This is a genomic window from Vibrio sp. JCM 18905 (assembly GCF_055393305.1).
Genome location: NZ_AP043879.1, coordinates 864,933 through 980,275, shown reverse-complemented (window position 1 = coordinate 980,275; position 115,343 = coordinate 864,933). Strand labels below are relative to the sequence as shown.

Here is a 115,343-nt window from a genome sequence, read left to right as displayed (position 1 = left end):
TAACGGCGCTAAAATTTCAAAACTCCCCTGCATAAACTCATGGTACATGGAACCCCAGCTTTCATTTGGCTCACTAATGATCACGCAGTTTAATGCCAAGATCTCACAGCTTCTCAGGACGACATCTGCCGTCATCCCTTCGATACTGCCGTCTTCGTTGTAAACAACATATGGAAAGATAGATTCGAGCTTGATCCGTATTGGCTCACTAAAATCGAGAGGTAATAAGCGAATAGATTCTCGCAATGCCGCTCGCCTTAATTCAAATTGATACTGGGAGATCTCTTCACGAAGTTGCTTTTGCACTCCTTCCCCATGAATAAACGTAGCGAACGTATCCAACTCTTCGAGATGATGATCTTTTTTACTGATGATCGATACTGGCTTTATCGAAATCTGATCATTCAACATCTTAGCGTCAAAGCCCTCCAGCAGCATCGGCTTAAGCTGATTGATGGCATCGACTACGCCTTCAACAACGCCTGATCTCAGTAACGTTACCGCTTGCTCATGACCTTGATAAGAGACCTGTTTTAGCTCCGGGTAGTATTGTTTAAGTAATTCGGCATAAACCGTATCTTTAGGGACGCCAACTCGTGAAATGTCACTCAACGTCGAGTCTTTTAATCCAAAAAGGTAGGTATATTCGATATTAGTTGGACGGGAGTAACTAAAGCGTTGAGCACGCTCTTCTGTGTAAGTGATATTCGCAGCAAAGTCCGCTTCCCCATTCGCGACGGAATTTAGAATGGCATCAAAGCTGGAATAGTTCACATATTGAACGGTAAAGCCGAACTCTTTCGATGCAGCATTAAAAAGAACACGGGTGACGACATCATCCGCTTCTGTCGCAACTTTATAATGAGCAATTAAAGGTGATTCAGCTTTTACATTCAAACTCAGTAGGCAACAAGTAAAAAGCAACAGTGTTCGAGCAAAGGTAGTCATGACAAACTTATCTTAAATCAACCACTTATAATGTGGTTATTATTATTGGAAGTTTAGTAAATATGAAATGAAGAACATATACTAATCTTCATTTTGTTCCACAACCAATTCGATAGTCTGCCGCACGTGTCACTTTTTACCTGACGAAATACTCATAATTCTGCCTGTTCATCGCTGCTACGTAAGATATAGTCCGTCATCCAAGCCGTTCCTAACAAACAGATCCAAACAACAAAAACAGGGTTTGGTACATCTGTAGTCGGACTCACCACTAAGGCAGCAAAGCCAACGGTCGGTAACGTCCAGCACAATAGTTTACTCCAACGAATGGAGTGTTTAAGCTTCGCGAGGGTTTCCATTGAAGCCAGCATTCCTGTCACGCTCAATGCCACAAGAACGGCATATGGCAAGCCAGCAATCCATAATGGGAACAACAACAGCATCGGCCACCAGCTGTGCTTATTGGATGGGGTCCAATGTACAGCAGACCACCACATCGCCATGACCGCGACAGTTTGAACCACTGTAACCCAAGCGGATCCATCCAGCTTCCCACCTTGTTGCGTGACCATAATACCGACTTGTAGAGTAAGTACGATTAGGCCTGCGGTGAGCAGGACGCCCAACGAACTTCTACGAGAGAACACTACCATTAAAAGTGGGAAAAGGATCAAAATACCAATCGATAGCGCGATTGGTTGCATTGAGAGCGTAGCGCCAAAAGCCATCATTGCGCCCAGCAACACCAAGCCTGCAAACCCGCCTTGTGGCAAGATCCACAACGCCGGGATCATGAGTGCAAGAACGGGAATATCTCCCTCGCTCAAACTCATCGCTCGAACGCACACCACTGCGAGTAAAGTCGTAATGAAAAATTGAAGTGTCGATAAAATCATAGCGCCTCCTGGCTTCCCCACCTACTTGGTAACTCAACGGCAAAAACTGGGATTAAAAGTCGTTGAGAGGGTCTAGATTCAAGCTTAGCTTGTGTTTGTTTTATGCTTTTTAACGCTCATTAACATACGGCACGACTGAAGAGAAAATGTGATCAACAAAAGTCAATCGCGGGCAATATAAACGTTAAGAACCGTTAGCAATATACAAGTCCGATGGTTTACCATTCCTTAGTAATCCACAATAGACACTTTTGAGTATGGACCAATTTTTAGCGCAAATCTTTGCTGTAATTCACCAAATTCCAAAAGGAAAAGTCTCCACCTACGGGGAAATCGCAAAAATGGCAGGTTACCCGGGCTACGCAAGACATGTTGGTAAGGCGCTTGGTAATTTGCCAGAGGACAGCAAACTCCCGTGGTTTAGAGTGATAAATAGTCAAGGAAAAATATCCTTAAAAGGCAGTAACTTAGAACGACAAACAAAGAAATTAGAAGCCGAAGGAATTGAAGTATCTGAGATTGGAAAAATTTCGCTAAGAAAATACAAATGGCAGCCTTAGGCTGCCATTTTTTGTTCGCTGAGTTTGATATTAACGCGTACCAACTAGACGAATATCCAACTGGTGAGTTTGTGCTTCATCTGTGATTACACCGTTATGCGTATCGCTGATAAAACGCAATTTACCATCCACTTCAATACGCGCACGGACGCTGTAACGATGGTTTGGTTTGATTTCATTGTTATCGTAGTTCAGTTCAAAAGAAAGAGGAACTTGTTTACCTTCCGTTTCGAATGTCTGCTTTGCTAGTACTTTTGCTGGCGCGTCAGCCAAAGACACATCTTCTAACGCGACGGTAACCACTGCGTTTGGCGGCAGAGCAATACGCTCACGGTAAGCCACTGTACCTGTAATCGTCTTCATTGACGCCTCTGCAGATTCCATTTCTGTATTTTGAGAAGTTTGGCAACCCACTAACGCAGCCCCAAAGAGTAAAGAAGTAACAAGCAGTAGTGTTTTTTTCATATCTTCCTCGAAAAGAGTATTAAACCGGAGCAATTATAGGTGTGGAATATAAAACTGTCTGCTTCCTGTCAGTTTATTTGACAATAGTTTGACTGAGTTAGAATTTATCAAACAATTGATTTTGTTTCATAATCGGAACAATACTATTTCTAAGTTACTCAATAGTTCTTAACTATGGCACTTCACAAGAGTGAGACTGTTGAGGTAAGTTGGAGTGAAAGACAACGGTGAGGAGACACAATGAGTAAACCATTACGAGAATTGCTCAGCCTACTACAACTCGAAAAATTAGAAGAAGGCTTGTTTCGTGGCCAAAGTGAAAACCTAGGTTTGCCTCAAGTGTATGGTGGCCAAGTGATTGGGCAAGCGCTTTCTGCTGCGCGCTACACCGTTGAAGAAACACGCGCGGTGCACTCCTTCCATAGCTATTTTTTGTACCCTGGCGATCCAGAAAAGCCCATCATTTATGATGTAGAAAACCTAAGGGATGGCCGTAGCTTCAGCACCAGGCGCGTTAAGGCGATTCAAAATGGACGCCCTATTTTCTACCTAACGGCGTCTTACCATGGCGATCAACCTGGGTTTGATCATCAAAAGGAGATGCCAGACATTCCTGGCCCAGAAAACTTCGCCTCTGAGAGTGAGCTTGCTAGCCATATAGCCGAATTCCTGCCAGAGCGACTACGCAAAACATTTTGTGGTGAAAAGCCAATTGAAACCCGTCCTGTTACGGTCATCAACCCCCTAAAGCCCAAAAAAGCAGAGCCTAAACAGTATCTTTGGATTCGTGCCAATGGTGAAATGCCAGAGAACCTGCTTATACATCAGTACCTGTTGGCCTACGCATCAGATTGGGGATTCCTCGTGACAGCAATGCACCCACATGAAGTGTCATTAATGACGCCAAACTTCCAAGTTGCCACCATTGACCATTCAATCTGGTTCCACCGTCCGTTCAAAATGGATGAATGGTTGTTGTACGCGATAGAAAGCCCAACAGCGAGTAATACTCGTGGGTTAGTGCGTGGCGAAATCTATAACCAGCAAGGTCATTTAGTGGCAACCGCAGTGCAAGAAGGTGTAATGCGCTATACCAAGTAACCGCTAAACCCTAAACGACAAAAGGAGTGCTCAGCACTCCTTTTTTGTGGGTATCAAACGATAATTAATTTGGTTGATACTTCATAGTAATGACCGACCATTCGTAAAGTGATTTCGGGTAACCGTATTCGCTTTTCCCGTAAACGACATTTGGGTCAGCATAGAATCCACCTTTATCCGTTGCTAAAAATTCACGCACCCCACGACGGTAAGTAATGATTGGTGCAGCCAACTCATACTCTATGTCTTCCAAATTAGAATCATCAATCACTAAGAACCGAGTCATACGGATAGTGCTACCGCTGGTGCAATACCCTGGATCATCATAACCAATTGCATTAAAAGGCTTAAGGTCATCAGCAAATAGCTCTGATGTACATCCATCGAATCGAGCAACATGCACCCACGCTGCCTTTTCTTGTCTTCGGTCATCGCTACCAACTGGCTTAAACATAAATAGCACAACCTTACCTTTACCGTGTTTTTGCAACTCGTCATCCGTCGGTTCACGTACCGAACGCGAACCCAAGATACCAAATTCACTCTCTTCTAAATTGGCAAACTGTGGGGCACTAAGCGTGCTCACAATAACGGTTTGTTCGCTATTAAGTTGTGTGTATTTATCTGCAACACCCGACTCTGCCAAATCGACACTAACCGTGACTTTTGTTCTTGGTAACGCTTTGTAATCTCGCGATTCACTCTCAGAGATATCTAGAGCAATAGAATGGTATTGAGAGTAATTGGTTAGCGTCAACTCTGCATTCGCATTGTCTAACGTGGCAAGATCTTTGCTCACAGTATCGCCAAATGAGTAAGTTCGAGTACCGACCGTTCTACCGAAATCTAAGTCAATTGCCTTGAAAGGCGTAAACTCAACGGTTTGAAGTTTCGTGGTAAGACCGGGATGATCCGCTTTATTAATGGTGCCGTTAACCAATACGGTTTTAGTTGTATAGTTACGTGCAGTTAGCGTCACTTCTAATTGGTACTCGCCTGCGTGCAAAACCTTCAAACGCCCCGTTTCAGAAGAGGCTAACTCAACCACAGGATCTTTTTGGTTAATAAGACGATAGCTGGCTTTCGCCTCTCCTCCACTCATCACTGGTGAGATAATAGTACCCGCTGAAAAGTCTACCGTTGGATAAGCAATCGATACAGGGTTTGTGCCCTGTTTGATCGTAACAGAGAAACTGCTTTCACCCGGAGTAAATTTATCGTCCCCTGCATCCGATACAACAACTCTTGTGCTGCCAGCATTGAGGATGCGCATCTCGCCCGTTTTGCTGTCTAGGGAAACCACATCCGTTGCTGCATTTTCTGCAAATCGATACGAAACTTCGCCAACCGTACCAGAGATGGTCGGTTTTTGAACATAAGGCTGGCTGGTTTTCCAAGTCTCTTCCACATCGGATTGCACATCAATCCGACTCGGCGCACTAAGAATATTAACGTACACTTTCTGATCTGGACCCGCAGTATAATTCGCGCTCTCCTGTCTGCGAACTGTTAACGTCGCTTTACCCGCTTTGTAAACATAGGCACGTCCATCCGCAGTAACCTCTATAACATCTGTAGCAGTGTTATCAACGAGTTCTACATGATCGTTACTTGTACTTAAACCAAAGTCACGACGAAGATCAAAGCTATAGTCTTTGCTATACACCATTTCATAATCTTGTGTCACCATGGCTTGTCCCGCAGCTTTCGCTACTTTGATGACTACATTAAACTGAATTGGTTGATATAAATCCCCACCATCATCTTCAAACTTAAGACGATATTCACCAGCCGTCTCTACTTCTAACTTGCCATCGGTCATTCTTAAACCGTCCGGTAAACTACCGACTAGGCTTACGTTGCCTTTTTGTCCTGAAAATGCCAAAGGAATTGAGAGGCTAGGCTGATAAATAAGCGACATTTCAATGTCGTTCATCACTGGATGAGGCGCGCGATTAACTTCAACATTGAAGCGAGCTTTACTTGCAGGATAATTACGCATTTCATGCTCGTAGATTTCAACTTCAGCCGTACCTACACCTTTGATCAGCAGTGCTTCACTGCTCATAGACTTAGCGATAACATCTGTGCCGCTAATAATTCGCAGTGAATAGTCGCCGCGAGCATTCGTCACCTTAGGGAAAATTCGGCCACCTTCCTCATAAGTTTTCACAACATCCGCTACGCTGATTGTTTCGCGTTGACCTTGTTTTACATCCACAACAAATTGCGCCGTTTGCTGCTTATCTAAAAAGGCATCGCTGTAAGTTGCTGTCGCTTCAACGGTTAACTGCCCAACATTATGAACAAGGAGCACACCTGACTCAGGGTTGAGTAACTCGGCAACTTTGTTGTCTGGTTCGCTGCGAATGATTTTGTATGTGATGCTTTGCGTTTGAGCTTTATCTAAACGTGCAGGTTCTAACGTCAGCCCTTCTCTATATTCGTCTTCCAGCAAGGCGAATTGAAGTTGCCCGGATGCTACTCCATGAAGCTTCACCGTCGCGCGAACTTGCTTCGGCAGATAAAGCTCGTTACCTGAGTCAGTAATCAGTACCGACGCCTGACCAATTGAGCCTAATGAATATACCGAACCGTTCTGATCAACCCGAATCAAGTTATGACCACTTTCTACTTCATAACTCAATTCACCTTTTTGGCCACGAACGGTCAGCGCTTTCCCTTCAGATTCGATTGCATTGAAGTTTAGATCACTAACCGAAAGGTCTGTGTTAATACCTCGTTCCACAGTGATAGAAAATCGTGCTTCAGAGGATTCATAAGCAGAACTGCTATCCGTAGCCAGAATTGTTGCCGTTCCTGGACGCAAAATTTGTAGCATTCCAGAGTCATTAATTTTCACAACATTTAGCGGATTAGAGTCAATGACTTGATAAGACACCGAGCCATGTACATTGCTCAATTTTGCCTCTGTAACGGTTCCCACGCCCTCAAACTTCAATACCGTGTCTTCAGCTTTTAACTGTGGACGACTCTGCTTTGTTATCGTAGTTGGTGTCTTTGTATTGTTCGTTTTAGAGTCACCTCCACCACCACAACCAGCGAGTAAAGCCGCAAGAAAAAGCAAATAATATTTTCTGTTCATTTTTAGAAACACTTTGTCACAAATAAGTGCTAGCGATAATAATACGATGTTTTATTAATCACTATATCCATTTTTGAGTACTTTATTACTTAAGTATTTGCTACTGTATTACGCATAAAAATAAATGTTCAGAAGTGGTGACTAAAATACACAAAACAACACAAAGCAAACGTTTAAATTAAACCAATTGATTAATTTAGTAAGAATGAATATTCAACAAAAATAAAACACGAAAAATAAAGAGAAAAAATTGCGTTATTTTTTCATGCATTTTGCTGTATTAGCGCTTGGTGGAGGATAAAAAACAAACAGTTAATGCGGAAATAGAAGAGAGAATAAATATCGTTTATATTTATTCCAACCCAGTAAAAAGTAACTTAGTTAGAATAACCCTGCTACCTGTTAACATTTAAAATGCTAACAGATAGAGTAACCATTAAATAAAATTCGTATAAAGCTATTTAGTTGAGAAGTGGTAACTCAGTCGTATATTTAATGGATTCCATAGCAAATGTTGAAGTCACATTAGACAGTCCCTTTACACTATTAACTAAGCGCTTATAAAACTCGTCAAAACACTTCATATCTTTGACTAGCACTTTCATCATGTAGTCATACTCGCCGGCCATACGATAAAACTCCATCACCTCAGGGAAATCACTCACTGTTGTGACAAAGTGGTGATACCAATCTTCGGAGTGATCGATGGTTTTTAGCTGAACAAAAGCGATAAAAGACAGGTCGAGTTTTTCTGCACTCAGTAACGCCACACGCTTTTCGATGTAGCCTTCTTCTTCCAACCTTTTCAAACGCTTCCAACATGGCGTTGTTGTCAGATTAACCTGCTCTGCTAACTCATTTAATGACAAGGTGCTGTCGGTTTGTAACAACGCAAGCAGCTGCTTATCGACTCGATCCAAACTCATCCTATAAAACCCACAAAGTGTAGAAAATATTTCTATCAAAATAGTCATTACCAGCAACTATAGCAAAGTTTTTCTCTCATATTATAGGTAAATTATTCCCATCTAATGCTTATCTATCGATTTCCAAGGAGAGACGCCATGTGTACTGACCACAACTGGATCAACAATGCAGTGCGTAAAATTGAAGCAGACTTTCAACGTTCTGCTGATACTCATTTATTTAAACTAGAACTGCCTTCTCTTGATGGTATCGATATCTACCTAAAAGATGAGAGCACGCACCCAACAGGCTCTCTGAAACACCGATTGGCACGCTCGTTGTTTCTTTATGCGATTTGTAACGGATGGATTGGTCCTGAAACCACAGTGATTGAAGCGTCCTCAGGCAGCACTGCCGTTTCAGAAGCGTATTTTGCTCGCTTGCTTGGCTTACCGTTCATTGCCGTTATGCCGAAAACCACCGCACGTAAAAAGATTGAACAAATTGAGTTTTACGGTGGTAAAGCGCATCTTGTAGAGCGCTCAGATCAGATTTATGACGAGTCTCGACGTTTGGCTCAAGAGTTAAATGGCCACTACATGGATCAGTTTACTTATGCTGAACGTGCGACTGACTGGCGCGGCAACAACAACATTGCGAACTCTATCTTTAGCCAAATGGAGCTAGAAGATCACCCAATTCCTAATTGGGTAGTAATGAGCCCAGGAACTGGTGGCACGTCTGCAACCATTGGCCGTTTTATTCGTTACCAAAAATACGACACCAAACTTTGTGTCGTAGACCCTGAAAACTCGGTGTTTTACGACGCTTTCCAGTCAGGTAATCACTCATTAAAAGGTGAGACCGGCAGCAAAATTGAAGGCATTGGTCGACCACGTGTCGAGCCAAGCTTTATTGCAGGTGTCATTGATGAAATGCGCAAAATTCCAGACGCTGCCAGTGTGGCAACTGCACATTGGGTTTCTCAACTGATTGGGCGTAAAGTCGGTGCATCAACGGGGACGAACCTCTACGGTGTGCTTCAACTGGCCTGCGAAATGAAACAACGCGGTGAAACAGGCTCTATCGTGACACTTTTATGTGACTCTGGTGAGCGTTACTTAGATACGTATTACGACTTAGCATGGGTAAAAGAGAACATCGGTGATATTCAACCTTACCTCGCGCAACTTGAAGTCATTCAAGCGAAAGGCTGTGTCGAACCTGCATGTTGCGGTCCAATTACCGCTTAATATGTAAATTCGAATGTAAAAAAACAGCCCGCTGATGTGCGGGCTGTTTTTTTTTTGGAAATGAGTATTACTTTTTCTGACGCGCTTCAAACGCCGCCAATTGTTCTGGCGTTGCCGCTGGCTGATGATTTTGTTTCCATTCATCGTAAGTCATGCCGTAAACACGTTCGCGAGCGTCATCAATATCTAAATCCACACCGAGATTTTCCGCTTCAGCTTTGTACCATTTGCTAAAACAGTTGCGACAGAAGCCCGCAAGGATCATGAGGTCGATGTTCTGCACGTCTTTATTCGCGTCTAAATGCGCCAATAAACGACGAAATGTCGCCGCGTCTAACTTATCTTGTTCTTCTTGAGTCAGATTTTTATATTTGAATTCAGCCACTTTCCTTTCCTTCTCTCTTATTTGATTGACGTTAATCACCATACCGAATAGTAAGTTTTCCAGCCAAGGAAGTCTGCTTTAGCGCAACAATTCTCAGTCTAAATGACTACCTTTGCGTAAAAACTGATATGATAAACGCCATCTATCTTATTGATTAAATTAATATTAACACAACTCATTACAACGGTCTTTTACAAAGGTTATCGTCAAGTTATGAAAAACGCCATTCTATTATTGTCTGCCTTGACCATCAGTGTGCCGACTTTTGCTGCTCAAGAACAAACTCATCAATCTTATTTTTATCTGGGTACTGGTAACGTCGGTTTTGATACACCCTATTTTGGCTCAGACAGAGACAATGAGTGGTCCACACCACATATCACTGTTGGTTGGGGCTATCATGTCAATCAATACCTTGCGTTTGAAGGTGTGCTTCGCTATTCCCAAAACGAACTGAAGAACGACAAACTGAAAACAGATTTGGATTTGCACTATTACCAAGCGGGTATGTCAGCTGTATTGACCAGTGATAACCTTGGCGATACGCCACTTTCTTTGTTCGGCCGCGTGACCGCGTTAGGGACTCAGGCAGAAATGTACGTTCCAAACCAACAAAAAGTCACAGATGATTCAGGAGCACTATTCAATATCGGTGCTGGTGTCCATTGGGATATGAGCAAAGACATCTGGTTGCGCGCAGAGTACATCTATAATGTCGCAGATATGGGCTTTGAAGATTTTTACGACAGCTACGAAGGTGTGCAAGTTAGCTTAGGGAAACGCTTCTAACATTAGATAGCACCAAGTTACCAGAATTGAAATACAAACAAGCCGAGGTTTTTACCTCGGCTTGTTTTACAATCTACGGAGTGTCATCAGTTACTGAACGGAGAACTTTTCTGTTGTCTCTTGATTCACATGGCTACTTGGTTGACCGGCATCGAGAGAGTGTAAAATGCCATCTTGACGATCTTTTAGTGCATTCGTTAACGTCGGAAGTGCAGTGGTCGCTAACAACGCCATAACACCCGCAACTAAAACCATTTCTACCATGTAACTACCACGTACTTTTTTCAAGAGAACACCTCAAATAATAATAGGTATATGCTGCTTTCCCGGCATGACACCTAACAAGACCCGACATTCAGTCAATACGATGAGCGAGTCCTGTGCCCCTCGAAGAAGTGGCGAAATAATAAACAAAAATAATCATTAGATCTATAAGTAATCACTCTCAATATAAAAAAACACCGAACAACAGTTGTTCGGTGTTTTCAATCAAAGCTTTACGTACAGCGTCTAAGGGTGAGCAATACGGCCTTTTGTATCGTGGCTAAGTGCTTTGTTCAATTCTGCTTCTACATGACCTGGCGCCTGTGTTTTCGCCGAAATCAATCGGTACATAGCCGGGATGACAAACAAGGTCACCAATGTCGCAAATCCCATCCCGAAAAAGATCACGGTACCCACGGCAATACGGCTCTCATAACCTGCCCCTGTCGATACAATCAACGGGATAGCACCAGCAAGCGTGGTAAATGCTGTCATCAAGATCGGGCGTAGACGTCGCGCAGCTGCATCAATAACCGCTTTTTCGAATTCAACACCACGGTCACGTAACTGGTTGGCAAATTCGACAATCAAAATGCCGTTTTTCGTCACCATGCCGATCAACATGATCATGCCGATCTGGCTGTAAATGTTCATGCCTTGCCCCATCACAACCAAGCCAAGGAAGCCACCAAATACGCCCATCGGCACCGTAAACATCACCACTAACGGGTTCACGAAGCTTTCAAACTGAGCCGCCAACACGAGATACGCCACAAGCAATGCCAACGCAAATACGACAGCAACACTCGCTTGGTTCTCTTTAAAGTCTTTTGACTCGCCAGAATAACTCACCGAGATGTCACCTGGTAAGTTGTCTATCGCTTGTTGATCAAGGTAATTCAGCGCGTCTCCTAATGTGTAGCCTTCTGACAGATTAGCCGTAATAGTGATGGATTTCTGTTTGTTGTAGTGAGATAGACGAATAGAAGCTGCCACTTCTTCAATTTTAGTGACCGCGTCTAACGTCACTAACTGCCCACTATTAGTTCGCAGATAAATCTGGCTTAAATCCGCTGCATTATTAAAGCTGTTTTCATCACCACGAAGATACACATCATATTCTTCGCCACGCTCAACATAAGTCGTTTCACTTTTACCACCAAGCATGATTTCTAGCGTATCAGAAATGTCTTTGACACTGACCCCTAGTTCTGCGGCACGCTGTCTGTCGACCGTAACCAATAGCTCTGGCGTTTTCTCTGAGTAATCGATCTCAGCACCTTCCATCATTGGCGATTCTTCTGCTTTGTTTTTCAACATTTCAGCCCAGACGAGAAGTTCATCGTAATCAGAGCCACCTAATACAAACTGAACAGGCTCACTCGAACCACCTTGGAAACCAGGCATGAATGGGAACACTCGAACATCAGGTATGCCAGCCAGTGCGCCACGCACTTTGTTAAGCGCTTCCTGAGCTGTTACATCTCGCTCGTTCCAGTCTTCTAGAATCATGATAACAAAGCCGGTTTGATCGCCTGCCTGTCCACCAAATGCAGGCGTTTGGATACTAAACGACTTCAGATACCCTTGCCCAAGTAATGGCATCAATCGTTCTTCAACAATGTCCATATTGGCTGACATACGATTGTATGACGTGGCATCAGCCCCGCGCACAAACGCAAACATCACGCCGCGATCTTCTTGAGGGGTCAACTGGGCTGGCACTTGGTTCATCAAGAAGTAACTGCCGCCCAAACACGCCAGAATCACCAGCGGTGCAGCCCAACGCATTTTCAATGCGCCTTTCAATAATGAGCGGTAACCACTCTCCAGTTTACTAAATAGGCGATCGACCACTTGATTAAATCGATTTGGTTTTACATTCGCCTTCAAAATCTGACTACCCAATACAGGAGTTAATGTTAGGGCGATCAAAGACGAGAAAATCACAGACATCGCCAACAAGACAGAAAACTCAGTAAATAGCAGACCTACCATGCCATCCATAAAAGAAATCGGCAGGAATACCATCACCAGCACTAGCGTTGTCGCGATAACGGCAAAGCCTACTTCCCGCGTACCTTTATAGGCCGCAAGCAAAGGCGATTCACCACGTTCGATATGGTGGAAGATGTTTTCAACAACCACAATCGCGTCATCCACTACCAAGCCGATAGACAGGATCAGCGCCATCAAGGTGATTAAGTTGATAGAAAAGCCAAAGTAATAAGCGGCAATGAACGAAGAAATCAGCGATACCGGAACCGTAACAGCTGGGATCAAGGTTGCACGAGCTTGACCAATGAAGATGTACAACACCAAAATGACCAAACCGCCCGTAATAAATAGCGTGCTATACACCTCTTCTATCGAGCGCTCGATAAACACCGTCGCATCGTAGTCGATAGCAAGCCGCGTCCCTTCCGGCAAGAACTTCTGGATGTTATCAACTTCAGCTCGAACTAATTTTGCTACTTCTAGCGGGTTCGCATCAGACTGAGGAACAACCCCCAAACTAACATTGACGACGCCATCGCTTTTAAAGGTCGAGTTTTCGTTCTCTGCACCGATAAAAACATCAGCGACATCTTTCAAATAGATAGGCGTGTTGTCGCTTGCCCTTTTAATCACGAGGTACTGAAAATCTTCCGGCGTGTTATAGCTACGCGCTGTCCGTACCGACATGACTGTCGAATCATTACGAACTTCACCACCCGGACTTTCTAAGTTTTCACTTCGCAGTGCCGATGTAATGTCCGAAGCCGTGACTGAGCGCCCCGCCATCAGCTCTGGCTTAAGCTTCACGTACATCACCTTGTACAAACCACCAGAGAGATCAATGGAGCTCACCCCAGAGATCAAGCTAAAGCGATCCATCAGTACACGTTCTGCATAATCCGTCAATTGAGTGCGGTCCATCTCTGCAGAGCTGAGGTTAATATAGAGGGAGGCCTGACCTGAACCGTTATTCTTGTAGACAATTGGATCGTCCGCTTCATCAGGTAGCGAACGTTGAGCGCGAGCCACCGCGTCGCGAACATCACTAACACCCGTATTGAGATCGTAACCTAGCTCAAAAGTGATCGTGATACGCGAACTGCTGTTTCGCGTCGTCGAACTGATCTCATCTATTCCGCTGATGCCTGAAAGCTGATCTTCTAATACAGAAGTAATTTGACTCTCGATGATCGTCGCGGAAGCGCCCTCGTAACGCGTACTAATGGAAACGACCGGACTTTCAATGTCCGGCATTTCTCGCACCGCTAGTTTCGTAAAGGATACAAAGCCAAATACACACAGCAGCATACTCAATACCAACGCTGCGACTGGGCGTTTTACAGAAACGTCAGAAAGTAACATTAGTTTGCTTCCTTAGCCGCTTCGTCTTGCGTGCTTTGAACACCTTGATTACCAGTTGCGTTAGCTGTTTCTGACTTTCCTGGTGCGACAATTTCCTTAACTTCAACACCATCTCGCATATTAACGATGCCCTGTACAACAATTTTGTCGCCAACTTCAACGCCTGATTCAATAACGACTTCGTTATCGACACGAGCACCGAGAATGACTTCTTGTCGAGTCGCTTTATTGTTGTCATCGATGACGTATACGTAACGCTTGGTGCCAGAGTATTCTAGTGCTTGAACCGGGATAATTGGCGCTTCAATCGCAGGGAAGGCCAATGATGCATTCATTAACATGCCCGGCTTTAAGCGGTTTTCAGGGTTTTCAAACTCAATACGTACACGCAGGTTCAGCGTTTCTGCGCTGATTCGCGTATCAATGCCTGTGACTTGACCAGTAAACGTCTGTTCACCCCATGCACTGGTTTTGGCAATGACTTCCATACCAATAGAAAGCATCGATAAATAGCGCTCCGGTACTTGTAAATCCAGCTCCATGACGGAAAGGTCATCCAAGGTCAACAGCTCTGTACCCGCGCTAACCATTTTACCGCGACTAAAATCGATGAAACCAACAGTGCCAGAGAACGGCGCCGTAATATGAAGATCGGCCAAATTTGCTTGAGCGGCGTCCAGCCTTGCTTGTGCAATTTCAACGCTTGCTTTTTGTGCGTCGATCTCAGTTTGGGTGATAGCATTTCGCTTAACCAAACGTTGAAACTCTTTTAGCTTACGTTGTTCATCTTTAAGGTACGCCTTTGCCTCAATCAAAGCAGCTTGAGCCTTATCATCATCCAACTTGATTAACAGTTGACCTTGTTGGACATTTTGATTCGCTTTAACAGCGATTTGATTCACTTTGCCGGCGACTTCCGATGCAACAACCACAGACTCCGCCGCTTCTAATTTACCGATAAGCGATAAGGATTGATTGATCTCGTGCGTTTCTACTTGTTCAGTTACGACGGTAACTGCTGAGCCTCGCATAGCTGCGAAAGCTGATGGAGAACTCATTAATATAGAAAGCGTTAAAACAGATAACGATAACGTGGCTTTCATGCTCATGATATTGACTTCTAAACGAATAAACTTATGTCATTAAACTGCTTACATTTTATCAGTAGATACGTGGTTTAACGTCAAGTAGTGTAAATTCAAGTAAAAAGAGCGTTTCTCTTCTGTTCAAAGGACACACAAAACGCTGACTTTCTACCATCTTTGCCCAAAAAGACAGCATTCAACGTAAAAACACAAGAAAAACGCTTTACAGCCTGAGCGAGTTTGCTATGATTTGCTCCGCACTTGGGAGATGAGTTGGGAAAACATCTTGCTAAGTATAAAAATCCTCTGGAGGGGTTCCCGAGTGGCCAAAGGGAGCAGACTGTAAATCTGCCGGCACTGCCTTCGATGGTTCGAATCCGTCCCCCTCCACCATATTCTTTCTTGTGTTTTTCCTTTAAACATAAGAACAACTTGGAAGCTAGGTTGGGAAACTATCATTCAAGTATAAAACACCCTGGAGGGGTTCCCGAGTGGCCAAAGGGAGCAGACTGTAAATCTGCCGGCACTGCCTTCGATGGTTCGAATCCGTCCCCCTCCACCATATTCTTTCTTGTGTTTTTCCTTTAAACATAAGAACAACTTGAAAGCTAGGTTGGGAAACTATCATTCAAGTATAAAACACCCTGGAGGGGTTCCCGAGTGGCCAAAGGGAGCAGACTGTAAATCTGCCGGCACTGCCTTCGATGGTTCGAATCCGTCCCCCTCCACCATATTCTTTCTTGTGTTTTTCCTTTAAACATAAGAACAACTTGAAAGCTAGGTTGGGAAACTAATTTTCAAGTATAAAACACCCTGGAGGGGTTCCCGAGTGGCCAAAGGGAGCAGACTGTAAATCTGCCGGCACTGCCTTCGATGGTTCGAATCCGTCCCCCTCCACCATATTCTTTCTTGTGTTTTTCCTTTAAACATAAGAACAACTTGAAAGCTAGGTTGGGAAACTAATTTTCAAGTATAAAACACCCTGGAGGGGTTCCCGAGTGGCCAAAGGGAGCAGACTGTAAATCTGCCGGCACTGCCTTCGATGGTTCGAATCCGTCCCCCTCCACCATATTCTTTCTTGTGTTTTTCCTTTGAACATAAGAACAACTTGGAAGCTAGGTTGGGAAACTAATTTTCAAGTATAAAACACCCTGGAGGGGTTCCCGAGTGGCCAAAGGGAGCAGACTGTAAATCTGCCGGCACTGCCTTCGATGGTTCGAATCCGTCCCCCTCCACCATATTGAAAAAGCCAGCTCATTGAGCTGGCTTTTTTCGTTTCGGATTCTTGATAAAGTAACAAGACCTTCCTTATTTAACCCAACTTCTTCGCGGTTCTCCCTCTGTTGGATCCTACTTTAACAACTGGGCCAAAGCGAATCTCCTATGGCCAAAGTTCGGATCTGGTCGTTGTAATACAAACAATGTACTAGCACTTTGTCCTTGTTTTATCGCAATGACCATAATGTGAATGCTAAAAACATTCAGTAAAGCACTTGAGGAGTAGCTAGCAAAAAAGATATTCGGCAGAGTTAAGCGCGAGCCATGATGAAGACTCCACCTGGCAGGTTTTATAAAAATATCTTTCGTAGATACAAACGACAGATACAAAAAATCCCGCAGGGGGCGCGGGATTTTTATTAGTGACTAAATTGGTTTAAAGGTGACTAGCCTTGAATACCAACAATTAACCATGGTGCATTAGGCACAGTCAGGTCACGCTCTAGGTGCCAGATATCTTCAATTTCTTCTTCAACACCTTCTACTGTGTCACGGTAACGACCGCTAAACTGCAGGCTAAGCTGTGCTTTATTTGCATCGTAATCGGCACGGACGATCTCTGCATCAACGTACATTACATCAGTATGCTGATCACCGTCGAGCTTCGCGCGCTCTGCTTTCAGATCTTCAAACAAGCTTGGAGAAACATATTCTTCAATGGTTTCCAGTTGATTGTGATTCCACGCTCCTTGCAGGATTCGGTAGTGTTCACGAGAGCCGTTAATGAACGCTGCTTGGTCAAAGCCCGGTGGGTAGTTATGTGGTACGTCCGTTTGAGCGCCGAAACCACCAAAGCCACCATTATTTGTGTTTGGCTGTTGCTCAAAGTTTTGCATGTTTGGTTGCTCAAACTTAGATGCGTTACCACCAAATGCAGGTTGCTGGCGATGCTGGTTCATACTGCCCTGCTTCGCACCTAGCATACCGCGCATTAATTTAAAGATGACAAAGGCAATCAAACCAATAATTAAGATATCCATAAACTGGATACCTTCAAAAGCACCGCCAAAGAATGCAGCAAGTAGACCACCAGCAAGAAGTCCGCCTAGCAGACCACCCATTAAGCCTTTTTTACTTGAAGACTTTGCCGTCTGATCTTTGCCGACCGTATTGGTGTTTTGTTGCTGTTGTTTTGGTGCTGGCGCTGTTTTGTAGCTCTTACCGAAAGACTTACTGCCACCAAACTTCTTCGCTTCCGCGATAGGCGTTACAGCAACGGTAAACATCAACAGAGCAACAATAGAAAATAAACGTTTCATCGTTATCCTTAAAGTTAGCTATCTAAGATTGTGCTCTATCAGACGAAACAACGATTGTTTCAAACAGTAGCACGCCAAAGATGATTGTTACGTCATCATACTCTGTATGCCTGTTGATGAAAACAGCTTACAGAATCTGACATGTATCAGAATATTGCCAAAGATACAGACTGCTCTCGGTTAACTTCGAGATACTTGGTTCGTTTAGAAATGCTTGGAATGAACTCGCTACTACTCGGGGATGTTTTACTTGAATTAGAATCAGTGACACAGCTCAGAATCCTGCACCTTGACGTCACTTGAGTATATTGCCTTGTTGACGGTTAATAGGTAGCTGACTATCATATTGAACGATGTTCAATAAAGCAGTTTGAGAGTATGGCGCGCAGAAACGATCACACCAGAGAAGAGTTAGTGAATTTGACTTTAACAACAGTCAAAAACTTTTTAGATGAGAATTCTTACCACGAACTCAGTCTTCGTAAAATCGCTAACATGATTGGTTACGTGCCAAGCACATTAGTCAACATTTTTGGCAACTATAACCTGTTACTTTTACACGTAGTCGCGCAAACTTTAGACGAACTCTCCCAAGAAGCACTGAAGGCGACCAATAGCAGTAAAGACGCTCATCAAGCTCTATTTGAGCTGGCTTATTGCTACCACGATTTCGCTCAAAAGCACCCTTACCGTTGGCAGTTAGTGTTCGAGCACAACATGAATGGTGCAGAACTTCCAGAATGGCATGCCAAACGTATCGACGGGATGACAGGAATGCTGGAGTCACTATTGGCTCAAATCGCACCACATCGTACCGAGTCCGAAGTGATTCAAGCGAGTCGAGTGCTTTGGTCTGGCGTACACGGTATTACTTTACTCAGTGTTGATGATAAATTTTTCTCTAGTGAACCCATTGATGGTAAAGAATTAATCAGTAACCTGCTTTCTAACTACCTCACAAACTGGTAACAAAGGATTATCCATGTCGTCCGACAGACAGCCGTCCTTACTTACACAAAGAAAGTTCCTACCCTATTTCATTACTCAGTTTTTTGGCGCTTTCAACGACAATATTTTTAAAAACGTTTTGCTGCTGTTTGTCGCCTTCGCGGGATCCAGCGCACTACCTATTTCGAGCAACTTGTTCATCAATTTAGCGGCTGGCTTGTTCATTCTACCGTTCTTTCTATTCTCCGCTTCAGCTGGCGTATTAGCCGATAAATATGAAAAATCATGGTTTATTCGCAAGGTAAAGCTGTTTGAAATCGCCATCATGCTTTTGGGCGCCATTGGTTTTATAACCGAAAGTTATGGTGTGCTTTTGCTGCTACTGTTCTTAATGGGCACACAGTCAGCATTCTTTGGACCGGTTAAATATGCCCTTTTGCCCCAAAAATTAAACGCGAAAGAGTTAGTGCCAGGCAACGCCCTTGTTGAAGCTGGTACCTTTATCGCCATCCTTATTGGTACCCTAGGTGCTGGAATTATCGCCTCAGCAGACAACGCAAAATACCTTGCCGCATTTTGTGTCGTACTCTTTGCATTGTTAGGATATTTGTCGAGCCGCTCAATACCCTTTGCAGCCGCCAGCGCACCTAATCTTTCTTTTCGTTGGCAACCGTACAAACAAACTAAACACACGCTATCCATCGCAAAATCAGATCGTGTTGTTTTTCAATGTATTATGGCGATAAGCTGGTTCTGGTTTTTAGGCGCCGCCTATCTAACCCAGTTCCCGAATTTCACCAAGATTTACTTAAATGGCACCGAGAGTGCGGTGTCTTTCTTGCTTGCTCTGTTTTCCATTGGTATCGCGCTAGGGTCGCTACTTTGCAATTGGATCTCGAATCATCGTATCGAAGTCGGTATTGTGCCTATTGGCGCACTTGGCATTACGGTATTTGGGTACTTGATGGCAACCTCCATTCCAAGTGACCTACCTATCTTCCATAACTTTGTAGACTTCGTTAGATATGAGCCTTTTTGGCCATTATTTTTCTATCTATTGATGATTGGCGCCTCTGGCGGACTGTTTATCGTACCGCTTTACGCATTAATGCAACATAGAGCAAAGGAAACCGAGCGCGCGCAAGTCATCGCAGGGCTCAATATCTTTAACTCTCTGTTTATGGTCGGCAGTGCTGTCTTAGGTATTGTGTGCCTAAGTGTAATCAAGATGACAATTCCTCAATTGTTTGCATTGTTAGCCATTTTGAATTTCTTGGTCGCCGCTTACATTTTTTTGCAAATACCGATATTCGTTGTCCGTTTTGTGGTTTGGATGCTAACTCATACTATTTATCGAGTGAAACATAAAAACCTACATAACTTGCCAGAACAAGGCGGTGCGTTGATCGTATGTAATCACGTGAGCTATATGGACGCCTTGCTACTTAGCGCAGTATGCCCAAGGTTGATTCGTTTTGTGATGGAGGAAGATTACGCCAACCTACCCCCACTAAGACGCTTTTTACGCAGAACTGGGGTAATTCCGATTTCAGCGAGTAACAGAAACTCCATCAGGCGTGCATTTAATGATGTAGAAACCGCATTAAGCGAAGGACATATCGTCTGTATTTTCCCAGAGGGGAAATTAACCTCAGACGGTGAAATGAATGAATTCATGCGTGGCATTGATATTATTCTGCGTCGCAGCCCAGTACCTGTCATACCCGTGGCACTCAAAGGCTTATGGGGAAGCTATTTCAGCCGCGCGAAAGGCCGCGCATGTTGTGGCTTACCGACTCGATTTTGGTCAAAGCTAGAAATTGAGGCCGGACAGCCGGTTCCACCAAATGAAGCAACGGCAAAAACGATGTTCGATAGAGTGCATCAACTTAGAGGCGACTGGCGATAAAAATACATTTGAACACATGTTTAGAATAACTGAACATGTGTTCAAATCATTAAGACAAACTGACCACACTCAGTGCGATATACTCGCGCTTTCATTCACAACAGCGAATAAAAACCTTGAATAGAAACTACCTCTTGTTTGGATTGGCGTTACTCTTTTGCTTAACCCCTTTTGTCTCCTCTCCTATTGCCCTAGTTATTGGTTTTCTACTCGCAAGTTTTGGTTTTGTGCCTTCAGAACTGCCCATTGCTTCTTTTACTAAAAAGCTGTTGTCCTACTCGATTATTGGTTTAGGCTTTGGCATCAACTTTGAGCAAGCACTCTCTGTTACATCGGATGGTATCGGTCTGATTATCGCCACGATTACGGGCACACTGATCATAGGCACTATCATTGCCAGAATAATTAAGTTGGAGCGAGTAACCGCATACTTAATCTCGTCAGGTACAGCAATTTGTGGTGGTAGTGCAATTGCCGCGGTGGCACCAGCGATTAAAGCAAAAGACGAACAGATTGGATTAGCACTGGCAACGGTATTTGTCCTAAACTCCATCGCACTATTCGTGTTTCCTGTGGTTGGGCATGCTTTAGGGCTAGATCAACACACATTTGGTACATGGGCCGCGATTGCTATTCATGACACTTCTTCTGTTGTTGGGGCAGCCTCAGCGTACGGTGAAGAAGCACTAACTACAGCAACAACGTTAAAACTCGCACGAGCTTTGTGGATCATCCCTGTTGCACTGATCAGTGCCGTGATCTTTTCGAGAGACCAGAAAGAGAATGGAACGAAAAAGTTAGTTATTCCTTATTTCATTTTTTGGTACTGCGCAGCCATCGCGTTTAGCGACTTCTTCCCTCAATTTGAAATGGTCTATCACGGTATTTTCGTTGGAGCGAAACAAGCTTTGGTGGTGTGCCTGTTCCTGATTGGTTGCAGCATTTCAATTTCGAAGCTGAGGTCTGCTGGAGCTAAGCCACTGTTATTTGGTATAACTCTGTGGGTGTTAATTTCAACCACTTCTCTAAGTTGGTTATTGTTTAGATATTAGTGGTCTTCTCATCGTGTTGAGATGACGACGGCTCAAGTTTGCTGTTTTTGTATGTAACAACCAATGCGATAGCGATCAAAAAGGCCGTCAGCTCTGCAAGAGAACGGGCGAGCCCTTCACTGCTTATTGCAATACCAATTTGTAGTGCTACCGCCGCAATTAATACTAGCTTTACCATCCTGAACCTTATGCCTTTTCTCTCTTCGAAGAAGCATAATTATGATTCAGAGTTATAAGGATACGAAATTCCCTTTCTGACTAATACATAGCAAAATTGACTAATGCTGAATTGATGGCAATAGCCACTCCTTCACTGCCTTCCGAGAAACTTTGATCCCACTTTCTAGTAGCACTTGTGGCATTAGATGGTATTCCACTGGCCATTTAAACTTCTCTAATCTGGGTTGCAAATGCAGGTCATATTCCGCTTTGCTGCGCAAATCATTGGTCTGAATCACAGCAACAGGGCGATGACCAAATTCCGCATCTTCGACTGGAACCACTATGCTCTGCACCACGCCATCAATTTGGTTCAATGCTGCCTCAATCTCTTCACAATGAATGTTCTCACCACCAGAGATAAATTGATTGTCGGCACGGCCGATGATCTTTAACTCGTCACCTTGCCACTCACCAAGATCCTTGCTGTCAAACCAGCCTTTCTCATCCAGAAACGGAGTAACATGACCTTGATGAAAATACCCTGCCGCTAATGTTTTACCACCGACAAAAATGCGTTGGTCAACCAACTTTATCTTACGGTGATTCAATACGTGTCCAGCATTACTGGTACTGTCAATTCTCTTTGCGGTAACGGTAGAGGCTGCTTCCGTCATCCCATAACCTAACCACGCCTCAATCCCTCGTCCTGTTGCTCGCAACGCCAACTCGTGAGCAACGTGGCTGCCGCCCAATAGCACATGCGTCAATGACAAGTGAGCATCATCATCCAATAGCCGTTTGAGCTGCGTTGCAACCAAAGATGCGTGTGACACGCCCTGAATATCTTTGATAAGTTTTCCTGTACCGATTTTCAATGTCGCTCCGACATATAGCCAACGATATACAATCGCCAATCCAGAGACGTGATAAAGCGGAAGCGACAATAGCCAAGAATCTTGCTGAGTGAAAATGAACTCTTGCAACAAGCCTTCTGCTGAAGCAAGGTGTTGTCGATGTGTATGAACCACAGCTTTAGGCTCCCCTGTCGAGCCAGAGGTAAATACCACTGAAGCGAGCCTGTCATGGTGATAGGCATCTTCAATCACCGCATCACGCTCTTGTTGTGAAACTAAGGGCGGTGAAAGCAATGTTGCCTTGAGTTTTTGTATATCATGTTCAGAAAAGGTCGAAGCGCACTCCTGAGCAAACCAGATAAACCGAGTTTGTTCAGGTTTATAAAGGGTCGCAAGTTTACTCTGTAGCGTATCGAGTGGTTGTACCATGGTCAGCGCGGCAAGTGCGCCTAACTGCTTGGAAGCAAGATAAAACAGCAGAGTTTCGACTTGGTTTTTACCTACCAAAGTCAGCACATCTCCCCGCGTTACGCCCAAGTCATTCAAATAGTGAGCGTATTGGTCAATACGTACTGAGAGTTGTTGCCAGTTTAATGTTTCTGTTGGTGTCTTGAGTGCAATAGAAAAAGGGCTCGTTTGAGCCCAATATTTCCACGGTGCCTTCGCAACATTATCTATGCAGAATGCCACACAATCTCCTGATCTTTCAGAGGAAGAACGGGAAGTTCACACTTAGGCCAGCCTTGCTCTAACTGAGCTTTGAATAGGCCAATCGTATCCAAACCTGGAACTTCATCAGGCAGCTGCCATTGGGCAAAGCGCGCTAATTGCGTTAAACCGAGACTGGATTCAATGCTCGAGCTAATAACCGCTTTCATCCCCAGTGACTTCGCCTTCTCTATCAGTGTAATACAAAAATCCACCGAACCAATGAGTGTGGGTTTGATGATGATCGTTTTCACACCAGTTAGATCTTCAAGACGGAAATCCTCTCGACGAACCGCATCTTGCAACGTTTCATCCCAAGCAATCGCAATACCAGTATTGATAGCAAAAGAGAGACTATCGCCAGGAGAGCGGCACGGCTCTTCCAAAAAGGTAATGCGCTGACGCAGAGACGGAGTAATGTATTTAGCAAACTGCTGCGCTTTTTCTGGTGTCCAAGCGCGGTTTGCATCAAGTCGAAGCGTTAATTGAGGGATAGATTCAAGAAAAAGGTTCACAAGCATGCCATCGCGAATTGGCTCATAAAGCCCGACTTTTACTTTCGCGACTTTCTCGCCTTCCATTTCGTTCAGCTTTGGAATGAGCTCGTCTGGGTCACCAGTACACAGCGGCGCTGTTTGATACTTACCTTGTTGGGGTAAGCCACCAGCTAACTCTAACTGTGCCATCGATAAACCAAACGCGACCGATGGATACATGTTGGCGTAATCCACATCCAATCCAGCAACCCAACGCTCCGCTTGTTCCTGTAGCTGAATACCAGCATCTTCAGTGCTCTCTAAACTAAAACCAGGAAGAGGAGCGACTTCTCCAAGCCCTATTTGGTCACCTTCAGAAAGCGCAACAACATAACCAACACGTTCAGTTAGCTTATTGTCTCGCAGGATGACACCACTATCCATGGGCAAGATATAACGATAAATTTTCGCTTCACGCATAATTCGAGTCCTATGTAATGCCGTATATTTGAGCGTTCTGGCGAGCAATCCCACCAGCCTCCCAGAGGGCGAGGCGCTCAGGAAAAATGGAACAGAGGAGCTGAAACACTCCTCTTTTTATACGGATTATGGGTTACGAGGGAATTTGTCGAAGTCTGGGCGACGTTTCTCGTTGAATGCGTTACGACCTTCTTGGCCTTCATCGGTCATGTAGAACATCATCGTTGCGTTACCCGCAAGCTCTTGAAGACCTGCTTGACCATCACAGTCCGCATTCAATGCAGCTTTCAGGCAGCGTAGCGCCATTGGACTATGCTGAAGAACTTCACGACACCAACGAACAGTTTCTTTCTCTAGCTCTTCTAGCGGCACAACCGTGTTGACCAAGCCCATGTCTAACGCTTCTTGCGCGTTATAGAAACGACATAGGAACCAGATTTCGCGAGCTTTCTTCTGGCCTACGATACGAGCCATGTAAGACGCGCCCCAACCACCATCAAATGAACCCACTTTAGGGCCCGTTTGACCAAACTGTGCGTTGTCCGCTGCAATTGTTAGGTCACACATCATGTGCAGTACATGACCGCCGCCAACAGCCCAGCCGGCAACTGATGCGATCACAGGTTTTGGACAAGTTCGAATATCGCGTTGGAAGTCCAATACGTTTAGGTGGTGTGTACCTTGCTCATCTTTATAGCCCCCGTAGTCGCCACGGATCTTCTGGTCGCCGCCAGAACAGAATGCGTCTTCACCTAGACCTGTCAGAATGATCACGCCAACACCAGAGTCATAACGCGCATCTGCCAACGCATCAATCATCTCTTTTACTGTTTGAGGGCGGAATGCATTACGCACTTGTGGGCGTGCAATGGTAATTTTCGCGATACCATCTTCAGATTTATGGTAGTGAATATCCTCGTATTTCTCGCTGCAATCTTTCCATTGAACCGGAGCGTAAAGTTCTTCTTCAGAAATGCCTACTGTTTTAGCCATGGTGATTCCCATTGTTCTCGTTACTCTCACCAAAGTGAGATTGAATTATTTGCTTAATATGCATCGCAAATTGTTGGGGCTGCTCTTGATGAACGTTATGTCCTGCGCCTTCAACTTGTCGATACGCCAACCCGCTACGTTGTGCCAGTTGGCTAAATTTTTGGTCTTTCGCGCCACACAAGTAATACATCGGTATATTCTGCTTTTTCAGTGTGGGCAACAAATACGCCTGCTTGGCTAACGATGTTGCCATCAGCATGCTCGCGACCGCCGAGCCAAGATTATCACTTCGCTTCGCAATTAATGTTTGTCTTTGCTCATGGTTTAGTGAAGAAAACACCGCTTGCTGATACCAATCGTTCAAAACACGTTCAAGTGGTTCTGTTTTGAAACGCTTTGCCCAGCGAGCATCATTCTCCAATCTCACCTGTTTCTCTGACTCAGTTTGAAGCCCGAAGTTTCCCCCTTCAACAATTGCGCCCACAATATTGAGATCTGAGAAGCATTGATTGGCAATACCATGCATCGCAATACGGCCGCCCATCGAGTAACCAATCAAAATAAGTGGTTGTTGCGGAGGAAATAATAAAGATAGTGTGGAATTAAGAAGTTTGCAGCAATCATCGAGATCGTTGCACTTTGTAAACTGGCTACGACCATGACCAGGAAGGTCTATAACAATTCGTTCAAACTGAGTCAGTTCATCCAAACAAGCTTGCCAATCAGCACCATTTCCTAAAAAGCCATGCAAAAACACCAGAGTGGGAAGGTCGCCACTTTGGTGTTTTTCAGTTGAAGAGAGACGCTCAGAGTGAAGCATGCAGGCTCTTATTAAATGCCTTTATCAACTCTGCGGCTTGGCTTGGTGGGGTTTGAACTTCCACCAGCAGTGTGCCTTGGCCGCTCGACAGGTGCTCGGCAACCATTGCTTGATACATTTCTAACGTAGTTGGCTTCTCATACTTTAAACCAAACTGTTTGGCTGCATGTTCAAACTGATAACCGTGGGGCATTTGGTAGTACGCAGTGCGATGCTCCTGAGGCACCGGTAACATATCGAAAATTGCGCCACCATCATTGTTTGTGACCACAAGTACCGTCGGCAGTTTATTGTGAGAAAACAGCGCTAGTGAATTGAGATCATACAGTGCTGATGTGTCACCAATATACATCAGTAACGGATTACCTCTTGCTCGCTGCACACCTGATGCGGTAGCAAACAAACCGTCAATTCCTGACGCGCCTCGGTTAGTGAACACTTCTACATCATCAAGTTTGCCGTACATATCGACAAGTCGAACAAACAAACTGTTACCCCAAAAGACATCAGCGTTTTTAGTGCGCTCGTTGATGTCTGCTGCCAACGCAATTTCGTCAATGGCAGACGCTGAATCAGATAGGAAAGCTTCTTCGATACGTTGATGAACTCGCTTAACTCCATTCGCTAACCTATCAGCCCACCCAGCAAATATTGGCTTCTCAAAGCTAATGCGAGAAACCCAAGTTTGAGGAAGCTCAACCCAGTGCATTTGCGCCAGATGATTTTGGTTATTACGGTCCATACGCGGCGAGATATACCAGTATTGAACGTCTTTACTTTGTTGATTTTGCGAAACTTGTTTATCAATCCACTGGTTCAAACGTTTGGAGATGATTCGGCTACCAAATTGGATAATAAGTTCACAAGATTCAAGCTCGTTTGCGAGCTCGGGAAGTTGAAGCCATACATCGTAATGCGCCCAATCCGAACTGAGACCACTTTGCGGGTCTGCAAGTACCGGCCATCCCATCTTTTGTGCAAATGCCTGCGCCGACTTCGCTTGTTCAAGCGGTAAGCTGCCAATCACAACCAAGCCTTTTTTATCCGCACAAGACGGGATTTTCGCCTGTGACAAGTGGCTAAAACGCTGGGTATAACTACCACTTCCTTTTCGCCATCCGGCTACCGAGTCTAAGTAGGTTTGATAATCCGCTTTTGCACCGTTGGAATACAAAGGTTCTGGAAATGCACAGTTAATATGAACAGCACTGCCTTGCAGCTGCTGAGTAAACATCACTTCGTCAACAGAGGTCAGCAACCAATTAAGCAATGTTGTTAAAGTTGGGCTTGGTAAATTCAAGCTGGCCGAGACATGATGTGAAAAAATACCCAACTGGTTAATCGCTTGGTTTGCGCCACAGCCAACGAGCTCCATCGGACGATCCGCAGTGAGCAGCACCAGCTTTTCACCAGTAAGCCTAGCCTCCGCAACGGCTGGTAATAAGTTCGCCACTGCCGTACCAGAGGTAACGATGATTGCCACTGGCTCTTGAGTAGCTTTCGCTAAGCCAAGAGCCATAAAGCCGAGACCACGCTCATCAAAGTGAGTATGAATAGAAAAATTGGACTGTTCTGCCGCCTCTAAAGTTAAAGGAGTAGAACGAGAGCCAGGAGCGATACAAACATGCTTAACGCCAAATCGCTGAAGCTCAATCAATATGGTTTCTGACCAAATTCGATTGAGCACCGCTTGGTCATGATTCATGATGCGACTCCCAACGGAGGGTGATCAGAAATCAGCGTAAGTAACGTCGACATTTTCTTATCAAGTTCCGCCCACTCATGCTCTGCCACAGAACCTGGCACAATACCTGCGCCCGCAAACAGTTGTACTTGGTCACTGAGCACAAGCGCACTTCTGATCGCGACACAAAACTCTGCTCGTTCATGGCTTATGTACCCCATTGACCCCGCGTACCAGCCGCGTGCAAAGGGCTCATTATCAAGAATAAACTGCATGGATTCTTGTCGAGGTAAGCCAGCAACCGCCGCCGTTGGCTGAAGCGCCGATAACAACTGAACACCGTTTATGCCCATCTTTAGGCTCGCGTGAATATTTCGCTTGAGGTGTTGCACTTTTCGTAGCCTAACCAAACTAGCCTCGGCCTCCACTTCAACCGCTTCGGAATGCGGTGATAGGCGATCAATAATGTCATCAACTACATATTGGTTTTCATTGAGGTTCTTTTCATCTTGGGATAACCAATTCGCCAACTCCATATCGTGAGTGGCGTTGTCCCCTCGACCAATCGTGCCTGCTAACGCTTCGGTATGAAGTTCGTGCCCTACGCGAGAATACAAACGTTCTGGCGTAGAACCCATAAAGCTGTGTTTGCTGTCTAAGCTCAGCATGAAATGGAAACTATGATGGTTATTTAAGTAACTCGCTTTCAGCAATTGTGCAGCACTTAATGTGTTATCAAGCTGCACGGTAGAGCGACGCGCCAATACCACTTTCTTAAAATCATCATTCTTTATACCAGTCAGAACTTTATGAACTAACTCATTCCATTGAGGCTGACTTGGCGTATGAACAATAGAGCGGATGTGAGAAGAAATCGGAGCTAAGGTCGCGACCTCACAAACCAGTTTATGCAGTCCTGCTAGGGTTCGCGCTTTGTCTTCTGAAATATTAACTGCGAGAGACCATTGTTGATCAAAACGAATTAACTCAATTTGAGGCAAAAAGAAGAAAGAAGGCATACAGCGACGATTCTTCTCATGCTGGCCGTCAAAAGAGCGTCCGCCCCAGACTCGTTGCCCTTCACCTAGAATGGTATAAGCAGGGCCTGGCTCAACAAAAGCGTGTAATTGCCCTAGTGCAACGACCTCTTCACGAGTATCGCGGGACTGCCAGTAGAATTTAGGGAAAAGTGGTTGTGCATCAAGCCAATCAATAAATGAGAAATTAGGTTTCTCGCTCAGGGGCTCGACCAGACGTGTTTGATTGCCTTCCGCTTGCTGAACTCGCTCGATAATTCTCTTTACGGCTTGATGGAACTGTGACAAATCAACCTCGTAGTATGTGAGGATAAATGGTAACTGACGGCTACTCTAAGTTTAGACCCAAAGCAAATCAAGGTCGTATGCGATCTTTTGCAAAATCCTGTGATAGCAAACGAGCAAAACTTAACCAGCAAACAGATAATTTACAGATATATATTCTAATAAAAAACAAATTATTGTATTTTAATAAAGAAATTAACGAATTTTTAGGAATTATACAATGCAAAATATCGGGATGTCGTCAAAACTCGATAATGTCTGCTACGACATTAGGGGTCCTGTACTCAAACATGCTAAGCGCATGGAGGAAGAAGGGCATAAAATCCTAAAGCTAAACATTGGTAACCCTGCCCCATTTGGTTTTGACGCCCCTGATGAGATTTTAGTCGACGTGATTCGTAATCTGCCGACTTCTCAAGGCTATTGTGATTCCAAAGGCATTTACTCTGCTCGTAAAGCCGTGGTCCAACACTATCAACGTAAAGGTATCCGCTCGCTAGATGTCGAAGATGTGTATGTGGGTAACGGCGTGTCTGAGCTGATCGTGATGGCCATGCAAGCGCTGTTAAATAATGGCGACGAAATGCTGATCCCAGCACCTGATTATCCGTTGTGGACAGCTTCAGTTGCACTATCAGGCGGTAAGCCGGTTCATTACCTATGTGATGAAGGTGCAGACTGGTACCCAGATCTTGAAGACATCAAAAAGAAAATCACACCAAAGACACGTGGCATTGTTCTGATCAACCCGAACAATCCGACAGGTGCGGTATATAGCCGTGATTTCCTACTTGAAGTGATTGAAATCGCGCGCCAGCACAAACTGATCATTTTCGCAGATGAGATCTACGACAAAGTGTTGTACGACGGTGCAACACATACCTCAGTCGCAACACTCACTGAAGACGTGCTCGTCATGACATTCAATGGCCTTTCAAAAGCCTACCGTGTTTGCGGTTTCCGTGGTGGCTGGATGTTCCTAACGGGGCCTAAACATCTAGCTCAAGGGTACGTGAATGGCTTGGAGTTGCTTTCATCGATGCGTTTATGTGCAAACGTACCAATGCAACATGCGATTCAAACTGCGCTAGGTGGATACCAGAGTATCAATGAACTGATTTTACCTGGCGGACGCTTATTAGAGCAGCGCAATAGAGCGTATGAACTGATCAATCAGATTCCTGGTGTTTCTTGTGTCAAACCTAAGGGTGCTATGTACCTCTTCCCGAAAATCGACACAAAAATGTACAACATCAAGAACGATCAGCAGATGGTTTTAGATTTCTTAAAACAAGAGAAGGTCTTACTGGTGCAAGGTTCCGGTTTCAACTGGCCAAAACCAGACCATTTCCGCATCGTGACACTACCGCACGTTGAAGATCTAGAAATCGCCATTGGACGTTTTGAGCGATTCCTATCAACCTACAGCCAGTAATGAATCACTGGTAGTAATTAGTGCTGATCTCTCATATGCTTAGAGGAACTCCTAGTGAGTTCCTTTTTTTACACCAGAAACGGAGAAAGCCATGAAAGAAAGCCATTTTTTCGCCCACCTGGCTCGAATGAAGCTGATCCAACGCTGGCCTTTAATGCGGTCCGTCTCACCAGAAAACGTTTCAGAGCATAGCTTACAAGTTGCTTTTGTCGCTCATGCCCTTGCCCTAATTAAAAACAAAAAGTTCGGCGGCAACCTCAATCCAGAACGCATCGCGATTCTTGCCATGTACCATGACTCTAGCGAAGTATTAACGGGTGACCTTCCAACCCCAGTGAAGTATTACAACCCTGAAATTGCCAAAGAATATAAGAAGATAGAATCAGCAGCGGAACAAAAATTACTCTCAATGTTACCGGAAGAGTTCCAAGATGAATTTGCCCCCTACCTTCTTTCTCATTCTGCACACGAAGAGGACGCAAAAATCGTCAAGCAAGCCGACTCCATCTGTGCCTATTTAAAATGTCTCGAAGAACTAAGCGCAGGCAATCATGAGTTCGCTCTGGCAAAAAAACGCTTAGACATCACTTTGCAAGAACGTAGAACGCCTGAAATGGATTACTTCCTCAATACCTTTGCCCCAAGTTTCGAATTATCGTTAGATGAAATCAGTTAGCTTACGGAGATAATCGTGTCGTTTGAATTACACCCGCAATGGCAAGAGCGCCATGATGATGAGCATAAAATACGTCGTGACGACCATCGGAGCCCGTACCAACGAGACCGAGCGCGCATTCTTCACTCGGCTGCATTTCGACGCTTACAAGCAAAAACCCAAGTACACGGCAATAGCTTGGAAGACTTTCACCGCAGCCGGTTAACACACTCCTTAGAAGCGTCGCAACTCGGGACCGGTATCGTCGCCCAGTTAAAGAAAAAACAACCAGAGTTCCGTGATCTATTACCATCAGACAGCTTAATTGATTCATTATGTTTGGCGCACGACATCGGGCATCCTCCATACGGTCATGGGGGAGAAGTCGCTCTAAACTACGTAATGCGCGAACATGGCGGCTTCGAGGGGAACGCCCAAACCTTTCGTATCGTCACTAAGTTAGAGCCTTATACCGAGCATTTCGGAATGAATTTATCACGCCGCACACTGCTTGGTTTGATTAAGTACCCTGCCCTTATTAGTCAAACACGCTCCGTCAAGTTGCCTCAACCAGCTGAGCATCAACGTAAACTAAAAGCCAAAGATTGGAGCCCAGCTAAGGGCATTTATGATTGTGATAAAGACTTATTTGATTGGGTAATTGCACCGCTTTCTGACAACGACAAGGCATTGCTTAGCCTAATGCGCTCAAAACCAGAATCGGAGTTTGAGCACAGTAAAACGCGCTTTAAATCACTCGATTGCTCAATCATGGAGCTAGCGGACGATATCGCCTACGGCGTTCATGATTTAGAAGATGCAATCGTGCTTGGTATGGTGACACGTCAGCAATGGCAAGAAGGCGCAGCAAGTCAATTAGCGGACTGTGGCGACCCGTGGTTTGAAGCACATATCGATTCCATCGGACAGATGCTATTTAGTGGTAAGCATCATGAGCGGAAAGATGCCATCGGTGGTATGGTTAACGCCCTGCTGACCAGCATTTCAATTAAGGCGGTGGATGAGCCTTTCAATAATCCATTACTGTCTTGGAATGCGTGTTTAGAGCCACAAATGGCACGAGCACTTGACGTACTCAAACACTTTGTCAGTACTTTTGTTATCCAAGTCCCGCAGGTCCAGATCGTTGAATATAAAGGTCAGCAAATTATTATGGACATTTTTGAAGCGTTAACAGCGGACCCAGAGCGCTTGCTGCCTGTTCATACAAAAGAACTGTGGTGCCAAGCGAAAAGCGAGAGCAATAAGATGAGGGTCATCGCCGATTACATTTCTGCTATGACCGATGGTCACGCGCAAAAGCTGCACCGTCAGCTATTCTCTTCCATCGTTCTTTAGTAACACTCAACCTTTCAAGTAATTCTTTTCAAATACGCCCGGCGGCATCTGGGCGATTTGGAATTCGATCATCTTTTCAAAGGCATGCATAAGCGGTGTAAAGTCTCTCTCGGGTTCAAGCAAACGAAGCGAATGATAACCTGCCTCGACTGTCGATAAGCTATTCTCAGAGGGCGCCTTACGAATGGTGTAATGCCCTTGCAATTGCTTCGGTAATTGCACGGTTGGGAGTGGATGTAAATTGCTAGAAAGCTGCCACATTTTGTACGCTTTTTTCCACGTTCCATCGAGCAAAACCAAACGTATTTTCTTAGATACACTACGGCTCACTTGATTGATTTCAGAGATGCATCGTGACTGCTCCGATGGGTAAAGAACAAAATGTTGATATGATTCATCCGCCAACAAGTGATTTAAGACATCATCACCAGAAAAGTCCTCTCCTATCAGACAAATACAGTTATCTAAACTCAAATTGAGAATCCGTGCCGTACCAAGCGGACGATGTTCTTCACTCGTGTGCTGAAGAATGATAAGTTCTACCTCGCTTGCCAACGGTACAATCCATTGGCAAATACACGCTTTTTGCGACTTTCCACAACGAGAACAATAACGAGACATAGAGTGAACCTTTATACCTTGCTGAGTATTATCAGCGTGATCTGTTTGATACTTCAATTCGAACCAATGGCAAGCCTAACCGAGTGGCACAGCTACAATATACGCCATGGCGAATGGTGGCGAATCGTAACAGGAAATCTCACACATACCAACTTTGCGCACTTAGGGATGAACCTGGCAGGATTGTGGATCATTACTTTTATTTTTCGTCCAAGCACTCGCAACTTCCTTATCGTTTTCTCACTCTTGTGTGCATTTGTTGGCGCAATGAATTTGTTTACCAACATGTCAGTGTACGTGGGATTATCTGGCGTACTACACGGACTGTTTGGATTCTGGGCACTCAGAGAAGTCTTTGAAAGCAGAAGAAGCAGCTTGTTGTTGGTCGGCGGGCTTATTGCCAAAGTAGCATGGGAGCAGATCTATGGTCCATCAAGCAGCACTGCTGCGCTTATCGGCGCAAACGTTGCTATTGATGCTCATTTATTTGGCGCACTCGGTGGGTTAACAATGGCTCTAATGGAAAAAGGCTTTCGCCGTCGTTTATTCGGTTAAAAAATCCCGAACCACGAAAGAGGGGTTGGTTCGGGAAAGCAGTAATAGGGAAACAGATATTGTTCTGAATTCAGACTCAATATCTGAAATACATCAAGCTACAGTAAAATGCGGTCTTCGTTTTTCTTAACTGTCGCTTCACCAATGCCTTTTACGCTCTTCAAATCTGCTGCTGTTTTAAAAGGGCCATGCTCCTCGCGGTAGTCCACGATACTCTGCGCTTTCTTCTCACCTATACCTTTCAACATGGTCGCTATTTCTTCAGCAGAGGCAGTGTTGATATTTACGGTAATTTCAATTCCTTCATATTTGCCAGTGGCTGAATCCGCAGCCATGCTAAAAGGTGCAAAAACAAATAAGCACAATGTCAAAATCCATTTCATATTGAACATACAATCTCCAAAATAGTAGGCTAAAACCAGTCATCGGGAGCAAGTAACTACCAAGTTCGTAGTGAAAAGCAACGTGATTATGCATTTAACAAACTTAGATGACCCGATATTCGCAATGACTGGTATCACTTAAACGCGCACTAATTTAAGTAATGCTTATTGATGATTGAAGTTAATAAAGACAAAAATAAAACGGACCGCTTATGCGGTCCGTTTTAGTTAACATGCAAATTACACTAATTGTGCTTAGTTGCTCACAATAAAGTACTCAATGTCAGTGTTTGCGCGCAGTACAGCTAGCACAGATGATAGGTCTTGCTGAGAAGATGCTCGCTGCATTTGCATCGCAACTTGCTCTTCTAACTCACTATCTAGCTCAGCATTTACAGCATCAAGCTCGATGATAACAATGTTACCTTCAAGATCTTTAGACTGACCATATACTGGCTTACCATCGACTGGTTTTGCCATCGCGAATACCGTTGTTGCCAACGGAGAACGGCGATCTACTGTCTCTTGTTCACCAAATGCAAGGTTGTTTTCAGTAAGCACATCTGTCTTACCTTCTTTCAATGCAGCAACAACCTGTGTACCAAGTTCCATCGCATCTTGCTCACCCTTAACACGAGATAGCTCTGCAATAACCTGATCTTTCACTTCTTCTAGTGGAAGAACCGTCTCATCACGTGCGTCTTCAACACGAACAACAATAATATGTTCAGGTGCAACTTCGATAGCTTCAGAGTTTAAGCCATCTTCTTTTACTTCTGGGCTAAGGATAGCTTGCATTACCGCAGGGTTACGAAGCACTTCAGGTGCGTCAACTTGAGAAATAAAGTCCGTTGTCTTCACTTCTTGGTTAACCGCTTGAGAAGCGTCATACAATGAGTCTGGGTATTCAAACGCTACGCGCTCAAGCTCGCTTTGTAGCTCGTAGAATTGATCAACTGCTTGTTGGTCAACCATTTCTTGTTTGATTTCAGCGGCAACTTCTTCAAATGGCTTCGCCACAGAGTCTTTTAGCTCTTCAAGCTTGATAATATGGTAACCAAAGTCCGACTTTACTAGACCCGACGTATCGCCTGGATTCTTCAACGCGAATGCCGCTTCTTCAAAAGCAGGGTCCATCACATCACGCTCAATCCAACCTAAATCACCGCCGTTTTCAGCACTGCCAAAATCGTCAGATTTCTCTTGAGCAAGCGTCGCAAAATCTGCTCCCGCATTTAGCTCATCTAAGATAGCCTGCGCTTTTGCTTCATCGTCCCCTTCTACAAGAATATGAGCGACACGACGCTGCTCTTCTGAAGAGTATTTGTTTAAGTGCTCATCGTAGTACTTTTTCACCTCGGCATCAGAAACATTAACTTGCTCCTTTAGCGCTTCAGCAGACAGTTCGATATAAGCGACTTTAACCTGCTCTGGGCGAGTAAAGTTGTCAGGGTTTGCTTTGTAGTACTGTTGAATTTCTTCGTCAGTCAATTCAATGTTTTTCGCAAACTCTGCTAAGTCGATTTTAATCGTGCGAATATCACGAGTTTGAGTAAACAGCTTACCTTCTGCCTGTACTTCACCTGGCAGAATAAATTCACTGTTTTGTAGTGCATTCAGCAGTTGTTCACGAACCAATTCACGACGCATGTACTCAGCAAAAGAGTCTGGCGAAAAGCCTGCACGACGCAGAGAAGCTTGATAGATCTCTTGATCGAACTGACCATTAGATTGGAATTGAGGCATGTCTAGAATCATGCTGCGAACTTGGGTGTCGCTGATTCGCAGACCTAAAGCTTCTGCTTGTTGGTCAAGCAACACGTCATTGATCATTCGATCTAAAACGGATTTGCGGAAAGATTCAACATATGCAGGGTCAGCCAGCATTTGAGAGAAGTAGTCACCCAACTGAGCTTGCATACGGTTACGCTCATTTTGGTATGCCATCTCGAACTCACCACGAGGAATCTCAGTGTTACCGACTTTCGCTGCAGAGTTGTTGTTACCACTAACGATGTAGCTACCCACACCTGCAAATACGAAAGACAGGATGATAAGCCCAAGGATAATTTTGACCGCGATGCTATTCACGCCTTCGCGTAGTCGATCCATCATAATTTAACTGCTCTCCACAATTGAAGCCTACTGCTTCTATCTAATAGAAATAATGGCGCAATAATATCAGAAAAAGAAATGCGCATCAGTATGATGCGCATAATTTAAGAAAGTTCGGCTCGAAGTTTGTAAATTTTTGTTCGAAACTTATTGTTTGAGCAAAAGTTAAGCAAATGGCCGGTTACAGAATTAACGCTGTGATTAGTTACAAGCGTCTTTCAGTGCTTTACCAGCTTTAAAAGCTGGTACTTTTGCTTCTGCGATTTGGATTTCTTCACCAGTTTTTGGGTTACGACCAGTACGTGCAGCACGAGTACGAACGCTAAATGTACCAAAGCCAACTAGAGCAACTTGATCACCAGACTGAAGAGTACCGCTTACTGCTTCGATGAATGCATCTAGAGCACGACCCGCTGACGCTTTAGAAATGTCTGCATTTTCTGCGATTTGTTCTACTAACTGAGTTTTATTCACTGTAATTTCCCCTTTGTGTCATCTGTGATTATTTTTGTGATGACTTTCGTTCCATTGTTAAGAAAATATGCTCCATCCCTTATTCGTCAAGGGCTGGCAGCTATCGAAACTAACTTAGCGCCCAAAAAAAACGCTGACAAGCCTTTTTAGACTTATCAGCGTAAACTTTTACTTATTTTTGCTGCACATCACTATTTTTGAGACTCAAACTCAACGCCCGTCGGGTCTCGCTCTAGTGCGACTTTCAGTACTTCATCAATCCACTGTACAGGGATGACTTCCAGATCAGCGATAACATTATCAGGAATCTCTTCCAAATCACGCTCGTTGTCTTTTGGAATTAGCACAGTCTTAATGCCGCCACGGTGTGCCGCAAGTAACTTTTCTTTTAGGCCACCGATAGGTAGGACTTCACCACGCAGTGTGATTTCACCCGTCATCGCTACCTCTGCTTTCACAGGGTTACCTGTCAGAGCTGAAACCAAAGCAGTACACATTGCAGTACCCGCACTTGGGCCATCTTTTGGCGTCGCGCCTTCCGGTACGTGCACGTGAATATCTTTCTTCTCGTAGAAGTCAGTATTGATACCCAGTTTTTCTGCACGAGAGCGAACTACTGTCATTGCGGCTTGGATAGACTCTTGCATCACGTCACCAAGAGAGCCCGTTTGCGTCAGCTTACCTTTACCTGGCATGGATTGAGTTTCAATCGTTAGCAGATCACCCCCCACTTCTGTCCAAGCTAGACCTGTCACTTGACCAATTCGGTTACTTTCATCCGCTTTACCGTAATCGAAACGTTGAACACCCAAGTACTCTTTTAGGTTGTCCATCGTTACCGTGACTGACTTGATGTCTTTATCCAGCAGGATGTTCTTCACGGCTTTACGGCAGATCTTAGAGATCTCACGTTCTAAGTTACGGACACCCGCTTCACGAGTGTAATAACGGATGATGCCAATAATCGCAGAGTCTTCAATGATGATCTCATCCGGTTTTAGACCATTGCGCTTCACTTGCTTATCAACAAGGTGACGTTTTGCAATGTTCAGCTTCTCGTCTTCGGTGTAACCAGATAAACGAATAACTTCCATACGGTCTAACAATGGACCTGGAATGTTCATCGAGTTCGACGTTGCAACAAACATAACGTCAGAAAGGTCGTAATCCACTTCTAAGTAGTGATCGTTGAACGAGTTATTCTGTTCAGGATCAAGTACTTCTAGTAGCGCTGATGCCGGATCGCCGCGCATATCTGAAGACATTTTGTCGATTTCGTCCAATAAGAACAATGGGTTCTTCACGCCAACTTTCGACATCTTCTGGATTAATTTACCTGGCAATGAGCCAATGTAAGTACGACGGTGACCGCGGATTTCTGCTTCATCACGTACACCACCCAGCGCCATACGAACGTACTTACGACCTGTAGCAGAAGCAATTGAACGACCAAGAGACGTTTTACCCACACCTGGAGGACCAACAAGACAAAGGATTGGACCTTTTAACTTATTGATTCGGTTTTGAACCGCCAAGTATTCAAGAATACGCTCTTTTACGCGCTCTAGACCGTAGTGGTCTTCATTAAGAATCTCTTCTGCTTTCGCTAAATTTTTCTTAACTTTTGAGCGTTTAGCCCAAGGCACGCTGACCATCCAATCGATGTAGCTACGAACCACTGTTGCTTCGGCAGACATCGGAGACATCATCTTAAGCTTTTGAAGCTCTTGCTCAGTCTTTTCACGTGCCTCTTGAGGCATTTTTGATTCGTCAATCTTCTTCTGCAGCGTTTCAAACTCGTCTGGTGCGTCTTCCATCTCACCAAGTTCTTTCTGAATCGCTTTCATTTGCTCATTCAGATAGTACTCACGCTGAGATTTTTCCATTTGCTTTTTAACGCGACCACGAATGCGTTTTTCAACTTGCAGCAAATCGATCTCTGATTCCATCTGGCCCATTAGGAATTCCAGACGCTCAGTGACATCAACTATTTCAAGTACTTGCTGCTTATCCACCAGCTTCAACGGCATATGAGCTGCAATAGTATCCGCTAAGCGAGCCGCTTCGTCGATACCGTTGAGTGAGGTTAGAACTTCTGGTGGAATCTTCTTGTTTAGCTTAATGAAGCCTTCAAACTGATTAATCGCACTGCGAACAATCACTTCTTGCTCACGCTCATCCAATTCTGGCGTAACCACAAATTCCGCTTCCGCTAGGAAGAAATCACTCTCTTTAAAGTGATTGATTTTCGCACGTTGCTGGCCTTCAACCAGTACTTTTACTGTGCCATCCGGAAGCTTCAGTAGCTGGAGAATGGTGGCTACCGTACCTACTTCAAATAGGTCGTCAACCGTAGGCTCGTCAGTATCAGCTTGCTTTTGTGCCACAAGAAGAACTTGTTTGTTGGTTTCCATCGCCGTTTCTAAACAGCTAATCGATTTCTCACGACCAACAAACAATGGAATAACCATGTGCGGGTAGACCACTACGTCACGTAGAGGTAGTACCGGGATCTCGATACGCTCGGAACGTTCCAAGTTCATATAATTCTCTCTTCCGCTTTCACGTTTACGTATTACTTATCGATTTATATGGGGGCTAATTGTTTGGATTCAATAAGAGAAATAAAAAAAGGAGGTAATTACTTACCTCCTTTTTCATTACGGCTGAATTTATTCTGCTCCAGCGGCCTGATTGTCTGAGTTGCTATAAATAAGCAATGGCTCTGACTCACCATTAATGACGGACTCATCAATCACGACCTTACTTACGTCTGTCGCAGATGGCAGTTCGTACATGGTTTCCAGTAATACGCCTTCAAGGATCGAGCGTAAACCACGAGCACCTGTTTTACGCTCCATTGCTTTCTTAGCGATAGCGCGCAGCGCATCTTCTCGGAACTCAAGTTCAGCGTTTTCAAGCTCAAACAATGCTGCGTATTGCTTGGTTAATGCGTTCTTCGGTTCACATAGGATCTGAATCAACGCTTCTTCATCAAGCTCAGTCAGTGTTGTTGTCACAGGAAGACGACCAATGAATTCTGGAATGAGTCCGTACTTCACTAGATCCTCAGGCTCAACCTGAGTAAATAGCTCACCCACGGTCTTCGATTCGTTTTTAGAACGAACTTCCGCACCGAAGCCAATACCTGTACCTGTTGCAACACGCTGCTCAATCACCTTATCTAGGCCAGCAAATGCACCACCACAGATGAACAGGATCTTCGACGTGTCCACTTGCAGGAATTCTTGCTGAGGGTGCTTACGACCACCTTGAGGTGGAACCGATGCAACCGTACCTTCGATAAGTTTTAGTAGCGCCTGCTGAACACCTTCACCAGATACGTCACGCGTAATAGATGGGTTTTCAGCTTTGCGTGAAATTTTATCAATTTCATCAATGTAGACGATGCCGCGTTCAGCTTTAGCTACATCGTAATCACATTTTTGCAGAAGCTTTTGGATGATGTTTTCAACGTCTTCACCCACATAACCAGCCTCGGTTAGTGTGGTTGCGTCTGCCATTGTAAATGGCACATCCAAGAATCGAGCTAATGTCTCAGCAAGTAGTGTTTTACCGCTACCTGTTGGGCCAATTAGAAGGATGTTACTTTTACCAAGCTCCACACCTTCACTCGTTGTATCACCATTGCGTAAACGCTTGTAGTGGTTATATACCGCAACTGCGAGCACTTTTTTCGCGTAATCTTGCCCGATCACATAGTCATCAAGGTGTTCACGGATCTGTTTTGGCGTTGGTAACGCTTCAGATTCTTTCTTAGGGAGAACATCCTTGATTTCTTCGCGAATAATATCGTTACATAAGTCGACACACTCGTCGCAAATGTACACTGACGGACCTGCGATTAGCTTGCGAACTTCGTGCTGACTTTTGCCGCAGAAAGAACAGTACAGCAATTTACCGCTGCCACTTTCTTTGCTTTTATCTGTCATTCGCTAACCTCTTAGCCTTTACTCTTCATGAATGAGTGTATATCAATTTTTGCCAAAATGCGCTGGCTAATTACTCGCCGCGGTGGCTTAACACTGCATCCACGATACCGTATTCCACAGCCTGCTCTGATGACATGAAGTTATCACGATCAGTATCGCGCTCAATGACTTCAAGAGGTTGGCCAGTATGTTCTGCTAACAACTTGTTTAGCTTCTGCTTAATGGTCAGAATTTCCTGAGCATGGATTTGGATATCAGAAGCTTGACCCTGGAAACCACCCAATGGTTGGTGGATCATTACACGAGAGTTAGGCAGTACGTAACGCTTACCTGGCGCACCACCCGCAAGCAGGAAGGCACCCATTGAACATGCTTGACCCATACATACAGTGCTGACATTTGGCTTAATAAACTGCATGGTATCGTAGATAGACATACCAGCTGTTACGCTGCCACCTGGCGAGTTGATGTATAGGAAAATATCTTTATCTGGATTTTCAGATTCTAGGAAAAGTAGCTGAGCCACGACAAGGTTTGCCATGTGGTCTTCCACTTGACCCGTTAAAAAAATCACGCGCTCTTTCAGCAGACGTGAGTAGATGTCGTAAGAGCGTTCGCCGCGGGAAGTTTGTTCAACCACCATTGGTACTAGCGCGTCCATAATTGGCGACATTGCATTTTTTTCTTGGTAGCTCATATTCTTATGTCCCTAAAATAAATGGCCCGGATGATGACTATCATACGGACCATTGTTAGCAGAATAGTTAACGTTAAGTCAACCTTCTACGCAAGATATTGCTTATTAAGCAGCAGGTTGTTGTTGGTTAAGTAGCTCGTTGAAGCCTACTTCTTTCTCAGAAACCTGTGCTTTAGCGATGATCGCGTCGATTGCTTGCTCTTCTAGAGCTACATTGCGCATGTTGTTCATCATTTCTTCGTTTTGCTCGTAGTAAGCAATAACTTCTGATGGATCTTCGTATGCAGTAGCCATTTCTTCAATTAGAGCTTTAACTTTCTCGTCGTCCGCTTTTAGCTCTTCAGACTTGATTACTTCACCTAGTAGAAGACCAACTACTACGCGACGTTTAGCTTGCTCTTCGAACAGCTCACGTGGAAGCTGAGCAGCAGCTTCTGGGTTACCACCGAAGCGTTGTGCAGCTTGTTGACGTAGAACTTGGATTTCTTGCTCGATAAGCGCTGATGGTACGTTGATGTCGTTTTGCTCAACTAGACCGTCAATCGCTTGCTCTTTGATGCGGTTCTTAACAGCTTGCTTAAGCTCGCGTTCCATGTTTTTACGAACTTCAGCTTTAAGTGCTTCAACACCGCCTTCAACAACACCGAACTTAGCAACGAACTCGTCGTTTAGTTCTGGTAGTTCACGAGCTTCAACTTTGTTCACTTTGATTGCGAACTTAGCTGCTTTACCTTTTAGGTTTTCAGCGTGGTAATCTTCTGGGAAAGTCACGTCGATGTCGAATTCCATACCTGCAGTTTTACCTGCGATACCGTCTTCGAAACCAGGAATCATGCGACCAGCGCCCATTTCTAGTGGGAAGTTCTCAGCTTTACCGCCTTCGAATTCTTCACCGTCGATAGAGCCAACGAAGTCAATGCTTACGCGTTTGCCATCTTCTGCTGCTTCTTCAACTTCAACCCAAGTTGCTTGTTGCTTACGTAGAGTATCGATCATCTCTTCTACGTCTGCGTCTTTAACTTCAGTTAGCGGTTTTTCAACAGTGATGTTTTCTAGACCTTTAAGCTCAACTTCTGGGTAAACTTCAAAAGTTGCAGTGAAAACTAGGTCTGAACCTTCTTTGTTTTCTACAGGAGCGAAAGTTGGAGCGCCAGCTGGGTTGATTTTCTCTTTAACGATAGCTTCGATGAAGTGGCGTTGCATAACTTCACCAAGAACGTCTTGACGTACTGCTTTGCCGTACATCTTAGCAACCATTTTTAGAGGCACTTTACCCTTACGGAAACCATCGAAACGACGGTTTTTAGCGATGTTGCGTAGTTCAGCTGTTACAGCGTCTTCGATGTTTGCAGCTGGAACAGTAATGTTTAGACGGCGCTCTAGGCCCTCTAGCGTTTCAACAGTAACTTGCATTATATATAAACCTCTAAAGTGGCTCGGTTTTCCGAGCGTATGAGCGAAACTCAGCGGAGCTTACGCTTCATCCTTGTGTAGTGTTCTGTCCGAACACCTAATTTAAATCGAGTATCGATACTGTTTGTCAGTACCGGACTAATCAGTGATATCTTCGATAAAATTACCAAAGGTATCTCCTATTAGCCTCAGGACAGAATTTTTAGACGCGACATTCTAGCGATCTGTCGCAACCCTGTCGAGCCAATAGCCACTATGTGGACATTGTCTGCGCTAAATTCTCGAATGCTGACCCATTTTTTCTTCAAAAATGCGATTCAAACACCGTCTAAGTATCGTCAGCATATCTAGAATGGGGACAATAGCGACTTTTTCAAGAGAATCGACCGGTTTTTTTATCGAAAAGCCTAAAAAGAGATCTTGCTCTTGTTTTACTCCACAGAGTTGAAAACTAAATCCCTAATCCTCCCTACAAACTATTAACATTTTCTTACGTGACCAAAGGAAAGGTTTAAGGAGTGTAAGGATGTCGCAAAAAAACCGGATTCTGCTGACTTTTTTTGCCTTCTATTTCCTTTGCGCAATCATAGGTGGTCATTGGGTTTGGCAGACTAGTTATCAATCATTGCTTGATAAACACCAGTCCCAACTTGAGCAATTTTCTAGTCATATTAAAAACAAACTCGATAAATACGCCCATATCCCTAATCTTCTGGCTAAAGATGACCCTCTCCATCAAGCGTTACTGCATCCAAATAACAGTGCCCAACTGGAACTCACCAATCGGTATTTAGAATCCGTTAATGACGTGATTGAAGCGGCAGATACCTATTTAATCGATCAATGGGGTACGACGGTCGCGGCCAGCAACTGGCGTAAAGAGCGATCTTTTATTGGACGAAATTTTGCGTTCCGCCCTTATTTCAAACAAGCAATCGTTGGGGAACGAAGCCAATACTACGCGCTGGGTTCGACTTCGGGTAAGCGTGGCTACTACTATTCTTATCCGATCATATACGCGGGCGGCGTCCTTGGTGTGGTCGTGGTTAAGATGGACTTGAGTAAGATAGAAGACAACTGGCAGCAGCCAAATAGTGTGTTCGTCGCGAGCGATCCGCACGGGATTGTTTTCATGAGCAGCCGAAGTGATTGGCTACTCAAAAGCTTACAACCACTGACTGAGAATGAAAGAAAACAAGTTTGGGCAAGCCGACAATACCTTGATGAGCCAATTGAAACTCTAGGACTGGTGGGCAATGTGGAGGAAACGCATTCTGAGCTAAAACAAGGTTACCCATATAACAAAGGGACCTTGGTGGTCTCTTCGTTGCCCCTACCAGAGCTCAAGCTGACCATCCGTGTACTATCTCCCAAGCAGTCTATCGTCTGGCTTACGATGGGTTACATTTTTGTACTTACTCTTGCATTCACCGTGTTGTTGTTAATTGGCCAGCTCATCTATCACCGTCAACAACGCCACTTACAACTTGAGAGAATTCAGCAAGAGGCAAATCAAAAACTTGAATATCAAGTCATGGCTCGCACCGCAGAATTGCAAGCAGAAATCGCCCAGAGAATTGAAACCGAACAAACACTTCGCCTAACGCAAGACGAACTCGTTCAAGCTGCGAAACTAGCAGTATTAGGGCAAATGTCAGCCAGTATCAGTCATGAACTGAATAATCCACTTGCGGCCATTCGCAGCTTTGCTGAAAACGGCAAGCTGTTCCTCCAAAAAGAAAAATATGAGCGAGTGGAAGATAATCTAACTCGCATCTCAGCCCTCACTGATCGTATGGCAAACATCAGTCAGCAGCTTCGTTCTTTCGCTAAAAAAACCAGTGGAAACGAGCTGGCTCAATCTCGTTTGTTTCCAGTAATTGCCTCAGTCAAAGAGCTGATGAAACCCGCACTTAAATCTGCACGTGTCACGCTAAAAATGCAGGTACCAGAGCACGATGTTGAAGTTCAGATCAATATCATTCAACTTGAACAAGTGTTGGTTAATCTGCTGACCAATGCGATAGAGGCTCTCAAAGAGCAACAAGACAAACAAGTACAGTTATCCGTAGAGCAAGACGAACATGCCGGTTTGATTTGGATTCATGTAGATGACAATGGTCCAGGGCTTGGAGATTTCTCACTTTCGGACTTATGTGAGCCTTTCCTAACTACCAAACAAAATGGGTTAGGTTTAGGGCTCTCCATCTCGCAACAAATCTTAGCCAGTATGAACGGAAGATTATGTGCCCAAAATCGAGAACAAGGCGGAGCTCGATTTTCGTTGTGTTTACCTATCGCTCCTAACAACACAGAACAATCAAAAGGATGAGATCATGTGTCAGGTGTTTTTTATTGATGATGAAGCCGATCTTAGACTGGCAATAGAACAAACGTTTGAATTGGCAGATATCGATGCCACATTCTTTCCAGACGCTGAATCTGCCTTACTCGCCATTAAGCAGGGAGCCGAGCCAGGTGTGGTGATTACCGATATTTGCTTACCCGGTATTTCAGGGATGGATTTACTGAATACCCTTGTACGAAAAGACACCCATCTTCCCGTGATTATGATTACTGGTCATGGCGATATCTCAATGGCGGTTAATGCGTTACACCAAGGAGCGTATGATTTTATCGAAAAGCCATTCCCACCAGAGCACCTAGTTGAAACCGTCAAGCGCGCCATTGAGAAGCGCCAATTAACGGTTGAAAACGAGAAGTTACGCCTGTCTCTCAAGGCAAGTAAAACGCTCGGACCTCGTGTTATCGGAGAAACGTCTAGCATTCAAATGTTACGCGAAACCATTGCTCACATCGCCGATACTGATGCAGATATCTTATTGTTTGGCGAGACTGGTACAGGTAAAGAGTTAATCGCCCGCTCTTTGCATGAGCAAAGCTCTCGACGGAACCAAAACTTTGTCGCAGTAAATTGTGGTGCAGTACCAGAGAATTTGATTGAGAGCGAACTCTACGGGCATGAAAAAGGCGCATTTACTGGCGCAGAAAGCCGCCGTATCGGTAAGTTTGAATTTGCTCAAGGCGGTACACTTTTCTTGGATGAAATCGAGTCAATGCCAATCCAAGCCCAAATCCGTTTACTGAGAGTACTGCAAGAGCGTGTGATTGAGCGTGTCGGCTCGAATGAACTCTTGCCCTTAGATATTCGAGTGATTGCCGCCACCAAAGTCGATTTGAAACGTGCTGCTGAAGAGGGAACCTTTCGCCAAGATCTTTACTATCGACTGAATGTGGTTACCTTAGATCTCCCGCCACTGCGTGAACGGAAAGAAGACATCCCTGCCCTCTTCCATCATTTCCTATTGGTAGCGGCTTCACGTTACGGTAAAAGCTCTCCTAGCTTGTCATCCCACGACCTCGCCCAACTGATGAACCATGACTGGCCAGGCAATGTTCGCGAACTAAGAAATGCAGCTGAACGTTTCGTGCTATTGGGTAAATTAATTCAGTTAGGAGAATCGACTCCGGTTGCCAAGCCTTCTTCAAGTCTTGCAGAACAAGTAGCAGAGTTCGAGAGAGCAGCCATTGAAGGCGCATTACTGGAAAATAACGGCAGCATTAAACAGACAATGGCGCAACTGAATGTGCCTCGAAAAACTCTGTATGACAAAATGCAACGCTATCAAATAGATAAAGAGCTCTACAAATAAAACGATTCTCAAGGATTGGTATTATATCCAACTTGAATCATAATTTTTAATAACTGATTCATCATGGTTGTTACGGATATGAACGAGAAAGTGAGAATACCGATCATTACAGATACCGTGATGGTAGACGGGCAATATCAAGAAGAGAGACGTTCAGGCGAAGAGCGGCGCAAGAATAAAAAGAAGTGGCGAAGCTACGAGCGGCGAGTCCACCCAGACCCTCGTAGGCCTAGCTACAAACCCATAGACGAAGAGGTGTGAATCATCACACCTCTTTTGTTTTTCTTCAAATATCTGGTGCCATTATTTAGTGATGATTTCTGGCCCCATCAAGGTGGTTGGTAACCAAGTCGACACCCATGGCACGTACGTTACAATAATGAGGAATAGGAACATCACCGCCACCCATGGCAGTGCGGCTTTTACTACGTTCATCATCGACATTTTGGCGACACCTGCAGTAACAAACAAGTTAAGCCCAACAGGTGGTGTTATCATACCTATCTCCATATTCACCACCATCATAATACCTAAGTGAATTGGGTCGATCCCCAGTGCTATCGCAATTGGGAACACCAGTGGTGCAACAATGATCAATAAGCCTGATGGCTCCATAAATTGACCACCAATCAACAGCAATACGTTCACCACAATCAAGAAGGTGATTGGTCCTAAACCAGCTGACATCATTGACTCTGTGATCATTTGCGGGATGCGCTCTTCCGTGAGAACGTGCTTCAAAATTAACGCATTGGCAATAATGAAAAGCAGCATGATGGTGAGTTTACCCGCTTCATACAGCGTGTGTTTGGTGTCTTTATGAACGAAGGTTTGGAAGATTTTAACGAGCGCAGGTTTAGTGTTTTTATTGTCTGCAAATGGCCCCATGTCTTTGTATACAAAGTTGGCAATAAAGAACGAGTACACAGCAGCAACTGCAGCGGCTTCTGTTGGGGTGAAAATACCGCCATAAATACCACCGAGAATGATCACCACCAGCAACAAACCCCAGCTTGCATCCTTAGCTGCATCAAACGTCTCTTTCCAACCGACAAATGGTTGTTTTGGCAGGTTCTTAATACGGGCAGCAATATAGATCGCTATCATCAGCATGACGCCAGCCAACAAACCCGGTATCACACCACCGAGAAACATGCGTCCAACTGACACATCGGTCGCGGCAGCGTAAACTACCATAACGATAGACGGCGGAATCAAAATCCCTAGCGTACCTGCGTTACAAATTACGCCGGCCGCAAACTCTTTTGAGTAACCGTTTTTGATCATACCTGCGATAACGATGCTACCTATGGCAACAACCGTTGCTGGAGATGAACCTGATAGCGCGGCAAACATCATACACGCGACAACCGAAGCCATCGCTAAACCACCACGGAACCAGCCTACAATCGCAATCGCGAAACGAATGATCCGTTTTGCTACACCACCTGTCGACATAAAGCTTGAAGCTAAAATGAAGAATGGAATTGCTAATAGAGTGTAGTGTCCAGCAAATGCATTAAACAACGTTTGAGCAACAGACGCCAAAGACGCATCCGAATGAATCAAAAGGAAAAGAATACTGGAAAGACCCAGAGAAACTGCGATTGGCACTCCGACGAGCATGAAACCAATCACCATCAAAAATAGAAACAAGATATCCATGGCTTATTGCTCCTTGCTCTTAGAATTGTCTGAGGCCTTTGGAGCCATAAGATCACCGGCATCACCCATCTCTTCTTGAAGCGCCTCTAGCTCTTCTTCCGCTTCATGTCCTGCAATCAGTCGGTCGAGCTTTCCGGTAGCAATTTGCCATGTTGCCTGAGCAAATCTCAGCGTTAGCAACGCCATACCAAGCGGCAAAGCGAAATAAGGAATAAAACGTGGCAGCTTTTCGTAACGCTCTCCCTCGTTTAACCAATCCGCCATAAACTGAAGCATTTCCGGCATTGGAATATCATCCGTTTCATACCACGCTCGGTCTGTGGCGAACGGATACCAGTAGTTCCAAGAGCCAATTAAAAGCAAAATAGAGAAGGCTAAACAGCATATTGCAGCAAATAACGCCAAGGCTTTTCGTTTGCCCTCTGGCACTATATTGATGATCACATCAACACCAATATGAAAGTGTTTTTTCACACCGTAAGAAGCGCCGACCAACACCATCCATGCGAACATAAAGACGGTGAGCTCAAGCGCCCAAAGAATATTGTCGTTAAAGACATAACGAAAGATGACATTGGCAAAGGTTAACAAGGTCATGGCACCTAAGAAGAAAGCAATCAAAGTCTCTTCAATGGCATCGGTGATTCGTCCAGCCTTGGCAAAAAAAGTCTGTTCCATAATTACATCACGTCGTCTGTAGGGGAAAAGAGCCCCCTCTAATCGAGAGGGCTAAGCGTGCTAGGCGTTATTATTTTTGGTTAGAAGCCAAAGCGGCTTCAATTAGGTCAGAACCAATGTCTTTTTCAAACTTCTTCCATACTGGCTGAAGTGCAGTGACCCATTCTTGGCGCTGCTCTGGCGTTAACGTGCGAACCACACCACCAGCTTCGATGATGTTGTTTTTGTTCGCAAGGTTCACCTTGGTCGACTCAGCATTACGCTGCGCTGTCACCTCTTGGATGATTGTGTTTAGCTGCTCGCGCTGATCGTCTGGTAAGTTTTTCCAGAAGTCGTTTGACGTCACCACTAGGTAATCCAGAATCCCGTGGTTCGTTTCCGTAATGCCATCTTGAACTTCGAAGAACTTTTTGCCGTAGATGTTTGACCAAGTATTTTCTTGACCATCAATAACCTTAGTTTGCAGGCCACCGTACACTTCTTTGAATGACATTTTTTGCGGGTTTGCGCCTAGCTGTTCAAACTGAGCAACGAGAACGTCAGAAGCTTGAACACGGAACTTAAGCCCTTCAGCATCGGCTGGAGAAATGAGCGGCTTGTTGGCTGACATTTGCTTCATGCCATTATGCCAAAACGCAATACCTTGTAGGCCACGTCGTTTCATTGAGTTTTTCAGCTTTTCACCGGCTTCAGAGTTTTGGAAGCGGTCAACAGCGTCGACATCGTCGAATAAGAAAGGCAGATCGAAAAGGCGGTACTTTTTGGTGAATTTCTCAAACTTAGAAAGAGAAGGTGCAGCGAGTTGAACATCACCATTTAGTAGTGCTTCCAATACCTTATCATCATCGTAAAGCGTTGAGTTCGGAAACACCTGCATACAGACTTTACCGTTCATCTCTTCGTTAACGCGTTTTTCAAGTAACGAAGCCGCAATACCTTTTGGGTGTTTGTCCGCGTTCGTTACATGGCTGAACTTGATGACCGTTTCACCTGGGTCACAATTCGCGGCAGCGTTAAAGCTCGTTACAGCAAGCGCAGAGACAGATAGTAGAGTTAGAGGCTTAAACATTATTATTCTCCTTGTTGAATCACATCCCATCCCGTCCATGAATAACTAGGTATTAGGCGATGGGTACGGATGTTCAACAAAGAGCAATTAATGGACCATGTTAAAATTCATATGTATTTCAATAAATTAACAAAGCCCATTAACATGAACACAGAGTATAACGAGTGAATTCCACCCAAGAAAAAGATTCAAATGGGTGGGAAATGACCCATTTATGAAGAACAGCTTATCTCCATTTTCTTCCCCCATTCTGGTGGCAATTTCGCGTAATCATCAAACTCGGGTTGCTCATCAAATGGGCGCTTTAACAGTTCGGCCAATCGGTGTAATTCGCTAAAGTCCCCTTCTTCCGCTTTATCAATCGCCAACTGAGCCAAGTAGTTACGCAAGATGTATTTGGGATTGGCTTGACGCATCTGTTCGCAACGCTGTTCGGCTGAAATCAGGCCCCCTAGTTCATCAACCTCTAGCTCACATCGAGCTAAGTACAGATCAAGCCAAGCTCGCGCAGCTTCTCGGTCGAGAAACAAGTCGATTACGGATTGAGAAGAATCAGTATCAAGATTTGAAAGCGTTCTAAAGAAGCGAGTGTAATCCGTGTTATTTTGGTGAAGGAGCTCAAACATTGCTTCAAATAAACGCCCATCTTCCGCGATCTGGGTTTTTAAACCCAACTTCTCACGCATTAGGCGGCTGAACTGCTGACTCAACCGGACTTCAAATTGGCTCAACGACGCTTCTAAATCTTCTCGCTCAACGAGTGGCGATAGCGCATGCGCGAGCGCTGAGAGGTTCCAAAGCGCAATTCTTGGCTGTTGGTCAAATGCATAACGGCCTTGGTAGTCGGAATGATTACAAATATATCCCGGCTCATAATCATCAAGAAAACCAAACGGGCCGTAATCAAACGTTTGACCAAGGATCGACATGTTGTCGGTGTTCATTACCCCATGAGCAAACCCATACGCTTGCCAATAAGCAATCATGTCCGCTGTTTTCTGAACAATTTCACCAAACATTGCGGCGTATGGCTTCTCTGCCGACGCACAATCAGCAAAGTGCCACTCGATCACTTTGTCCGCCAGCAACTTCTGCTCTGCCAATTGATTGGTATAGAAAAAATGCTCGAAATGGCCAAAACGCACGTGGGTCTCCGCCATACGAATCAACATTGCGCCGAATTCTGTTTTCTCGCGATAAACCGGCGTGTCACTGACCATCATGCCAAGAGCACGAGTCGTCGGGATCCCAAGCCCTGCCATGGCTTCACTACATAGATACTCACGAATGGTTGAGCGCAACACCGCCCTGCCGTCCCCCATTCGCGAGTAGGGGGTTAGCCCCGCGCCTTTAAGGTGAATATCAAACCAAGTGCCATCTTGATGCTCAATTTCCGCCAACAGCAATCCACGTCCATCGCCCAAGTCTGGGTTGTAAACGCCAAACTGATGTCCTGCGTATTTCATCGCCAAAGGACGAAATTGTTCGAATTGGCTTTGCCCAGAAAAAACCGCCAATAGCTCATCGTTTTGCTCTGCTGGTAAACCAAACTGCTGCGCAAACTCACCATTCCAAGCGACCCAACGAGTATTATCCAAGGGTTGCGGCTCGACCAAAGTATAGAAAGCTGACGGTAATTGACTAAAGCGATGGGTGAAACTGACCCGTTGCCAAATGGACATGTGGGGTTCCTTAATAAAAAGAAGTACTGATGTCAGTATACGTGTGAACGTCACTGTCATTCAGCCATGAAATGGTCATGGGTATTTTGCGTGAATAACGCGAAGGCAGTAGGAAGGTATTAACCCGCTGCATACCACCTCACAAACGAAAGTGGTATGTAAAAGCGATCAAATGATTAAGCGGAAAACTCTTCACCCGTTTTTGGTGGCTCTGATGGTGTATCAAAACGAGCACGTTCAATATCCACGACCGTTTTATAGCTCAACGATAACAAAGCCAACTGGTACGCACCGAAAATACCATAGGCAACACCCACAAGACTCAGCATGAAGAGGTTAGTAAAGTGACTAAAGATAAGCTGACTGAGCAATCCCGCGCCCAATGGAATTAAGCCCATCAAAATGAATACTTGTTTGTTGTATGGTCTGCTTTGGTTCCACGAACGACGCAAGCTGCGCGGCTGATGATCCATTGCGGTCGCAGGCAATACAAATGACCAGCGCGCCATCACCCAATAGCCCGGAATGCTTGCAACCGTTGTGATAAACGCCATGGCGACAAAATCGGGTTCACCACTTTCTGCAATATAGAGAAACGACAACACAAAGATTGGGATACCAATGACGAGCATCATCATCAACCCAAATAATATCCACCAGCCAATGAAACGGAATTCTCTGGCTGACAAGCGAAATACATCCAACGCTGAGTGCATGTAATCGCCAACCAAATAAATTCGGTGTACACGCACAGCCGCCATCGCGGCAACAAGTGGGTATAAAATGATTGTGACGAAATAAAATCCCGCGATGTTTCCTTCTTGAGCGTTCGCTTGATCTTGCCCCGTCATTTCAGGATACATAAACACAAAAATTGAGTGCACGATGATCAATGGAATACAAGCAATGACAATTGCGAGTAGGTTCCGTCTGACCATAACTGCTGCTTCTCGGCATATTGCCGAAACAGAAAAGTCCTCGGTTGACATACAACATCCTTAATTTATAAAAATCTGCCCATAGGGTAACCGCTGAATAGAAAAATCGCTTTAAAAATAATGAGAAACACATCTCATAAGATAATGAGAAGTATTAGGAAGTAAAACAGGCACAAAAAATAAGCCACTCAATGTGAGTGGCTTATACCGTAATTCGATATCGTTTTAGACGCGGCGTCGCCAGCCCAATGCAACGAGTAACATCAGAGCCCAATAAGAAACACTGCCGCTACCTTCAGAGTTCTTGAATGTCGTTGTTTTCAAGGAAGCGACAACCGTCACAGTCACTTCTCCCATTGCGGTAGCACCGTTGCCATCTGAAACCGTGTATTGCAGCTTGATGTTATCAACCGCACTATCCGGAGCTTGAAAACGAATTTTGCCATTTTCTACACTCGCACTTCCCACGCCCGTTAGGTTCTGTACGCTTTCTACAACCAGTTTATCGCCATTCACATCCGAATCATTGCCAGCAGCATCAATCACAATGCTTTCACCAACGGTAACGGTCGCCGTATCTGCTAACGTGACTGGCGCTGCGTTTTGCATGGTTAAATTGACGGTAGCACTGGAGGTTTCATTACTTGGATCAGTAACAGTTAGACGGAATGTCAGAACCTCACCCGCTTTTATACCTTGAGGCACTGTAAAGCTTGCCGTAGCACTGGTCGAATTTCCGATAGAAACTGAAGTACCAGCCAATTGCTCCCATCGGTAGTTCAACACATCGCCATCCGCATCTGTGCTGTTTGCCGCCGACAATGTTACTTTCTGTCCAGCAGTAATCTTTTGGCTATCCACATCGATGAGCGCTTTTGGTGCTTCATTACTACCAAGTACTTCGACCTGCACGCTCACAACCGAAGACGAATACACGCCGTCCGTAGACAGCAAACGATATTGGAAGCTGTCCAAACCAACGAAGTTAGCTTCAGGTTGGTATTGGTTGCCAGAAATGGTGCCGTGCTCAGGCTTCTGCACAATGTCCACATTGAACTGATATCCTATGGCCATGAAATCATTGTCAATCAAGTTCAGATCGATTGGCGTATTCTTATCGGTTTGCAGTGAGTCAGCTTTCGCTTCAACAATGTTGTTCGCCTCCACATTCAAGAGTGCTGCAAACGGAACATAAGAGAACCCGGCTTGCTCTAAACCAAACGTACCTATCTCATTGTAATTACCAGTCCACATTACAGGCAGGGATGATTTTTCAGTTTTTAGTAAGCGGCCAAAGTCAAAGTTCGATTCAAATTCACCGCCTTCTAATTCCACTACTAACAGGTGCTGACCCGCACTTAATTGGCTCGGTTGAGGGAATAAAATTCGGGATGGCTTTTGGAAGCTACCTTGCTGTAAAAGTTCAGCATTGTTCTGATCCAATATTAATCGGTAGCCCACGTTACCTGAGAATGGGAATCGCCATACTCGATAAGTCATGTCACTTTGAGCGCTATTGCTTTGCGCGTAAAGTTGAAGACCATCAAGCTTTGTCTCAGCATTCAAATCCAATGATACCGCCAGAGTGTTACTGCCACTTGCGTACACATAACCTTGGTGAAGAGAGTTCAACCATGCCGATTTATTTGGCTCGTTTATATGCTCAAGAGAAAAACTGCCGCCGTTGGTATTGCTGGCAATGTTGGAAATACGAACCCCAGTATCAAACCCGGCGATCGCTCTCAAACCCGGGGTCGATGTATCTGAAATGACATTGCCACCATTAGGATACAAATCGCCGGCATCACTGCTTCCATCATGTTCTAACTCATTCAGACCATCGGCCTGCATGATTTGAACCTGCATCGCGCCAACATCGTTAAAGCGATTCTGGACATTAACCGACGTCGCTAGTATGCCTTCTGCCGCCAATGCTCGGTCGTAACCGCTAAAGGTACGGTTTTCCAAATAAACGCGTGGGCCAAACTCTTTCAAGTACGGGTCGAGATACACCAGTTTGACATCGTCGTTATTCACGGAAATAGGCATCGGGCTTTCATGAGTGATCGTTGGTACAACGAAACCAGCGGCGTGTTTACTCCAGGCGCTCATGTTCACTGGCGTGTCTCCTGCGTATGAGTCTCCCGGTTTCTGTGCCCATGAACCACCACCCATCACGCCCCAAGAACCGATCGAGGCATCACTGTTCCTTGCGTACAAATCCGGCAAGCCAAGCATTAAATGGCCAAGCTCATGTACGATCACGCCTAACGTCGCTTGATGATCAACTTGGTAGTCAGCAAACACACAATAATCGGCAATTTTTTTGCCATCTAGTGTCACATCGTCGTGAGAGAATTTATGAGGCCAAATAGAAGGACGATCAAGGAATCCGGTTGAACGGTCGCCACCAGCAAAAATAAACATCACTGACAACTCTGACGGTTCTACGGTACCATTTTGATTGCTGTCGTAAGCCGAAAGATTAAAGTACGGATCCAGTTTTTGATACGCTTCGGTGAAGACCGCATTCAACTTGGCAGTGCAAGTCTTGTCTGTTGAACTAGAGTGGCAATTTGGGTGGCTTTGCGCCACGGTCACATTGATCACACCATCATTCGCGGCACCATAACTCTCAATCGCAGGGACAACTTTGAATTTCCCTTGAGAGTTTTTATCAAAATAATCGACAACGCTTTGGCCATCGGTATTAAACACACGTTGTTCGAAGTCATGCACCATCGCTTGATCATCAAAGGAGACTTGCACAACCAACAGTGGTTGCTGCTTCACCGATGAGCTACTCATCGCCTGATAACCTTGCGCCGAACGCAATAGATTTTGGCGCGCCATCGGTTCAATGGTTTTTAGAGAAGATAACTGCGGCTTAACTTGTAGATCCGGGCGAAACTTCGCCGATTCAGGCGCATTACTCGATTGAGTTTTAGCAACACCCGTCGAGCGCAACGTTGGGATGTCTGACTCGCGCTGAATCTGTGCAAAAAACCAAATACCATCTTCATGAACCAAGGCATTACCTTGTTTATCTTCAAACCAGTGGAAATCGGCAGTGCCGCGTAAAATTGCCTCACTAGAGGTACCATCGCTCAACGCAATAGTATGCCAAACTGGTGATGGCGGAGTAGTTGCCATGCTCTTACCTGCAAGAAGCGCAGTTAGCATAGTCAAGGCGAGTGTGTTGAACTTCAAAGTACGGCTCCATCTTTTCGATTCGTTTAATTCCAAGCACAGCCAGTACACAGTAACCCATAAACATAGAATGAGGTTAAGTGGCTAACGACTAAGGCTGGTATCAATTCGCTCAGATAACACAATATTATTTAGCATCACGTTACAAAAGCGTCGGATGCCCAAATACTTTTGTAAGTGTGGCTTCCGAGGGTATAAATTGAGTGAATGAATAGTATCGAAACAAAAGGAAGAAGAAATAAACTTCTGCGACTTTGTAGATAAAATTGGGCAACGTCCCACATATTTTATAAATGTACGAGCACTGCTATTAATCAGTGCTCGTTATGGTCGGTGGAGTGCAGATAAACACTACTTTACCCTGTAAGAACGGCGTCTTCTGGGTATTTGATTAAGGTAGGTTCAGGGCGGGCCAACATGTAGGCAAGCGTGAGTGGCCCGATACGGCCAATGATCATTACCACGATCATAATGTACTTGCCTGGCTCAGAAAGCTCTGCCGTTAAACCAGCGGTAAGCCCTACCGTCGCAAATGCGGAAATGGTTTCAAACATGACCTTATCAAAGCTTGCCTTCTCTGTGAGCATCAATAAAAACATCGCGCTTGTCAGAATGGCGCCGCTCACAACGATAATGGCGAGTGACTTAGTCACGGTTTGCCAGTTTACGGTTCGTTTAAACATAACCACATGTTTCTTTTGGCGCAAAAAGGTCCACGTAGCCATGAACGCAACGGCAAATGTGGAAACCTTAATACCGCCCCCTGTTGAGGTTGACCCAGCACCAATCAACATCAAAACAATCATGATCAATAACGCTGGCTGGGTAAACTGCGCCAAGTCGACACTGTTGAATCCGGCCGTTCGAGCACTAGCGGATTGGAAGAATGCCGCCAACCATTGACCCGCCACAGGTAACGATTCCATTGTGTTTGGATTACTCCGCTCGAGTAACCAAAACATCACCGTCCCAACAAAGAGCAATATCGGTGTCGCGATAAGCATGATTTTGGTATGAAGATGCAAAAACTGGAAACCTTTACGCCAGTTCAGCCAGATGTCTCCGACAACAGTAAAACCAAGCCCACCAAAAATGAATAACCCGGCCAGGGTAAAGATAACCAGCGGGTCATTCACAAAGCTCATCATGCTGTCCGAAAACAGAGCAAACCCTGCGTTGTTAAACGCAGAAATTGCATGAAATAACGCGTAAAACATGCCGGTTTGCCAGCCCATTTCAGGAACCCAACGAACGGAAAGGAAAATAAACCCAATAGATTCCGCGACAAGCGCAAAAATCACAATCCGCTTCACCAGTCGGTTTAAATTGACCTGTCGATCTTGCCCTAGCGCTTCTTTCGCTAACGCTTGCTGGCGTAAGCTTAAACGCACACCAAACATATAGAGTAAAACCGCCGACAACGTCATCTGTCCCAACCCACCGATTTGCATTAAAAACATCAGCAAGCTCTTCCCGGCTAACGTAAAGTGTTGCCCGGTATCGACAACACCAAGCCCTGTCACACTGATGGCGGATGTTGCGGTAAACAAAGCGTCCGTTATCGAAAGGCCGGTAACAGAAAAAACTGGCAAGGTTAACAGCACGGCAGAAGGCAGCAACACACCGAGAAAACTCAGCAATATAATCCGCGGCTCGTTACCCTTACCTTTTTCTCGTTTACCATCTGGCGCGTAAAAAACGCCTTTTTGATGAAACTGCGTCATAGTGATTTTAATTTATTTGCCAGCGCATCTTGCGGGCCAACCACAATAATGAGATCGCCAATTTCCAGCTTGGTATTAAGGTCTGGCGCCTTGGTTATTTCTGGGCCCCGTTTAAACCCGAGTACTTGCACACCGTCGACTTTGCACAGTGCGAGGTCACTTAATGTCTTACCCATCCAACGAGATCCAATCACAAACTCCGTCATGGCTAAGCCACTACCTAAAGGGTGGAACTCAAGAACCCGTTTATCGAGCATTTTACGCGCGACACGTATCCCCATGTCACGTTCAGGCATGATAATGTGGTCCGCACCAATCTTTTGCAGGACACGCGCTTGAAATCGATCGTTGGCTTTAACCCATACTGACTTCACTCCCGCTTCTTTGGCGATCAGTGTGGCGAGAATACTGGCGTTAACGTCCGCTCCGATAGCAATCATCACCATGTCGTAATCATCGAGCTTAAGCTCAGCAACTGTCTCTTCGTGAGTACAATTAGCCACAATTGCCTGACTAACAAAACTGGCAGCTTCTTTGACTCTGTCTTCGTTGATATCAACCGCTAAAACTTGAGCTCCTGAATCTTGTAGCTCTTTACACACTGCCAAACCAAATCGGCCAAGACCAATAACGGCGAATTGCTTATCACCTGTTTTCATTTATGCCTCATCTTATGCATTCACTAGCAAGCGAAAAAGTCTGCGCCCATTCCTAACCTTGTGCAAACCTGAGGACAGAGAATTGACAAAAGCTTTACGAAAGCTGACTCACTTTGAGTGTTAAGCGTATGACATAAATTAATTTTTTTCCTCATTACGGCATAAAAGCCAACACTGTCAACCCATGAGTGAATCTCCCTAAAAAGCAAAAAGCCGCAACAATGCGGCTTTTGGATCGTAGAGATAAAACAGGCTATTTTGATTCGCGCTTATCGTGCGGTTTACGCTTGTTCTTAGGTACGTAATTTAAAATAGAAATCGGCACTGGCTTTCTTGGTGCAAAGCCGTCAATTTCCACTCGCTCTAGCAAGTGCCCTAAACGGCTCTCGATCATACAAAGGTTTTTAAAGTCATCTTTTGAGACTAATGAGATCGCTTCACCTTGTGCGCCAGCACGACCAGTACGACCAATACGGTGTACATATTCATCTGCTGGATACGGTAAGTCGTAGTTAATAACAACGGGCAAGTTATCGATATCAATACCGCGCGCTGCAACACCAGTTGCGACTAGGTACTGGATTTCACCGGCTTTGAACTTTTCTATTAATTCTTGGCGAACACGCTGATTACGGCCACTGTGAAACGCTTCAGCCACAATGCCGCGCTTTTCAAGTTGGCTAACAAGCTTGGCAGCACCGTGTTTGGTTTCAATAAATACCAGTACTTGCGACCAGTCGTTTTCTTTGAGCATGTGACTTAACAGCGACGACTTCATGTCCTTATCGACGGTGGTGATCCACTGCTTGATGTTCGACTTAGATGCACTGTGTTTTGCAATCGTGATCTCTTCAGGATCAATAATCGCGTTTTTCGCCAAATCACGAACAGGGTTAGATAGCGTTGCCGAGAACAGCAGACTTTGAACATGTTCTGGCATGCAATCAACGATCTTATCGATCGCATCGATGAATCCCATGTCCAACATCTTGTCCGCTTCATCAAGCACTAGCATTTCCACTTCATCAAAGTGAATGGCGCGTTGACCGTACAGGTCAATCAAACGTCCCGGCGTACTTACCACAATATCGACACCCTCGATCAAGGCTTGTTTTTGTGGCGCATAATCCACACCACCAAACATCGCCATTGAGCGCAGCGGTAAGTTTTTACCATAAGCTTCAATGCTTTGATGAACCTGAAGCGCAAGTTCGCGTGTGGGCGTAAGAATAATAGCACGAGCACGTTTTTTACGTTGAGTTTCGCCTTGACTAAGCTTTTCTAAGATTGGTAGAACAAAACTGGCCGTTTTACCTGTCCCCGTTTGTGCTGCAGCAATTAAGTTGCTGCCACGCAGTACGATTGGAATGGCTTTTTGTTGGATAGAGGTCGGTTTTTCATAACCTAGCGCTTTTACTGCATCAGTAATCGATGCGCTTAAACCAAGCTTAGAAAATGGCATAGAAACGTCTCAACAGAGGAAATGGGCGCGTAGTGTATCAGAATCCCAGTGAAGTAACAGAAGGATTCATGCGCGTAGAGCCCGATAATAGAGCGCTGCATGATTTACTCGCAACATCACATTTCTTGCGCGTGAATCTAGTTATGCTGCTAACGTGTACATTACTGGGAAACGTTATGGACGTATTACTGCTGGTTGGATTAATCGCACTCAATGGCGCGTTTGCTATGTCAGAGATCGCTCTAGTCGCAGCCAAAAGCGGAAGGCTAAAATTAATTGCAGAACACAACGCCTCTGCCACTTTAGCGCTCGAACTTAAAAACAATCCGACTCAGTTTCTTTCCACGATCCAAATAGGCATTACCGTCATCGGGTTATTAAGTGGTATTTTTGGTGAAGCAACGCTTTCAGTACCATTCGAAAATTGGTTAGTAACCCAAGGGCTAGAAAGAGAGATAGCCACGGTACTTTCAACGATGAGCGTCGTGCTCATGATCACCTACTTCGCGATTGTGGTGGGAGAACTTGTTCCCAAGCGCTTTGCACAAAACAACGCAGAAACCATCGCTATTATCGTAGCTTATCCGATCCACTGGCTCGCCAAGCTCACCACTCCTTTTGTCTTCTTATTGACGTTTTCAACCGATACTTTTCTCCGATTATTGCGCCAAAACGACAGCAACGGTGAGATTGTTACCGAGGAGGATATTTTTGCTATTGTTAGCGAAGGCTCTGAGTCCGGTGCGATTGAGCCACAAGAGCAATTGATGATTCGCAACTTACTCCACCTTAACGATCGTTTAGCATTATCGTTAATGACACCACGGTGCGATATCCATTACCTGGATGCCAACCAACCTATTGATGTCATCCTTACTGACCTTCGCCAAACCCAACACTCCGTATGGCCAGTCTGTAAAGGTAGCTTGGACAATATTATTGGCACCATTTCATCCAAAGTCCTGCTCGATGAATATGACGAATTATCTATCAGTAAACTGGCTAAACAGCTCAAGCGTCCGCGTTTTGTACCCGAGTCCATGAAAGGGTTACCTCTCCTTAACTACATGCAACAAACCAGTGCGGAAATGGTCTTTATTGTCGATGAGTATGGTGATGTACAAGGCCTAGTAACCCTTTACGACTTGTTAAAGTCAATTGCTGGAGAACTGGGCATGGCTCCACAGCAAGTGTGGGCCAAGCAACAAAAAGATGGCAGCTGGTTGATGGACGCGTTGATCCCGCTCAATGAGCTCAAGAATAAACTCGAACTGAGCAGCATAGAAGGCGAAGAGCGAGAAGGCTTTCAAACATTAAATGGGCTTTTGACATGGCTTTATGGTCGAGTCCCAAATGTTGGGGAGCACATTCACTACCAAGGTTGGCGATTTGACATACTCCTCGTTAAAAAACATCGCATTATGCAAGTCAGAGTCACCAAAGACACCGATACACCAACTAACAATAGCGAAGTGGAATAAAGCACGGTCCTATCCCATCAAATTGGGCTGTAAACCTTTTTCTAGTTTTTTCCTCACTTTATAGGAAACATCATTAAGCGTGATTTTTCCTGTATTGTGACGATCGATACCCGCATTTTGTCGGTATGCAATCGAGCCTTGCTTGAACAAAACGAAAGAAGACGGTTTGCCAATCGCAGCAGGATAGAGAATTGCCATATACGCATCTTCCAGACTATTGATTTTATGGCGATATGGCCAGTAATAGGCTTTTACATAGTCAAGTTGCTCGACCGCGCTCATCCTCGCTAGAGTTTTCGTACTCACTCCTAGTGACTCAGCAGTAGAGGGCATAAATTGAATTAACCCTGTCGTCCCACTTCCTGAACCATTTTTGATGCTTGGACTGAAGGTTTCAGCGGTTTCAAATGCCATGCAGGCCATCAGGTGATTAGGGTTGATCTCCAGCTCTTCACTTATACGAATGACTTTGCGTTTGAACTCTGGAGAAACTTTGCCTCCCCACGCCACCGCGTTCTCGGGATCAACAACCGAAGAGACAGCTGGCGCGTCGTGTTCTTTGACAATTCGAGAAAGTAAAGGAAGTGTTTGGCGCAGTCGATGGTTCGAACTCACCAAGCGAATTGATTTGGCAAGAAACTTATCTTTTTTTTGGTGCAGTTTTTGGAACTTTACTAATTTATACAGTTGCTTATAAACCGTTTTCACAACGAAGCCGGATTTAGGGAACACTCCCAAAATGTAATCCATTTCCTACACGTTTAATATAAATATCAGCAACAATGAGTATGTATGTGATCATAATCACTATAAATTTTCTCAAATTCGATACACCTCGAAACAAGTGGTCAAGATGTCTCCAGTAAGCTCGAAGTACAAATAAAAAGGTATTGTCGAGAATAAAAAAGGTCTTACCAATTTCTCGGTAAGACCTAGGTTTACGCATCCTCAGCTAAGAGAATTTATACTCTTACAGTTCCGCTTCTCGAACCAGCTCAGCAAGCGTCGACAAACGTTGTTCGCTTTGTTTTACGTAAGGGTTGTTTGTATCCCAAGCGTACCCAGCCAAAATCGCGCTAATCATCTGCTTAATACGTGGATTCGGGTTTTGATAGAAGATCACATCTTGCAATGTGCCGTTGTACCACCCCTCCACGTAAGTACGGAATGTGTTCACTCCCACCATCAAGCGTTCCGAATACTCTTCTTGCCAGTCAACCACTTCACCATTTAATTGACGAGCTACGCAATCGGCCGCAAATTCCGCTGACTTCATGGCAATAGTAACGCCAGATGAAAACACAGGATCAAGAAACTCGCCGGCATTACCAAGCAGTGCGTAGTTTTCTGTCGCTAAGCGTTTGACGTTCGCTGAATAGCCACCCAACTCTCCTGTTGGATTTGGGTAATTCGCATTTCGCAACAAAGAAGCCAACCCCGGCTCTTCATTCGCCAACTGCTGCAAAGCTGCAAGCTTATCTTCTGGGTATTGCTCGAAAAACTCAGGCTCACCCACCACACCAAACGAACACGTACCATTCGAGAATGGAATTAGCCAGTACCACACATCGTGATTTTCAGGATGCACGGAAATCAGAATTTTTTTACGATCGTACTCTGGCTCTTGTGGAGAGATACGATCTTCAATGTGAGTAAATATCGCTTTTCTTGGAGGAAGACAAGAAGGCTCTTCAAGATCCAACAAGCGTGGCAAAACACGGCCAAAACCACTCGCATCCAAAACAAAATCAGCTTCGATTTGATAGGTCTGTTTATCCGGCCCAACAACTTCTAAGCGCGATTTTTTGCCTTCGAACGCCAAGCTAACTAGCTCATGTTGATAACGAATATCGACGCCCTGCTCTGCGGCACTGTCGGCGAGCACTTTATCAAAACTGGCACGTTGCACCTGAAACGTCGTACCCGGCCCTGGGGTATATTTGTCCGTAAAATCGAACTGGGTGTAAACACCGTTGCGACGAAATGCAGCGCCATCTTTATATTGGAAGCCAAACTGCTTTACCGCATTGGTCATTCCGGCTTGCTCGACAACTTCCATACATGCAGGAAGCAGGCTTTCTCCGATAGAGAAACGTGGAAAGGTGGCTTTTTCTATGACAACGACATCTATGCCACGCGATTTTAATAACGCAGAAACGGTGGAGCCAGATGGGCCCGCTCCTACGACGACAACTTGCTTGAGCTCTGTTTTCATTCTGAATTTAGTTTGCTTGTAGTTTTAATAAGGTGTGACCAAGGCCAATGTTGTCGGTTCTTTCGACGACAGATAAACCTGCCGCTTCGACAATTTCTAAGAAATCATCACTGCGATAAAAACGACTATTGCCGTTGGCTAAACAGGTAAAGTAGAGAGAGGTTGCATTAAGGCTATAAGAAGCACCCGCGTATTTTTGGGCATCCCAAAATAGCTCCAATACGTAAATAGTATCTCCCTTCGTTAACTGGGCTTTGACTTTTTTAAGGATATTTAGGATCTCAATTGGTGAAAAGCAATCCAAGAACTGGCTCATCCACCATACGTCAGCATGCTCAGGCAATGTTTGTGCTTTATCAAGCATGTTGGCAGGGTATGGACGTACACGCTCGGCGAACTGGTTTTCAGAGACATTTGACATCGCCACTTCTAATTGCTGCGGCAAATCGACAATAGTAACTTCAACATCAGGATCATGCTTACAACACTGAATAGCCCATTTCCCGGTATTTCCACCAATATCCACGAGGTGCTTTGGCTTGCTTGCAAACACTTCTTTAAGCAGTAATGGAAACGAGCGATCGGAATAGAAGTGATCGAACTTAAACCAACTCTGTTTGGCTTGATCTGGCAGCGTCGACAGACCTTGATAAATCGTCTCCCAATTGCCCAACTCTTTCAAACCTGAAGGCTTACCTTCTTTAATCGCTTCCGTCAGATGCATCATCGCGGCGTAACATACATCAGCCGTAAAATCCATGTTTGCGTTCGTCATACCATCGTGAAGAAGGTAAAAACCAAGGTTCGCAAGCGAATAGTTAGGTCTTTCCCATAAAACAATATGTGCGCTAATCGCCATATCCAACAATACTTTGACACCATATTCTGACACGCCCGTTTTCTCGGCAATGTCCGTGGCACTCATGCCTTGTGAACCGGCGCTGTCTAGCGCGGCTAAAATACCTAAATCTCGGAGCGTTCTGGCGGTCTGGAACACGATTGGTGCAAAAGATAACTTCTGAGCTTCTGTTTTTGCTTCAAAAGCATTAAAAGGGTCATTATTTTGATTTAACACGGAAAAACCTAACTGCAATTAATATTTTTATTGTTTAGACTGAGAGCCTAACAATGCAATAGCTCGTTGAATATCAACATTCAAGTTGTTTATCCAACGATTGTAATTGCGATGGATTTTGCCATCACTGGCTTTTAGATTTACTGAGTTGAGATAAATAATTGAGTAATATTTGTTGTTATATGGAATTTTTACTTCTGCAAAGTGTTTACGAACGTGAATTTTTGCAATAAGAACGCCTGGGCTTACTTCTTCAATCGTCCAACCTCGGTTGGTTGCCGATTGCACAATGGCCATTTTTACTTGTTTATTTTGAAGATCATAAGCAACTGGAGTATCCTCCACATTCATTACAGGTTGTACTCGTCCACAACCGACAAGAAGCAAAGTTAATAATAACGAGACATACAGCTTAAAACGCGACATGATAATTTCCTTTTTTATTATGACTTTGGGTAAAGCCCAATTTGTATCGAGCTGTAAAATAAACAATTTAACCCAATATGCCAAACTCGAAGATCAACATTTCGTTCAATATTGATGCGTGGACAGCGAATTCATTCGGTTTATCCGAATCCAATGAATGGAAACAATGGGCAACAGAGATAAAATGGCCAGAAGATGGCAAAATCAATGTTGCAGATATTCCTGCGATGATGCGCAGAAGAATGAGTCCACTTAGCAAACTGGCAGTGCAAACGGCAATCGAATTGCTTAATCAACATCAGGTTGATTACCTCGTATTTTCGAGTCGTCATGGCGAATTGCATCGCAGTGTTGCGTTAGTTGAAGATATTATTAACGGTGAAGAAGCGTCTCCGATGGCTTTTTCTCAGTCAGTGCATAATACCGCCGCAGGGCTTGCCACTATTGCAACCAAACAGCCCATCCCTCTCACTTCTATCGCTGCGGCAGAAAACACATTCCAAAGTGCAATATTAGAAGCATGGCTGTTTTTGTCCGACAATCCTGACAAAAAAGTCCTGCTTGTTGATTTTGATGAGCCTATGCCTGACTCTTATTTAGAATATGAAAACCAACAATACCAAGGGTTTGGACTCGGCTTGATACTTTCTCATGGAGATAGCTTCACGGTGCAAAGCGGCATCAGTGCAAAATGCTCAAACCACCCGTTGCCACAAGGCTTAGCGTTTTTGCAACACTACTTGTCAGATGAAAATCAGTGGACTATTCACGCTCCGCAACAAATTTGGGAATGGCAAAAGCAATGAGTCGCTTAAATCAGTATTGGCGTGTGCTAGCAACCGGCTTTTGTTTTTCAGTATTTGGGTTAGGTGGTTTAGCACTAAGCTTCATTGTTATTCCGACCATTCGTATTTTCGTTTCGGATCAAACCGAACGTGAATATAAAGTTCAAGGTGCCATTCGATATTCATTCAACACCTTTTGTAAATTGATGAAGTTAAGTGGAGCAATCGATTACGAAATTATTGGTGCCGATATTCTTCAACAAGATCGTAATTGTTTAATTGTTGCCAACCATCCTAGTTTAATCGATTACGTTCTCATTGCTTCACAATTAAATCGCTGCGACTGTTTAGTAAAATCGGCAATATGGTCGAATCCTTTTATGAAGCACATCGTAAAAGCAGCCGGATATATTCCCAATGAAGCGCCGGATGATTTATTAGCACTTTGTGATGAACGATTTAACAAAGGCAACGTGTTGCTTATATTTCCTGAAGGGACAAGAACAACACCAGGTGTAGAACCAAAATTACAACGCGGCGCAGCACAAATTGCGGTAAGAACAGAACGAGATTTAAGGGTTGTCCATATTACGGTAACGCCAAGTTTCCTCACAAAAGAGAAAAAATGGTATCAAGTACCGGCAACAAAGCCTTTTTTCAAGGTTGAAGTTAAGGATAAAGTTGAGATTGACCCTTTTATAAAGCAAACTACGTCGCCGACAATAGCGGCGCGACGCTTACAACAGCACCTAGCTGAAAACATTTTTCCAGAAAACTTTTATTAATAAGCAGGTCCCAGTGGAACAGTTACACAACGACATTAAGCAACTTATTATTGATGCTTTAAACCTTGAAGATTTAACCGTAGATGATATTGAAACGGATGCACCACTTTTTGGTGATGGACTTGGCTTAGATTCTATCGATGCACTTGAGCTTGGACTCGCAATTAAAAAACAATACAACATCGTTATTGATGCCGACGACTCAAACACGCGCGAACACTTTGCTTCTGTAGCAAACCTAGCGAAATACGTTTCTTCTCAAACTAATGAATAAGTTGTAGGTATATTCATGACTGATGTAAATAAAGATCAAGTATTTGAACAAGTTAAAGATGCGCTTGTTGAGCTGTTCGAAATTGACGCAGCCGACATTCAGTCAGATGCGCACTTATACCAAGATCTCGACCTTGATAGCATTGACGCCGTTGATTTGGTCGTACACCTACAGAATGTCACTGGCAAAAAAATCAAGCCAGCAGAGTTTAGTGCTGTAAGAACCGTTGACGATGTGGTTAACGCCGTCACTGAGTTATTGAAGGAAAGTTAATGCGCCAATTGCTGACTGGTCTGTCTGCAATTGTACTGTTTGCCTACCCCTTCGCCGTCTATTTCGGTATGGATAAATTTGGCTTGAACTTAGTCGGGGGCTTGTTAATTGCTGCGTTACTTTTGCGTGTTTTCGTCGCAAATAAGACCCCACTAAAAGAGTTTAAATTCTTGGCGCTCGTCACGGGCGCTGTTGGCATTGTTCTAATTACGCTTGGCATGGTGTTTAAACAACACGGGTGGCTTCAGTTTTACCCTGTAGTTGTCAATGTATGTATGCTGTGTGTCTTTGGACTGAGCTTAAAACAGCCGCAATCGATCATAGAGAGGCTTGCTCGCTTGCAAGAGCCCGACCTTCCAGCTAGTGGCGTGGCTTACACTCGCAAAGTGACGATGGTTTGGTGCGTTTTTTTTACGCTCAATGCTGCCGTTGCGCTCTATACCTGTTTCCTACCAGTAAAAATATGGACGCTTTATAACGGCCTCATCAGCTACTTACTTGCTGGTGGCTTGTTCGCTGGAGAATGGATCGTGCGTCAATTTGTTCGAAAGGAACACTAATCGTATGAATACAACGTATTCGAGCTTTACCTCCCTAGCGACCTTGTTCGTCGCAGAGAGGCCTGAGCAATCCCCTGTCTCTTACGATCGCGACACAGTTATCACTTGGGGTGATTTCCAGCAGCACGTCGCAACGCTTGCTCAGCAGTTAGAAACCCAACCAACGCAAAACATTGCGTTGTGTTTTGGCAACAGCTACCTGTTTGCCGTTGGCTTTTTCGCTTGTTGTCACGCAGGAAAATCCATTGTATTACCTGGTAATTACCAACCAGAAGCACTCAAAGAGCTCAGTGATCACTACGATTTGTTGCTGCATGATGCCGATGTCTCGGTTCCAGAACTGGTGAGCTCGCTTTTGATCGAAGCTCAATCATTGCTAGAAATCACTGCGATTAACGAGCCAAAAGCCAAACAACCTTATGTTTGGCGTGAATTAAACCTGGCACAAATACCAGTGACGCTATTCACTTCTGGTTCAAGCGGCAAACCAAAAGCCATTGCAAAAACGCTGAAACAGCTCGATATCGAAGTGTCTATTCTAGACAACCTATGGGGCGACACGGTTGCCAACACACGCGTTGAAAGCACCGTCTCTCATCAACACATTTACGGCTTGCTGTTCCGCGTATTGTGGCCTTTGTGCTCTGCACGTCCATTTTCAGCACACAACCTTGAGTTCCCAGAGCAAATTGTCCATCACGCCGATGCTGACACCACGCTAGTAAGCAGCCCTGCGTTACTAAAACGACTCAGTGAAGAGCATAATCCGGTTGCAATTCGGTGCGTATTCTCTTCTGGAGGCCCCTTGCCAAACCAAGCCGCGCAACACAGCCAGCTGTTGTTTGGGTCACTTCCTATTGAAGTTTTTGGCAGCACAGAAACCGGCGGCATCGCTTACCGTCAGCAGCACGTAGCCAGCACTCCCTGGACGTTATTCCCAGGTGTTGAAGCAAAGCTTAACCATGAAAATTGTTTAAAGCTCCGCTCGCCACACATTGATGAAAACACTTGGTACCAAACTGCGGATGAATGCTATTTCCATGATAGTATTTCTTTTGAATTGCGTGGACGCACTGACCGAATCGTCAAAGTCGAAGAAAAGCGTATTTCCCTTGTCGAAGTGGAAAAACGTTTAGAGCAATTGCCGTGGGTTCAAGAAAGCGTGGTGATCCCAATGGAAGAATCTGGTCGCCTCACGTTAGTCTCGATCATCGTACTTAACGATAAAGGCAGCGATGTGCTTAATGAACTTGGTAAAGGCAAATTTTGGCTTGAGCTTCGCAAGGCACTGCGCAATTGGCTAGAACCGATCGCTATCCCGAGAAAATTCCGAGTGGTCGACGAAATTCCATTGAACAGCCAAGGCAAACGCCAAGTTGCTGAAATTGAAAAACTATTCCAATAAAGCTAGTAACATGGATAAAAGAAAACCAACCATTCAGAGTATTGAAGTGAGTGACCACACCGCGGAGCTTTCGCTGCGTGTGGATGCTGACATCTTAGATTTCCAAGGTCATTTCAGTCACTTTCCTCTTTTACCCGGCGTCACTCAAATTGACTGGGCGTTGTTCTACGCCGTTCAATATTTGAACACTCCCAAGGTATTTAAAGGAATGGAAGTCATCAAATTTCAAGAGCCGATTCTGCCAAACGCCGACGTTTGTCTCTCACTCTCTTGGGACAATGAGCGCGAGAAATTGACCTTTAAGTACACATCGAAAAACGGTGAAACCTTGGTGACTCACTCTTCAGGCAAAATGAAACTGGGTGAGTCACGTGAGTGATTACCGTCCCTGCTTTTTAATTCCTTGCTACAACCACGGCAGCACAATTGCAGACGTGGTGGCGTCGTTATCCTCTTTCGCTTTGCCAGTGCTGGTCGTGGACGACGGCAGCAATGAAGACACCAAACAAGCGCTTTCAGCGTTGAGTGAGCAAGGGCTGATAAAACTGATTAGTTTGAGTGAAAACCAAGGCAAAGGTGGCGCGGTGATGGCTGGCCTACATCAAGCTCACCAGCTTGGTTTTACGCACACCATTCAAATCGACGCAGACGGTCAACACGACCTAGAAGCACTACCCAAATTGCTCAGCGCCAGCGAAACAAAACCAGATAACCTGATTTCTGGCCAACCGATATATGACGATAGCGTACCTAAAGCCCGTCTGTATGGTCGCTACGCTACGCACGTTTGGGTGTGGATAGAAACCTTGTCACTGTCTATCAAAGACAGCATGTGCGGTTTCCGCGCCTACCCAGTGGCGAAAACGGTCGCCGTGTTGAACAAGTACAACATCGGCAAACGCATGGATTTTGATATCGAGATTCTGGTGCGAATGTACTGGGAAGGCGTCGATATTGATTTTGTTCCAACGCGCGTGATCTACCCTGAAGGTGGCATTTCCCACTTCGACGCATTGTGGGATAACGTCAAGATAAGCTGGATGCACACTCGCCTATTTTTTGGCATGTTGCCGCGCATTCCTTCGCTACTCGCCAGAAAGCGCCGTCACACAGACGACAGCAATGCCCACTGGTCGAAACGAAAAGAACAAGGCACGATTTTAGGCATCAAAACCTTGCTCGCGGTTTACCGCTTGTTCGGCAGAAAAGCGTTCGACCTGATTTTAAAGCTAGTCATGCGCTACTACCACTTCACGGGTAAATCAGCCCGCGAAGCGTCTGAGATTTACCTGCAAAACTTGCAGTGCTACGCAGCGCAGCAGAACATCGCACTGCCAAAACAGTTGGACAGCTATCATCATCTGCTTTCCTTTGGGCGTACTATGCTCGACAAACTGGCAGCATGGCAAGGTGACTTTAATGTCGACAACCTAACCATTCACGGCCAACATCATTTCGAAGAGATGGCGCAGAAAAAACAAGGCGTGGTCATTTTGGGCTCGCACCTTGGCAACATCGAACTCTGCCGCGCGCTTGGTCGTCGACACTCTCATGTCAAAATCAATGCCTTGGTATTTACCCAACACGCTGAACAATTTAATGCGGTAATGAAGGCGGTAAACCCAAACTCGGAACTGAATCTGATTCAAGTCAGCTCAATGGGACCAGACACCGCGATTCTGCTTCAACAAAAAATCGAGCAAGGCGAATGGGTGGTGATCGTTGGCGATCGCACTTCTACCAGCAAAGAAAATCGTGTCGTTTGGGCAGATTTTCTTGGTAAACCTGCACCATTCCCGCAAGGCCCATTCATGCTGGCCTCGGTATTAAAAGCGCCGGTTTACCTACTCTTCGGCCTACGCGACGATGAAGCGAACACTCCGCATTTTAATGTGTACTTTGAACACTTTAGTGACCAAATCACGCTACCGCGCAAGGAGCGTCAGCAGGCACTAGAACACGTTATTCAACAGTACGCACACAGATTAGAACACCACACACTGCAAGCGCCGTTACAGTGGTACAACTTTTTTAACTTCTGGACTTTAAGTAATCAGCCACATGACAAACAACAATAATCACAACATCACTTTTGGTGCCCAATCTTTAACCATCGAAGATGTCGTTGCCATTGCTCAAGGTGCAAAGGCAAACATGAACACCTCGCCAGAATTTACCGCGAAAATTGATCGTGGCGTGGCGTTTCTGGAACGATTACTGAAAGAAGAAGGCGTTATTTACGGCGTGACTACGGGTTACGGTGATTCATGTACTGTGGCGATTCCACCCGCTCTTGTGGATGAACTTCCGTTGCACCTTACGCGCTTCCATGGCTGTGGCTTAGGTCAAATCCTTTCTCATGAGCAAGCTCGCGCGGTGTTGGCGACCCGTTTGTGTTCATTGTCGCAAGGCGTATCTGGCGTGTCTCACGATCTGTTGAACCAAATCGTTACGCTTATCAATCACGACATTGCGCCGCGTATTCCACAAGAAGGCTCGGTGGGCGCAAGCGGCGATTTGACGCCTCTGTCTTACCTAGCGGCGACCTTAATTGGCGAGCGTGAAGTGCTTTACAAAGGCGATGTGCGACCAACACAAGAAGTGTTTGCAGAGCTGGACATTGAGCCAATTCGCCTAAAACCAAAAGAAGGTTTGGCGTTAATGAACGGTACATCCGTGATGACTGCCCTCGCCTGTCTTGCCTACAAACGCGCAGAATACCTAGCGCAGCTTTGCACCAAGATTACCGCGATGGTTTCTGTGGGTATGCAAGGTAATGACTTCCACTTTGATGAAGCGTTGTTTGCGGTAAAACCTCACCCTGGTCAACAGCAAGTTGCGGCTTGGCTGCGTGATGATCTCAATGCTGAACGTCCGCCACGCAATAGCGACCGACTGCAAGATCGCTACTCGCTGCGTTGTGCACCACACGTGATTGGCATGGTGCAAGACTCACTGCCTTGGCTACGTCAATTGATTGAGAATGAACTAAATAGTGCCAACGACAATCCAATCATCGATGGCGACAACGAGCGCGTTCTGCACGGCGGTCACTTCTACGGTGGTCATATCGCAATGGCGATGGATACGTTGAAAGTGAACATTGCCAACTTAGCTGATTTGCTGGACCGTCAGATGGCGCAACTGATGGATTACAAGTTCAATAACGGCTTGCCGTTTAACTTAACCGGTGCAGAAGGCGAGCGTAAACCGATCAACCACGGCTTTAAAGCGGTTCAGATTGGTATCTCAGCTTGGACGGCAGAAGCGTTGAAAAACACCATGCCAGCAAGCGTTTTTTCTCGCTCAACCGAATGTCACAACCAAGACAAAGTGAGCATGGGCACCATTGCGGCTCGTGATTGCTTACGCATACTTGAGTTAACAGAGCAAGTTGCTGCGGCTTCTCTCCTAGCAAGCGTTCAAGCGGTTGAGATTCGTCGCCGTCATAACGAATTGGACGAACACCACATGAGTCAGAGTTTGCGAGTAATTCGTGACGCCGTACTGAGCGAGTTTGAATTTGTGATTGAAGATCGCCCATTGGAACAAGATTTGCACCATTTCATTGAACGCATTCAGCAACGTCATTGGCCACTCTACGCGGAGGTATAATGCAAGAGCAGGTTCTCTACCCATTAGAAGCGGAGGTGACTATGGTCACCTCATTCCAAGATGCTGACCCGATGGGCGTGATATATCACGGCAACTTCTTTCGGTATTTTGAAGAAGCGCGTCGTGTGCTGATGGAGAAGATCCAATACAGCTATCGCGATATGCAAGACTCTGGGTACATGTGGCCGATCATCGACACGCGCGTTAAATACGTGAAGGCGATTCCGTTTAATCACACCATTCGCATTACCGCGCAACTCACTGAGTGGGAAAACCGCTTACGTGTGGATTACGTGATTTACGACGCCGAAACGAATCAACGTATGTGCAAAGCGCATACAACGCAAGTCGCCGTATCCATTGAAAAGCAAGAGATGTGCTTTGTGTCTCCAGCAGTCTTTTTAGATAAAGTAGAGCAATGGCACAACCATGGGAGCCTGAACTAATGCAAAAGTGGTTACTCTCTTTTTTGCTAATATTTTCTGTTTCAGCACTGGCAACACCGACAGTAAATGTAACGGATTTGGCATCGCTTCAACAGCAGTTGTCTCAGCATGAAATCGTACGCGGAGATTTTACGCAGCAGCGTCATCTGGAAATGTTTAGTCAACCTTTAACCTCTAAAGGTCAGTTCACACTGAGCAAAACACATGGCTTGTTGTGGCAACAAACAGAACGTTTCGCAGTCAATTTGGTATTGACGGAAAACAAACTTCGTCAGACTTTTGCCGACCAAGCTCCGAAAACGATCTCTGCAGAAGAAAACCCAATGGCGTTCTACTTTAGCCATGTGTTTTTATCCGTGTTCCACGGGGATACTTCTGCACTGCAAGAACAATTCACACTCGATTTTTCAGTTGAGAACAATCAGTGGCAGCTCGTTTTAGTGCCAAAACAGTCGCCATTAAATGCGGTGTTTAAAGCCATCACCCTTTCCGGTAAAACGCACATTGATCGCCTAACCCTACAAGAGCTGCGTGGCGATAAGACCGAAATCACGTTTACGAACCAGACCTCTCTACCTCAGGAACTCACGGATGCCGAAGACGCTCAATTCCGTTTCTAAACTCAGTCTCGGCACTCACACCTTTGCTCTGGTTTGGCTCAATCTCGTTGTTTTAGCGGGCGCGTTGCTACTCAAACAATGGGTTTGGAGTGCAGAATCTCCGATTGAGACCAACATTTTAAAACTGCTGCCTAAGAACCAACAAAACCCGGTGGCTGAGCAAGCCTTTGAGTCGGTCTCGGCAAGTATGAGCGACAAAGTCATTTTCGTGATCACAGCGCCGGACAAAAATGCCCTTTTTGCAGCGGCTGCAGAGTTTGATAAGGGGTTACGCCAAAGTAATCATTTTCGCGATGTGGTAGGAAAAATCTCACCTCAAGAACAGCAAGCTTGGGCGAGTTACTACTTTAAGCACCGATTCCAATTGCTGACGCCTGAACAACGAGAGCGTTTAAGCAAAAATCCAGAGCAGCAAGTGCAGCATGTAATTCAGTCTCTGTACAACCCGTTTTCTGGAGTGACCGGGCAAGAGTTACAAAATGACCCTTTCTTGTTATTTCGTGATTATTTAAGCCAAGTTACCCAGCAATCTTCCTCTTTCCGATTGGATAACGGCTATCTGTCCGTCGAAAAAGACGGTGCTCAATACTTGCTTATTACTGCTGAGCTAAAAGACTCGCCTTATAGCCTAACGGGGCAGCTTGCAGTCCCTGATATTCAATCGCTAGAACAAAGCGTCGCGCAGAAATATGGTGCTGAAGTCTCACATACTGGCGTTCTATTTTACGCCGACTTTGGTACGCAAAGTGCCAAATCGGAGATCAGCACCATCGGTGTATTCTCTCTACTCGGTATCATTGCATTGTTCTTGCTGGTCTTTCGTAGTGTAATGCCTCTGTCTCTCGCACTGCTTTCCATCACCATTGGTTTGCTCGTTGCGTTGTCCGTTACGACGTGGATTTTTGGAAAAGTCCATCTGTTCAGCTTAGTGTTTGGCGCAAGTTTAATCGGCGTGTCTATCGACTACGCATTCCACTACCTAACCGAACGCCTTGCGGCGGGAAATGAATGGGATAGCGAGCAAGGGTTAAAGCATATTTTCATAGCGATCACACTGGGCTTAATCACCAGTTTGATCGGCTATTTGAGCATGTTGGTGGCACCGTTTCCTGGTTTTCAGCAGCTTGCGCTGTTTTCATCCATTGGTCTGATTGCCGCTTACATCACCGTGGTGGCTTGGTATCCGATACTGGCTCGTAACCCATCGCGATCCATTTCGAACTTACCAGGACAATCATTGTTGGCGAAATGGCTAACGCTTTGGAATCAACCTCGAATTAAAGTCGGATTGCCGATGTTATGTGTGGTTGTGAGTGGCTTTTTCTTGCTGCAATTGAACTACGATGACGACATTCGTCTGCTGCAAACGATGCCGAACGATCTCAAGCAGCAAGAAACCTTGATTACGACGCTTAGTGGCATGCAATCTTCGCAGCAAATGTTGGTCATTACCGCCGACGATGACGAAAACCTAATGAAAAAGCTGGAGTCTTTGACGCCAGCTTTAGAAACGTGGAAAACGGACAGCACCATCGAAAGCTACCAGAGTCTGAGTCGCTACTTGAGCTCAGTGGAACGTCAGCAACAAGACTATCAATTGATTCGCGATCTTTACGCGACACAATCCAGCCCACTTGCTTCCGGGCTGAGCTTAAGTAAAAAGCCTAAAATGGACGCCGACTTTATCCCTGTCACGGTTGAGCAGTACTTGCAAAACCCGGTATCAGCACCTGTACGTTTTCTTCATTTGGGTAAGATCAAAGGAAAATCGGCAACGGTTGTGGTGTTAAACCAATTGCAAGACTCCGCCGTTGTTAAGGCATTTTCCAAATCACAGTCTGATGTTGTCTACCTAAACAAAGCTGAAGAAATATCCACCCTATTTGGTGAATACCGAATCAAAATCATGGAGCTATTGGTAGCCGCCAGTGCTGTGATCTTTCTGGTGTTAATCAAGCGGTACGGTCTGCAACACAGTTGGCGAGTTTTACTGCCATCATTGATTGCTTGCGCCTGCGGTCTGGCAACTGCTGTCGCGATGGGAACAACGTTAAACCTGTTCAACTTGCTTGGCTTGGTGCTCATTCTTGGTATCGGAATCGATTACACTCTGTTCTTTGCCGAGAAAGCCCGCAGCGTGAGCACACTATTGGCGATCACCCTTTCGGCAATAACCACTGTGCTGTCATTTGGGTTGCTGTCACTAAGCCAAACTCACGCGATTCACAGTTTCGGCATTACGGTGTTAAGTGGTATTTTTGTCGCTTGGCTGCTCTCTCCGATTGCGATTAAAACAGAGGAAACGACGTCATGATTTTTAACCATGCTTTTCGCTGCGCGGCGTTAATCGCACTGAGTCTGTTTTTAAGTGCATGTAGCTTGGTACCTCACCAATCGACGCCTCAGGTCGATATTGCCGAGCACACCCAAGTTAGCTTGCCCACTCCCGCAAGCTTGGGCTATCAGTTGTCTGCCAGTCAGTTGATTACGGCTTCTTGGGCAATAGATGGTAAAACCACATCTGAGCAACTTCCGGTACAACTGCAAGTAACCAACAACGAAGTGGTGCTGGCAGGCTTCTCATCCTGGGGGACAAGAGTACTGTCATTGTCTTACGATGGAGAACAAATCCAAACCGAAGTACTCAACGGTTTACAAGGTTCGCTACCGCAGCCAGAACAGGTATTATTTAACCTGATGATCACGCTCTGGCCGAGTTCCGCTTGGGAAGGATCGTTAAATGAGGTAAGGTGGCGAATTATTGATAAAAATAATTCTCGCGCCATCTTTGATAGCGACGGTGAAAAGATCATTGAGATTCAATACAGCTCTTCTAACAAGTTAGAGGGTAAGATTGATTTTCATCACCTCAAACATCAGTTTTCAATTTCTATTCAAACACTGCAACATCAGATTAATTAAGAACAATTTAGAATAACAATATGCCTATTCGCTCTTCTCAACCTTTGTATATTCAGGCCTGTGGCTTTCACTCTGCCATGGGACAAGATGACGCCATCATCCACCAGTGTTTATCAGGAGCGAAACCATCCAACATGGTGGTTGACCAAGATATTTTAAATTCAGGCCTCCAAACAGTAATCGGTCGAATTGCACAGACGTTACCGCAATTACCGACCGCACTCAGCCAGTTTGATACGAGAAACAACCGCCTCGCACTTTCGGCTTTGCAGCAAATCGAAAGCGACGTGCGTGAAGCCATTGCTAAATATGGTCGTGACCGTATCGCAGTCGTGATCGGCACCAGCACGTCTGGCATTTCAGATGGCGAAATCGCATTTGGCGAAAAGCTGGCAAATGGTGAGTTTCCCGCCGACTACCATTACACCAAACAAGAACTTGGCAACTGCAGCGATTTTATTGCCGCCTACTTTGATTTGAGCGGCCCAAATTACTCAGTTTCCACCGCTTGCTCTTCTAGTGGTCGCGTCTTTTTAACCGCGCAACGCCTGATTCGCTCTGGCATTGTTGATGCGGTCATTGTAGGTGGTGTGGATACCATTTGTCGCCTAACGCTAAACGGCTTTAACGGTTTAGAAGCTCTATCCGATACCCTTTGTAAGCCGTTTGACCAGCATCGCAACGGCATCAATATCGGCGAAGCCGCAGCATTAATGTTGCTAAGCAAAACACCTGCGCCCGTTGCTCTTCTCGGAGCTGGCGATAGCTCAGACGCGCACCACATTTCCGCACCACACCCAGAAGGGTTAGGCGCAGAAGAAGCGATGAAAAAAGCGTTGGCCAATGCAGGACTTACAGCGCAAGACATTGGTTACATCAACGCGCATGGCACAGCAACGCCGTTAAACGATGTGATGGAAAGCAAAGCCATTCACCGCTGCTTTGGTAACTCCGTCCCTGTGAGTTCAACAAAGCCACTTACCGGACACACATTAGGCGCTGCAAGTGCAACGGAAGCCGCGATCGCTTGGCATATTCTCAAGTACAACCTTGACTTGCCAATGCAACACTGCGAAACCAAAGCAGACGATATCCATATATCGTTAGTTGAGACGCCAACCAAACTGGGTAACAAAGCGATTCTCAGCAACTCTTTTGCTTTTGGTGGCAATAATATTAGTCTTATTTTTGGTTACGCTCATGACTAAACTTCCTCCCATCGAACAACTTTTGCCACACGACAAACCAATGATTTTGGTCGATCGTGCCTTGGATGTTCAACAAGATACGATTCACTGCCAGGTTGATATCGCAGAACACAACCCGTTCTTCGACTCGATCTCTCAAACCGTGCCAGCTTACGTTGGCATTGAGTTTATGGCGCAATCTGTCGCGGCGTGGTCTGGTTACCACGCATTAATGAAAGAACAAGCGCCACCGATTGGCTTTTTACTTGGTAGCCGTCGATACACTTCTGAATGCGATGCGTTTTCTCGCGGACAAATGCTCGATGTGTATGCCGAAAAAGTCATGGAAGATAACGGTATGGCGGTATTTTCTGCCCGTATTGAGCTACAAGGAACTGTTGTAGCGACTTGCCAATTGAACGTTTACGTTCCATCAGAAGAAAAATTACAAGAAATGAAAATCAGGAGTCAACAATGACCCGACAAGTCCTCGTTACAGGTGCCAGCAAAGGCATCGGTAAAGCCATTGCCGTTCAGTTAGCCAAAGATGGTTTCCAAATCATTGTCCATTACATGGGCGATCAACAAGGCGCGCAAGACACCCTAGACACCATCGAACAGCATGGTGGTAACGGTCGTCTTATCCAATTCGACATCAGTGACCGTGCAGATTGTCGTGAGAAGTTAGAAGCCGATATCGCCGAACACGGCGCTTACTATGGCGTCGTAAACAACGCTGGCATCACAAAAGATACTGCTTTCCCTGCGATGACCGAAGAAGAATGGGATGGTGTGATTCATACCAACCTAGATAGCTTCTACAACGTTCTTCACCCTTGTGTTATGCCTATGGTGCAAAAGCGCAAAGGCGGCCGAATTGTTACGCTTGCATCAGTCTCTGGCCTAATGGGGAATCGTGGTCAAACTAACTACAGCGCAGCAAAAGCGGGCGTAATTGGTGCAACAAAATCACTCGCGCTTGAACTGGCAAAACGCAAAATCACCGTCAACTGCGTTGCTCCAGGGCTTATCGATACAGGCATGGTAGACGAACACGTAAAAGAACACGCGATGCCGCAAATTCCTTTGCGCCGCATGGGAGAGCCAGAAGAAGTCGCTGGTTTAGTCAGTTACCTTATGTCTGACATCGCAGGCTATGTAACTCGCCAAGTCATTTCGATAAACGGAGGCCTAGTATGAGCCGTCGAGTTGTTGTAACCGGAATGTCGGGTGTGACTGCGTTTGGTAACGATTGGCAGTCTGTCGAACCGAAACTGCGTGACTGCCTGAACGCGACGCAATACATGCCTTCTTACGAACAGTATGATGGTTTGAATACCAAGCTCGCGGCACCCATTTTAGATTTTGAACTGCCAAAGCACTACAAGCGCAAACAAGTACGCGGCATGGGGCGTGTTTCCAAATTAGCGACCGTCGCAACAGAAAACGCACTAAGCCAAGCAGGTTTGATTGGTAACGACGTGCTAAGCAATGGTCAAACGGGTATCGCATACGGCTCATCAACAGGCAGTACCGACGCAATCGGCGCATTTGGTGTCATGCTGAATGAGAAAACCACTAAAGCGATCACCGCAACGACTTACGTGCAGATGATGCCGCACACTACGGCAGTGAACGTTGGTCTATTTTTCGGTTTGAAAGGCCGAGTGATCCCAACCAGCAGTGCATGTACCTCTGGCAGCCAAGCAATCGGCTATGCCCACGAAGCGATCAAGCACGGCTACCAGACAGTAATGGTTGCTGGTGGCGCTGAAGAATTGTGCCCAACGGAATCCGCTGTCTTCGATACCCTTTTTGCCACCAGTCTGAAGAATGAAGCCCCGAAAAGCACACCAAGACCTTATGACTCCGATCGCGATGGTTTGGTGATTGGTGAAGGTGCGGGAACGCTGGTTCTGGAAGAGTACGAACACGCCGTCGCTCGTGGCGCGAAAATCTATGCAGAAATCATCGGTTTTGCCAGCAACTGTGATGCCGCACACGTCACTCAACCACAGATGGAAACCATGCAGATCTGTATGGAAATGGCTTTGCAAAACGCGGGGATTACTGCTGAGAAGATCGATTATGTATCTGCTCACGGCACTGCCACCGACCGCGGTGATATTGCAGAAAGCAACGCAACAGCGAATGCTCTAGGCAAAGTGCCAATCAGTTCACTCAAGAGCTACTTTGGCCACACACTAGGCGCCTGTGGCGCAATTGAAGCGTGGCTAGGTTTAGAAATGATGCACACAGGTTGGTTCAACCCAACGCTCAACCTAGAAAACCTCGACGAGCAATGTGGCGATTTAGACTACATTGCCGGACAAGGCCGAGAGCTGGACGTGAAATATTTGATGAGTAACAACTTCGCCTTTGGCGGCATCAACACCTCCATCATCTTTAAAAAGATGTAATGCCCTTAATAAATGCAAAAGCGCTGGTTAGCCAGCGCTTTTTTGTTAGTTGAAGGCAACTGAACGGTGCTTGCAACGATAGATATCAGCAGAAACAGATGTTGGAGTTTGTCCTTCAGACTCAATAATATTAGTCACATGATATCGATTACCACCCGCCATGTAGACTTGGTTAGACAACTCATCAAAAAGAGAGCCTTTCTGGCTTTCTGATACAACTTTGTTTCCAATCACTTTGCACTCATTGTTTTCGACTTCTGCAAACGAGATGGGTTGAACTTCATTTGCACCAGGTAGTAATTTAACTTTCTCAGCTTCTAAACTGATTTTGGCAACCTGGCAGTCATAAAGCTCCGCAACAACACTAGATGGGCGTCCACGGCTAGTATCTAGAACAGTTGCGATATGGTATCGGTTTCCACCAGATGCGTAAGTTTGATTCTTAAGTATACGATCTACATTGTTTGGATGAACATCCTCGATCGTGTAAGAGTCAACCATTCTGCAATTAAGGTTTTTAATTGCAATATCAGTAATTGGGGTAATATTTATAGCTTGGGGTAAAACACGAACTTTGCGTGTGACACACCCACTTAAAAGAGTAACAATCAATGCAGTAAAAATTATTTTTTTCATGAGTTTAAGCATCAAAATAAAGCTCATGTAACAGAGCTAAGTTAATACATTTGAGACAAGATCGACAAAGCCCCGACAACTCAAAGAGTTATCGGGGCTTTTGAATAAATGGCACGCCCTATTGGATTCGAACCAATGACCACATCCTTAGAAGTGATGTTGTTACAGAGTCGCATTTAATTACTCAAGATTACATAAGTAATAAAAATCAATAATTTAAAAAACGAAACCTCAAGTACCATATCATTTACGATTACATTTAACTACACTAAACCACCACCTTACTTGACTAACAACTTGACTAGTTTTAATGTTAGTCAAGTTACTCTTGTTTTGTATGAAGGTGCGCATGTTAACCGTTAAAGAAGTTAAAGGACTAAGACCAAGAAAGTCTCCTTACTACACTTGGGACAAATCAGGTGAGAGAGGCAAAGGTCGTCTCGGAGTTCAAGTCATGCCCTCGGGTTCAATCAACTTTAAGTTCCGCTACTTCAAAGACTCAAAAGCTCAATTTATATCTCTTGGGAAATTTCCAGGTATGACCCTTTCCCATGCCCGTGATCTGTGCAAAGAATACAGTGACCTATTATCTCAAGGAATCGACCCAAAAGCCGAGCTAAAGTACCGAGCTGAAGAAAAAGCTCGAGAAGAGCGTGAAGCAAACGAACTTGGTAGCTTTGAGCAATTAATCACACTCCATGCTGAACACAAGAGAATTGAAGGAAAGCGAACTTATCAAGATGAAATGAAAAAAATTGTAGATAACGTATTTCCTTACTTAGATATCAAACGTAAGGCGAAGGATTTTAAAGCTGAAGATTTTATCTACATATTAGCGGTTCCGATTGAAGCTGGGTATGCCGCTAAAAGCAACAAAATACGTTCTATCCTTCATGCCGCTTTCAACTTTGGTCGCTTCTATGACAGTGATCCTGCTTACAAAAACCGTAATACAAAATTTGGTATTTCAGGAAATCCTATCGCAGACATACCTAAGCAGACGTGGGCAGAAAAAGCGGGGACACATTTCTTAAGCTGGGAAGAAGTCGAACGACTACTCTGGGATATGGATCATCGATATGAAGACCTCGATTTAGCTTATCAAACTCGCCAAGTAATAAAACTTTGCTTCTATCTTGGAGGGCAGCGACCATACGAAATCGTAACGCTTGAGTGGCGTGATATTAACTTCAAAGATAAGTACCTAACTGTTCAACAAGGCAACTTTAAAACTAACATTCCCCACGTGATTCCCTTGACCACAACAGCGATCAAAATCCTTCAAGAGTTAAAGGATAATGCAACCCAAGATAGTCCATACGTCTTTTATAAGAAAACGGAACATCTTGAGCACATGCCCACAAACACAATTGCTCAAGCGCTCTTAACTTATAAATCCCGAACAAAAGAGACTAGACCTTTCATCGGCAGAGACTTTAGAAGAACAGTAAAAACTCTCGGTGCGACAATAAAGCTGTCAAAAGAAATTCGAGATCGCATACAAGGTCACGCATTCTCTGATGTTTCCTCAAAACACTACGATATGTATGAATACCTAGATGAAAAAAGAGCTGCCTTGGAAGCTTGGGAAAAGGCATTGAATGAACGTCTAGGCATGCTCAAGTGCGCAAATGACATATAACTTTCCAACTATCTAGCTCTTTATACACATTGGACTAATCATCCAATGTGATCTTTATTAAGTGCCAGCTCATAGTAAACACGGTTTTGACCCCTTTCAATTCAGGATGTTTTTCCATCAAACTTTGCGGAAAGTCGTTTGACCTACATTTTCTAATCAGTGTGGTGTCTATTGTTCTGGGTTCCTGCCAGTTTGTCTGTCTAGTGAAGCTTTCTCGCCATTAGTTAAATTGACGAAATCAGGATCTTTGTTTATTTTAATATGAACACTGACCGATTCACTCACGCTACGTGAACACTAGTATTAATAGTCAAGGTAACCAAACAGGTAGAAGACTAGGGGCAGCTCCCATTACTAGTTGATGAGATCTCAATAGAGCCATTGTGAATCCTAATTGAAGTTATCCTATAAGGGAGGCTTCGCTGGCTGTCTTGTGCTAAAAAGACACTCAGCATGTAATTAGGATATTACTATGCCTGTAAGAACACTCCACACTTCTTCTGAAGCTAAAAAACACTACAAAAGCATCTCTTACGAAACCCTATTGGCAAGCTGGCTATTGCAAGATGGTTGGGAAGTATTTATGCCCATGATCGATCATGGCATGAAGACCGATGTGCTTATTTCTGACGGGAACAAATTCTACCGAATTCAAGTAAAGTCAGTAGAATGCTTTGATGAAAACACCGTTGTTACTGACCAATGGCAGAATGCACAGATTGATTACGTAATATATTTCTCAAGATGTTCAAATTGGGGATACATTGCGCCGCCTTTTAGGGGAAAGAGGAAGGTTAATCACCCCAAGCATGTAAGGTTTCACCAACACCCCAAGAACTTTCTCAAAGCTTTTGGTCGGGTTTAATAAACTCTACTTAGGATGAAATATCGTGAACAGTTGGTCTGTAACATATGACAGACTAACTTTGTTTGCGTATCGACAGAATCGCTTGGTGATCACAAATGGGAGCGCGGACTCTGTGACTCGAAAATGCCCCAAACCTTCTCAGACCTAGCGAGCTGACAACTTAATCAGTATTAAAATAGACCAAATTAAACTAATCCGTACTTTGGGTACTTTCACGGTAACTTTCCGTAGTTATCCCCCTAAACTCTCTCTTGAATCACACAATAGGTTGATACTCCTTGAGTATCATAATGAATGGCAACAACATGAACCGAATGCAAACACGGAAAGATTCTGTCAATAAAGTGTTATGCGTTAAGAGAAAACTTAAAATTTGCACAGGTAACATAAATTGCGAGTAAAGGAGAATCAATGACACCGATTTACCGATGGAATGGACAATACTTTGGCTTTATAAAAAATGACCGATTATTTAATGCAAGCTCTCAGTATCTAGGCTGGGTCACTGAAGACGGCAGAGTGTGGCGCAGAAATGGCACTTTCTTGGGTGAAGTAGAAAATGAAAACTACATTCTAAGACGAACATCAATGGCAACACCAGCAAACCGAGCAGTGAGAGCAACACCAGCGACACCCGTTACTCCAGCTCGTAGAGCAAATCGTGCAGGTAAGGCCTTAAGAGCTGGTCGAATTGATGCTCTGGATGAATTTGCAAGCACATAAAAATTGCGTGCGGGTAACGGCTAACGTTTGGATTTTTGTTCGATTAAGTTTTGTATTTACAGTGGTTAACTTGAGTTCAGGGGGCGTATCTAGTAAGGCGTCAAAAGGCTCTAGTTGCCAGCTTGGCTACAACTCTATAAGAAGGAAAAGAAATGAGTGATTTGATTGATGATGAGTTGTTCCTGCAAATAGAAGAACACTTGAAGTGTAGTGAGCAAAGTTGGCTACTGGGTGCAGGAATAAGTTTCGACGCTAAATTGCCGCTAATGTACCCTTTAACGAATAAAGTTAAGAAGGATATAGAAGCTAGCCATAAGAAGTTATATGACGATATTATCATTCCACTGTTTGAAGAGTTGCCAGAGCAATGCCATATAGAGCATGTTCTTAGTCATCTTGGCGACTATGCTGCATTAGCTGAAAGAAACAAAGAAAAGAAAACTGTAATTCGTGGGGGGGAAGTAGAGCTAGCTACCCTAGAAGAAGTACATAATACAATCCTTGAGTCTATCTCAAATGTTATACGGTGTGGCTATTTAGAGGACAAGGAAGGAAACACAATTGAAGAAGGTAGTTTGTCTAAACCAATTGTGGACATCGAAGCACATTTAGAATTTGTTGATACTCTATTTAACCACGCATCCGCTGGTGTTCATGAGCGAAGAAAAGCTGTCAATATTTTCACAACCAACTATGACACTCTTTTAGAAGATGCATTAGCACTAAATAAAATAGCTTATTGGGATGGGTTCGATGGTGGTGCTGTAGCCTATCGAAAACAGAAGTATGGAGACCCCATACCAGCGAACAATCAGCGCGCTAACTTGATTAAGATGCATGGTTCCATAGATTGGTTTCTTTGCGACAAAGGGTATGTATGGCGAGTTAGAGAAAATGACCTATACCCAAAGTCGGATCGCCGAGTTCTAATTTACCCTCAAGCTACTAAATACGTTGCCACTCAGCAAGATCCGTTCTCTACGCAATTTGACTTATTCAGAAAATCTCTGAATTCTGCTAACAGCAATATTTTAGCTGTGTGCGGCTATAGTTTTGGCGATGATCATATCAATAACGAAATTGAATTTGCTTTATCAAAAGAAGAGAACAAAACAGTATTGCTCGCTTTCTTGGAGTGTAGAGATGAAATTCCTCCATGTTTAGAAAATTGGCGTAGTGATAGTTTTGGTTCAAGAGTAATTATCGCATCTACACACGGTCTTTATATTGGAAAAGAAGGCCCATTTAAAAGAAAAGATGACGATGAAGATGATTATTGGTGGACATTCAAAGGTGTAACATCAGTATTAAAGAACGGATGCGAGGTTTAGTTATGTTTACACCATCTGAAGAGCTGAAAATAGGCCAAGTTGTAGAAGTATCAGGAACCAATATAAAAGTTGAGATTTCAGATAAAATATCAGAACTAACAAGAACTTTTAATGGTCGCGTTTACCCTATAGGTCAAATAGGCAGTATGGTCAAAATTCACTATGGTCGTAAAATAATTTTTGGCTTGGTGACTATGCTCAGAATGCGTTCAGAAGAGTTAATTGAAGCTGGAATGCCTGTAACTGCTGATTCTGATCAGCGTGTAATGGAAATTCAACTGCTAGCTGAAGGAAGCTGGAACAATACAAAATCAACTTTGGCTTTTAAACGTGGTATTAAAACCTATCCTTTACCCCAGCAAGGCGTATTCCTTCTAACTAACGAAGAAATTTCTTTTGTATACCGTTCCGCTGAAGGTACAAGAAATGAAGAAGTAGATCCATTAGTGCCTTTTGCGGTTTACAGTGCTTCTGAATCTACAGCTTGTCGAGCTAACATTAATAAAATGTTTGGTATGCATTGTGCGGTTCTTGGCTCTACAGGATCTGGTAAGTCAGGTACAGTTGCTGCGATTATTCATAGCGTTCTATCGCATAAAAATGATGAGAAAGAGCTGTCCCCTCAAATAGTAGTCGTTGATCCTCATGGTGAGTATGGTTCAGCCTTTAGAGAGAGAGCTGTACAGTACCGAGCATATGACATTACCGCTGGTGACGACGGTCAGGAAGAGATAAAGCTACCATATTGGTTAATGTCTAGTGATGAGTTCACTAACCTAGTTATCGGTAAAACGGAAAGAAGTGCTACTAGTCAAAACAACGTCGTTCAAAAAGCACTTGCTCATGCAAGAATGGTTGCTGCTGGAATTGTCAACCCTTGCCCAAGAGAGTTTGGTACAGAGGCCCTTAACCATTTAGAAAATTTTGACGATCCTGATTTGTGTGATGGCAAAGATACTTCAGATATTCTGGAATTCGACCGTGATAAACCTAGGCCATTTTGCTTAGATGAGTTTGAAAGTCATGTTAGGTACATTCAGGGCGGTAGGATAAACCGTAATAACCATGAAAGCATGACCAACTCCGATTTAGCTAAGTCACCAGTACCCTCTGTTTTAGATAAACTTAAAGTTCTGAGAAGAGATACTCGACTTTCATTTATGATGAAGTGTTGGGTTGATAACGAAAAAGAAATAAAGCTGCATCAAGTCTTGAACCAATTCATTGGTGCGCCTAGTAAGGCAGGTAAAGATATTCGGATTATTGATATCTCAGGCTTGCCAAATGAAGTCGCAGGACCGCTTACCGCGCTAATCGCTAGGTTACTTTTTCAGTATAAAGTATTTCAGACTCAAGAAGAGAAAGAGAAGGATCCTATTTTATTAGTTTGTGAAGAGGCTCATAGGTATGTGCCAGATCATGGAGAAGCTCAATACGCTGCTGCTCAAGGAGCAATAAGGCGAATAGCCAGAGAGGGCCGAAAATACGGAATTGGCTTGATGCTGGTAAGTCAGCGGCCAGCCGATGTTGACAGTACAGTGATTTCACAGTGCGGTACTTGGGTAGTATTAAGGCTTACAAATTCAGCAGACCAGCAGCATGTTGCTCGATTCCTACCTGATGGACTCTCTGGGATGGTTGGAGCGCTACCTATCTTATCTCAACAAGAAGCAATTTTTGTCGGTGAAGGTGCAGCTCTACCTTCTAGAGTAAGAATAAGGGATCTAAAAGAAGACCAATTACCGAAATCAAATACCATCCCGTTTGCTCAGGGCTGGTCGAGTGAACGCTTAGAATTAGATAAATTGAAAGAAATATCTGAGAGAATGTGTAAATAAAAGCGCTTTAATACGCGGTAAAGTACTCGCCGCACTCATCGTTTACTAGTGAGTGCGGTGTTATGCCTTGTGATAAAGAGCTTCGCTTCAGCTAAAATGGAAACTTCCTAAGCGATTTTCCATACTAAAAGTTATTTGTATTCTTCTAATTTAAGTAATTAATCTAACAAGGTTTTGTCCAAAACCTTTCTAACCTAAGAGTCAGGATACATATATCTTGTCATAAATTGACCTATTTGGGGTAATGTTAAAGTGGGTACGACACTGATGGCAATTCACTCAATTGCTTAAAATCATGATTTCGTAATCGGACTTTGAAAAATGAGCATTTTGATAAGCTCTAACAGCCGTACAGTTGTCTTTGTGAACATATAGGCGCAGCTCTAAGCCTTTTTGTACTTTCATTTCATGTTTTACCGCATCCAAAAGCAATGACATACGACCCTTGCCTCGCTGTGATTTGGATAAGAACATGCTTTGAATCCACCAGTAATAACCAGCGTTCCAGTCGCTCCATTCCCGAACCGCAGAGACACTCCCTACGGGAGTATCGTTCTCATCAACTAAAACCCAATAGGTAGCAATTGAAGGGTCACGCAGCGCAACCAGAATGCCCTTTTCAAGTGTTTCTGGGATCTTAATACTCCCCTCAGCCTCTCTTGCTTCTTCAGAAGTGAAGTTAACAAGGTAGGGTAAGTCATCTAAAACGGCTTTTCTTACTTTCATCATAGCCCTCAAATTTATCAGTGGTTTCTAAAGGTTATCAAAGAATAATTGCTTAGAACATACACGGTATGTCCGTTGTGACTAGGTGAGCATGGTAAGAGCGCCGCTTAGAAAATAGCGTTTAAGCATAGCCATCTAAATTCAGAAACGAAGGAATTTTCACGCCAATTAACTACCAATAATATGGATTGTCGATAGCGGGTAAGCATGTTGGTTTTCCCTCAATGTTAGGGAGCGCTTTACTGACTAAAGATTGTGCAATCCAACCTTCAGGGTAGGACAAGTCTAGCGGAGCTTGAATTATGTCCTGACTGATTGGAGCGAATCCTGTTTTTGAGTAAAAGTTGATATCCCCGTAAGTAATGGCAACGGTGATGCCTTTTTCTTTCAGTGTCGCTAACCCAAACTTGATCAATCCTTGACCTACACCTTGCCCATGACACTCTGTTGCAACGGCCACGGGGGCTAAAAGGAATATGTTTTCACCATTTGGAAACGATAGGCGAGAGAAAATGATGCTACCGATAATGCGTTCACTTTCATCTTGAGCAATAAACACATAAAGATCCTCATCTTTGGTTGGTAAAGTGAGAAAGTCTTCCACGAGTTTCGCAATTAATGCCCCTTCTTCTTTACCCTCTGAATCCGAAAATGTGTTATTGAACAGTGTAATGATTTCTTGAGCTTGTTCTTGTTTGTACAAAGCGTATTTCATATATCTATCTCTAGTTTGCAATTTTTAAAATAAAGTACTGATAGGTAAAATCTTTTGCAGCACTGCGCTCGTAAATCGAAATCTCTTTGTTAATGTCCAATAACACTTGGGACGCAGGCATAGCAGCTTGTAATTCCTTAACTCGGTCTTGCAGAGGTTGCCAGTAGTTTTGCCATGCATCGACGCCTAATGAAAAGTGTTCGATCACGTCGTAGCCATGCTTTTTGAACAGAGCTAGCCGTTTAGGTATCGATTGAATGTCTGGGTAGTCTGCCAGCCAAAACTGTTTTGTCTCTTCGTCGGGAGAGTCAGTGAGCCAAACCAAATCACTCACCATCAACACGCCATTGTCTTTCAACAGAGGCTTCCATTGTTTTAGTGCGTTCTCCATTCCCATAATGTAGACGCAGCCTTCCGCCCAAATGGCATCAAAACTCTTTGCCTGAAATGGCAGTTCCGTCATGGAGGCACAAACAGGAGAAATCCGCTCATGTAACTGTGCATTTTGGATTTTTTTATTGAGCTGTTCGATGGCAATAGGCTCATTATCCACGGCGGTAATGTGCGCGGTACTGTTATCGGCTAGCAGTAATGTTGAGGTGCCAGTGCCGCAACCAATGTCTAAAATATCGGTCATTGTCTGAGGAGACATTAATGAAATCGCTTTTAAAGAGTCCTTGTGACTCCCTGGCCCCCATCTTTCTAATGTTGCAAAGACCGTCATAAAGTCTTTCATGTAACTCTCGTGTTCGTTCATATCTTTTGATAGCCACTTCAATCGGAGCGCTTCTTTTTCACTGTAACCCTGCGTACTTAACCAGTTTAAGTAAGCGCTAGGCGCACTTTGACTCAGGGAATGGTGTAACTCTCTTTGTGGACGTTCCCCAAGTAACGCCAGTAGCAACTCACGAGCGTGGATTTTTTTATCAATTTCATGGTTGAGTTGCGTCAGCCGATTTTCCAATAAGCTTCTACTTAACTTCGCGTCCAAGCATTGTTCGCACTCTTTCAATGAGAGTCCTGCGCTTTGAAGTTGCTGAATCAATAACAGTCGCTGCAAATCGTTTTCGCTGTAATAGCGATATCCATTGTCAAGACGCTGGCCGTTAATCAGCCCTAACTTCTCGTAATAGAGTAAGGTGGTGCGAGAGATACCCACCTTCGTCGCCAGTTCAGAAATCAAATACATGTGCGATTTGACCCAGTGTTCTTAGTATTTGGATAGTATGAACTGTAGAGTAGTAGACAGGTCAAGTAGACTTGTTCGAATTTTTCACCAACAGTGGTAGAAGTGAGATGATGGTGGTGAGGACTGCGGATGATTTTGAGATACTAGTCGGTAGCTAGTAGCCAGTTTTCAATACCAGAACTTATTTATGAATAGCTAAATTAGCAAACTCCCTAAAACAGAATTGTCCATCTTCGAGCTAATTGGTGTAGCTAGCTCAGAGCTGCCACAAAGTTAGATAACGCGCAATTGAACGTAATTTCAATCATCGCAGTTTGTATTACCTTTCCTAATGTATAGAACTCTAACTACTGTGGCCAAAATTGCTAAGCCGCTAAAGGTAAGATTCGATGCAATTAAAAATAGTGATTGCTATTGCAACAACTCTAAGCTTGTTTGCTACAATTTTAGCCTTGTGCATCGACAAGGAGGGGGCCTGTACGTTAATTAACGTTGTAGGATTTGCTATTCATCTTTCCTGGCTTAAGAGGACCAGATCCCTTTGGGTTGCAAATAAAGAGCACATCATTACCAATCATTTTTTCAATGGGCTCGTGTTGGTGACCAGCTATCCAAACTTTAGCCCTATTAATAATGTCATCACTTAAATTGGCATGATAGAAAGGGGCGTATCGGCTATTCGCGTCTGACTCTCTAGCAAATGAAGCTTTGTTGGGTAGGTGGTGAGACACAACGATATCTACCTTTTCAGGCATATTATCGATGAAGGCATGGTGCATTTCATCGACCAATCTATTGTTCAAGAAATTCATATCGTTCATTAGTAGTTCGTAATTGTATTGCTCTTCTTTATTCAAAGAGAGTAGCGGAAACCACAATGTCCCACCGTAGATCTTGGTGCCATCAATCTCGACCATTTCGTTATCCAAGAAGTATAGGTTTGGCGTTTCGTCTGCATGTTTTTTTAAGCGAGGGATCGGTGAATGCTTTATGGCAGAAGCGTATGGTATGTTTGTCACTGACTCTTTGCATTTGTTTGAATACCACTCGTGATTACCACTGATTAAAACAACATTTTTAAAGTGTGTACAAAGGATACGCTTAATATAAGAGACTCCGTGTAGTGCATTAGACACGTCACCCGCAATAATAAGGGTGGCATCTTTGTCGAAGTCAATCCATGTATCACGTCTGATGTTATTGATATCTAGGTGTAAGTCGCTTACTGGGATGAACTTCATGTGTATCTCGCTATAAACCTTACTGATTACAGCGATTGATAATACACAATAATCATTGGTTGTCGTTTAACTGTTGCCAAAACTATTAATCCCGATTGTAAAACAGCTTATTTCATACATTATCTATACCCCAAAACTTGCTAGGACTCGACTGTACCTAGAGGGGAAAGCTAACTGAAACCTGACTGTGTTGTGATTATCGACGATAGATGAAGCTGTTCTTTGCATCCTCTTAAATCGTTCAGTGACAAGCGTCATCTACTCGACACCAACGTACCAGATTGACTTCGCCTAGCACGAAGCTCCCCCTTTACGTACGGACAACTAGGAAGAAATTCTTCTCAGTTGCTTTTCAACTCGCTAGTTTTCCTTAGCAATTGCTTCCCCCATTCACCGCGACAAATTTCTACCCCTAAGCGTTTCAGAGCGCATCATTTTGGCAATAGAACTAGCTAATGTGCAAAACATGCACGCAGATTATCAATCAACTACCGAGTGTTCCTCGGCAGTTGAACTGTTGCAATTTTTGCAATAGTTGCCTGAGCGATGAGAAAGTTCAGTTGTTGCAGCACCTGCAAAAAATCATATCTGCCCCTGCCCGAGTTATCAATCACATAGGCTGCGTGACGCAACTTGAGTGATGAACTCATTTTTACACCATTATGAGTTACGGAGATGATGAAGCCTTTCGAAAGTGGTTTGCATTACTCCAAATAATAGTAGTGTAACGCATGATAAATCATACGCTCTGTCTAACTGTTTATGCGTGGAATGAGTAGCTTCGGGACAAAAGCTCGTTAGAGCAAACTAACTAAAGTATTTTAACCTTTATCCTTTACCTTGTTAGTTAGTCGTTCCGCTATCTGTCGTGTCAGCATCAGGTTTTGGTTCGGGTGTGACTTTGCTGGCTTGAACTTGTGGTAATTGCGATGCGGGTTGTTCTTGCCAGCATCCCACACAAGGCTTATTAACCCATGCCCAAGTCTTGCTTGTGATGCAAAGTGGATTTACCCAGAGCAAAGCAGCTACTAGGCTACCAATAACTACAAGGCGCAAGCTAAGCGGAACTTTGTCACGCCAGCTTAGGCCAAGTTCAGCGCTCATCCAGTCACTATTATGTTCAGAAAATACCTTGTAGTGGGCATACCATGAAGACATCAGCACAGGAGGTATAGTTTCAACAGATCGATGTTCTGCTTGCATTTGGCTAAGGTCAGCTCTCGCTTTAGTAACCGAGGCTGCGTCTTGTTCGTTAACTTCACAGTAAATGTGCTCTAGCTTCTTGCTAATATCAGTCAGGCTAGCCCCTGTAGCTTCATATTGCGCCTTCAGAAGCTCTCTAGGTTTAAGAATGATTCCAATGATACCTATAATGAGCAACAGCACAGCCAAAGCTTTGCTGTTGAACTCAGCAAATGCCAAACCAAGTACACCAAAGGACAGCGAAATAATGCTAATAATCGTCGGTAACTTTTCGCAGATATCTAATGACGCAAAATGAAGCTTGGCGCTGTAGAGTACATTGAAATACTCTCTAGCCACTTGCTTCTTTATTGTTTGCTTCGTCATAAACGCTCGTTCCTATGCAATTGGGACTGTGATTTCATGTCGCGCTATCACCGTGTTATTGCGCATAGCGTAGCACTCAACTGTATGATCACCATAGAAAGTTGCCGTCTCATCACGAGTTTTGCTGCCATCATCATCTATGATTTGACCGCGATGGTTCTTGTCCCTATCTGCGACGCACCCACGGTTGCGAACCTTCCACTTGACTTCATAGTCTCCAACAATATCGGTTTGTTTCACAAAGAAGTGCAGTTTCCATTGATGCTGTATTCGCTCCCCGCCAAAGGTTAGTGAGGACAACATTTTAGTTATCAGGTCGCTTTTTACGTTACAATCAATAACAATTTGGTTTGTGATATCCATATCGAATAGTTCCTCAATGAACTCCTCATTCACTGCTGAAACTTGTTTCGCTTCACGATTAGGGAACTTCGTACCAAAAATAGCCTTGTACCGTTGGTTACACTTGTCCTCATAACCATTCTCCCTTGCTTCAATCGCTTCAATTGCGTTATCCAGTGCTTTCTGCGCATCGGCTTGGAATGCTTTCTTCACACTGACTTTGGAGTTGCTGCCAAATGCATAGTAGAACGCTTTATTTGGCTCTTTGGTAAGGTATTGAAAAAAGTCTTTTACCATCTTGTCAAAGCTGCCGAAGCTACTCTTGTCGTATTTAGTATTATCTTTGAAGAAGTTGTAGCAAAGGGTATCGATTAGAAAGCCACTCATCTGAATATCGTTTCTAGCCTTCCACGCACGAATCATTTTCGCAAGCTTACGCAGGTTGTCTTTGCGATTGTCGTTCAGTTCTTTAAATGCTCTTAGCTCTGAACGAGTGTCACATTTCCGCCATGAACCACCATTATATGTGTCAGGGTATTTGAATACTCCCTGCCATTCGAATACGGGTACTACTTCAAAGGTAAAGTCTTGCATCTCAACTACTACTACGTTGCGGTCTTTCTTCACTTTACTTGTATTATACGTTTTCTTTATTGCATCTTTGGTTTGGTCGAGAGCCTTCGATGGGTCTTTGCGATAGGTAGTCCAAGCGCTAGGAGGAAGTATGTAGAGCATATCAAGGTCAGAAATGCCATTGATTCCAGAGTAGCGACCATATGAGCCAGCTTGAAGACTATAGTTTTTCTTGTCGTTTTCTAAGTCTCGAAACTTTTCATTTAGGTTCTTAGTAATACTTCCGTAGCGACTTGAAATTGTGTCTTTGCTCTTGATCTTCAAGTTATCTAAAAACACACTGAAATCCCGCCTTACAGTCATATGTCACTCTCCCTGTATTTAAGTCCATGTAATAATGGGGGTAATAAGTAAACAAAACAACCTGTATGCTAGAGTAAGCCGAAGTATTTGCTGATGGGCTAAACTAGGTCAAAGGCAAGGTGTAAAGGCCTTGTCTATTGAATGACTATTCGCCTTTAATTGCAGTGATTGCCTAGTTAATATAAATAAACTAATAGAGTGCGTGATATTTAGGCTATCGACCCTAAATGATTTCTGTCCAAAAACTAGGTCAAGCCTAGGTTAAGATTGGCTAACTAACGAAGTAGAGCAATGTTCACTCTTAATAGAAAAGCTACAGAGCTAAGCTCTGTAGCCTAGCTAACTCTGCACCAATAGATAGATGGGTAACTCTGAACAGGTGGGGAAAACGGTACTCCAGGGCGTCTAATGAGATTAATACCAAATTAGATCGTTATCAGTGTATTCTCAAGAACACTGTTCTCTTAAATTTATAACTAAAATCGCTGTTAAATTTTGTTTTTTGTTTTTTTGTTTTTTGTTTTTTTAATATGGAAAAAATCAGTTATGTTTGAACACTGTTCTGAAAATTTTAGTCCTGAGTTTAACCTTTATATCCCCCAAAACAATACAAATCGATCGGCAGGATGAAGGCTTTCTGGAAGCATAAAACCGCTACAGCGATCCAGAAAAAAGCATTGAATCACAAAGCAAATTTTTTTGATGCACGAAAAACCACATTGCAGACGAAGCAGACAAACCTCTCTGCACGAAAGTTTGCTCTACGTGCGAACAAATAGAAAATGTCACACGAAGCACTAAAACTGCCGTTTGCGACACAGCAATTGCGCTCTGCGACAACGAAAAAAAATCAACAAGAGCAAGTTTTGCTCATTTGTTTTTAATTTTTCGGTCTTGCTCCTTATATTAAAGCTATAACCGTTATAATAGTTATAACAGTCATAATAGTTATAACATATTTTTTTGAGGGAATGTAGATTTAATTTGGTCCTTGTATGACAATAAAATTTGAAAGCCTATTTTAAATATAAATAAATCATACCGAAAGAGTACTAAATCATAATATTAACTCATAACATACTGTCACGAATAAGCATGCTATTTTAATAGCATGCATTAACAAAATAACACCATTTAAATCTCAATTATCAACATATTTTATTTTTTAATTTATAAACAGCAGTGCGAGATATACCCAGGGTCTTCGCAATCTCATTCATTGTTATGTTGGGGTTTACTTTTCTTTCTTCAAGTAACGCTTTTAGACGATCACGTTTCTCAATATCCATATTTGTTCCTTTGATAACTCCCGTTTCAATTGGAAATGAACAAACAATCATAAAAGCTTCGTATCTACTAATACAATTCAATAACGTCATCGACTTTTGCATATTACTAGATGTTTCTAACCAAATGTCGGCATCTTTCAATCTCCATAAATTGCCTTCAATTTCTCCACCTAAAGATCTAGCAATTTCGACAATCCAATCTTCGTAACTAGCCCTATTAATTTCGAGATCTTTAATCATCTCATAGGCTTTTGGGTAATAACTTTTGCTAAACTCTAAAATCACTTTTGCGTAACCTGTCCAATCAGGTTCAGTTTTATCCATTTGATTTAACCGACTAATTGCCATCCGAGGTTGCACTGAAAATAAAGCTAACCATCGGTATAGTAGTTCTGCTGTAAGTGTCAGTTCCCCTCTCTTATAATCATTCAGATTACATTTCTCTGATTTGTCGTTGGAGTATCGATAAACAGCAGAAACCAACCTTCGTGTAGCTTTCTTATATGCTAAGGCATTTCGAGAAGAATGGTGTTCTCGACAGAAGTAAGAGGATTGGTTTACACGTTTGTAACACAAAGCACAAAACGGCAAAGCCAAAGCTGAATATGTTTTTGAAACCTTGTCTGACGACGGCCTTTGAGGTGTCAATCCCCTTGCTTTAACGAGCATTTGCTCAATCACATCAATGTATTCGATAACTTCATCATTTTGATCTTGAAGTAATCCTTTTGGTGAGAGATTCGATGTAGGGGTTCTGAAGTTAATAAGTTTATCGATTGATGCAGACAACCCTCCTACAAATCGAACGAACTCTTTAATGGTAGTCGGCTTTCGATCCGCAAAAGTCTTAAGAAAACGGAGGTTTAACATTAGCACTTCAGAAACTTCTAACTCTAAGTCAACATTAAATGCTTCGATAACAGAGATACCTTTTGGACTTTTCTTTTGAGTTAGCTTTTTGTTTTCTGTTTTAGATCGTGCTTCTAGTTTCTTAAGGTTTTCCTCTAATTTCTTTTCAAGTACTACCGCAGCCACTTTATCCATCAGTGTAAACCCTATTGTGTCTTTTCTTTAATCTACAACACTTGCGTTTGTTTTCATACGATTACATCAAACAGAAACATAAAAACAAAAACGAGAATAATAAAAATGATAGATAGAAATTTTATAAGAGTTAGCGACTTAGCTACGTACCTAAATATAAGTAAAGTGACTGTGTGGCGCTGGCGCAAAGAAGGACGTCTCCCAGCAGCTCGTGCAATCAGCCCGAGAATTGTGGGCTGGAAACGAGAGACGATTGAATTATGGCTCGAAGAACAAACAACAGAGCTACCGTACTAAAAGGCGTAAGTGAATGAACATACAAACTAACGAACGTACTTACATTACAGACTTACGTACCAAGCTTAAGCAGCAATTTATTCAAGAGATGCATAACGCGAACAAAGATCCCGATAAAGGCATTATCTTCGACGTGATGCTTGACGCTTACGAAGCTGCAAAGGCCGAAGGAAAATGTTTTGAGAACCCAGCACAGTTGCAAGCAGCCGTTGGTGGGAGGTATGTAAAAGCTCAAATAGCATTTCAAATACTCGATTCTGCTCAACCTAATGCGAATCGATATAATCGAGAAGTTCCCCAGTGGTTTTCCAGCCCGCTAGAAACTGCACTAAAACTCGACATATCGGCTTTGTGGCAAGCTGTAGAGAGTGACATTGCTAGTATTGTAGAAAGTCGAGTAAAGATAGCTGAACACTGTTCTGAACAGAAACGCCTACAAGCATTACAATCCAGTGAGCTAGTCGAAGAGCTTCAAGACAAACTTGATGAGCTGAAAGAACTACCAGGACAACTGAGTGAACTAAAGATCGACAATGAGCGCTTAAAAACCGAAGTGAGCGTACTTGAAAACAGAGCCTCAACTTTGCAAGCCAGTTCAGACTCTTCATTTGCCTTACAGCGTGAAAATGCGATTTTGGAAGACAACAATGCGAAGCTTAAATCTGAAAATCAGAACATGAGAAAAGAACTAGAACGAACTGCTGCCCTCTTGCAAGAAACGCTTATCAAGAAAGCCAACTTGGAGGGGCGTTTAGCAGAACGCAGCGAGTTTTCTAAAGCTACCAACGAAAAACTCCCTAGCTAAAAACTAACTCTACATCACGATGAACCATTCCCATTAGTGGGAATGGATATGCTACCTTGCTCGATTGAGGTTTTAGGAATTCACGATGCCATACTGCCATAAATCTATAGTCATTACTCCACAGATAGACAAAGCGAAATATTGAATATTTTACCTAGGACGAAGTTTAACACACGACATACCATTAAGTGCGATCAAAAAAGTGAATGTTATGTGGACAATAACATGAACTGAACAATGTTCGCGCTATCATTAACAACGAGAAGACTCATGTTTCGTTTTTCTGTCGCTATTCCCATTACATCGAAATCATCGACACAATTCTCGAAGCGTTTGCAGCCGAACAAAGCTTAGCTATTGAAATTTTGGGAAATTACCCCAAAAACTAAAGTAAGATCCCATAGCACCTCACAAATCACTATCGAACCGCAGGCTCATTCCCACGCATGGGAATGACTACAAAGAGAGTCCAATTCCGAACCTGGTTCTAGTTCCTAAAGTACGGACCACAAGTCAAGAACCACCCTTATGTGTATGTAAGCTTAGCGTTTCTCTTGATTAATAATCTTCCCCATAATTTCCTTTTTATATTCAGTAAGTAATACTTCACGCTCTAACTTTTCTATTTCGTTGTTCAAATGTTCGCCATGGGCAGGAAACAAATCCAACAGTTCTTTGTGAGCAACTATTTGATCATTAATTTCAACGATTTTGGTATTTAACTGATCTTGATATTGTCGCTCTTCGCTAACAGGCTCTGGCTCTAAATACCCTTGGCCGACTCTATGCTTTTCTTGTGTGACTTTTGTGCCTCCGATTGCAACAAATTGAGCGTTATTTATTCGAGGGGGACTTAATCGCACAACCTTTTCTTCTTGTTCGAGTATTTTCAAAATTCGATAAGACTGATTATTAAATCTCTCAATGTGTTCATCAGTACAGTAATACTCATCAAGCATCGGTTTAAGCAGTGCTTGGTAGCTATACAGGTCAAAATATTCGTCAGTCTCAAAAGACTTAAGGCTTTTTAGGCCGATTTTGTATAACTGCATTGTCCCAACTCTCATACATGAATACCTGCTGTCACCTAAATGTTGGTATAATATATTATACCAACATTATGTAGTCAATCAGTTGTTAGATAGCGTATAAATATGGGGTTATGTACACTTGATAAAGTAGTAATGAAAAAGAATAAGAAATGAACAATCTGGCAAAAGAAATATCAAAAAACATTGCAGCTCAGAGACAGAGATGTGGTTTATCAAGCACCGAAGCAAGCTTAAAAGCGGGATTTAGCAGAAGCTACCTAAGTAAAGTCGAGAAAGATGGTGTCAGAATCACAGTTGAAAAGCTTTATCAGCTAGCTCGAGTTCTCGATTGTGAGGTGGCTGATCTTTTACCCAAAGATCGACCTGACTTACTGGATTAGGAGAAGCTTAAGCCTTTAAGCTTTTTCACGAACAACTACACTGCTCTCGCAGTGTAGATTTCTACCTGTGTAGTTCCTTTGCCTATTTTAGAAAAACACCATCCACTTCACTGATAAGTCAGTATCTTTTCTGCTTTTATGCATCCTTTGGTATAGTCATGAAATGCATTTGTACTGGGCTGGCTAATCGCATGGAATCGACAATAAATAAATCAAAGCTATCTGAAACCGACATCATCACGAAATTCATTCTTCCCGCTATCAAAGGTGCAGGATGGGATGATATGTCTCAAATCCGTCAAGAGGTAAAACTACGTGACGGTAAAGTCATTGTTCGTGGTCAGGCAGCAGCGAGGAAAAAGGTTAAGTCTGCGGACATCGTCCTTTACCATAAACCGAGCATGCCTCTAGCAGTTGTCGAAGCAAAAGCGAATAAGCATGAAGTCGGCAAAGGTATGCAACAAGGACTAGACTACGCCAACTTACTTGAAGTCCCTTTTGTCTTTGCCTCAAATGGCGACGGTTTTATCTTCCACGACAAAACCAACCCAGCTCAACTCGAAACAGAAATTCGATTTGAAGACTTCCCAACACCTCAGCAACTATGGGACAAATACTGCGTTTGGAAAGGCTACAAAACCGAGCACCTTCCAGTCATTACTCAAGATTACCATGATGATGGTAGCGGTAAGTCTCCGCGCTACTATCAGCTACAGGCGATAAACAAAACCGTCGAAGCGGTAGCAGCAGGACAAAACCGTGTACTCTTGGTTATGGCAACGGGTACGGGCAAAACTTACACTGCATTCCAGATTATTTGGCGACTATGGAAGTCCCGAGCCAAAAAACGCATCCTGTTTTTGGCGGACAGAAACATTCTGGTCGATCAAACCAAGACCAACGACTTCCAGCCGTTTGGCACCGCTATGACCAAAGTCACTGGTCGAACAGTCGATCCCGCTTACGAAATCCACCTAGCTCTGTATCAAGCTCTTACAGGGTCAGAAGAGCACCAAAAAGCATATAAACAGGTCGATCCTGATTTCTTTGACCTTATTGTTGTTGACGAGTGCCATCGTGGTAGTGCCGCTGAAGACAGCGCATGGCGCGAGATTCTTGAGTATTTCGGTTCTGCGACTCAAATAGGGTTAACCGCGACACCAAAAGAAACCGACATCGTGTCTAACACCGAGTACTTTGGCGACGCCATTTATACCTACTCTCTAAAGCAAGGTATTGAAGACGGTTTCTTAGCACCATACAAAGTTGTGCGTGTAGATATTGATGTTGATTTGCAAGGTTGGCGACCAACCAAAGGGCAAGTCGATAAGCATGGTGAAGTCATCGAAGACAGGATCTACAACCAGAAAGACTTCGACAGAACCATGGTAATTGATGAGCGAACAGAGCTTGTTGCACAGACCATCACCAGCTACCTCAAGCGCACCGACCCGATGGCTAAGACTATTGTGTTCTGTAATGACATTGACCACGCAGAGCGTATGCGCCGAGCACTAATCAACTGCAACCCTGAGCAAGTTGCTAAGAATGAAAAATACGTAATGAAAATTACAGGTGATGATGAAATCGGCAAAGCTCAGCTTGATAACTTCATCAACCCCAAAAAGGCTTACCCTGTTATCGCGACCACCTCAGAACTCATGACAACAGGTGTCGATGCAAAAACTTGCAAACTGGTTGTTCTTGACCAGGGCATTCAGTCGATGACCAAGTTTAAGCAGATCATCGGTCGTGGTACTCGTATTGATGATCGTTACGGAAAGCTATGGTTTACCATTCTCGACTTTAAAAAAGCGACTGAACTGTTCGCTGATGAGCGCTTTGATGGTGTCCCTGAGCGAGTTAAAGAGACAAAACCAGAAGACTTTGAAACCGATGAAGGACTCGATGAGATCATCGATGGTGAGGATGAACTTGAACAAGATGATCCATTTGAAGGGGAAGATATCGACCCTGAAAGCATCCAAGAACCAGAAGCTCCATACGACTCTAGTTCATCTCCTTCAGGTGCTAGCAATTCCGATGATGATTGGCAGGATGAAAACCGAGTTAGAAAGTTCCATGTCAACGGTGTAACGGTGAAAGCCATTGCCGAACGTGTTCAATACTACGATGCCGACGGTAAACTCGTAACCGAATCGTTCAAAGACTATACCCGTAAGACGATGGCAAAACAGTTCACCTCGATGGATGACTTTGTTAAGCGCTGGCAAGATGCCGATAAAAAGCAAGCAATCATTGATGAACTGGCAGAGGAAGGCATCATCTGGGAAGCGTTAGAGCTAGAAGTCGGCAAAGACCTCGACCCATTCGACATGATTTGTCATGTCGTGTATGACCAACCTGCACTCACCAGGAAAGAACGTGCTGAGAATGTCAAAAAGCGCAACTACTTCACTAAGTATGGTGAAACGGCTCAGCAGGTGTTGAGCAACCTACTAGACAAGTACGCAGACGAAGGCGTTCAAGAGATTGAGAATATTCATGTACTCAAAGTTAAGCCTTTTGACGAGATGGGACGCCCTGCTGAAATCGTCAAAAAGTGCTTTGGTGGTAAAGAGCAGTATTTAGAAGCTATCAGTGAACTAGAGTCGGAAATCTATCAATCGGCATAGCTCGTGAACCACAGCTAAATACAAAAATACACAAGAGATGTTTTAGATGTTACCTGGTTCCATATGGTTGGAGTTGTCTGTCTTCAACATACTACTGTAGAGAGCTACACAATATGTTTAAAGACGTGATTCCTATAGTTCACAAGCCTCCTAACACCTCTACATTGGACTGGATAGATCAACATTCCCGCCACAATAAGACCACCAGTCCTAACGACTTTACAGACAATGCAGTGATATTGGTATCCCAACTTTTGGGGTTAGTCAGTTAGCCTATCAATACCAGATAACATTTCCGTGGCATAAACCATAATATTAACAGGCGATTGTTATAGAGCAGCAATTTATAATCAGTGCAAATTTTAAAGCTTATCTACACCTTGCAAGTTACGTCAATTCCATTAAATTACAGCACATTAGACAAAAAGCGTGCGTGTGAAGAAAAAGTCTCCAAGACCCGAGATGAGATACAGTTTGAGGCATTTTGCTATATCCAGTGTTTATCCAATCCAAGACGAAATACTTGTGCAACTATCGGTCTGATCCAAATGAGTACGAAAGGCCATTTTGATAACGTTGATGGAGTATCGACATGCTGTACGCACACTAACTACATTGCTTGGCGAAAAGTGCCTGGAAGGAACAACATCTATGATAAACATATCTGACAGCATACAATTTGGTTTTGATGTTGCAACTAGTATAACAATCATCGCTACTGCCCTAACTTGGGTTTACACAAAGCGGCAGGAAGATAAAGATAATATAAAGCGCGATGTTGATGAAAAAGTACGCTCTAGCGCATTGATGACTATTAATGAAAGTATAAAGGAGTTGGAGCCATTTTATGTAGATTGCGCAACAGCAAGCACTTCTCTAAGAAACAGTGTCGATAACATCATTGACAAGCCTATCTTCGAAATGAACTCAATTGAAATAGAATTGTTAATTAACACATTGAGTGAAATGGTAGATAAAGAGCAAAAATTACAATCTGCATACCAAGAGTTTCGAAAGAAAATGATATATCGATTGTACTTTATTCGGCCTGTTTTACTTTCAATGAGTGATTCACGTGAGATACTGATTTCCCTTGAGCAATCAGTAGACTCAAAAAACCTTGATGACTACACTAGCTGCATCCAGCCTCTAATTAAAATTGCAGAAATCGTAAAAGCTCACATCGATGAGAGCAAACATGTAAAGTTTGATACGAATAACGACATCAAGCTTAATGCCACGCTAAGTTTTATGTTATCTGACGAGCAGAAGAGAATAGCATCAACTCAATACAAACATGATTTAGTTGAACACTTAAATGTTCTTTTTAATTACTGTAAAGAATCACTTTTATGTTTAAGCGCTGTTAGCGGGAAAATGTTAAGCAAAGACAGCCGAAATCTTGGTGAATGGAAGCAGCAAATTGATAGTCCTGATGGAGGACAATGGGCTGTTGAAGACTTTTCTGAGATGTTCCATAGTTTTTGGCAGACAAGTGAGAACTTACGACTTAACACTGTCCTTAAGACTTTCGCTTCAATGTTAACTTTGCGAAACGTCACACTAGTGTCTGTACCTGTAATTACTTACACATTATACGCCAGAGCTACTAAACAAAATGTGACCATTGAAGAGTATATAAGTGGTCTAAGCCCTTCAAATTTTACAAACCCTAGCGATTTATTAATCCACATAATTTTCCTACCTTTGCTGTATGCGATCATTTCTTTACTCCTCGTACGCACACTTGTATTACGCCGTAAAAAATTGAAAATTATAAAATGGTTATCTAAAAGAAGTGACTCTGAAGTTATAGCTATCAATAAGAGTTTCAGTAGTAGCCATCTGTGCAATCAGCCTTCTTTCAAAAAAATATACAAAGATATATTCAAGAAGATTGGTAAAAGAAACTTTTATGACACTTATTAACACAGATAGAGCACACCAAAATACAGCCTTTCAATGGCTTAGCTTAGCGATCTCTTATGAAACTTCATACGCTGACGAATATGTTCATGGGCAGACGAGGAAATATCGTTTCCTTTGCACTGACGATTCAAGTTCTTAGCTGCAACCAAGGTCGAGCCAGAGCCAAAAAACGGATCAACAACTAGCTCGCCTTCTCTGCTACTTTGAGCGACCAAAACTTCCAAGAGACTTACTGGCTTTTCAGTTGGATACCCTCTATAGACCCGTTTATGAGTCAGTATGTCAGGTATGCTCAAATCATTAAGCTTCCTCTTGCCCTTTTCAAAAAACAGTATGTATTCGTGTCGAGCACGGTAATGGTAACCCATACCAATACTAACCTTGTCCCAGATAATTGGTTTCCAGAATTTAAAGCCTACTTTTTCCGCAATCGGTTTAATGACGAACATCGTTTCTTGATCGCAGAAAAGGTAGAAATGTGCATTCTTTTTGAGCACACGATAAACTTCGTGTAGTAGCTCTTCAAATCTTGCATTTGGGAATATCTCAAACCATTGATTGCTTGAGGACTTACTGACTTTAAGTCTTGTTGTCGTACCGATCTTTCGGTGTTTCTCTAGAGATTCATAAGGTGGATCTGTTATTAGCAAATCAACGCTCGCAGAATCGAGCATTGATAGCCAGTTTACTGCATCATCTTGGGATAAATTCATTCGATTCCTAAACAAGACTACTGCACGTTTTTCCATTCATATATGTATGAGATAGCTCACCTTTATTTAGACGGCGACAATCGATACAGTAGCTCTGGTAGCCTTCGGGGTTCCTAGCCGTCACTCTAGCAGGAGTTTTGCCAAAGGACGATGGATAGGGATGAAAAACATGCTCTCCTCCATTTGCATCAGAGCAATGGGGGCAGGACTTAAATTTTTGGCCCGTGTGGGGATCTCTCTTGTGTATCATTCCTACGTTCAAACGTTTGTTACAACAACTGCAAGTCATGCAAAGCACCTCTTTAAGTATCATAGACGCTTTATGATACGGGCTGCTTATAAATCAAACAGTGAGGAAAGCAACAAAGTTCGTTTTAGCTGCATAGCAAGGTAACTTTCTAGTCCTTACAAATTAGCATCCGCTTGGTTTCCTCGATAGAGATAAGACCCCAGTCTAAATTCTCATTAATTACGATCAATCGTGTATCAGGCAAAACGCTCATTGCTTCATCGACAGCCGACTTTAATGAGTCGAAGTCGAGACTCATTGCTCGGAGATCTGTCCTCTCTTTCCCTACAACATCATACCAATGCCCCTTGTACATCCTGCGCTCCTCTTAATAACGATAATTTATTAGTAAAGTCAGAAAGAATAATTCTACGTCAAACGCATCCGTCTTTAACGGCTCTTATCTTCATCCAGCCAACTGGATATCTCTGCTAACCCTACAAGCGAATCCTCATTCAAGCATCTATGGTTAACGTATTTTGGAACCACGACATCCAACCCCAATGCAACAAAATCTGGATGTTCCGAAATGATTTTCACATACTGTTCTAGCCGACTCTCTGGTGTTGATTCTCTTTGCAAATGCTTCTTGAGAGCCTCTCTGAACTTACGAATTTCGTCAGGGGAAGCATCTTCTATGTCTTCATATTCAGAACACTGAAGTTCTTCGTAAAGAACATCGGCCAGTTGCTTATGGCTCCAGCCTAAGGCATCCAACATGGTTCGAATTTGATTTTGTTTTTGGGCTGTCCCCATTTGTCCCAACCTTACTAGTTACTATGCAATGGTCTCAGCGGAGACAAGCATTCAATTAACGAAAAGGAAAATCTTATGTCTAAAAACAAAGCACCAATGACCCCTGAAGCCGCTGCTCGTATTCAAGCGAATCAAGCACAACAAAATGGCGGACAAGTCTCTAAAGATTCATTCGCGGCTCGCGCTCAACGCGCTGCTGCCAACAACCAAAAACAAGGTAAATAGGAGTAACCATCATGGCAAAACCAAGTTCTGCACCAAAGACTGCGCCGAAAGGTAATCCAAACTACCCAAGCACAACTGGCAAGCCTTCAGGCAAAGGTCGTGGCAACACACCTAAACGCTAAGCACATTAGATATAAATGAGGCAGTCTAGCTGCCTCATTTTTCTATTATGAACAACTTCTTGCATTCAGCTTGAAGTTACTCAAAAACAAGTTTTGATCAGATTTGTAATCGGAATACGGCACAGACTTTTCCGTTTGTGAAAGAGCGCATAAACACGTTTCTCGCTTACTCTCATACCAACTCACCGACACCATGTTTTTTGACGAGTTTATGCAGGTATCGACGATGGCATACTCTACTTCTAATGGGTAACGCTCTTCATCAAAAGCACCATTCACCTTATAACCACCAACCACGCCCACGACCAATGCCGTACTGGCAGACACCAGTTTCCGTTTACTAAATTTAAAGCCTTTGAAGCTTTTTTCACACTTCTCACACGAGATATTCTCTGCATATTCAATAACATTGTCAGTGTGACAATGGGGACACTCAACCTTCATTTTCTAGACAACCTGGTTATATTTTTTATTGTTTCATTTATATCACTGATTCATTATTAAACCACAATTACAAACATAGTTTCATAGCGATAAGTTCATTTTCTTCGATCCATTTCTGCTATAATCTGCCTCAATTTTTTCAGTCAGTTAGTAGTAGAACTCCATGTCAATCAGTTCAGTTATCAAGTCTATTCAAGACATCATGCGTAAAGATGCGGGTGTTGATGGTGACGCGCAGCGTCTAGGCCAAATGTCGTGGCTTTTATTCCTTAAAGTGTTTGATGCTCAAGAAGAAGAGCTAGAGTTCGAGTTAGATGATTACCGCGAACCCATCCCAGCCAAGTACTTATGGCGTAACTGGGCGGCAGATAATCAAGGCATTACGGGTGATGAGCTGCTGGAATTCATCAATGATGACCTATTCCCGACGTTAAAAAACCTAACCGCACCGAAAGACACCAACCCACGCGGTTTCGTGGTGAAAGAAGCCTTTAGTGATGCTTTCAACTACATGAAAAATGGCACACTGCTTCGTCAGGTGATTAACAAGCTCAACGAAATCGACTTTACTGACTCTAAAGAACGTCACCTGTTTGGTGACATCTATGAACAGATCCTACGCGACCTACAAAGTGCAGGTAATGCGGGTGAGTTCTACACCCCTCGCGCGGTGACTCGCTTTATCGTCAACAGACTGGATCCAAAGCTAGGCGAGCAAATTATGGATCCCGCCTGCGGCACGGGTGGATTCCTGGCTTGCTCGTTCGATCACGTCAAAGAGAACTACGTGACCAGCGCAGCCGACCACCAAACACTGCAAAAACAAATCCATGGTGTAGAGAAGAAACAACTGCCACATTTGCTGTGTATCACCAATATGATGCTCCACGGCATCGAAGTCCCTGTACAGATAAAGCACGGCAACACGCTTAACAAACCTCTTTCAAACTGGGATAGCAATATCAATGTGATTGCGACTAACCCACCGTTTGGCGGCACAGAAGAAGACGGGATTGAAAAGAACTTCCCTGCCGAAATGCAAACCCGCGAAACCGCCGATCTATTCTTACAGCTTATTGTCGAAGTATTGGATAAAGATGGTCGCGCTGGTGTGGTGTTGCCTGATGGCACCTTGTTTGGTGAAGGCGTAAAAACCAAAATCAAAAAGATGCTGACGGAAGAGTGTAACCTGCACACGATTGTTCGCTTACCTAATGGCGTGTTCAACCCATACACGGGCATTAAGACCAACATTCTGTTCTTTACTAAAGGCCAGCCGACCAAAGAAGTGTGGTTCTATGAGCACCCTTACCCAGAAGGCGTGAAGAACTACAGCAAAACCAAACCGATGAAGTTTGAGGAGTTCCAGCAAGAGATCGATTGGTGGGGTAACGAGGCCGATGGATTCGCTAGCCGCATCGAGACCAAGCAAGCTTGGAAAGTGTCGATTGAGGATATTATCGAGCGCAATTTTAACCTTGATATTAAAAACCCGTATCAAGACGAAGTCGTCAGCCATGACCCTGAAGAGTTGCTGGCGAACTATCAACAACAGCAACAAGACATCAAAGCACTGCGTGACCAACTGAAAGGCATTCTCGGCGATGCACTTAGCTCTACCATTCAAGGTAAAAAGCAAGGTGGAGCACAATAATGGCTGTAGAAAACCTGATTACCGAGCATATTGATATTTGGACTTCCGCAGTAAAGACCAAATCGGCCTCTGGTCGAGGTAGCAATAAGAAGCTAGAGCTATATGGGGTTAAAAAGCTGCGTGAGCTAATTCTGGAGTTAGCAGTTCGAGGCAAGCTTGTTCCTCAAGATCCTAATGATGAGCCAGCTTCATTGTTGCTTGAGCGTATTGCTGCTGAAAAAGCGCAGTTGGTGAAAGAGAAGAAGATTAAGAAACCCAAGGCCTTGCCTCCTATCAATGATAGTAAGCCTTTCCAAATACCTAATAATTGGGGCTGGAGTCAACTTGGCTTCCTTACTAACTATGGTGTTTGTGACAAGCTGGAACCAAAAGATGCCTCTCCTAGCACTTGGGTATTGGAATTAGAGGATGTTGAGAAATATACGTCTAGGCTACTGAAAAAAGTAAGGTTTGAAGAGCGAGTATTCAAAAGTACAAAAAACTCGTTTCAGAAAAATGACGTTATTTACGGCAAACTTCGTCCCTACCTTGATAAAGTTTTGGTAGCTGATGAAGACGGTGCATGTACTACAGAAATGATACCAATCAGGGGTTACATCGGCCTAATGCCAGAGTTCATTCGACTGGTATTAAAGACTCCCTATTTTATTGAGTATGCAAATACGTCTACACATGGAATGAATTTACCTCGAATGGGTACTGACAAAGCTAGAGCAGCTTTGTTTCCATTAGCCCCTTTGAATGAGCAACACCGCATCGTCGCCAAAGTCGATGAGCTAATGACGCTCTGTGATCAGTTAGAGCAACAAACCGAAGCCAGTATCGAAGCGCATCAAGTGCTGGTAACAACTCTGTTGGACACACTCACCAACTCTGCCGATGCTGACGAGTTAATGCAAAACTGGTCGCGAATCAGTGAGCATTTCGATACCTTATTCACTACTGAAGAAAGCATCGACCAGCTCAAGCAAACCATTCTACAACTGGCGGTGATGGGTAAGTTGGTTCCACAAGATCCAAGTGATGAACCTGCTGATGAGTTACTGAAAAGAATAGCGGAAGAAAAAGCACAGTTAGTCAAAGAGAAGAAAATCAAAAAGCAAAAAGCGCTGCCGCCGATTAGTGAAGATGAAAAGCCGTTTGAACTTCCTAGTGGGTGGGAGTGGAGCAAGCTTCAAGATCTCTGTTTTAAAATCACCGATGGAGAGCATTCCACTCCAAAGAGGGCTGAAACTGGACACTACTTGTTGTCTGCAAGAAATGTGACTAACGAAGGTATTATTTTAGGTGATGTTGATTATGTTCCTGATTATGAATTTGCAAGGATAAGAAACAGGTGCGATCCCAACCTTGGAGATATTCTAATTTCGTGTTCAGGTAGTGTTGGACGAGTTGCTTTAGTTGACCGAGATAATGCTTACTCAATGGTCAGAAGTGCTGCAATGATTCGCCCTTGCAATACTAACTTAATTAAAGAATATTTGGCTCTAATGCTACGTAGTCCCTATTTACAATTTCAGATGAAAAATCGTTCGAAACAATCAGCTCAAGCAAATTTGTTCTTAGGTGCAATTAGTAACTTGGTGGGTGTTATTCCGCCATTAAGTGAGCAGGAAAGAATTGTTTCTAAGGTTTCCCAACTATTGGTTATCTGTGATCAGCTTAAATCTCACCTAAATGATTCGAGGGTTACTCAACTACACCTCACCGATACTATTGTCGAGCAAGTAGTATAACCATGAGCCTTTACAATATCGCTAATAAAAACCTCACCGCATTGACACCGACCACTTTTGCAGCCGAAGGGCTGCAAGAGCGGCACGATTTACAAGAAGCGCTGAAAGGCTGTATTGATGCCATCGCGCCTGATTGTTTGGTGATATCAGAAGAGTTTTCTGATTGGGAAGACAGCCGTCGCCGCATTGACCTGTTAGCCATCGATAAAAACGCCAACTTAGTCGTCATCGAGCTTAAGCGGGATGAAATCGGTGCGCATATGGAACTTCAAGCGCTACGCTATGCAGCAATGATCTCTACCATGACGTTCGATAAAGCATGTGACTATTATGCCCAGTACCTGAAGAAAGAAGGTCTAGAGGTTGAGGCCCGCGAAGCCATTCTTGAGTTTGTCGATCTTGATGAAAACAGCCTGGATGACTTTGGTAACGATGTTCGAATCGTTCTAGCCTCAGCAGACTTCGGTAAAGAACTCACAACTTCTGTATTGTGGCTGCGTGACAAAGGCATCGATATCAGTTGTGTGCGCCTCACGCCCTATCGCTACAAAGAAGATGTACTGATCAATGCCGAACAGATCATCCCTGTACCCGAGGTAGAAGAGTACCAGGTAAAGTTCCGCGAGAAGCGTGCCGAGCAGCGCACAAGCGTTCAAAAAGGCGAAAAAGATTACTCGGAGTACTGCTATAACGGTCATACCTATAAAAAGCGTCACCTCGCGCTAGCGTTAGTCACGGACTGGATAGAGAAGCATCAGCCACAAAGCTTGAATGAGGTACTCAAAGCATTTAACGAGCCAGTAAGACGACGCATCGCCATCCTAGCGGATGATATACCTCAAGGTAGAATTCGCCGTTTCCACAGCGATGAGGACGCGCTGATTACGCTGCCTAACGACGAGGTGATAGCCATCACCAACCAGTGGAGCCTCAGCAATATCACTCGATTGATTCACTTTGCAGAGCAAAGTGGCATGGTTGTAGAAAAAGCAGACTGATTCGGCTATCCAAAGTCGCAAGTAACAAGTATTGAGTAGAACATCGTTTTCCTCGAAGCATTTTTTATTTGTTAATCAAATACTCAATCTTTAGGTTTTGATGATTTGAGCGAGAACAATGTTCTCGCAGTATCAATAGCCAGCTCACCAATCCCCTTTTATAACACTCGCGACTCTCAGAGAACATTGTTCTCTGTTATGAAAATTAGAGTGGATAGGAAATTTCAAGCTCATTTTCAAGCAAAAGCTACTGACAAAGTCTAACCACACTGCCAACTCAAATTACAAAATAAAGCAGCAAGTGATTGGGAATAAGACACCTAGAAAGACTTGATTGCATATATAAAAATCAATATGCTGTTAGAGCTTCACGCGAAAGGCGTGGAGGGCTGTGACAGATTGTCAATGTATTTATCCTTGCAGAGCCAAGATAAACACATCGTCATGAAGCGTAAGATTAACATCGTATAGTCTCCATCGCAGATTACATTATACATCATTTCTAATAGATCGCGGCGAGTGCCTTTCGGGGCCAGATGATTGGTTAGGCCAGTTAGTTAAAGCCCAAGAGGATATTCGGAAAGGCCGCATGTCCACTCCTCTTGGGTTTTGCTAGAACTTGTGCGCTCAAAGTATGAAAAAGATGTCCGTTCCACTCTGGTATACAAAACGAAATTACCTTCACTTTGATGTACCTGTATCTGGAACCAAAGCAGAAAAGATCGTAACGAGTGCAACATCTGTTGCCAGACACGCATTTTTCCCTTTTATCTCCTACAGTTTCCAGCTCACCAAACTCGACAGAGACCGCTCTACAGGCAAGCTCTACCGTAAACCCAAACCAAGAGGTGTAGCCTACTCTTCTCATATAGATAGTCATATTTATGCTTACTACGCTAGCCAGCTATCAAGCCTATATGAACATAAAGTTGAAAAGTTTGGGTTGCATGAGTCTGTATTAGCGTTCAGAAAACTTGATGGTAAAAGTAATATTCATTTTGCTGACGATGCGTTTAACTACATACGTGAAAATGGAGAGTGCTCGGTTATAGCACTAGATTTTTCAAAATTTTTTGACACTCTTGATCATAAAATCCTTAAAGAGGAATGGAGCAAGCTTCTTCAGGTCAACAGCCTACCAAAAGATCACTATAACGTTTTTCGATCACTAACCAAGTTTTCGACTGTCGATCGAGACGAGCTTTTCAAAGTGTTTGAGATATCTCAGTACAACCCAAAGGCTAATGGAAGAAATCGTGTCTGTAACCCAACTGAATTCAGAGAAAAAGTTCGTGGTTCTGGTTTGATCAAACCAAATCCAAATGGTGCTATGGGTATTCCTCAAGGCTCTCCAATCAGCGCATTACTTTCTAACATTTACATGTTCTCATTTGATGAACACATGAAGAATTATGTTGATTCTATCGGAGGAAAGTACTTTAGATATTGCGACGATATGCTGTTTATTGTTCCATCAGAGTACCGAGGTACTATTGAGAAGCTGGCTAATAGTAAAATTGCAGCACTAAAGGTGCAGATAAACAGCGATAAAACAGAAATCAGAGATTTTAAATTCCATAATGGACAACTTTGCTCATTTGACGAATTTGGAAAACAGAAGCCGCTTCAATATCTAGGTTTCTTGTTCGACGGACATTCTATATTTCTTCGTTCTACTGCTCTCGCTCGCTACTCAGAAAAAATGAAAGGTGGTGTTAAATTGGCGAAGAAAACGATGGAGAAAGAGAACAGAATACGTAAAAGTAAAGGCGAACCAGAACAAGATCAGCTATACAAGAGAAAGCTCCATCGCCTGTATTCTTATAGAGGCAGAAGAAACTTCCTCTCATACGGCTACCGAGCAGCCAAGATTATGAACTCAAAAAGTATCAAAAGACAATTGAAGCCTCTATGGCAACGGCTTCAAGACGAAATAAGCAAATAACGATACGGATACCAGTAATTAGAACATGGTTCTTATGCTTCGGTTTTTTATTGATTAATCAAAAGACAAATCTTTACTATTTTAGGGTTCGGATAAGAACACTGTTCCGAGTAAAGAGCTGCTCACTCTCAAGATGGTTATCCACATCAAAACAGGTGTTACTTAAAAGCTAGCGAAAGATAAGGCGACACATACGCTTTGAGCTTAGACTCTATCTGTTCCACTGTTTTTAGTTGATCTGGTAGAACATTGTTCATGGGAGTTTCAGTGACCAGTCCACTCGCTCGTGACACCGTTTTTTGCGTTACCACTACCAGTGCTTGAGCTTCATTTTTAACAGCATGGAGTACACTTAATCGAGCCTCACGTTGAGATATTTGCGTTGTGTAACGAATCAGAAATCTGGTAGGGTTTATTGAGCTTACAAACACTTCTCGAGCAAACTCTGCTGATTCATGGTAAAAGTATCGCTCTACCATATCTCCAATTGCTACTTTCCAACCTTGCAGAATAGCCTCAGTTGTCGTTAGCATCCAAATTTAGAGAAGTTCTCTCTCTGTGCTCTAGGCGCATTGCGTGTTAGATCGCCAATCATGGGGTGAGCGGGAACACCCCCTATGCTCTTAAACCCATCTCGTAATTCTTTGACGATTGGATTGGAGTCTTCGCGTAACAACGGATAAATATCACGCCACTACAGTGGTGAGAAAACAGCAAGATATGGACGAGGGCTTTTTTGTGAAGTGTGTGTTTGGAAAGAGATTGGTAGCCAATTTAATTCAATCAGTGAGATGGTTGTGTTTTATAGGAAAAACTCTAATTAAATAGATCAATCAGCCCCACAAAGGGGCTGATTTGCATGTTGAGTCTCAAATACCTGACCGCGAGAAATAAGTGAACTTATGTATTCATTACAGATGATTACATTAAGCTTCACGCTTACTTGACTAGTTACTTGACTAAAAATAGCAGAAACGAAAAAGGGCGTAGCAAGTACTAACCTGCTACGCCCCGAAATAAATGGCACGCCCTATAGGATTCGAACCTATGACCACATCCTTAGAAGGGACGTGCTCTATCCAGCTGAGCTAAGGGCGCGCTACAGGGAAAGGATTATACGAGTTCAAACGGGTAAATCAACGGGTTTTCATAACATTCTGATCTGAATGCCTAAAAAAAGTCCATCAAAACGCTTAATGTTCAAAAACACCACAAAGCAAACGTTTGCGTATGGATGTTAATAAGAAATTCTGCGACAATGCGCCGCAGATAATTTGCCTTCTTAATTTATAAGGAAAGTCATGACTGCTCAAAATATAGACGGAACTCTCATTTCCCAAACTGTTCGATCCGAAGTGGCAGCACGTGTTAAAGCGCGTGTTAAAGCGGGGCTACGTGCCCCTGGTTTAGCAGTGGTTCTAGTTGGTGAAGATCCTGCTTCTCAGGTTTATGTCGGTAGCAAACGCCGCGCATGTGAAGAAGTTGGGTTTGTTTCTAAGTCTTTTGACCTTCCTGCGTCTAGCTCAGAAGAAGAGTTACTAGCGCTGATTGATGAATTAAACAACGATGATGAAATTGACGGCATTCTAGTGCAATTACCCCTTCCTGCGGGCATCGACACAACACATGTTTTAGAGCGCATTCACCCAGAGAAAGACGTGGATGGCTTCCACCCTTACAACGTTGGTCGTCTTGCGCAACGTATTCCAAAGCTTCGCTCTTGCACGCCAAAGGGCATCATTACCCTACTCGACCGTTACAACATTGAGCTACGTGGTAAACATGCTGTTGTGGTCGGTGCATCAAACATTGTTGGTCGTCCAATGACACTTGAGCTGCTGCTTGCGGGCTGCACGACAACAACATGTCACCGTTTTACCAAAGACCTAGAGAGTCATGTACGTCAAGCTGACGTTGTCGTGGTTGCGGTTGGTAAGCCAAACTTCATCCCTGGAGAGTGGATTAAGAAAGGTGCAGTGGTTATCGATGTCGGCATTAACCGTCTTGATTCAGGCAAGCTAGTTGGCGACGTGGAATACGATAAAGCACGTGAAAGTGCGAGCTTTATTACTCCTGTCCCTGGTGGTGTTGGCCCAATGACCGTTGCAAGTTTAATCGAGAACACGATGCTCGCTTGCGAACAGTTCCACACAGACAAATAACGTAAAACTTCAGATACGAAAAAGGCTCCGCAAGGAGCCTTTTTGCTAATTGTTGATATCTATTTCAATTACAGACTTAAAATCACGCCCGCAATAGAAGCGCTCATTAAGTTCGCCATGACACCAGCGATAATCGCACGGAAGCCATGCTTAGAAACAAATGCACGCTTTTCTGGTACCAATGAGCCCAACCCACCAATCAGCATCGCCATGCTTGAGATGTTTGCAAAGCCACACAAAGCAAACGTCACGATTGCTTGTGAGTGTTCACTAAGTTGAGACTTCACTTCTGCAAGCTGGATGAAAGCGACGAACTCATTCACCACAATCTTGTTACCAATCAGCGAGCCTGCTGTGGTTGCTTCTTGCCATGGTACACCTAATAACCAAGCGACAGGTGCGAATACATACCCTAGGATCAACTCGAAGCTTAGTGGCGTCCCAACAAGGTCACCAATCCAACCTAGCATGCCGTTTAACATTGCAATGACACTGATGAACGCCAATAGCGTACCACCTACCGATACAGCAATGCGTACACCCGCCATTGCACCATCGGCTAATGCTTCTACTACGTTGGTTGCACGTGGAATTTCAACTTGGCTAATGTCGATATCTGCTGCTTTATCCGTATCGTCTGGCATTAAAATTTTTGCCATCAGCAAGCCCGCAGGTGCCGACATAAATGCGGCAGCAATAAGATAGTTAAGGTCGACGCCCAGTGATGCGTAACCGACCAACGTTCCACCAGCAACTGATGCCAAACCACCTGTCATAACTGCAAAAAACTGCGAGTCAGTCATGTGTTTTAGGTAAGGCTTCACCATCAATGGTGCTTCAATGGTGCCAACAAAGATATTCGCCGTAGCAGACAAAGACTCAGCACGACCAATGCCAAGAAGCTTTTGAATACCACCACCAATGAAGTTGATAACTTTTGGCATCACACCAATGTGATAAAGACCGGAGATAAGAGAGGAGAAGAAAACGATGATACCCAGTACATTGATCGCAAAGGTGAAGCCCCCTGTCGCCAAATTACCGAATAAAAACGCGATGCCTTCTTGACCGTAGTTGATCAAATTCGACACGACGCTGCTTACTGAATTCAGCGCATCTCGTCCTGCTGGTACATATA

Annotated in this window: 101 protein-coding genes and 8 tRNA genes (2 of these 109 cut by a window edge); 54 read left to right on the top strand and 55 right to left on the bottom strand. The window is 44.0% G+C overall.

The window, feature by feature from the left end:
• Both ACZ5ZC_RS12805 and ACZ5ZC_RS12800 read right to left on the bottom strand, forming a co-directional pair.
• On the bottom strand, positions 1-948 hold the beginning of the coding sequence (locus ACZ5ZC_RS12805; protein ID WP_464931960.1) for a diguanylate cyclase. It extends 1,056 nt beyond the left edge of the window; only the first 948 of its 2,004 coding nucleotides appear in the window; it begins with the start codon at positions 946-948; its stop codon lies beyond the left edge, outside the window.
• 152 nt (positions 949-1,100) lie between these two features.
• The gene (locus tag ACZ5ZC_RS12800) at positions 1,101-1,844 is read right to left on the bottom strand and encodes a VP0952 family biofilm-associated protein (RefSeq protein ID WP_046874702.1); all 744 of its coding nucleotides are present in this window, start codon (positions 1,842-1,844) and stop codon (positions 1,101-1,103) included.
• A 257-nt stretch (positions 1,845-2,101) separates the two neighbouring features.
• Between ACZ5ZC_RS12800 and ACZ5ZC_RS12795 the strand changes: the two genes are divergently transcribed.
• A complete protein-coding gene (locus ACZ5ZC_RS12795) occupies positions 2,102-2,404 on the top strand; it encodes a DNA base-flipping protein (protein WP_005390592.1) in 303 nt (100 codons plus the stop codon).
• Positions 2,405-2,434: 30 nt separating this feature from the next.
• On the opposite strand, the gene ACZ5ZC_RS12790 is transcribed toward ACZ5ZC_RS12795, so the two are convergent.
• Positions 2,435-2,869 carry a YbaY family lipoprotein gene (locus tag ACZ5ZC_RS12790; RefSeq protein ID WP_012842007.1) on the bottom strand — a complete coding sequence of 145 codons (435 nt, stop codon included), beginning with the start codon at positions 2,867-2,869 and terminating at the stop codon, positions 2,435-2,437.
• 240 nt (positions 2,870-3,109) lie between these two features.
• Between ACZ5ZC_RS12790 and tesB the strand changes: the two genes are divergently transcribed.
• The gene (gene tesB, locus ACZ5ZC_RS12785) at positions 3,110-3,970 is read left to right on the top strand and encodes an acyl-CoA thioesterase II (RefSeq protein ID WP_005390581.1); all 861 of its coding nucleotides are present in this window, start codon (positions 3,110-3,112) and stop codon (positions 3,968-3,970) included.
• A gap of 64 nt (positions 3,971-4,034) precedes the next feature.
• Here tesB and ACZ5ZC_RS12780 read toward each other — a convergent pair whose 3' ends face one another.
• Both ACZ5ZC_RS12780 and ACZ5ZC_RS12775 read right to left on the bottom strand, forming a co-directional pair.
• Positions 4,035-7,076, bottom strand: coding sequence for a cadherin repeat domain-containing protein (locus tag ACZ5ZC_RS12780; protein WP_395200626.1), 3,042 nt, complete (start codon positions 7,074-7,076; stop codon positions 4,035-4,037).
• A 461-nt stretch (positions 7,077-7,537) separates the two neighbouring features.
• Positions 7,538-8,002 (bottom strand): Lrp/AsnC family transcriptional regulator, encoded by a 465-nt coding sequence (locus ACZ5ZC_RS12775; RefSeq protein WP_005390577.1) that lies wholly within the window; start codon positions 8,000-8,002, stop codon positions 7,538-7,540.
• Between the two features lie 138 nt (positions 8,003-8,140).
• On the opposite strand from ACZ5ZC_RS12775, the gene ACZ5ZC_RS12770 reads away from it, so the two are divergent.
• On the top strand, positions 8,141-9,235 hold the full coding sequence (locus ACZ5ZC_RS12770) for a PLP-dependent cysteine synthase family protein (protein ID WP_005390576.1): 1,095 nt from the start codon (positions 8,141-8,143) through the stop codon (positions 9,233-9,235).
• A 67-nt stretch (positions 9,236-9,302) separates the two neighbouring features.
• Here ACZ5ZC_RS12770 and ACZ5ZC_RS12765 read toward each other — a convergent pair whose 3' ends face one another.
• Complete coding sequence (locus ACZ5ZC_RS12765) at positions 9,303-9,620, bottom strand: DUF1244 domain-containing protein (RefSeq protein ID WP_005390574.1); 318 nt, start codon at positions 9,618-9,620, stop codon at positions 9,303-9,305.
• Positions 9,621-9,833: 213 nt separating this feature from the next.
• On the opposite strand from ACZ5ZC_RS12765, the gene ACZ5ZC_RS12760 reads away from it, so the two are divergent.
• Positions 9,834-10,409 (top strand): porin family protein, encoded by a 576-nt coding sequence (locus ACZ5ZC_RS12760; protein ID WP_012842010.1) that lies wholly within the window; start codon positions 9,834-9,836, stop codon positions 10,407-10,409.
• Positions 10,410-10,499: 90 nt separating this feature from the next.
• On the opposite strand, the gene ACZ5ZC_RS12755 is transcribed toward ACZ5ZC_RS12760, so the two are convergent.
• From ACZ5ZC_RS12755 to ACZ5ZC_RS12745, 3 genes are all read right to left on the bottom strand, one after another.
• The gene (locus ACZ5ZC_RS12755; protein WP_054867711.1) at positions 10,500-10,697 is read right to left on the bottom strand and encodes a type II secretion system protein; all 198 of its coding nucleotides are present in this window, start codon (positions 10,695-10,697) and stop codon (positions 10,500-10,502) included.
• Between the two features lie 222 nt (positions 10,698-10,919).
• Positions 10,920-14,033: a multidrug efflux RND transporter permease subunit VmeF gene (gene vmeF, locus ACZ5ZC_RS12750; RefSeq protein WP_104971437.1), complete on the bottom strand. Its 3,114-nt coding sequence runs from the start codon at positions 14,031-14,033 to the stop codon at positions 10,920-10,922.
• On the bottom strand, positions 14,033-15,142 hold the full coding sequence (locus ACZ5ZC_RS12745) for an efflux RND transporter periplasmic adaptor subunit (RefSeq protein WP_104216570.1): 1,110 nt from the start codon (positions 15,140-15,142) through the stop codon (positions 14,033-14,035). The genes vmeF and ACZ5ZC_RS12745 overlap by 1 nt, the downstream gene beginning before the upstream one ends.
• 284 nt (positions 15,143-15,426) lie before the next feature.
• Between ACZ5ZC_RS12745 and ACZ5ZC_RS12740 the strand changes: the two genes are divergently transcribed.
• The 6 genes from ACZ5ZC_RS12740 to ACZ5ZC_RS12715 all read left to right on the top strand — a co-directional run bounded on the left by ACZ5ZC_RS12740 (position 15,427) and on the right by ACZ5ZC_RS12715 (position 16,356).
• A tRNA-Tyr gene (locus ACZ5ZC_RS12740) sits at positions 15,427-15,511 on the top strand.
• A gap of 84 nt (positions 15,512-15,595) precedes the next feature.
• Positions 15,596-15,680, top strand: a tRNA-Tyr gene (locus ACZ5ZC_RS12735).
• An 84-nt stretch (positions 15,681-15,764) separates the two neighbouring features.
• Positions 15,765-15,849 (top strand) — tRNA-Tyr (locus ACZ5ZC_RS12730).
• 84 nt (positions 15,850-15,933) lie between these two features.
• Positions 15,934-16,018: transfer RNA gene (locus tag ACZ5ZC_RS12725), tRNA-Tyr, on the top strand.
• Between the two features lie 84 nt (positions 16,019-16,102).
• Positions 16,103-16,187, top strand: a tRNA-Tyr gene (locus ACZ5ZC_RS12720).
• Between the two features lie 84 nt (positions 16,188-16,271).
• Positions 16,272-16,356, top strand: a tRNA-Tyr gene (locus tag ACZ5ZC_RS12715).
• Between the two features lie 426 nt (positions 16,357-16,782).
• Here ACZ5ZC_RS12715 and ACZ5ZC_RS12710 read toward each other — a convergent pair.
• Positions 16,783-17,655: a Tim44 domain-containing protein gene (locus tag ACZ5ZC_RS12710; RefSeq protein WP_048626164.1), complete on the bottom strand. Its 873-nt coding sequence runs from the start codon at positions 17,653-17,655 to the stop codon at positions 16,783-16,785.
• Between the two features lie 378 nt (positions 17,656-18,033).
• Between ACZ5ZC_RS12710 and ACZ5ZC_RS12705 the strand changes: the two genes are divergently transcribed.
• The 3 genes from ACZ5ZC_RS12705 to ACZ5ZC_RS12695 all read left to right on the top strand — a co-directional run bounded on the left by ACZ5ZC_RS12705 (position 18,034) and on the right by ACZ5ZC_RS12695 (position 21,564).
• Positions 18,034-18,624 (top strand): TetR/AcrR family transcriptional regulator, encoded by a 591-nt coding sequence (locus ACZ5ZC_RS12705; protein ID WP_006743255.1) that lies wholly within the window; start codon positions 18,034-18,036, stop codon positions 18,622-18,624.
• Positions 18,625-18,637: 13 nt separating this feature from the next.
• Positions 18,638-20,512, top strand: a complete 1,875-nt coding sequence (locus tag ACZ5ZC_RS12700; protein WP_464931959.1) for an MFS transporter — start codon at positions 18,638-18,640, stop codon at positions 20,510-20,512.
• A gap of 116 nt (positions 20,513-20,628) precedes the next feature.
• Entirely contained in the window at positions 20,629-21,564 is a 936-nt protein-coding gene (locus ACZ5ZC_RS12695; protein ID WP_258627714.1) for a YeiH family protein, read from the top strand.
• Here the strand turns inward: ACZ5ZC_RS12695 and ACZ5ZC_RS12690 are convergent.
• From ACZ5ZC_RS12690 to ACZ5ZC_RS12660, 7 genes are all read right to left on the bottom strand, one after another.
• Positions 21,554-21,742, bottom strand: coding sequence for a hypothetical protein (locus ACZ5ZC_RS12690; protein ID WP_005390556.1), 189 nt, complete (start codon positions 21,740-21,742; stop codon positions 21,554-21,556). The genes ACZ5ZC_RS12695 and ACZ5ZC_RS12690 overlap by 11 nt on opposite strands.
• A 100-nt stretch (positions 21,743-21,842) precedes the next feature.
• On the bottom strand, positions 21,843-23,270 hold the full coding sequence (gene menE, locus ACZ5ZC_RS12685) for an o-succinylbenzoate--CoA ligase (protein WP_258620857.1): 1,428 nt from the start codon (positions 23,268-23,270) through the stop codon (positions 21,843-21,845).
• Positions 23,255-24,244, bottom strand: coding sequence for an o-succinylbenzoate synthase (gene menC, locus ACZ5ZC_RS12680; RefSeq protein ID WP_048626162.1), 990 nt, complete (start codon positions 24,242-24,244; stop codon positions 23,255-23,257). The genes menE and menC overlap by 16 nt, the downstream gene beginning before the upstream one ends.
• A gap of 126 nt (positions 24,245-24,370) precedes the next feature.
• The gene (gene menB, locus ACZ5ZC_RS12675) at positions 24,371-25,237 is read right to left on the bottom strand and encodes a 1,4-dihydroxy-2-naphthoyl-CoA synthase (RefSeq protein WP_005390550.1); all 867 of its coding nucleotides are present in this window, start codon (positions 25,235-25,237) and stop codon (positions 24,371-24,373) included.
• On the bottom strand, positions 25,230-26,057 hold the full coding sequence (gene menH, locus ACZ5ZC_RS12670) for a 2-succinyl-6-hydroxy-2,4-cyclohexadiene-1-carboxylate synthase (protein ID WP_464931958.1): 828 nt from the start codon (positions 26,055-26,057) through the stop codon (positions 25,230-25,232). The genes menB and menH overlap by 8 nt, the downstream gene beginning before the upstream one ends.
• Complete coding sequence (menD, locus tag ACZ5ZC_RS12665) at positions 26,044-27,762, bottom strand: 2-succinyl-5-enolpyruvyl-6-hydroxy-3-cyclohexene-1-carboxylic-acid synthase (RefSeq protein ID WP_464931957.1); 1,719 nt, start codon at positions 27,760-27,762, stop codon at positions 26,044-26,046. The genes menH and menD overlap by 14 nt, the downstream gene beginning before the upstream one ends.
• Entirely contained in the window at positions 27,759-29,066 is a 1,308-nt protein-coding gene (locus tag ACZ5ZC_RS12660) for an isochorismate synthase (protein WP_464931956.1), read from the bottom strand. Before ACZ5ZC_RS12660 ends, menD begins: the two co-directional genes overlap by 4 nt.
• Positions 29,067-29,283: 217 nt before the next feature.
• Between ACZ5ZC_RS12660 and ACZ5ZC_RS12655 the strand changes: the two genes are divergently transcribed.
• The 3 genes from ACZ5ZC_RS12655 to ACZ5ZC_RS12645 all read left to right on the top strand — a co-directional run bounded on the left by ACZ5ZC_RS12655 (position 29,284) and on the right by ACZ5ZC_RS12645 (position 32,512).
• Positions 29,284-30,498 carry a pyridoxal phosphate-dependent aminotransferase gene (locus ACZ5ZC_RS12655; protein ID WP_005390543.1) on the top strand — a complete coding sequence of 405 codons (1,215 nt, stop codon included), beginning with the start codon at positions 29,284-29,286 and terminating at the stop codon, positions 30,496-30,498.
• Positions 30,499-30,589: 91 nt separating this feature from the next.
• A complete protein-coding gene (gene yfbR, locus ACZ5ZC_RS12650) occupies positions 30,590-31,174 on the top strand; it encodes a 5'-deoxynucleotidase (protein WP_031780152.1) in 585 nt (194 codons plus the stop codon).
• Between the two features lie 15 nt (positions 31,175-31,189).
• The gene (locus ACZ5ZC_RS12645; protein ID WP_005390538.1) at positions 31,190-32,512 is read left to right on the top strand and encodes an anti-phage deoxyguanosine triphosphatase; all 1,323 of its coding nucleotides are present in this window, start codon (positions 31,190-31,192) and stop codon (positions 32,510-32,512) included.
• A 6-nt stretch (positions 32,513-32,518) separates the two neighbouring features.
• Here ACZ5ZC_RS12645 and ACZ5ZC_RS12640 read toward each other — a convergent pair whose 3' ends face one another.
• Positions 32,519-33,133: a tRNA-uridine aminocarboxypropyltransferase gene (locus ACZ5ZC_RS12640; protein WP_047009479.1), complete on the bottom strand. Its 615-nt coding sequence runs from the start codon at positions 33,131-33,133 to the stop codon at positions 32,519-32,521.
• Positions 33,134-33,136: 3 nt separating this feature from the next.
• On the opposite strand from ACZ5ZC_RS12640, the gene rrtA reads away from it, so the two are divergent.
• The gene (gene rrtA / locus ACZ5ZC_RS12635; protein WP_005390532.1) at positions 33,137-33,688 is read left to right on the top strand and encodes a rhombosortase; all 552 of its coding nucleotides are present in this window, start codon (positions 33,137-33,139) and stop codon (positions 33,686-33,688) included.
• 98 nt (positions 33,689-33,786) lie between these two features.
• Here the strand turns inward: rrtA and ACZ5ZC_RS12630 are convergent, their stop codons facing one another.
• From ACZ5ZC_RS12630 to tig, 7 genes are all read right to left on the bottom strand, one after another.
• Positions 33,787-34,071 carry a ComEA family DNA-binding protein gene (locus ACZ5ZC_RS12630; RefSeq protein WP_054867875.1) on the bottom strand — a complete coding sequence of 95 codons (285 nt, stop codon included), beginning with the start codon at positions 34,069-34,071 and terminating at the stop codon, positions 33,787-33,789.
• Between the two features lie 255 nt (positions 34,072-34,326).
• Positions 34,327-36,186 carry a peptidylprolyl isomerase gene (ppiD, locus tag ACZ5ZC_RS12625; protein ID WP_005390530.1) on the bottom strand — a complete coding sequence of 620 codons (1,860 nt, stop codon included), beginning with the start codon at positions 36,184-36,186 and terminating at the stop codon, positions 34,327-34,329.
• 201 nt (positions 36,187-36,387) lie between these two features.
• Entirely contained in the window at positions 36,388-36,660 is a 273-nt protein-coding gene (locus ACZ5ZC_RS12620; protein ID WP_005382341.1) for an HU family DNA-binding protein, read from the bottom strand.
• 191 nt (positions 36,661-36,851) lie between these two features.
• Complete coding sequence (gene lon / locus ACZ5ZC_RS12615; protein ID WP_005390529.1) at positions 36,852-39,203, bottom strand: endopeptidase La; 2,352 nt, start codon at positions 39,201-39,203, stop codon at positions 36,852-36,854.
• A gap of 129 nt (positions 39,204-39,332) precedes the next feature.
• Positions 39,333-40,613 (bottom strand): ATP-dependent protease ATP-binding subunit ClpX, encoded by a 1,281-nt coding sequence (gene clpX, locus ACZ5ZC_RS12610; RefSeq protein WP_005390528.1) that lies wholly within the window; start codon positions 40,611-40,613, stop codon positions 39,333-39,335.
• Positions 40,614-40,683: 70 nt separating this feature from the next.
• The gene (clpP, locus tag ACZ5ZC_RS12605) at positions 40,684-41,310 is read right to left on the bottom strand and encodes an ATP-dependent Clp endopeptidase proteolytic subunit ClpP (protein ID WP_005382347.1); all 627 of its coding nucleotides are present in this window, start codon (positions 41,308-41,310) and stop codon (positions 40,684-40,686) included.
• A gap of 105 nt (positions 41,311-41,415) precedes the next feature.
• Complete coding sequence (gene tig, locus ACZ5ZC_RS12600; protein ID WP_005390526.1) at positions 41,416-42,723, bottom strand: trigger factor; 1,308 nt, start codon at positions 42,721-42,723, stop codon at positions 41,416-41,418.
• A 526-nt stretch (positions 42,724-43,249) separates the two neighbouring features.
• Between tig and ACZ5ZC_RS12595 the strand changes: the two genes are divergently transcribed.
• From ACZ5ZC_RS12595 to ACZ5ZC_RS12585, 3 genes are all read left to right on the top strand, one after another.
• Positions 43,250-45,055, top strand: coding sequence for a sensor histidine kinase (locus tag ACZ5ZC_RS12595; RefSeq protein WP_395185568.1), 1,806 nt, complete (start codon positions 43,250-43,252; stop codon positions 45,053-45,055).
• Positions 45,056-45,059: 4 nt separating this feature from the next.
• Complete coding sequence (locus tag ACZ5ZC_RS12590; protein ID WP_005390512.1) at positions 45,060-46,397, top strand: sigma-54-dependent transcriptional regulator; 1,338 nt, start codon at positions 45,060-45,062, stop codon at positions 46,395-46,397.
• A gap of 78 nt (positions 46,398-46,475) precedes the next feature.
• Positions 46,476-46,658, top strand: a complete 183-nt coding sequence (locus ACZ5ZC_RS12585; RefSeq protein ID WP_041853050.1) for a hypothetical protein — start codon at positions 46,476-46,478, stop codon at positions 46,656-46,658.
• A gap of 42 nt (positions 46,659-46,700) precedes the next feature.
• On the opposite strand, the gene ACZ5ZC_RS12580 is transcribed toward ACZ5ZC_RS12585, so the two are convergent.
• From ACZ5ZC_RS12580 to ACZ5ZC_RS12540, 9 genes are all read right to left on the bottom strand, one after another.
• Positions 46,701-48,062, bottom strand: a complete 1,362-nt coding sequence (locus ACZ5ZC_RS12580; RefSeq protein WP_053807126.1) for a TRAP transporter large permease — start codon at positions 48,060-48,062, stop codon at positions 46,701-46,703.
• A 3-nt stretch (positions 48,063-48,065) separates the two neighbouring features.
• Positions 48,066-48,740 (bottom strand): TRAP transporter small permease, encoded by a 675-nt coding sequence (locus ACZ5ZC_RS12575; protein WP_054867871.1) that lies wholly within the window; start codon positions 48,738-48,740, stop codon positions 48,066-48,068.
• A gap of 70 nt (positions 48,741-48,810) precedes the next feature.
• Positions 48,811-49,809, bottom strand: a complete 999-nt coding sequence (locus ACZ5ZC_RS12570; protein WP_005390503.1) for a TRAP transporter substrate-binding protein — start codon at positions 49,807-49,809, stop codon at positions 48,811-48,813.
• A gap of 212 nt (positions 49,810-50,021) precedes the next feature.
• Entirely contained in the window at positions 50,022-51,491 is a 1,470-nt protein-coding gene (locus ACZ5ZC_RS12565) for a protein adenylyltransferase SelO (RefSeq protein ID WP_464931954.1), read from the bottom strand.
• Positions 51,492-51,667: 176 nt separating this feature from the next.
• On the bottom strand, positions 51,668-52,480 hold the full coding sequence (locus ACZ5ZC_RS12560; protein WP_005390499.1) for a hypothetical protein: 813 nt from the start codon (positions 52,478-52,480) through the stop codon (positions 51,668-51,670).
• A 174-nt stretch (positions 52,481-52,654) separates the two neighbouring features.
• A complete protein-coding gene (locus ACZ5ZC_RS12555) occupies positions 52,655-55,639 on the bottom strand; it encodes a M6 family metalloprotease domain-containing protein (protein ID WP_464931953.1) in 2,985 nt (994 codons plus the stop codon).
• Positions 55,640-55,995: 356 nt separating this feature from the next.
• Complete coding sequence (locus ACZ5ZC_RS12550; RefSeq protein WP_464931952.1) at positions 55,996-57,363, bottom strand: TrkH family potassium uptake protein; 1,368 nt, start codon at positions 57,361-57,363, stop codon at positions 55,996-55,998.
• Positions 57,360-58,022, bottom strand: coding sequence for a potassium channel family protein (locus ACZ5ZC_RS12545; RefSeq protein WP_006742864.1), 663 nt, complete (start codon positions 58,020-58,022; stop codon positions 57,360-57,362). The genes ACZ5ZC_RS12550 and ACZ5ZC_RS12545 overlap by 4 nt, the downstream gene beginning before the upstream one ends.
• A gap of 253 nt (positions 58,023-58,275) precedes the next feature.
• The gene (locus tag ACZ5ZC_RS12540; protein WP_046874220.1) at positions 58,276-59,484 is read right to left on the bottom strand and encodes a DEAD/DEAH box helicase; all 1,209 of its coding nucleotides are present in this window, start codon (positions 59,482-59,484) and stop codon (positions 58,276-58,278) included.
• Positions 59,485-59,627: 143 nt separating this feature from the next.
• Between ACZ5ZC_RS12540 and ACZ5ZC_RS12535 the strand changes: the two genes are divergently transcribed.
• Positions 59,628-60,965 (top strand): CNNM domain-containing protein, encoded by a 1,338-nt coding sequence (locus tag ACZ5ZC_RS12535; protein ID WP_054867874.1) that lies wholly within the window; start codon positions 59,628-59,630, stop codon positions 60,963-60,965.
• Between the two features lie 9 nt (positions 60,966-60,974).
• Here the strand turns inward: ACZ5ZC_RS12535 and ACZ5ZC_RS12530 are convergent, their stop codons facing one another.
• The 4 genes from ACZ5ZC_RS12530 to ACZ5ZC_RS12515 all read right to left on the bottom strand — a co-directional run bounded on the left by ACZ5ZC_RS12530 (position 60,975) and on the right by ACZ5ZC_RS12515 (position 64,681).
• On the bottom strand, positions 60,975-61,715 hold the full coding sequence (locus ACZ5ZC_RS12530) for a transglycosylase SLT domain-containing protein (RefSeq protein WP_464931951.1): 741 nt from the start codon (positions 61,713-61,715) through the stop codon (positions 60,975-60,977).
• 220 nt (positions 61,716-61,935) lie between these two features.
• Positions 61,936-63,180, bottom strand: coding sequence for an NAD(P)/FAD-dependent oxidoreductase (locus ACZ5ZC_RS12525; RefSeq protein WP_464931950.1), 1,245 nt, complete (start codon positions 63,178-63,180; stop codon positions 61,936-61,938).
• 7 nt (positions 63,181-63,187) lie between these two features.
• Positions 63,188-64,255, bottom strand: a complete 1,068-nt coding sequence (locus ACZ5ZC_RS12520) for a methyltransferase (RefSeq protein WP_005390460.1) — start codon at positions 64,253-64,255, stop codon at positions 63,188-63,190.
• 27 nt (positions 64,256-64,282) lie between these two features.
• On the bottom strand, positions 64,283-64,681 hold the full coding sequence (locus ACZ5ZC_RS12515; RefSeq protein ID WP_005390458.1) for a hypothetical protein: 399 nt from the start codon (positions 64,679-64,681) through the stop codon (positions 64,283-64,285).
• 77 nt (positions 64,682-64,758) lie between these two features.
• Here ACZ5ZC_RS12515 and ACZ5ZC_RS12510 point away from each other — a divergent pair, with 77 nt between their 5' ends.
• The 17 genes from ACZ5ZC_RS12510 to ACZ5ZC_RS12430 are packed head-to-tail and all read left to right on the top strand — an operon-like array spanning position 64,759 to position 79,973.
• A complete protein-coding gene (locus tag ACZ5ZC_RS12510) occupies positions 64,759-65,487 on the top strand; it encodes a beta-ketoacyl synthase chain length factor (RefSeq protein ID WP_054867869.1) in 729 nt (242 codons plus the stop codon).
• Positions 65,484-66,251 carry a lysophospholipid acyltransferase family protein gene (locus ACZ5ZC_RS12505; RefSeq protein ID WP_464932137.1) on the top strand — a complete coding sequence of 256 codons (768 nt, stop codon included), beginning with the start codon at positions 65,484-65,486 and terminating at the stop codon, positions 66,249-66,251. The genes ACZ5ZC_RS12510 and ACZ5ZC_RS12505 overlap by 4 nt, the downstream gene beginning before the upstream one ends.
• A 13-nt stretch (positions 66,252-66,264) precedes the next feature.
• On the top strand, positions 66,265-66,525 hold the full coding sequence (locus ACZ5ZC_RS12500; RefSeq protein ID WP_005382278.1) for a phosphopantetheine-binding protein: 261 nt from the start codon (positions 66,265-66,267) through the stop codon (positions 66,523-66,525).
• A 15-nt stretch (positions 66,526-66,540) separates the two neighbouring features.
• The gene (locus tag ACZ5ZC_RS12495) at positions 66,541-66,798 is read left to right on the top strand and encodes an acyl carrier protein (protein ID WP_005382279.1); all 258 of its coding nucleotides are present in this window, start codon (positions 66,541-66,543) and stop codon (positions 66,796-66,798) included.
• Positions 66,798-67,358, top strand: a complete 561-nt coding sequence (locus ACZ5ZC_RS12490; protein ID WP_464931949.1) for a COG4648 family protein — start codon at positions 66,798-66,800, stop codon at positions 67,356-67,358. Before ACZ5ZC_RS12495 ends, ACZ5ZC_RS12490 begins: the two co-directional genes overlap by 1 nt.
• A 4-nt stretch (positions 67,359-67,362) precedes the next feature.
• A complete protein-coding gene (locus tag ACZ5ZC_RS12485; RefSeq protein WP_464931948.1) occupies positions 67,363-68,763 on the top strand; it encodes an AMP-binding protein in 1,401 nt (466 codons plus the stop codon).
• A 10-nt stretch (positions 68,764-68,773) separates the two neighbouring features.
• On the top strand, positions 68,774-69,142 hold the full coding sequence (locus ACZ5ZC_RS12480; RefSeq protein ID WP_054867873.1) for an ApeI family dehydratase: 369 nt from the start codon (positions 68,774-68,776) through the stop codon (positions 69,140-69,142).
• Positions 69,135-70,841, top strand: a complete 1,707-nt coding sequence (locus tag ACZ5ZC_RS12475) for a glycosyltransferase family 2 protein (protein ID WP_464931947.1) — start codon at positions 69,135-69,137, stop codon at positions 70,839-70,841. Before ACZ5ZC_RS12480 ends, ACZ5ZC_RS12475 begins: the two co-directional genes overlap by 8 nt.
• Complete coding sequence (locus ACZ5ZC_RS12470; RefSeq protein ID WP_054867867.1) at positions 70,825-72,378, top strand: HAL/PAL/TAL family ammonia-lyase; 1,554 nt, start codon at positions 70,825-70,827, stop codon at positions 72,376-72,378. Before ACZ5ZC_RS12475 ends, ACZ5ZC_RS12470 begins: the two co-directional genes overlap by 17 nt.
• A complete protein-coding gene (locus tag ACZ5ZC_RS12465) occupies positions 72,378-72,824 on the top strand; it encodes an acyl-CoA thioesterase (RefSeq protein ID WP_005388315.1) in 447 nt (148 codons plus the stop codon). The genes ACZ5ZC_RS12470 and ACZ5ZC_RS12465 overlap by 1 nt, the downstream gene beginning before the upstream one ends.
• Positions 72,824-73,444 (top strand): LolA family protein, encoded by a 621-nt coding sequence (locus tag ACZ5ZC_RS12460; protein ID WP_464932136.1) that lies wholly within the window; start codon positions 72,824-72,826, stop codon positions 73,442-73,444. The genes ACZ5ZC_RS12465 and ACZ5ZC_RS12460 overlap by 1 nt, the downstream gene beginning before the upstream one ends.
• Positions 73,416-75,758: an MMPL family transporter gene (locus tag ACZ5ZC_RS12455; protein ID WP_464931946.1), complete on the top strand. Its 2,343-nt coding sequence runs from the start codon at positions 73,416-73,418 to the stop codon at positions 75,756-75,758. Before ACZ5ZC_RS12460 ends, ACZ5ZC_RS12455 begins: the two co-directional genes overlap by 29 nt.
• Positions 75,755-76,366: a DUF3261 domain-containing protein gene (locus tag ACZ5ZC_RS12450; protein WP_170903044.1), complete on the top strand. Its 612-nt coding sequence runs from the start codon at positions 75,755-75,757 to the stop codon at positions 76,364-76,366. The genes ACZ5ZC_RS12455 and ACZ5ZC_RS12450 overlap by 4 nt, the downstream gene beginning before the upstream one ends.
• Positions 76,367-76,386: 20 nt before the next feature.
• Positions 76,387-77,574, top strand: coding sequence for a beta-ketoacyl-[acyl-carrier-protein] synthase family protein (locus ACZ5ZC_RS12445; protein WP_054867865.1), 1,188 nt, complete (start codon positions 76,387-76,389; stop codon positions 77,572-77,574).
• Positions 77,567-78,031 (top strand): hotdog family protein, encoded by a 465-nt coding sequence (locus tag ACZ5ZC_RS12440; protein ID WP_054867864.1) that lies wholly within the window; start codon positions 77,567-77,569, stop codon positions 78,029-78,031. Before ACZ5ZC_RS12445 ends, ACZ5ZC_RS12440 begins: the two co-directional genes overlap by 8 nt.
• Positions 78,028-78,753 (top strand): 3-oxoacyl-ACP reductase FabG, encoded by a 726-nt coding sequence (gene fabG / locus ACZ5ZC_RS12435; RefSeq protein WP_054867863.1) that lies wholly within the window; start codon positions 78,028-78,030, stop codon positions 78,751-78,753. Before ACZ5ZC_RS12440 ends, fabG begins: the two co-directional genes overlap by 4 nt.
• Positions 78,750-79,973, top strand: coding sequence for a beta-ketoacyl-ACP synthase (locus tag ACZ5ZC_RS12430; RefSeq protein ID WP_464931945.1), 1,224 nt, complete (start codon positions 78,750-78,752; stop codon positions 79,971-79,973). Before fabG ends, ACZ5ZC_RS12430 begins: the two co-directional genes overlap by 4 nt.
• Before the next feature lie 45 nt (positions 79,974-80,018).
• Here the strand turns inward: ACZ5ZC_RS12430 and ACZ5ZC_RS12425 are convergent, their stop codons facing one another.
• Together ACZ5ZC_RS12425 and ACZ5ZC_RS12420 are read right to left on the bottom strand one after the other, a co-directional pair.
• Positions 80,019-80,609, bottom strand: a complete 591-nt coding sequence (locus tag ACZ5ZC_RS12425) for a membrane lipoprotein lipid attachment site-containing protein (RefSeq protein ID WP_048626525.1) — start codon at positions 80,607-80,609, stop codon at positions 80,019-80,021.
• 109 nt (positions 80,610-80,718) lie between these two features.
• A tRNA-Ser gene (locus tag ACZ5ZC_RS12420) sits at positions 80,719-80,783 on the bottom strand.
• A 175-nt stretch (positions 80,784-80,958) separates the two neighbouring features.
• On the opposite strand from ACZ5ZC_RS12420, the gene ACZ5ZC_RS12415 reads away from it, so the two are divergent.
• The 5 genes from ACZ5ZC_RS12415 (at position 80,959) to ACZ5ZC_RS12395 (ending at position 87,011) form a co-directional block, all read left to right on the top strand.
• A complete protein-coding gene (locus ACZ5ZC_RS12415) occupies positions 80,959-82,251 on the top strand; it encodes a tyrosine-type recombinase/integrase (protein WP_053807627.1) in 1,293 nt (430 codons plus the stop codon).
• 472 nt (positions 82,252-82,723) lie between these two features.
• Positions 82,724-83,116, top strand: a complete 393-nt coding sequence (locus ACZ5ZC_RS12410; RefSeq protein WP_053807628.1) for a hypothetical protein — start codon at positions 82,724-82,726, stop codon at positions 83,114-83,116.
• 414 nt (positions 83,117-83,530) lie between these two features.
• On the top strand, positions 83,531-83,842 hold the full coding sequence (locus ACZ5ZC_RS12405; protein ID WP_054390229.1) for a 4-fold beta flower protein: 312 nt from the start codon (positions 83,531-83,533) through the stop codon (positions 83,840-83,842).
• 152 nt (positions 83,843-83,994) lie between these two features.
• Positions 83,995-85,173, top strand: a complete 1,179-nt coding sequence (locus ACZ5ZC_RS12400) for an SIR2 family NAD-dependent protein deacylase (RefSeq protein WP_182039300.1) — start codon at positions 83,995-83,997, stop codon at positions 85,171-85,173.
• A gap of 2 nt (positions 85,174-85,175) precedes the next feature.
• On the top strand, positions 85,176-87,011 hold the full coding sequence (locus tag ACZ5ZC_RS12395) for an ATP-binding protein (RefSeq protein ID WP_054390320.1): 1,836 nt from the start codon (positions 85,176-85,178) through the stop codon (positions 87,009-87,011).
• Positions 87,012-87,290: 279 nt separating this feature from the next.
• On the opposite strand, the gene ACZ5ZC_RS12390 is transcribed toward ACZ5ZC_RS12395, so the two are convergent.
• From ACZ5ZC_RS12390 to ACZ5ZC_RS12360, 7 genes are all read right to left on the bottom strand, one after another.
• On the bottom strand, positions 87,291-87,740 hold the full coding sequence (locus ACZ5ZC_RS12390) for a GNAT family N-acetyltransferase (protein ID WP_029835716.1): 450 nt from the start codon (positions 87,738-87,740) through the stop codon (positions 87,291-87,293).
• Between the two features lie 169 nt (positions 87,741-87,909).
• Positions 87,910-88,452 (bottom strand): GNAT family N-acetyltransferase, encoded by a 543-nt coding sequence (locus ACZ5ZC_RS12385; RefSeq protein ID WP_053809106.1) that lies wholly within the window; start codon positions 88,450-88,452, stop codon positions 87,910-87,912.
• Positions 88,453-88,462: 10 nt separating this feature from the next.
• A complete protein-coding gene (locus ACZ5ZC_RS12380; protein WP_053809107.1) occupies positions 88,463-89,641 on the bottom strand; it encodes a methyltransferase domain-containing protein in 1,179 nt (392 codons plus the stop codon).
• 482 nt (positions 89,642-90,123) lie between these two features.
• Positions 90,124-90,882, bottom strand: coding sequence for a metallophosphoesterase (locus tag ACZ5ZC_RS12375; RefSeq protein WP_053809108.1), 759 nt, complete (start codon positions 90,880-90,882; stop codon positions 90,124-90,126).
• Between the two features lie 843 nt (positions 90,883-91,725).
• Positions 91,726-92,451: an SLATT domain-containing protein gene (locus ACZ5ZC_RS12370; RefSeq protein ID WP_418097607.1), complete on the bottom strand. Its 726-nt coding sequence runs from the start codon at positions 92,449-92,451 to the stop codon at positions 91,726-91,728.
• Between the two features lie 12 nt (positions 92,452-92,463).
• Positions 92,464-93,729, bottom strand: coding sequence for an SMODS domain-containing nucleotidyltransferase (locus tag ACZ5ZC_RS12365; protein ID WP_053809110.1), 1,266 nt, complete (start codon positions 93,727-93,729; stop codon positions 92,464-92,466).
• A gap of 1,148 nt (positions 93,730-94,877) precedes the next feature.
• Entirely contained in the window at positions 94,878-96,062 is a 1,185-nt protein-coding gene (locus tag ACZ5ZC_RS12360; protein WP_053809111.1) for a helix-turn-helix domain-containing protein, read from the bottom strand.
• A 105-nt stretch (positions 96,063-96,167) separates the two neighbouring features.
• On the opposite strand from ACZ5ZC_RS12360, the gene ACZ5ZC_RS12355 reads away from it, so the two are divergent.
• Positions 96,168-96,359 carry a helix-turn-helix transcriptional regulator gene (locus tag ACZ5ZC_RS12355; RefSeq protein WP_072603478.1) on the top strand — a complete coding sequence of 64 codons (192 nt, stop codon included), beginning with the start codon at positions 96,168-96,170 and terminating at the stop codon, positions 96,357-96,359.
• A gap of 13 nt (positions 96,360-96,372) precedes the next feature.
• Positions 96,373-97,164: a hypothetical protein gene (locus ACZ5ZC_RS12350; protein WP_053809112.1), complete on the top strand. Its 792-nt coding sequence runs from the start codon at positions 96,373-96,375 to the stop codon at positions 97,162-97,164.
• A gap of 542 nt (positions 97,165-97,706) precedes the next feature.
• On the opposite strand, the gene ACZ5ZC_RS12345 is transcribed toward ACZ5ZC_RS12350, so the two are convergent.
• A complete protein-coding gene (locus ACZ5ZC_RS12345; RefSeq protein ID WP_225458944.1) occupies positions 97,707-98,216 on the bottom strand; it encodes a DNA repair protein in 510 nt (169 codons plus the stop codon).
• Positions 98,217-98,365: 149 nt separating this feature from the next.
• Between ACZ5ZC_RS12345 and ACZ5ZC_RS12340 the strand changes: the two genes are divergently transcribed.
• The 3 genes from ACZ5ZC_RS12340 (at position 98,366) to ACZ5ZC_RS12330 (ending at position 103,161) form a co-directional block, all read left to right on the top strand.
• Positions 98,366-98,596: a helix-turn-helix domain-containing protein gene (locus ACZ5ZC_RS12340; RefSeq protein WP_045589056.1), complete on the top strand. Its 231-nt coding sequence runs from the start codon at positions 98,366-98,368 to the stop codon at positions 98,594-98,596.
• Between the two features lie 191 nt (positions 98,597-98,787).
• Positions 98,788-101,232: an EcoAI/FtnUII family type I restriction enzme subunit R gene (hsdR, locus tag ACZ5ZC_RS12335; RefSeq protein ID WP_395204232.1), complete on the top strand. Its 2,445-nt coding sequence runs from the start codon at positions 98,788-98,790 to the stop codon at positions 101,230-101,232.
• A 579-nt stretch (positions 101,233-101,811) separates the two neighbouring features.
• Positions 101,812-103,161, top strand: a complete 1,350-nt coding sequence (locus ACZ5ZC_RS12330) for a hypothetical protein (RefSeq protein ID WP_395204231.1) — start codon at positions 101,812-101,814, stop codon at positions 103,159-103,161.
• A 38-nt stretch (positions 103,162-103,199) separates the two neighbouring features.
• Here the strand turns inward: ACZ5ZC_RS12330 and ACZ5ZC_RS12325 are convergent, their stop codons facing one another.
• The 3 genes from ACZ5ZC_RS12325 to ACZ5ZC_RS12315 form a co-directional block, all read right to left on the bottom strand.
• On the bottom strand, positions 103,200-103,874 hold the full coding sequence (locus tag ACZ5ZC_RS12325; RefSeq protein WP_053809114.1) for a DNA-methyltransferase: 675 nt from the start codon (positions 103,872-103,874) through the stop codon (positions 103,200-103,202).
• Between the two features lie 398 nt (positions 103,875-104,272).
• Positions 104,273-104,479, bottom strand: a complete 207-nt coding sequence (locus ACZ5ZC_RS12320; protein WP_053809115.1) for a hypothetical protein — start codon at positions 104,477-104,479, stop codon at positions 104,273-104,275.
• A 74-nt stretch (positions 104,480-104,553) separates the two neighbouring features.
• Positions 104,554-104,919 (bottom strand): elongation factor Ts, encoded by a 366-nt coding sequence (locus tag ACZ5ZC_RS12315; RefSeq protein WP_182039302.1) that lies wholly within the window; start codon positions 104,917-104,919, stop codon positions 104,554-104,556.
• A gap of 75 nt (positions 104,920-104,994) precedes the next feature.
• Here ACZ5ZC_RS12315 and ACZ5ZC_RS12310 point away from each other — a divergent pair, with 75 nt between their 5' ends.
• Positions 104,995-105,144 carry a hypothetical protein gene (locus ACZ5ZC_RS12310; RefSeq protein ID WP_182039303.1) on the top strand — a complete coding sequence of 50 codons (150 nt, stop codon included), beginning with the start codon at positions 104,995-104,997 and terminating at the stop codon, positions 105,142-105,144.
• Positions 105,145-105,311: 167 nt separating this feature from the next.
• On the opposite strand, the gene ACZ5ZC_RS12305 is transcribed toward ACZ5ZC_RS12310, so the two are convergent.
• Positions 105,312-105,710, bottom strand: a complete 399-nt coding sequence (locus ACZ5ZC_RS12305; protein WP_011079925.1) for a hypothetical protein — start codon at positions 105,708-105,710, stop codon at positions 105,312-105,314.
• Between the two features lie 163 nt (positions 105,711-105,873).
• Between ACZ5ZC_RS12305 and ACZ5ZC_RS12300 the strand changes: the two genes are divergently transcribed.
• From ACZ5ZC_RS12300 to drt2, 4 genes are all read left to right on the top strand, one after another.
• Positions 105,874-107,364, top strand: a complete 1,491-nt coding sequence (locus ACZ5ZC_RS12300; protein ID WP_182039304.1) for an N-6 DNA methylase — start codon at positions 105,874-105,876, stop codon at positions 107,362-107,364.
• Positions 107,364-109,100, top strand: a complete 1,737-nt coding sequence (locus ACZ5ZC_RS12295) for a restriction endonuclease subunit S (protein ID WP_182039305.1) — start codon at positions 107,364-107,366, stop codon at positions 109,098-109,100. Before ACZ5ZC_RS12300 ends, ACZ5ZC_RS12295 begins: the two co-directional genes overlap by 1 nt.
• Before the next feature lie 2 nt (positions 109,101-109,102).
• Positions 109,103-110,098, top strand: a complete 996-nt coding sequence (locus ACZ5ZC_RS12290; protein ID WP_054867853.1) for a hypothetical protein — start codon at positions 109,103-109,105, stop codon at positions 110,096-110,098.
• A 643-nt stretch (positions 110,099-110,741) separates the two neighbouring features.
• Positions 110,742-112,043, top strand: a complete 1,302-nt coding sequence (gene drt2, locus ACZ5ZC_RS12285) for an antiviral reverse transcriptase Drt2 (RefSeq protein ID WP_250154779.1) — start codon at positions 110,742-110,744, stop codon at positions 112,041-112,043.
• Between the two features lie 158 nt (positions 112,044-112,201).
• On the opposite strand, the gene ACZ5ZC_RS12280 is transcribed toward drt2, so the two are convergent.
• Both ACZ5ZC_RS12280 and ACZ5ZC_RS12275 read right to left on the bottom strand, forming a co-directional pair.
• Positions 112,202-112,576 carry a hypothetical protein gene (locus tag ACZ5ZC_RS12280; RefSeq protein WP_250154780.1) on the bottom strand — a complete coding sequence of 125 codons (375 nt, stop codon included), beginning with the start codon at positions 112,574-112,576 and terminating at the stop codon, positions 112,202-112,204.
• Between the two features lie 488 nt (positions 112,577-113,064).
• Positions 113,065-113,141 (bottom strand) — tRNA-Arg (locus ACZ5ZC_RS12275).
• Between the two features lie 203 nt (positions 113,142-113,344).
• Between ACZ5ZC_RS12275 and folD the strand changes: the two genes are divergently transcribed.
• Complete coding sequence (folD, locus tag ACZ5ZC_RS12270; RefSeq protein WP_464931943.1) at positions 113,345-114,205, top strand: bifunctional methylenetetrahydrofolate dehydrogenase/methenyltetrahydrofolate cyclohydrolase FolD; 861 nt, start codon at positions 113,345-113,347, stop codon at positions 114,203-114,205.
• 68 nt (positions 114,206-114,273) lie between these two features.
• Here folD and ACZ5ZC_RS12265 read toward each other — a convergent pair whose 3' ends face one another.
• Positions 114,274-115,343 carry the 3' portion of a NupC/NupG family nucleoside CNT transporter gene (locus ACZ5ZC_RS12265; RefSeq protein WP_464931942.1) on the bottom strand. Its footprint extends 130 nt past the window's final position, so 1,070 of the gene's 1,200 nt are visible here — the last part of the coding sequence; its start codon lies beyond the right edge, outside the window; the stop codon is at positions 114,274-114,276.

Excerpts from the sequence above, each read along its gene's own strand:
- ACZ5ZC_RS12800 (WP_046874702.1), bottom strand. The coding sequence starts at position 1,844 with ATGATTTTATCGACACTTCAATTTTTCATTACGACTTTACTCGCAGTG.
- ACZ5ZC_RS12795 (WP_005390592.1), top strand. The coding sequence starts at position 2,102 with ATGGACCAATTTTTAGCGCAAATCTTTGCTGTAATTCACCAAATTCCA.
- ACZ5ZC_RS12790 (WP_012842007.1), bottom strand. The coding sequence starts at position 2,869 with ATGAAAAAAACACTACTGCTTGTTACTTCTTTACTCTTTGGGGCTGCG.
- tesB (WP_005390581.1), top strand. The coding sequence starts at position 3,110 with ATGAGTAAACCATTACGAGAATTGCTCAGCCTACTACAACTCGAAAAA.
- ACZ5ZC_RS12780 (WP_395200626.1), bottom strand. The coding sequence starts at position 7,076 with ATGAACAGAAAATATTATTTGCTTTTTCTTGCGGCTTTACTCGCTGGT.
- ACZ5ZC_RS12775 (WP_005390577.1), bottom strand. The coding sequence starts at position 8,002 with ATGAGTTTGGATCGAGTCGATAAGCAGCTGCTTGCGTTGTTACAAACC.
- ACZ5ZC_RS12770 (WP_005390576.1), top strand. The coding sequence starts at position 8,141 with ATGTGTACTGACCACAACTGGATCAACAATGCAGTGCGTAAAATTGAA.
- ACZ5ZC_RS12760 (WP_012842010.1), top strand. The coding sequence starts at position 9,834 with ATGAAAAACGCCATTCTATTATTGTCTGCCTTGACCATCAGTGTGCCG.
- vmeF (WP_104971437.1), bottom strand. The coding sequence starts at position 14,033 with ATGTTACTTTCTGACGTTTCTGTAAAACGCCCAGTCGCAGCGTTGGTA.
- ACZ5ZC_RS12745 (WP_104216570.1), bottom strand. The coding sequence starts at position 15,142 with ATGAGCATGAAAGCCACGTTATCGTTATCTGTTTTAACGCTTTCTATA.
- ACZ5ZC_RS12710 (WP_048626164.1), bottom strand. The coding sequence starts at position 17,655 with ATGAAACGTTTATTTTCTATTGTTGCTCTGTTGATGTTTACCGTTGCT.
- ACZ5ZC_RS12705 (WP_006743255.1), top strand. The coding sequence starts at position 18,034 with ATGGCGCGCAGAAACGATCACACCAGAGAAGAGTTAGTGAATTTGACT.
- ACZ5ZC_RS12700 (WP_464931959.1), top strand. The coding sequence starts at position 18,638 with ATGTCGTCCGACAGACAGCCGTCCTTACTTACACAAAGAAAGTTCCTA.
- ACZ5ZC_RS12690 (WP_005390556.1), bottom strand. The coding sequence starts at position 21,742 with ATGGTAAAGCTAGTATTAATTGCGGCGGTAGCACTACAAATTGGTATT.
- menC (WP_048626162.1), bottom strand. The coding sequence starts at position 24,244 with ATGCGTGAAGCGAAAATTTATCGTTATATCTTGCCCATGGATAGTGGT.
- menB (WP_005390550.1), bottom strand. The coding sequence starts at position 25,237 with ATGGCTAAAACAGTAGGCATTTCTGAAGAAGAACTTTACGCTCCGGTT.
- menH (WP_464931958.1), bottom strand. The coding sequence starts at position 26,057 with ATGCTTCACTCTGAGCGTCTCTCTTCAACTGAAAAACACCAAAGTGGC.
- menD (WP_464931957.1), bottom strand. The coding sequence starts at position 27,762 with ATGAATCATGACCAAGCGGTGCTCAATCGAATTTGGTCAGAAACCATA.
- ACZ5ZC_RS12655 (WP_005390543.1), top strand. The coding sequence starts at position 29,284 with ATGCAAAATATCGGGATGTCGTCAAAACTCGATAATGTCTGCTACGAC.
- yfbR (WP_031780152.1), top strand. The coding sequence starts at position 30,590 with ATGAAAGAAAGCCATTTTTTCGCCCACCTGGCTCGAATGAAGCTGATC.
- ACZ5ZC_RS12640 (WP_047009479.1), bottom strand. The coding sequence starts at position 33,133 with ATGTCTCGTTATTGTTCTCGTTGTGGAAAGTCGCAAAAAGCGTGTATT.
- ACZ5ZC_RS12630 (WP_054867875.1), bottom strand. The coding sequence starts at position 34,071 with ATGAAATGGATTTTGACATTGTGCTTATTTGTTTTTGCACCTTTTAGC.
- ppiD (WP_005390530.1), bottom strand. The coding sequence starts at position 36,186 with ATGATGGATCGACTACGCGAAGGCGTGAATAGCATCGCGGTCAAAATT.
- lon (WP_005390529.1), bottom strand. The coding sequence starts at position 39,203 with ATGAACTTGGAACGTTCCGAGCGTATCGAGATCCCGGTACTACCTCTA.
- clpX (WP_005390528.1), bottom strand. The coding sequence starts at position 40,613 with ATGACAGATAAAAGCAAAGAAAGTGGCAGCGGTAAATTGCTGTACTGT.
- clpP (WP_005382347.1), bottom strand. The coding sequence starts at position 41,310 with ATGAGCTACCAAGAAAAAAATGCAATGTCGCCAATTATGGACGCGCTA.
- tig (WP_005390526.1), bottom strand. The coding sequence starts at position 42,723 with ATGCAAGTTACTGTTGAAACGCTAGAGGGCCTAGAGCGCCGTCTAAAC.
- ACZ5ZC_RS12595 (WP_395185568.1), top strand. The coding sequence starts at position 43,250 with ATGTCGCAAAAAAACCGGATTCTGCTGACTTTTTTTGCCTTCTATTTC.
- ACZ5ZC_RS12590 (WP_005390512.1), top strand. The coding sequence starts at position 45,060 with ATGTGTCAGGTGTTTTTTATTGATGATGAAGCCGATCTTAGACTGGCA.
- ACZ5ZC_RS12585 (WP_041853050.1), top strand. The coding sequence starts at position 46,476 with ATGAACGAGAAAGTGAGAATACCGATCATTACAGATACCGTGATGGTA.
- ACZ5ZC_RS12580 (WP_053807126.1), bottom strand. The coding sequence starts at position 48,062 with ATGGATATCTTGTTTCTATTTTTGATGGTGATTGGTTTCATGCTCGTC.
- ACZ5ZC_RS12575 (WP_054867871.1), bottom strand. The coding sequence starts at position 48,740 with ATGGAACAGACTTTTTTTGCCAAGGCTGGACGAATCACCGATGCCATT.
- ACZ5ZC_RS12570 (WP_005390503.1), bottom strand. The coding sequence starts at position 49,809 with ATGTTTAAGCCTCTAACTCTACTATCTGTCTCTGCGCTTGCTGTAACG.
- ACZ5ZC_RS12565 (WP_464931954.1), bottom strand. The coding sequence starts at position 51,491 with ATGTCCATTTGGCAACGGGTCAGTTTCACCCATCGCTTTAGTCAATTA.
- ACZ5ZC_RS12560 (WP_005390499.1), bottom strand. The coding sequence starts at position 52,480 with ATGTCAACCGAGGACTTTTCTGTTTCGGCAATATGCCGAGAAGCAGCA.
- ACZ5ZC_RS12550 (WP_464931952.1), bottom strand. The coding sequence starts at position 57,363 with ATGACGCAGTTTCATCAAAAAGGCGTTTTTTACGCGCCAGATGGTAAA.
- ACZ5ZC_RS12545 (WP_006742864.1), bottom strand. The coding sequence starts at position 58,022 with ATGAAAACAGGTGATAAGCAATTCGCCGTTATTGGTCTTGGCCGATTT.
- ACZ5ZC_RS12540 (WP_046874220.1), bottom strand. The coding sequence starts at position 59,484 with ATGCCATTTTCTAAGCTTGGTTTAAGCGCATCGATTACTGATGCAGTA.
- ACZ5ZC_RS12535 (WP_054867874.1), top strand. The coding sequence starts at position 59,628 with ATGCTGCTAACGTGTACATTACTGGGAAACGTTATGGACGTATTACTG.
- ACZ5ZC_RS12530 (WP_464931951.1), bottom strand. The coding sequence starts at position 61,715 with ATGGATTACATTTTGGGAGTGTTCCCTAAATCCGGCTTCGTTGTGAAA.
- ACZ5ZC_RS12525 (WP_464931950.1), bottom strand. The coding sequence starts at position 63,180 with ATGAAAACAGAGCTCAAGCAAGTTGTCGTCGTAGGAGCGGGCCCATCT.
- ACZ5ZC_RS12515 (WP_005390458.1), bottom strand. The coding sequence starts at position 64,681 with ATGTCGCGTTTTAAGCTGTATGTCTCGTTATTATTAACTTTGCTTCTT.
- ACZ5ZC_RS12510 (WP_054867869.1), top strand. The coding sequence starts at position 64,759 with ATGCCAAACTCGAAGATCAACATTTCGTTCAATATTGATGCGTGGACA.
- ACZ5ZC_RS12505 (WP_464932137.1), top strand. The coding sequence starts at position 65,484 with ATGAGTCGCTTAAATCAGTATTGGCGTGTGCTAGCAACCGGCTTTTGT.
- ACZ5ZC_RS12495 (WP_005382279.1), top strand. The coding sequence starts at position 66,541 with ATGACTGATGTAAATAAAGATCAAGTATTTGAACAAGTTAAAGATGCG.
- ACZ5ZC_RS12490 (WP_464931949.1), top strand. The coding sequence starts at position 66,798 with ATGCGCCAATTGCTGACTGGTCTGTCTGCAATTGTACTGTTTGCCTAC.
- ACZ5ZC_RS12485 (WP_464931948.1), top strand. The coding sequence starts at position 67,363 with ATGAATACAACGTATTCGAGCTTTACCTCCCTAGCGACCTTGTTCGTC.
- ACZ5ZC_RS12480 (WP_054867873.1), top strand. The coding sequence starts at position 68,774 with ATGGATAAAAGAAAACCAACCATTCAGAGTATTGAAGTGAGTGACCAC.
- ACZ5ZC_RS12470 (WP_054867867.1), top strand. The coding sequence starts at position 70,825 with ATGACAAACAACAATAATCACAACATCACTTTTGGTGCCCAATCTTTA.
- ACZ5ZC_RS12465 (WP_005388315.1), top strand. The coding sequence starts at position 72,378 with ATGCAAGAGCAGGTTCTCTACCCATTAGAAGCGGAGGTGACTATGGTC.
- ACZ5ZC_RS12460 (WP_464932136.1), top strand. The coding sequence starts at position 72,824 with ATGCAAAAGTGGTTACTCTCTTTTTTGCTAATATTTTCTGTTTCAGCA.
- ACZ5ZC_RS12455 (WP_464931946.1), top strand. The coding sequence starts at position 73,416 with ATGCCGAAGACGCTCAATTCCGTTTCTAAACTCAGTCTCGGCACTCAC.
- ACZ5ZC_RS12450 (WP_170903044.1), top strand. The coding sequence starts at position 75,755 with ATGATTTTTAACCATGCTTTTCGCTGCGCGGCGTTAATCGCACTGAGT.
- ACZ5ZC_RS12445 (WP_054867865.1), top strand. The coding sequence starts at position 76,387 with ATGCCTATTCGCTCTTCTCAACCTTTGTATATTCAGGCCTGTGGCTTT.
- ACZ5ZC_RS12440 (WP_054867864.1), top strand. The coding sequence starts at position 77,567 with ATGACTAAACTTCCTCCCATCGAACAACTTTTGCCACACGACAAACCA.
- fabG (WP_054867863.1), top strand. The coding sequence starts at position 78,028 with ATGACCCGACAAGTCCTCGTTACAGGTGCCAGCAAAGGCATCGGTAAA.
- ACZ5ZC_RS12430 (WP_464931945.1), top strand. The coding sequence starts at position 78,750 with ATGAGCCGTCGAGTTGTTGTAACCGGAATGTCGGGTGTGACTGCGTTT.
- ACZ5ZC_RS12425 (WP_048626525.1), bottom strand. The coding sequence starts at position 80,609 with ATGAAAAAAATAATTTTTACTGCATTGATTGTTACTCTTTTAAGTGGG.
- ACZ5ZC_RS12415 (WP_053807627.1), top strand. The coding sequence starts at position 80,959 with ATGTTAACCGTTAAAGAAGTTAAAGGACTAAGACCAAGAAAGTCTCCT.
- ACZ5ZC_RS12410 (WP_053807628.1), top strand. The coding sequence starts at position 82,724 with ATGCCTGTAAGAACACTCCACACTTCTTCTGAAGCTAAAAAACACTAC.
- ACZ5ZC_RS12405 (WP_054390229.1), top strand. The coding sequence starts at position 83,531 with ATGACACCGATTTACCGATGGAATGGACAATACTTTGGCTTTATAAAA.
- ACZ5ZC_RS12400 (WP_182039300.1), top strand. The coding sequence starts at position 83,995 with ATGAGTGATTTGATTGATGATGAGTTGTTCCTGCAAATAGAAGAACAC.
- ACZ5ZC_RS12395 (WP_054390320.1), top strand. The coding sequence starts at position 85,176 with ATGTTTACACCATCTGAAGAGCTGAAAATAGGCCAAGTTGTAGAAGTA.
- ACZ5ZC_RS12390 (WP_029835716.1), bottom strand. The coding sequence starts at position 87,740 with ATGATGAAAGTAAGAAAAGCCGTTTTAGATGACTTACCCTACCTTGTT.
- ACZ5ZC_RS12385 (WP_053809106.1), bottom strand. The coding sequence starts at position 88,452 with ATGAAATACGCTTTGTACAAACAAGAACAAGCTCAAGAAATCATTACA.
- ACZ5ZC_RS12380 (WP_053809107.1), bottom strand. The coding sequence starts at position 89,641 with ATGTATTTGATTTCTGAACTGGCGACGAAGGTGGGTATCTCTCGCACC.
- ACZ5ZC_RS12375 (WP_053809108.1), bottom strand. The coding sequence starts at position 90,882 with ATGAAGTTCATCCCAGTAAGCGACTTACACCTAGATATCAATAACATC.
- ACZ5ZC_RS12370 (WP_418097607.1), bottom strand. The coding sequence starts at position 92,451 with ATGACGAAGCAAACAATAAAGAAGCAAGTGGCTAGAGAGTATTTCAAT.
- ACZ5ZC_RS12365 (WP_053809110.1), bottom strand. The coding sequence starts at position 93,729 with ATGACTGTAAGGCGGGATTTCAGTGTGTTTTTAGATAACTTGAAGATC.
- ACZ5ZC_RS12360 (WP_053809111.1), bottom strand. The coding sequence starts at position 96,062 with ATGGATAAAGTGGCTGCGGTAGTACTTGAAAAGAAATTAGAGGAAAAC.
- ACZ5ZC_RS12355 (WP_072603478.1), top strand. The coding sequence starts at position 96,168 with ATGATAGATAGAAATTTTATAAGAGTTAGCGACTTAGCTACGTACCTA.
- ACZ5ZC_RS12350 (WP_053809112.1), top strand. The coding sequence starts at position 96,373 with ATGAACATACAAACTAACGAACGTACTTACATTACAGACTTACGTACC.
- ACZ5ZC_RS12345 (WP_225458944.1), bottom strand. The coding sequence starts at position 98,216 with ATGCAGTTATACAAAATCGGCCTAAAAAGCCTTAAGTCTTTTGAGACT.
- ACZ5ZC_RS12340 (WP_045589056.1), top strand. The coding sequence starts at position 98,366 with ATGAACAATCTGGCAAAAGAAATATCAAAAAACATTGCAGCTCAGAGA.
- hsdR (WP_395204232.1), top strand. The coding sequence starts at position 98,788 with ATGGAATCGACAATAAATAAATCAAAGCTATCTGAAACCGACATCATC.
- ACZ5ZC_RS12330 (WP_395204231.1), top strand. The coding sequence starts at position 101,812 with ATGGAGTATCGACATGCTGTACGCACACTAACTACATTGCTTGGCGAA.
- ACZ5ZC_RS12325 (WP_053809114.1), bottom strand. The coding sequence starts at position 103,874 with ATGAATTTATCCCAAGATGATGCAGTAAACTGGCTATCAATGCTCGAT.
- ACZ5ZC_RS12320 (WP_053809115.1), bottom strand. The coding sequence starts at position 104,479 with ATGTACAAGGGGCATTGGTATGATGTTGTAGGGAAAGAGAGGACAGAT.
- ACZ5ZC_RS12315 (WP_182039302.1), bottom strand. The coding sequence starts at position 104,919 with ATGGGGACAGCCCAAAAACAAAATCAAATTCGAACCATGTTGGATGCC.
- ACZ5ZC_RS12310 (WP_182039303.1), top strand. The coding sequence starts at position 104,995 with ATGTCTAAAAACAAAGCACCAATGACCCCTGAAGCCGCTGCTCGTATT.
- ACZ5ZC_RS12305 (WP_011079925.1), bottom strand. The coding sequence starts at position 105,710 with ATGAAGGTTGAGTGTCCCCATTGTCACACTGACAATGTTATTGAATAT.
- ACZ5ZC_RS12300 (WP_182039304.1), top strand. The coding sequence starts at position 105,874 with ATGTCAATCAGTTCAGTTATCAAGTCTATTCAAGACATCATGCGTAAA.
- ACZ5ZC_RS12295 (WP_182039305.1), top strand. The coding sequence starts at position 107,364 with ATGGCTGTAGAAAACCTGATTACCGAGCATATTGATATTTGGACTTCC.
- ACZ5ZC_RS12290 (WP_054867853.1), top strand. The coding sequence starts at position 109,103 with ATGAGCCTTTACAATATCGCTAATAAAAACCTCACCGCATTGACACCG.
- drt2 (WP_250154779.1), top strand. The coding sequence starts at position 110,742 with ATGTCCGTTCCACTCTGGTATACAAAACGAAATTACCTTCACTTTGAT.
- ACZ5ZC_RS12280 (WP_250154780.1), bottom strand. The coding sequence starts at position 112,576 with ATGCTAACGACAACTGAGGCTATTCTGCAAGGTTGGAAAGTAGCAATT.
- folD (WP_464931943.1), top strand. The coding sequence starts at position 113,345 with ATGACTGCTCAAAATATAGACGGAACTCTCATTTCCCAAACTGTTCGA.